Source organism: Piscibacillus salipiscarius JCM 13188 (genome assembly GCF_001311865.1).
Taxonomy (GTDB): domain Bacteria; phylum Bacillota; class Bacilli; order Bacillales; family Alkalibacillaceae; genus Piscibacillus; species Piscibacillus salipiscarius.
Genome location: NZ_BBCD01000003.1, coordinates 56861 through 167797, shown reverse-complemented (window position 1 = coordinate 167797; position 110937 = coordinate 56861). Strand labels below are relative to the sequence as shown.

Sequence of the window (110937 nt, the reverse complement as noted above, 5' to 3'; positions counted from 1 at the left end):
ATGGGTAGAACAAGGTGCAAATTATAATGAATGGGATTTATCTCCGCTACACACAGATATTCAAAGTTCATTAGATCAGTCGTATGATTATATTATTTTAGATTACCCATTCGCTTATCAAAATGAACAAATAGCTAGATTAATAGATTGCGCGATATTTATTGATACCCCTTTAGATGTAGCTTTGGCCAGGAGAATAGTTCGAGATTCTTCAAATGAGAGCACGGATGAAATCTTAAATAGTATGAAGCATTATTTGGCTAATGGGCGTAAAGGTTATACCCAAATGCTAAACACGATAAAACCGGACTCCGATATAATAGTAGAGGGTAACCAAAGTATTGATAAAATAGTAGAATACATAAAGTCGAAAATTTGGGGGGTAAAGATTGGCTGAAATTATTCTCTTTTTAGTGAGTTTATTTATCCTTTATCTAGTCATTCAAGCTGCTGTAAGAAATGGAATTAACAACTCATTAGTTGGTAAATATCTAAGAGAAAAACACGGTATTAAAGAGGGAGAAATAATATCTCCATTTGAAGAATCTCTTGAAGACGAAGATAATAAAGGAAGTGACAGGACATGACGATTAGGAAAGCTACTGAAGATGATGCTAAAGGAATGGCCAAGGTTCACGTGGATACTTGGAGAACAACCTATACAGGAATTGTCCCAGATGAATATTTAAATAACCTTTCTTATCAAGAGCGTGAGAACATGTGGCGTCAGGCTATTCCACATGGTGGTGTATACGTGGCTGAAGTTGATGGTAAAGTTGTTGGATTTGCGAACGGTGGCAAGGAACGTAGTGGGAATTACCCAGACTATGGCAGTGAATTATATGCTATTTACATATTAAAAGAGTATCAAGGTCAAGGAATAGGGGAGAAGTTGGTCTTATCTGTAGCCAAGAATCTAGTTGATCAAGGTTATACATCCATGCTAGTCCTCGTGTTAGAAGATAACCCATCAAAGCATTTTTACGAATTAATGGGAGCAGGTTATATAGACAATGAAGAATTAGAAATTAGTGGTAAAAAACTGAAGGAACTCGTATATGGTTGGAGTGACCTTGATAGTTTAGTTAACTCCTGATCAGTAGAGACACCCAATTAATTTAGACATATATACAAAAATTGTGCACCTTCCTATTCCTGCCCAACCAAAATTGACTTTTAGACATAACATGGAATAGAAATCAATTAGGGAGGTGCCTCAGAATGAACAAAGGTTATGGTTACAATGACAGCTTTGTGTTAATTGTTGTATTGTTTATCCTTCTAATTATCGTTGGTGCATCTTTTTATTGCTAAGCTAGCATCATAACTACCCCATCAGAAGGGCTCCAATAAGGGGCTCTTCTTTCTTCTATAAGTGGGACAACTACTTAAATGATTTGACTTAGTGAATAATAATAAGTGCATCATTCCCAATTTATGCTAAAATGGAAACAAATTAACCAATGTAGAGGTGTTCATGTGAGAGTCATTACAGTTGATTTCGATGGCACGTTGTATCAAGGTAATTCGTTTAAAGTGATGTTTGATGTCGCGAAAAACAGTATGGAGCAAAGCAGTGGGCAGTTGTAGGTTTTGGAACGCTTAAAGCATTAGGGAAGCTTGTAACAAGCGGTAAGGAACCTGCAAAGCATATGTTCTTTCGTTCGTTTGTTAAATCGTTTAAAGGAAAGTCGAAGTCGGAACTAGAAGGCTTTTTCTACGCATTAGCGAATGGAGATCTAGAAAGAGTCAACCGTCCTTTAGTTGAAAAGGTTAAACAGCATATTGAAAATGGGGACAAGGTTGTGATTCTTTCTGGTGCCTTGAACCCCTTTTTGACAGCTTTTAGAGAAGCGGTTGGTTTAGAAGATGCTGATATAATAGGGTCTGAGCTGTTTTATGATGAGAATAATATCGCTATTGGAAAAATGGGCGATATCGTAAATGGAGATAAGAAAGCTGAAAAGGTTCAAGAGTGGCTTAAAAATCGAGGGTTAACAGTTGATGACGTGACTTTATGGGCTTATGCAGACAGTGAGAGTGATGGGCCATTATTGGACATGGTTGATTATCCGTTTGTCGTTAACCCAGATGAAGATATGGAAAAGCTTGCGCAACAAAAAGGCTGGCCTGTATTTGGAAGTTAATATGTAAAGCATCTGTTCATATGGGCAGATGCTTTTATTATGAGCCTGTTAAACGTTTGTATGACTTAACTGATCATCTAACTGTCTGATCTGTTTCAACTCTTCTTGATGATTAATCTGCTCATAGTGATGGGCATCATTCGGTTGTTTATCTAGCTCATCAGCTAGGTGGACGACTTCTTGTAATGGCGAACGGTTAAAATCACCTGATGGTAATGCAGATTCTGTGTGAAATAATATGGCGTGAGCGATTTCTTTAGCAGCTTGTTTATCTTCACCAAGGCGAACGAGAAGTTTATGAGCACGTTCGGCTCCTTTAATAGGATGAATATCACAGGCTTTGTATTGTTCATAATCCCATTCGCCCTTGTTATACCAAGTGTAGTGACCGATGTCATGTAAAAATCCAGCTTTAACTGCAAGTTCAGGATTAACGTTATACTTGGTCGCTAATTCGTAGGCTTTATGAGCGACCGAAATCGCATGAGCCATTCCTGAACGGCGAACATACTTTTGAACTATTGGATGAACATAGATGTCTTCTAACGTTACGCGTTTCATGTCTTGTCCTCCTTTTTAGGTTAAATTATCGATATATTAACACTACTTCTGAGTACATTGCAAGTAAATTTTGCTTATGTGTTAATTAACCGTTTTTAACCTAAACTAAACAAACGATTTGAGGCTCCTCCAATAGCGAATTGAAACTAACTGGTCGTCTCCTTCTGTATAAACTACTTTTCTATTTCTCGGAACAAAACCACGAGATTCATAGAAGGGAATCCCATATGGATTACGATCCTGAACGGATACCCACTGCTCAATAGCACCTTGATTGACTTGTTCAGAGGTTAAAGCTTGAAGTAATTTCTTACCGATTCCCTGGTAACGAAAGTCAGGATTCATGTAAAAAACGAATATTTCGCTAGTGTTAACACCGGTCATACCACCGCCTATGACACCAACAACCTTAGAGTCTATCATCGCAACATGTGTGTAAGCACCACTCTTAATATCACTCTGAATCTTGTCTATGTTATACCAATAGTCAATGTTATCTTGTTTGAAGTCTTCATTTGATAAATACTTAACGGTTTGAAGCCAGCCTTTCGAACAAATCTCGCTAATAGCTTCAGCGTGATTGAGTTCTGGCTTTTGAATGGTTAATGACATGTGATCACTTCATTTCCATTTATAATTTATGGTTATAATAACATAAAATTACAAAATCTTTAGTCTTTAAAAGGAACTAGTAAAAGTAATCTCGAAGTGTAGTAAGAGTTTAATATTTTTGGTTCGGGATAGAAGTCAGTTGAAAACAAATTTATTACAAATGAATGGACGTGGCATGGGTGGAAATAGTTAGTCAATGTGTGTTTTGCTATACAGAATTAGATCCAAGACAGAAAATCGTTTTAAGCAATGATCATTGCTACTTTCTACAACTAGACTACTTTCGGCAACATGGAGTTACACTTGAAGGGGCAGGTGTGGTTGTTCCTAAGAATCATCGGGAAACTGTTTTTGATTTAACAGAAGAGGAATGGCAATCGACTTTTGAATTATTACAGGAAGTCAAACAATATTTGGATGACAACTATCTGCCTGACGGATACAATATCGGTTGGAACTGCGGTGAAGTTGGCGGACAGTCGATCTTCCATGCACATTTACATGTATTACCCCGCTACAAAAATGAGGCACTGGCTGGAAAGGGCATTAGATATCTTCTAAAAGCAGCAGAAAATAAGCGTAAGTGATGGAATACGTATTTATAGTTAACTAAACCTAAAGGTATTAATTGAAAATTTCTTTTATAAATTAACGTCTTAATAGATAGGTATATTTGAGGGATATTTATATGACCTTAGTCGGTTTTTGGATAAACTGTAAAAACATAGACTTATAGAAAAACTTTCAAGTAGAATAAGGTCAAATAATCGGTGGTTCTTATGGGGGTGGTTCAGTAAGGTTCTTATGTTTATTCATGATAACCGTGGTTTTAATGGGCTGTCAGGAGCAGGTAGATGTTTCAGAAGAGCCAATAGAACCAAATCACACTGAACCTGAAATAGACTATGAATCTGAAAAGCCAAGGCAAGTGAGCGAAGAGAAAGTAATCGGTGAAATAGAAAAATCACCAAGTGACCCTGCTGTAAGCCCTGTGATTGGCCTTAGCGAAGCCAAAACGATTGTTAACAACAACTTAGTAAATATGATGAAAACGATGCAAGAACTACAGATGAATCACTCAGAATGGTTCGGAGTTAAGCCAAAAACAGATGCTTATACAGAGGGGGTATCAACAACCAAGGATGCTTTAAAGCCATATATTGCAAAATCATTTCTTGACAAGTGGGCTGTCACTTATTTCGAAGAGTTCTTTTTGAATAACCATATGTATGAAGCGCTTCATCCCAGTGGAATGAACACTCGTTTTTATTTAAAAGAATTTACTGAAGATCAGTTTACGTTAAGTTATATTCAATTAGGGGATGAAGGTTATTTAGAGACCATGAGGTTTGATGTTTCTTATGTTAATGAAGATGATGCCTGGAAGTTTGCTGGATACAATTCAGAAACGGTAACAGAGACATTAGACTTAACAGCAGACGACTTAAAACACGCTTTTGTACATTTTGAAACGTTTAAGCGGCTGGAAGGTGAACTGGTTAAAACGCAGATATTTGAAGGGGAAGAATATCTAATCCTCGACTATGGCGATTTTAAATGTGCCATTAATTCACGTACTGGTGAAGAGAATTCAATAGTACTAGAACAATCAGAATTTTAAACGTCACAATAGAGGACGTTTTTTATGAGGTGATTTTCTTGAACATCAAAGGTCTAAACCATTTATTATTTTCCGTATCAAATTTAGAAAAATCAATTACATTTTACGAAAACGTATTTGGGGCTAAGTTGTTAGTTAAGGGGAGAACAACGGCTTATTTTGATTTAAATGGCATGTGGATCGCTCTCAATGAAGAAAAAGATATTCCGCGAAAAGAGATTGATCATTCGTATACGCATATAGCTTTTTCTATAGAAGACGAAGGTTTTGAAGAGGCAATAAAAGATTAGAAGATCTAGGTGTCAATATACTGATGGGTCGTGCTCGAGATCCAAAAGATAAAAAGTCTATATATTTTACTGATCTCGATGGTCATAAGTTTGAGTTCCACACAGGGGATTTAAATGATCGATTAGAGTATTACAGGAATGAAAAACAGCATATGGAATTTTTTGATGATTCGGAGTGATATTTTGAATGCAAAGACAGTTGAATGGAAACCGAAATTAAAAACAGTTATATCTTTTTTTCTAATTACAATTGGCCTTTTGGGCTTATGTTATGTACTAGTTTACAATTATTCATTTATGCCAAATGGCTATGATGTAATATCTAAGGAGCATTATGAATTGACAGTTATTAAGTATAATTGGCTAGGACAAACAGATGAAATAATTACTAAAGACTTTAAAGATGAACCTAATCCTAGAGTTGCGAATTATGTGGCAAAAACGATAAATGGTTTGAAGCTAAAATATTTTCTAGCATTCTTTGTCATTACAATGTCTGCGATTCTAATGTTCTATGAAGTAAAGGTGAAGGAGAAAAAATGGTGGAAATCAATATTTTATTCGGGATTTGTTGTTAATCTATTGCAAATCATTATTATCGCTCAAGAACTTGATCGAATTCAACAGACGTTGTCTTAAAGTAAAATCGTCACACACCTAACTAATTTGGCATGAAATAGTATGAAAGAACTTTTATAAAGTTAGGTGGTCCATTATTATGGTAGAACAGGAAAGACATGACGAACGTATACTAGCTGTAATGGGAGAAGGGGTTGTTACAACAGAGCCGAACGTTGCACAAGTGGTTCTTGGAGTTGTGACTGAGGATGAGAATTTGTCAGTCGCTCAGCGCCAAAATGCTGATTTTATCAATCAGGTTATTCAAGCTCTGATGAATGAAGGAATTCCAAGAGAAGAAATTCAAACAGTCGACTATTCCATTCAGCCACTATATGACTATGTTGAAGGTGTGCAGCAATTCAGAGGTTACCAAGTTTCACATATGCTAAGTGTAACGATTGATGAAATAGGCAGTGTTGGCCAAGTAATTGATTCAGCAGTGGAGGCTGGGGCAAATCGAGTAATAGATATTCAGTTCTCTGTTAGTCACCCAGAAGTCTTTTATCAATTAGCATTAACACGTGCATTAGAGGATGCAGTGGGGAAAGCGGAAACGTTGGCAGAAGCTATGAATACAGATCTTGATTTAGTTCCTGTTAAAGTTGTGGAGTTATCAAGTGATTCACCGATTACTTATCAAACGTTTGCATTAGCTGAATCTGGTGGAGGAACGCCGATTGAGCCTGGTCAAATGGATATAAAAGCTAGAATTGAAGCTAAATTTCACTATATGTAATTTGACTCACCATACTTATGGTGAGTTTTTAATTAAGCTAATTCTCCATCTGTTTCGTAAACATGTGAATCCATCGTATCAAGCCAGTAGTTAACTAAGGTCGTTCCATCAATAAGCTCAATATCTAATTCACTTGCGTATTCTCGAGCGGAATCCGTAAATCCACTGGTTGTAATCACATAGCCTCCTTTTGCGCCGCTTTTAATCATGTTTGAGTGAAGCACGGCAATAGGGCCTGCTCCTATATTATCTTTAAAAACATTAACTTGCCCCAAATATAACTCACCTTCTAAATAATGTTCAAAATCAATGCCATGATCATCACTTTCGGGAGTCGTGTAAATGTTACCGCCAAGGTGTTTTTTCAAAATCCGCGCGACAAAGTCTTCAAATTCTAAAGGGGTTTGTTTTAAAAATAAATCCGTGCCGCCTTCAAATACAATTTCGTCATCTTCATTTCGCGACCTGGGATAATTAAATCGATAAGCTAAGCCCATCGCTATGGTTTTCTTTATTTCTTCACTTTGTTCAATTTTTCGTGCCGCATTAGCATCCTTATCTTTTTGTTCTTTTCTTAAAAACCACATTAAAACACCGATGAGTACTAATTGTAAGACAACTAACATTAACATTTGATCACCTCAATAACAATGTGGTCAGAAAAAATGGGAATATACTTTTAAAAAATTGTTAATTGTAATAAAATGAGGGTATTTGATTTCTGTTAAGAATATTTTGTAATTATGGTAAAATAGTACTATAAACAGACAGTTAAAGGGTGTGCTTAAATGAAGCAGGCTAAGTGGCTTGTTATACCAGCAATTTTAGTTTATTTGGTTGGTTTTGGTCTGTCATGAGTGAAGATGATGAGGTGCGAGGCTTTGGTGGTCAGTTTAATTTAACCAGTGCTCTCTCAACAGAAGATATGGTTCCACTAAATGGCCAATGGATGTATTACCCTAACCAACTAGTAGGTCCCCAAGCATCGGTTTTTGGCGGATTTGATGTTCGATTAATAGATGTCCCTCATTCTACAAAAGAATATGATTTTGGCACGTATCAAACTGATTTTAATCTCCCTCCAGATCTTGTCGGAGAGTTATTGTCACTATACATACCGAATTTAGGCCACGCTTATAAAGTTTGGATTAATGATGAATTGATGGTGGAAGAAGGTAAGGTTGACTTAGACCGTGCATCAACCATTCCAGCTAAACGCGCTCATATGCTGGATTTCACATCAAATGAACGAATGGTTACCTTGACCATTCAAGTATCCAACCATTATTTACGTACGGGTGGTTTATCACAAGAAATATTATAGGGAAGCATGATGAAATTTCAAGGTCCTTCATGCTTGACCGAAGTTTAGCCTTAATTGTTTGTGGTAGTTTAATAATTTTATTTTGTATTATATCTTCTCATATTTAATTCAGCGGAAAGAACGATATCATCTATTTTTCTCACTGCTTGTGCTCATTGTAATTGTTCGGTTGCTTTTGGAAGGTGACAAATTAATCTTTTATTTCTTTCCCAATTTTTCTTGGGAATGGTCTATGAAATTAGAGTATTTATCCTTCATATGGTTGTTACCATTGTTTTCGTATGTAATTTCATTCATGTATCCAAAGCAAGCGAATACGACGTTTACTCGTATATATTTTATAGGTGTGTTGGCAGTTTCTTTTGTTATATTGCTGACGCCAAGCTACGTATACACTCATTATTTATTGCTTTTCCAATTAACGTTAGTGGTTGGATTTGTTTATATTTTTAAAGTGGTTTGGCAGGCTTATCGAGCTAATGAAGCATACTCATTTATTAATATTATCGGTTTGTTCGTTTTACTAATGACAGCTGCCAACGATGTCTTTTATTACAATGAATGGATTGCAACTGAACCAATCTTATCAATCGGGTTTTATTCTACTTGTTCATTCAGACCGTCATATTAGCCATTCAGCATGGAAGAACTGTTGAGCAATACAAACAGTCTTCAAATGAGCTAAAAGCTTTAAATACTCAGTTAGAGGAGAAGGTTCATGCAAGAACGGCTGAGCTTAAACAATCCCAAAAAGAATTGGTTGAGAAGAATCGTTTCTTAAAGAAGATTTCCTACCTTGATGAACTCACACATATTCCAAACAGGCGCTCTTTTGCGAATGTGTTAGAAAAAGATTTGGCTGAAGCAAAACAAAATAACGAATCGATATCGCTCATGTTAATTGATCTAGACTTATTCAAAAAAATTAATGATCAGTACGGACATCAAATGGGTGATGCTTGTCTAAAAATATTCGCCGAATTACTGAACCAGCATTTCTCTGAACACAGCCACTTTGTTGCTCGTTATGGCGGTGAGGAGTTTGTTGCTATTTGCCGAGGTGAAACGTTACAGGCAATTGAACAATCCGCCAATAATTTAAGAGAAAGGGTGTTGAAGCTAAAAGTGCCAGGAGTATCACAAGGGGAGTTAACAATCAGTGTAGGGATTAGTTATTCAGAAAATGCGAATATAACCGATAATGAGTTGTTTGAACAAGCGGATGCAGCTTTATATAAGGCGAAGGATCAAGGAAGAAATCAGGTGGTCGTTTACTAGACTTAATTAAGATCGGTATTAAATGCCGAGCTTTTGAACTGCCATAAAAAAGACCCCGTTTATTAAATAAACGAGGACATTTAGGTTACTTTGTGGCACTTTTTAAGTTTCTAAATGCATTCCAGACTAAGATCGCACCAAACACCACTGAGCCAACTAGTCCTACAACGTAAAGCAAAGTGTCTAGGAAATTAGCTAACCCTTCTAATAAATCAGTACGCACGGGTATGAACATAAATCCAAATGCAGCCAGAAAACCGTAAAATAGTCGCTGATCCATAAGCTGTCTCCCTTCTGAAGTTGTCCTCCATACACATTATTCAGTAATGAATGGAAGTATGACAGGACTATAGTAGGGGTCTACTTATTCTGTTTTAGATCGTTTTTGATTTTTAGTAACCGTTCAAATTCTTCTTCAAGTTCTTCTTTGGGAGATATACTTAATTGACTTAAAACTTCGCTAATTCGAGTTTCAATCAATAATAGCTGTTCATCGGTATTTGATTGGTCTTGGGATGCCCAAAAGTCCTTTTCTGTTCCAGCTTGAATATAAACTTTCTGATTATGAAAGATGACGCTCTTTTCAGCAACATTTTCAACTAGTCTCCGGTCGTGTGAGACGAATAGAATTGTTCCGGGATATTCTTTAAGTAAATTCTCTAATGCTATTAAGGCCTCAATATCTAGAAATTGGTAGGTTCATCTAGAATAAGAGTATTAACATCACTGACGAAAATTTTGGCTAAAGCTACTTTAACACGCTCTCCGCCACTTAGTATGTTAATTTTCTTATGAACTGAATCACGTCTGAATCCTAAAACGTGCAAGAACTGTACGTATTAAAGTTTCACTTTGTGAAGAACTTTCTTTACAACTATCTAATATCGATTGGTTTACATTTAAATGCTCTAGTTGTTGGGCAAAATAACCTACTTTTAATTGAGGTGACCTTTGAACATGTTCGTCATTCAAGAGTTTATGAATTAATGTTGTTTTACCAGTCCCATTTGGACCAATTAAGGCAATTTTTTTCTCCATTATGAACGTTAAAAGTTACTGGAGAGTCCCATAGTGTTTTATCTCCAATTGAACCATCTAATTGTTGGCAACTTATTAGAGTTTTATTTGTTGCAGGAATGGCAGCAGCTAATTCCATCTGAATTGGAGGTAATTCTTTTATTTTTCTACCTTGTCAAGTTGATCGATTCTAGATTGCATTGCTTTCGCACCTTGATTAAGCTTTTTTGTTTCTTCGCAAAATAAGGTTTTGCCCCGGTTATTTTAGCTTCTGATTTAGAAACTTTCTTTGGTTTATTAGTTGCTCGTTTTGCCTTTTGTTTCTTGGCTTTTAAAGCATTTTCAAGCTGTTTTTTCTTATTTATATACTTTTCATATTCTTTTTCATAATGTTGAAGGTGTTTTTGCTTTTGTTCTTCATAATCGGAATAGTTTCCCCTGTATTCTTTGATTTTCCCTTCTTCAATCTCCCATATCTTGGTGCATAACTGATCTAGAAACTCTCTGTCATGGGAAACTATGACAAAAGAGTAACGAGAGTCTTTCAGTTTAGCTTCTAGTTCCTGAATATTTTGTTGATCTAAGTGAGTCGTGGGCTCATCAAGTAATAGTAAATCTTTATTTAAAGAGAAAATAAGTTTAATCCACTCTTGAGTAATTTCGCCGCCGCTTTTAGTTTCTTGTTTAGGCTTTAGTTGGGGAAGGTATGCTATGGAACCGTAACGAGTAATCGAGCCGTCAGTAGGCTTCAATTCTCCTTTTAAGATTTTTAATAAAGTTGTTTTACCAGAACCGTTGTGTCCAATAAGGCCAATTCGATCATTTTTTGAATAGATAACTCATCTATTTGAAATAATGTTCGGTCCATAAGTTCGTAATTCAAATCTTTTAAATGAAATAACATATAAACACTCCTATCTTGGTTAGATAGGATAGGCATAAAAAAGCCTACCCCTAGAATTAAAGGATAGGAGAGCATAAAAAGACCCCTATCCTACACAAAGATAAAAGCATGACGAACTTACCCTTAACAAATAATTGCTGAGGGTCAAGCATACATACTTTTACCAATTGAGTAAGATAGAGATTAATCCATTGGCCTACAGTTCACGTCTTTCTAATTAATTTATATGTATTATAAATAATAAAAATTAATTTCGCAACTAAATTCTAAAAATTCCTACTTTAGATTGAAGGGAATAATTGTAATGAACAGAATTAATATGGTAGGAGGGTCGCTGATGAAAATAACTGATTTCTCAAAGGTGGCTAAACAATACGATCAGAATCCATTTAGACTGGATGAGTTAGATGTAGACCAAGATTTAATGAATCTAATTAGTACAAATGCTGAACTGAATGTTTTGGACTTGTCCTGTGGAACAGGTTTGTACTTAGAAAAGCAAATGAGTTTACTTCAGACTGAATCGATTCATTGGCATGGTTTAGACAAATCAATAGATATGTTAAATCAAGCTCAAAATAGAGTAAGTGGAGTAGATCTTCGTTTAGGTTCTGCTGAAGAGCTGCCTTATAATCATGAATCCTTTGATTATATTGTGAATAACTACGCGTTTCATCATTATTGCGACAAAGACAAAGCTTTAGATGAAATTGAGCGTGTATTAAAACGGTTTGGGATTTTTAAGATGCATAATATCTCTATTCATGACATGAAAGAATGGTGGGTTTATCACTATTTTCCTGAAGCATTTAATGAAGATTTAAAGAGGTTTTGGACTCAAAATCATCTCTTTAATATGTTGGAGGATAAAGGGTTCAAAGTAGAAATTAATACACATTATCAAATGCTTAAGATAAAGGTTAAGGATTACCTGTTTTATGCGGAGAATAGAGATATATCAGTACTTACTTTAATTCATGATGAACATTACAAAAAGGTTTAGACAGGATGAGAGCTGACGTTATCAATAATCCAGAATATGAGATTGTAGTCAACTTTGCCGTAATGGATTGTAAGGCTAGAAAAAATGAGGGCGTAATGGGTGATGGTTATGGTGGATCCCACTAAATGGGAAATTAGTACAAAACGCTTAATCATAAGACCTTATTGTAAGGCAGATTATGAACAATGGTGGCAAGGGTTTAATGGGCGGAAGCCTTCACAATATAAGTTTGATGAAGGAAGACCAAGAGATATGTCGAGGTTTACACGAAAGTGGTTTTCTAAGTGGATTTCAGGCTTTGAAGAAAAAGCTAAAAATGATGAGATGTATATCTTAGGAGTATTTCGCAAGTTGGATGGGGCAGCAATCGGAAAGGTCGAATTAGTAACGATTCTAAGGCACGATTATCAATGGGGAATGATTGGTTACTCTATTAACAATCAATATTGGAGTCGTGGGTACGGGACAGAATGCGTCAAAGCGTTTACAGAAGCAGTTCTAAATGATCTTGAGTTTCATAGAATTGAATTACATATAAATCCTGAAAATACCCCATCGGTTAGGCTTGCTCACAGGGTAGGCTATCAGTTGGAGTGTAAACGGAAAGAGTTTACAAAGGAAAACGGAGCATGGCAAGATATGTTAGTTTTCTATCAAAATAGTCATTAGATCTGTCTGAAAATCCTATTGAAGCTATGTCTAGTTAATGCTTACATTTTCTAGAAGGTTACTAGACATTGTCGTTTGTTTTAGAGTACAATTATGGTATGATAAATTTTCCAAACAAAATACATTAAGGGGGTAATGTTTGTGAAAAAGTTTAGTTTAATTCTAGTAATCTTTTTATCGCTAGGCATGCTTCTTGCTGCTTGTGGTGGCGGTAGTGAAGGTGGTAGCGAAGGAGAAAGTGGCGGAGAATCTGGTGGAAGTGACTGGGTTGAAAAACGTTACGTTTCTAACTGGTGGTGAAGCAGGTACATACTTCCCGCTAGGTACAGCAATGGCTGATGTGGTTACAAATAATGTTGATGGTGTAACAGTTAACGCGCTTGTAAGTGGAGCTTCTGTTGTCAACATTAATGATATCTCTGCTGGTGAAGCGGATTTAGCTTTAGTCCAGAATGATACCGCTTTCTATGCACAAGAAGGATCTAAAATGTTTGAAGAAGTAAAGGATGGTTATAGTGGTGTATTCACCATCTATCCTGAAACCATTCAAATTGTAACAACTGCTGATAGTGGTATTGAAACAGTAGAAGATTTAGTTGGTAAGCGTGTAGCAGTAGGGGACGTTGGTTCTGGTACTGAGGCTAATGCTGAGCAAATTCTAGGTGCTCACGACATTACATTCGATGATATCAGTGCAGAACATATGGGATTCGGTGATGCATCAACTAACTTACAAGATGGTAACATTGATGCTGCCTTTGTAACATCAGGTACACCGACTGCAAGCATTCAAGAGTTAAGTGCTACAACTGATATTCGTCTAGTAAGCATTAATGAAGATAAAATCAAACAGTTAATGGATGAATATCCTTACTATGCTAAGCAAGAAATTAGTGCTGACAGTTATGAAAACTTTGACAGCACAGCTACTACTGTAGCCGTTCAAGCGATGTTAATCGCAAGCAACGATCTTCCTGAAGATCAAGTTTATGAAATGGTTAAAGCTATTTTCGAAAACAAAGGTGATATCGAGGAAGCACACGAACGTGGAAAAGAATTAACAGTTGAAACGGCTCAAGACGGTATGTCAATTGACTTACACCCAGGAGCAGAGAAATACCTAAATGAGCAAGAGTAATCGTTCAACTGAACACGACAACCAAAAGGCATTGCGTCTAAGCAATGCCTTTTTTAAGAAAAAAATATTGGTTAATAACGATTATTGCCGTAACAACTGTTGTGTTATTACTTACCATTCAATCGGGCAAAAAGTTAGTTATTGAAGACCTTCAAACAGGTCATATTTTGTGGCAAGAACAAGTTGATCGTGGTGATTGGTTTTCGCATCGCTATATTCATTCAGTTGAAAAATCTCCAGTTATAGAAAAATTTAAAATTAGTGGTGATTGGAGAATTTTAACGATGGAAAGTTGGACGAAGTCATTTGGCGCTGGGTTGCCATATGAAGATAAAGGCGATGTTGAAATGAAGGATGGCTTTTTTGTCATTAAAAATTTAAACAGACCTGTATTTGGCGGGGAACTTAAATTTCAGCCATCTCATCTTTATCCTCATACTTTTAAATTTAAAGATCAAACAATAACATTTTTCAGAACCTCCTTATTCTGAGACACAAATATTAGTAGAAATACAAAATGCCACCTTGTGGGATCAGCTGAAGATGCTATTCTAATTTGATGGCATAAATAATTTTTTATGGACGAGAGGGGTTTGACATGGATGACAAACAACAACAGCAAATGATTAGCGAGTTAGAAGGAAGTGACCGTGTACTAAGCGGTTTTTGGGCTTTATCCTTATTAGTAGTCGCTGTATTTATGTCAGCTTTTCACTTGTATGTCGCTGGCTTTGGTTTACCTGGGATCGGTTCTAAAACCTTCTTAATTTTTCATTTAACTTTAGCATTAGTGTTAATTTTCATGGCTTTTCCTATTAAAAGAAAGTTAGGGCAAAAGAAGATACCAATCTATGACATTGCTTTATCAGCATTTTCACTATATGTTGGTCTCTTTATAATTCAGCGTCAAGATGCATCTTCAATAATGTCAGGTGACCCAACCGGTTATGAGGTTTTCATAGGATTAACTCTAATTCTATTAGTCCTTGAAGCAACGCGCCGAGTTGTTGGATATCCACTTGTGATTATTGCTTTAATATTTGTTGCGTATTTCTTCTTAGGCGAATATATGCCAGGTCAATTCTATCATTCACGAGGAGATTTTGAACGTTTTATTTACGAGATTACATACCGTAATAACGGAATTTTTGGAACACCTATTTATGCATCTGCACAGTTTGTGTTTATCTTTATTTATTCGGTGCCTTATTAGAATCAACAGGCGCTGGTAAAATGTTTATTGATTTAGCATTACGCGCATTTGGACGTTTCAAAGGTGGACCCGCTAAAGCGAGTGTTATGGCTAGTGGTATGATGGGAAGTATTTCAGGTAGTTCCACTGCAAATGCAGTTACAACCGGTACTTTTACCATTCCGCTAATGAAGAAGTAGGGTTCAAACCGCATGTTGCAGGTGGGGTTGAAGTCGCAGCTTCATCTAGTGGACAGTTTTTACCACCAATTATGGGTGCAGCGGCATTTATTATGGTGGAGCTAACAAGCATCCCTTATTATGAGATTATTCAAAGTGCGCTCATTCCAGCTATTTTATGTTATATTGGGATTTTATTTATGGTACACTTTGAAGCATCGAAAATGGGATCAAAGGAATGGACCGAAGTGAATTAGCTAAAGGTCGCCGCTTGCTTATGCAGCAAGGCTACTTATTAATTCCGATTTTTGTATTGTTATATTTCCTAGTGATCGAGCGCGTATCAGTTAACAACTCAGCTTTCTATTCTATTACGATTTTACTTGTCATAGCATTATTTGCGCATCGTTTTAAAGAAAGCATGGGCCGTTCATTAGTATTTGCAGCAATTTTGCTTGGAATAGCATATACATTCCACTACGTTGTAAAGCTGTTAAATTTAGGTCTATATAATTTAAATGATCTATTCGGTACTAGTTTCTTTAGTTCTGAAACGATTCGCTGGAAAGACCAAATAGCGCCAATGGTGTTGATTGGTATATTGGTCGCACTATTTTGCGCTTGGTCAGAAAAAATTCAAGGTTGAATCAGCACCTGTCAGATATGGCATACGCCAAATTTTATCAGGATTTGAACTGGCTGCACGTAACTCGTTATCTATTGTTGTTGCCTGTGCGACTGCAGGGATTCTCATTGGTGTCATTACAACGTCTGGATTATCGACCAAATTCACGCGAATCGTTGTCGGTTTTTCATCTGACTTAGCCGCAATGGTACCAGCATTTATGCAAACGGCAAACACAGAATTGTATTTTGCTTTAATTTTGACAGTGTTTGCATGTTTATTACTAGGCTTAGGTTTACCGACGACGGCTACTTATGTTGTATTAGCTGCAGTGGTTGCGCCAGTGTTAATTGACATGGATGTACCAGTAATTGTTGCACACTTATTCGTGCTTTATTATGGTGTGTTAGCAGATGATACACCTCCGATTAACTTGCCAGCTTATGCGACGGCAGGAATTGCGAAGGCTGGTCCAGTACGAACGGGGGTTCAAGGCTTTAAATACGACTCAGCAGCCTTATTATTACCATTTGTATTTACGATGAATCCAACCATTCTATTAATTACAGATGCTGGCTGGCTAGAAGTTATATGGGCCATTGCCACAGCGATGATTGGTATGGTCGCATTCGCTTCATTTATTCAGAATTGGTTTATTACTAATTATCACTGGATTGAGCGAATCGTGGCAGTTGCGATCGCGGTGATGTTTATCCAAAATAACGTTGCGACTGATGTTGTGGCATTAGTATTATTCGCTGGCTTAATTGGGTTTCAATTATTTAAATCAAAAAGACAGACACACACATCGACAGCTAAAGCTAGCTAAAATATGAAATCCTCGAGTAGTGACTCGAGGATTTTTTGTGTTGAACGTCTCATATTTTGGCCTGAATGTCCCATAAACGGAATTTAATGTCCCAAATATTTATGAATCTACTAAGGCCGAGGCGCTGAACTAAAATGAATGACTATGGTAGCCAGATTTTTCTCATATAGCTACCACTCATCACATGTTAAAATAGATATTAGATTAATAGAAAGGGATGAGGATCGTGAAACTATTCCACACTGCTGATTGGCACTTAGGAAAACTCGTTCAAGGAGTTTATATGACTGAGGATCAAAAGTATGTGTTATCGCAGTTTGTTGAAGCTGTGCGTGAGGAACAACCGGATGTGGTCATTATTGCTGGAGACCTTTATGATCGTGCCGTACCACCAACGGATGCGGTCAATTTGTTAGATGATATCTTAAAGGAAATCGTCATTGACATAGGCATTCCAGTCTTAGCTATCGCTGGTAACCATGATAGCCCAGGGCGGTTGGATTTTGGATCTAAAATCATGAGAGATAACGGTCTACATATCATTGGTCAACTTACGCCGAAACTCGAACCAGTCATTAAATCGGATGAACATGGTGAGGTGTATTTCCATCTTATTCCTTACGTCGATCCAAGTGTGGTTAGGCATCTCTTCGAAGATGATGATGTTCGAAGTCACGATGAAGCGACGAAGCGTATTGTCACAGAAATTAAAGCCAATATGGACGAAGATGCGAGGCATGTCTTCATCGGCCACCAATTCGTTACGCCTTTTGGGAAACCAGAAGATAATACGAGTGATTCTGAACGGCCGCTTTCCATTGGTGGTGCCGAACATGTTAATGCTAAGCATTTTGAAAAATTTCATTACACAGCATTGGGTCATTTACACCAAGCCCACCATGTTGGAAATGAAACAATACGTTATTCAGGCTCTCCTTTAAAATACTCGGTCTCAGAAGAAAACCACCGAAAAGGCTTTTTAATCGTTGACCTTGAAGCTGATGGCTCAACGACTGTTGAAAAGCGTGAGCTTAAACCGCGACGTGATATGCGTACTATTGAAGGAACGATGGACGAGCTCTTGACTCACGAAGTAAGTGAAGACTATGTATTTGTGCGGCTTTTAGATGAAACGCCTGTATTGTATCCAATGGAAAAAATTCGCTCAGTTTATCCAAATGCGATGCATGTTGAGCGCAAACTTTTATTAAGTCCTAATAATCCGGGATCAACAGAGAAAAAAGCTGAACGTCATAAGAAGAGTGACCTTGAGCTGTTTAAAGCGTTTTATGAAGAAGTAAAGGGAGAAGAGCCGAGTGAGGAAACAGAAGAGGTTTTCAAAGAAGTACTAGATGATGTACTTAAAAAAGAACGAGAGGCACTCACGAAGTAAGGGAGGACTGTTAATGAAGCCGGTAAAATTAACGATGACTGCTTTTGGACCATACAAAGATCGTGAAGTTGTCGATTTTACAAACTTAGAAGAAAATCGTTTATTCGTTATTTCTGGAAAAACTGGAGCAGGGAAAACAACGATTTTTGACGGGATTTGTTTTGCCTTGTACGGTTCAGCAAGTGGTGAAGACCGCCAAGATTTTAAAATGTTAAGAAGTGACTTTGCGGATGACGATCTACACACAAGTGTAGAGCTTGTTTTTGAACTAAACGGTAAACAGTACCGCGTGTTACGTCAGCTTGGCCATGTAAAAAAGGTAATAAAACGGCCACAGGGGAAAAGTATGAATTCTATCAAATAGATGACAGTGGTGAAACACCTTGTGTTGACCGCCAGATGAAATCTGAAATTGATCAAAAAGTAGAAGAGATTGTTGGTTTAACGAAAGATCAGTTCTCCCAGATCGTGATGCTTCCGCAAGGTGAATTTAGAAAACTACTGACGTCCAAAACTGAAAATAAAGAAGAGATTTTAAGACGTATTTTTCAAACGTATCCTTATCAAGAAATCACCGAACGTCTTAACAATAAACGAAAAGAAGCAGAAGAAGAGTTTTCGCGTATTGAGCAAATGAGAGATCATTACGTAGCTGAGATCCGTTCGAAATTACCAGAGCGTGAAGATTCTAAGCTTGTGAATGTGCTGTCTCAAGAGCATTTTAATATAAATCAACTAGTTGAAGCATTAGGGGAAGAAGCTGAGTATTATAGTCATCAGGTCGATAAGACATTAAAGAAAAAAGGTCAGGCGCAAAAACATGCTCAAGATGTTCAGGATCAGTATCAAGCAGCAAAAGCGTTAAATGAAAAGTTTGAAGAACTTGCCCATTTTGAGCAAAAACAGACTGAACTTGAAGCTCAAAAATCTGAGATCGATCACGTTCAAGTTTATTAGAAAAAAGCGAGCGCGCTAGTCAGATTGAGGTAAAAGAATCTTATGTAAAAGAGCTCAGACAAGATGCAGAACAGAAAAAACGAACGAAGGCAGATGCAGAGCAAGCATTAAAAACAGCAAACGAGGCACTTACACGAGCCGAATCTCAATATAAACTAGAAGAAAGCAAACAAACTGAACGCGAACAAGTCAGCCAGTTAGTTGATCGATTAACAGAAATAAAGCCTAAAGTAGAAGATCTTAAGGCGAAGAAGAAAACAGTTGATGAGGCTGAGCGGCAAGTTAAGGAACTTCAAGCTCGCTTTCAAACGATTGAAAAACAACTTACCAACAAGCAAGAAGATCATAATAAACTAGAAACTTACATTCGTGAATCAACAGAAGCGGTTGACCATTTATCAACCAAACAAGAGAGTCTGCAGCTACTGCGTGATCAATGTAAAGAGGCTAAATCCTATATGCAAGTTAAGAAAGAGCTTGAACAAATTAAGAGCAACTTACAATCAGAGGAAAAAGTCTATAAACAAACAAAACAGGCTTTTGAGCAAAAAGAACAAGCGTGGGTTAATGGTCAAGCTGGTTTACTTGCAGAACATCTTCACGAAGGAGAACCTTGCCCTGTCTGCGGAAGTACTGAACATCCACATAAAGCCGAAATAGCGATTCATACACCAACAAAGAAGAATTAGATCAAGCAAAATTACAGTACGATCAAGCTTATCAGTCTTATACAGAAATCGTAGCCAAATTAAAAGCCAAAGAGAGTCAAGTGAACGAAAGAGCTGAGGCACTAAAACATATGATATAAAACCTGAAGAGGCAGAAACGGTTTATCATCAATTAGTTGAACGTGGCAAGAAGTTAAGAGAAGAAGTAGATCGATTAAGTGAACGATCTAAAGAGCTCAAAACAAAAAGAGAACAATTGAATGAATTGTCTTATGAATTGAAACAGGTAGAAGCTGATCGAGAGAATATTCGTCAGCAGCAGGACACCAAGAAGTTAGAGCTTGAACGCATTAACGACCTATGAACATTTACTAGAGTCTGTTCCCAAAGAAGTTCGGGAACCAGGTGAGTTAGTTCGTCAATTAAAAGAAGCTGAGGCGACTAAAGAGAAGCTACATCAAGCATGGGATGAAGCTCAAAAGAATCTAAATCAAGCTCGTGAAACCATTGCAAAAGCTAGTACACATGAGCAGAATGCAACGTATTATTTAGAAGAGTCACAAACTAAATTAAAGAATGCAGAACAGACCTTTAACCAGGCTTTAGAGCAAAGTGGTTTTACAAATGAAACTGACTATCGCAATGCCAAAAGGACTGAAGAAGAACGCAAGGCCATGAAGGACCGTATTGAATCATTTAAACAGCAACAAGCTACGGTTCAATCGAGAATTAGCGAGTTACGTGACTGGCTGTCTGAAAAAGAACGCGTTGATATAGAGGGCTTTGAAAACAAAGTAAATGAAGCACAAAAGGTTATGAATTAGCCTTGCAGCAATATAACGCTACTGTTCAGTATCAACAAGATGTTGTTAGTTTAAAAGAACGTGTTATTGAAGCAGGAAAACAGGTTGATGAACAGGAAAAAGCGCTTAATAGAATTCAAGATTTATACGATGTCGTTAGAGGCCAAAATAATAGCAAAATCTCATTTGAACGTTATTTACAAATTGAGTACCTAGAACAAATTGTAGATGCGGCCAACGAACGGTTAAAAAGGCTTTCAAACGGACAGTTTTATCTTAAAAGAAGTGATCGTCAAGAAGCGAGAGGTCGTCAAAGTGGCTTAGGGCTTGATGTTTATGATGTCTATACTGGACAGGACCGAGACGTCAAAAACGTTATCGGGTGGAGAGAAGTTTAACGCATCATTATGTCTTGCCTTAGGGATGTCTGACGTCATTCAGAGCTTCCAAGGTGGCGTGTCTATTGAAACGATGTTTATTGATGAAGGATTTGGCTCGCTTGATGATGAGTCATTAAACAAAGCAATTGACACGCTAATTGATTTGCAACGGTCAGGCCGAACCATCGGTGTTATATCACATGTGCAAGAACTGAAAACAGCCATTCCAGCAGTTTTAGAAGTTAACAAATCACGCGATGGGTATAGTGAAACTCAATTTGTATTGAAATAGCGAAAGCGTCTCAACATTTTGTTGGGGCGTTTTTATTTTTAGGTTCAAAATTATGGTAAAATACAATTAATAAATAATGAAAGGTTAGATTATTAGTGAGTTCGAAACTTGTTTGGGGGAGTTAGATGAATGAAATTAGATATAAATTTTGGACGGTTGTCATGATTCAAAAAGGTGAATATGTTTTGTTATTAGACCGTAAGCATGATGATTTTAAAGGGTTTATTCCACAAGGTGGCCTTGTTGAGTTCCCTGAAAGTTTCGTAGATGGAGCAATTAGAGAAGTGAAAGAAGAGACAGGTCTTAGTGTACATAATCTAACGTTTAAAGGGATATCAGAGTTTGTAAACCCCAAAGGTCAAGCGCGCTATATCATGTTTAATTATTGGACAGATCACTTTGAAGGTGAACTTATAGAAAATCCACCAGAAGGCGAACTCAATTGGGTGAAAATTAACGATGCTAAACACCTACCTATGCAAGATGATATAAGAAGACGTTTGATTTATTTTTTGAACCTGGAACATTTGAAATTCAAACTCATTGGGATGAAGGACCTAAAGAGGTAATAATGAAAAAACATAAGGGTGGGTGAGACCGTGAGTGTAAATTATATTCAGCAATTGCTAGAGTCCTATAATCAGAAAGCAAGTGAACGAGACTCGAATCAAATACAAGAGTGGAAGGTTAGAGAACGAGAAAATTTTATGAAATATTTAAGTGATGAAAAGGTTACTAATTTACTAGAAATTGGTGCAGGGCCAGGTAAAGATAGTCAGTTCTTTAATCAGCAAGGGTTGGCTACTTTTAGTACAGACTTGTCACCAGAGATGGTTAAAATCTGCCGAAACAAAGGTTTGGAAGCAGAAGTGATGAACTTCTCCAACCTACAATTTGCCAATGAACAATTCGATGCTGTATGGGCATTAAACTGTTTATTACATGTTCCAAAACAGGAATTAAGAGACGTCTTATTAGAAATTAAACGTGTGATGAACCCCGGGGCTCTTTTTTATATGGGAGTGTACGGTGGCTATAATCATGAAGGGATATGGGAAGAGGATTTTTATAGACCAAAACGATTCTTTTCTTTCTTCGAGGCAAACGAGCTTAGGGAAATTCTATCAACAATATTTGAGATTGAGTATTTCAATATAATCTCGAAAGAAGTGATTGGAAGAGATCTAGAGTTTCAATCAGTTATTCTGCGAAAAGTGAACTAATTTTAGGTCATAAAAAGGGCATTGAGTCGTAACTCAATGCCCTTTATTTCTAAACTGAAACTTTCGGTTCATGTTTAAATGTGCTAATTAAATAGCCTATTATTCCACCAACGATGGCCGGGACAATCCAGCCTAATCCCACCGTGTACCAAGGTAGTATTGCTGAGAACCATTCATGAATGCCATTAACAGGTGCACCTAATAAATTTAGTTGTTCAACTAAGCTAACGATAAACGTAAATAAAATACTAAACTGATAAACCGCTGTACGCCCTTTAAAAAGTGGGTGTAAGAATGTTAGAACCATTAAACAAATAGCTAATGGATATAAGAATGATAGTACAGGTACTGAGAATTCTATAATATTATTTAGACCAAAGTTAGCTAATACAGTGCTGACAACTGTAAATACAATCGCCCACTGCTTATAAGAAAACGTTGGCATGATTTGATTAAAGTATGACGCACATGCCGTAATCAATCCGATACTTGTTGTTAAACAGGCAGCTGTTACGATAAAGGCAAGTAATACCGAGCCAAATGTTCCAAAGTAATAGTCAAAAGAACTAGCTAGGATCGCTCCACCATTATCTAAATATCCAATGCCTTCAACACTCGTTGCGCCCAGGTATGCTAATGATGAATAAATAATCCCAAGTAATACGGCTGCAATAAGAGCTACTTTTAAACCATTAGACATAATACTTCGTTTACTAGTTGAGCCACTTTCCTTAAGGAGGTTAATGACTATAATCCCGAATACAAATCCAGCTAAGACATCCATGGTCAGATAACCTTCTTGGAAACCTTTAAAGAAGCTGTTTTGAGTAAAACTTTCAACTGGTGGTTGTATCATACCAATTGGGTTAACAATCGCTGTAATGACTAAAATAGATATTAAGACTAATAAAAATGGTGATAAAAGCTTACCTATGATATCAACTAGCTTCTGAGATTGAAGTGAGAAATATAGGGTGACAGCAAAAAATACGATCGAAAAAACCATTAAAGGAATCGTTTCAGCTTGTCCGTCCATAAAAGGATTTATTCCAATCTCGTATGCCACAGTACTCGTTCTCGGAATGGCAAATAAGGGCCCAATCGTTAAATAAAGTAAGCTAGCAAACGTAATCCCGTAAATTGGGTGAACTCGGCTAGCAAGAGATTGCAAGTTGTCTTTACCTGAGAAGGCTAGTGCTAAAATAGCTAATACAGGAAGGCCGACCCCAGTAATGACAAAACCTATATTAGCTGGAAGTAAGTTCTGTCCAGCCATTTGACCTAGCATAGGTGGAAAAATTAAGTTCCCTGCTCCAAAAAATAATGCGAATAACATAAATCCAATTGCAATGATGGATGAAGTTCGTGCTGCCATAAAGAAACCTCCAAAGTTAGAAATATCTGAAATTTTTTAATAATATTTTAGATAATTAACGTCCTAAAAGAATTTAACACAGGTTATTCAAAATTGCAAAAACATTTTAATACTTAAAAAAACAAATTTGTGAACGGTTACATGACTTAGGTTTAAAAAGAAAATTATGCATAAAGCCTCCATATAGAAGGCGGTGAATTGTGTATATTTATTGTAATATTAAGAAAATTTATATTAAACGAAAGGGAAGGTGTATCCTTCCATCTTTCGTGGGTTTCAAATAATTAATTGCATTGTATGAAAAGTTACTTATTTTTGTTTCTTGTTGTATTTTTGTTCACGGATGTATTGATCACGTAAGTCTTTAATACGTGTTGTAGTTGAGTTAATATCAAACATTAAAATCCCTCCTATGGCTAATATTTCCTTAAAGCCAACAGTCATTATATTACTCGATAAATGCTAAGGCAACTAATTAGTCTCAGCCTTAAGTCTGATTTTATAAATGTAACCGCTTTTGTTCACAATTTGTTCAGAAAGAGTATCGGGGGAGGCCAATACTCTTTCGTTTATGCTAATTTTCTTAGGCGTTTTTTGAACCAATTGCTGCGGGTATTTTGTTGCCTTTGTTTTTTAATAGGTCTATAATGCTTCTGCTGTTCAATACATTCATCTCTTATTTCTATAACTCTATATTTATAAGCATTGTAAAGATCGTTCATATCGTTTTCCTCCAGTACTTAATTCTTAATATTAGTGTACGGTGTATTCGAATTTTTCTTAACAGTATCAAGATTGAAATTAGCTCCTGCTGGAGGCTGATTTTGAACTCAGACTAATGTTTAGTAAGTTATTTTGACATAAAAAGACACCTGGATTGTCATCCAAGTGCACATAACTAAATAAATTTCTTTGTTAAGTTATAAACAGATTATTCACATCTTCCACAATAAAATTAAAACTAAACCTTAATTATCCACAGAAGCTAAGAACAATTGTTTGTGAAAAATAGTTTTATCCTCAAGTTTATTAAAACTATCCCCAGATTATGTGGATTTGTCCCCATCTATACACAGGTTTATTAACAATTTGTGTGTATGTTTGTTGATTTTGTCATAAAAATGCAAAAAAAGTCTTTCTTTCTCTGTGTATAAGTGCATCATTCGACATTAGAATTAATCTATCTTGATCTGATATTGTGGATGGTTTTTGTGTTCGCGATAAAATTGAACGATTGCAGGGACGACTTCTTTAAAATCTGGACAACTAATACCAGACCCCTTTAAATCTTGAACGGCCTGAGAACAATCATGCTCAGCTAATAAGCGAGAGTAATCAAGAGATTCTTTTTCAACTCGTAACCATTTTCTTGTAACGCTTAAAGATAAACTTAATCTTGCTAAAGTTAAAGGTGTTGTCCACTTAGGCATTTTCCCGAGGAATTCCTGCATTAACATTGAGTAAACCTCTCTCATGCGGTATGGGTTCGGGTCTGCGAGGTGATAGGTTTTCCCTTCACCTTTGGTTGCGTGAGCTAAATAGATAGTGGATTCAAAAATATAGTCAACTGGGACAAAATTACCATAAGCATCACTTTTACCGATATAAGGTATGGGGAATGTTTTAAGAGCATCCATTAAATTAAGCATAAAGTAAGGACCGTCAAATTTAATGGTTTCTCCAGTTTTAGAATGCCCGCAGACAACTCCGGGTCTAATAATCGTCGTTGGTATATTAACTTTTAATTGATCAACCAAAACTTCAGCTTCAAATTTTGTTTGCTCATAATGGTTTTTAAATTCTTGTCTGCAGTCGAGTTCAGTTTCAAGTATTTTTCCAGTACGTTTTCCAGAGACATAAGCCGTGCTGAAATAGACGTAACGCTTAAGATGGTTAAGTGTTTTGACCCACTCGTTTACCTGTTGAGTTCCTCTTACGTTTACGTTAAAAGCAATTGACTTTGGAACAGCTAAAGCGTAAATGGCAGCAAGATGAAATACATAATGAATGTTGTTGATGAAAAGCTCTTGATAAGTAATATCCATATCCAAATTAGGTTTGGTAATATCACCAGGTACCACATGAATTAAATTAGGACTAATCTGCTTTTCATCAATTATGTTGTTAATTTCTTCTTCAGCTCGATCCATCATTTCAGGTAATACTAAAACAAAATTGACTCAGGTTGTTGATCTTCAATAAGCTGTCTAATAAGGTTGTTTGCGATAAAACCTGGAAAGCCTGTAAAGAAGTAATTTGCCATTAGCTTGACGCCTTCTTTCTTTGTTCATTTTATATTCTTTAAAATGCCTTTTAACGTCTTTGACAAGTAGTGCATTTATACTAACGTCTCTTAACTGTGTTAACACTTATTTCCATATAGTGTGTCTTTTTTCCTTCTAACTTTAGAAAGGATTTTAGCGCTTTTTAATGAATTTAGTAAAATAGAGAAAAATAGAAAGAGTATGGTTTAGATTGGAGAGACATTATGAAGAACTCTGAACGTTATCTCATTGCGTTTAATCAGATTGAGAAGTTTTTAAGTAATGAAATGAATCAGAATGGTCAGCATGTTGGTTTTTCTAAAGCGGTTCATCAAGTAGGTAAAAACAATCGTATTGTGAATCGTTTCAAGGAAGATTTATTGGAATTTGCGGTATTGCGAAATGCGATTGTTCACGAACGAACAGACCCTGAATATGTCATCGCGGAGCCTCACGATTCGACTGTAGAAAAAATCGAAAAGATCTTAAACGAGCTAACTGAACCAAAAAAGTTATACCGACCTTTTCCCAAGAAGTTAAATCTTTTATTGTCACAGACTCGCTTGCCGATGTCCTGAATATAATTAAAGATACTCATATTCTCAGTTTCCAGTTTATGATGGGAAAGAATTTAAAGGACTACTGACTGCCAATGGCATTACAAACTGGTTAGCAGAGACGGTGGATGAGGATCTCTTGTCGCGTAATGAGACAACACTAGAAGATATTTTGAACTATGAAGAAGGAACAGAAAATTATAAGTTTGTTTCTAGAGATTTATCCATTTATGAAGCAGAAGATATTTTTAAGGACCAAGTAAATAAAGAGGATCGGATTGATGCCGTATTAATAACCCACCACGGAAAACCCGACGAGTCATTATTGGGTATCATTTCGGCATGGGATATAATTGATATACCTTAAAGGAAGGGGGATTTTATATGAAATATTTTGCTTGTTTTTTAACTATGAAGGATGAGGAGAAGAGCCGGAAATATCGCCCGCAACACTTAGATTTTCTTGAAACCATGAGGCAAGAGAAGAAGGTCTTAATGAATGGCAGGTTTACAGATGGAGCAGGAGGATTAATCATCTATAGAGCTAATAGTTTAGATGAAGCAATAGACATGGCTGAGCAGGACCCATATATTCATGTAGGTGCACGTGAGTACGAGATACACGAATGGGACTTAGTGTCAGAATACAACTTTGATTAAGGGAGAGATCGTCATGAAAATCGGTTTTATTGGTCTAGGAATAATGGGGAAACCTATGTGTAAGAACTTGATTAAAACTGGCTATGACATTGTTGTTTCAAGTTCTAAAAACGAAACGAATCAGGAGCTGAAACAAGCTGGTGCAACGGTATTAAATACATATAAAGAATTGGCGTCAACTTCAGATGTAGTTATTACGATGGTGCCTAATTCACCAGAAGTAAAAGCGGTCATTGATGAGATTAAAGATAAACTTAAGCAAGGGGCGACTGTCATTGATATGAGTTCTATTGCCCCAATAGCAAGTCAAGAGATAGCGGAGGTTCTAAAAGAGCGAGGGGTTGGCTTCTTAGATGCTCCAGTTAGTGGTGGAGAACCTAAAGCCATCGAAGGTACAGTGTCAGTTATGGTTGGAGGTAATGAAGAAACGTTCGAGAAATGTAAACCCATTTTAGAATCTATGGCAGGGTCAGTCGTTCGCGTTGGAGATGTTGGAGCAGGGAATTCAGCGAAGTTAGCTAATCAGATTATCGTGGCATTAAATATTTCGGCTGTGTCAGAGGCATTTGTGTTAGCGAAAAACATGGGAGTTGATTTAGAGCTGATTCATCAGGCGATTCGCGGTGGACTTGCTGGTAGCACCGTGTTGGATGCTAAAGGTCCGATGATGATTGAGCGTGACTTTAAGCCAGGGTTTAAAATTGATTTACACTTAAAAGATCTAAACAATGTGATGGAAACGGCAGAAGAATTAGGTGTTTCATTACCATTAAGTCAATTGATGCAGGACGCACTTAGGACTTTATCAAATGAAGGCTATGGTCAAGAAGATCACTCTGCCATTCTGAGGTACTTTGAAAACATGCACACTTAAAAAAAGTCCCTTCAACTCTAATTAGTGGTTGAAGGGACTTTCACGTTATGCTATCGACAATAGAAATCACATCTTAACTCCTCTCTTTAAGAAAATAATGGGGGTTAACGTCGGTGTTTAGCTTTACGAGCTTGCTCTTGTTGCTTTTCATATCGTCGATAACGCTCTTTGTACATGACGCTGTGTAACTGCGTGTCAAATAAATACATAATCTTTGGCCTCCTTTTTTCTTTGTTCACTTATAGTTTACCCGGGTCTAGGCCTTGGCAAAACGTATTTAAGGTTGAATTCGCATCCACCTCAAGTCGGATTTTGACTTCAGACCAATAAAAAAACGACCGATCTGACATCGGTCGTCATTTATATTAAATACGGCTTTAGAACTGGTTTGAGTTTACGTTTCACTTCTTTTCCCCAGCCTTTAACCGCATCTGTTGTCGTGCCTTCTTCGTATGCGATTTCCTTAATGCCTCTTCCTTGAATAATACGCTTTTGCACATAAACCCATTGCTTTTCTGTTAATGCGTTTTTTACCATATCCCAAAATAATGGATCGAAGTTTTCAATGTTGGAATCATTTACAGCTTCTTCTTGGAAGAATTCACTGATCGTTTCATGTTCAATTAAGCGGCTTTTTTTACGTATTAAGTCAATGAGTCTGCTTCGGATCGTGATGTATGTAATTTTTGGGAATGAGTCGCGGCCATAAAACTTTTGATAAGATTCCCATAAAGCAATAAGTCCTTGTTGATAAAACTCACCGTCTCTGTCTTGGATGTTCAATTTATGAATTAAATGGTAAATCATACTTTCATATTCAGCTAAGATCTCACTAAAGTCTTTTGTCTGCTTTTGTAACAAACCTTCCATATCTATCCCCCTCTTCATAAAACTTAAGATAGAGTGAAATCGACTACTTGTCATCTTACTTTTAGAGAGAAAAATTTTATTAACCTCATTAGAAAATTCAATTTTCTCGGCAATTTAAGCAAAAAAGCTAAAAAACATAACGAAAAGTTAAAATTCGAAAACTAGTTTTCAAACATATAATCGCATGCAAAATTAAATAGGGCGGAAGCAAAAAAACTTGCTTTTCATGAGGTCAATTGATTACGATTGAATCTAGTATTTTGTAGGCAGGAGTGAATTAAATGAGTTTAAAGATTGTAGGTATTAGTGGTAGTCATAGACACGAATCCATTAATAAAAAGTTGCTAGATTTTGTATCAGAACAGGTGCCAAGTCATGTTGAGTATGAATATGTGGACTACTCAGATGTTCCTTTATTTAACCAGGATCAGGAAAAGCCTGTGCCGGAGAGTGTAAAAGCATTTAAGGAAAAAGTAGAGTCAGCTGATATTCTATTATTCTCAACACCTGAATATAATGGTTCGATTCCAGGGGTGTTAAAAAATGGGATTGACTGGCTGTCACGACCAGCAGGGCAAAGTTCTATTAAAGGTAAAGTAGCAGGAGTAATGGGAGCCGCACCTGGACAAGGTGGTACGTTAAAAGCTCAGCTGCATTTACGAGAGGTATTAAGCCACATGGATGTCGATGTACCAGGACAACCGCGCTTAATGTGTAGTTTTGCTGGTGACAAAATGAAAGATGGTCGTTTTAACCTTGAAGGTAAAGATTTAGAAACAACGCAAAATTTAATCAAACGTTTGATTGAAATGGCAGAAGCTTATAAAAAAGAAACCGTATCTGTTTAAATTTGAAAATCCAACCGCACGAGTGGCGGTTGGATTTTTTTATTCAATGGTAGATAAACTAAATTTTGGGGTTGATAAAAGGGCGATTTGTACTCCGTCGACAAATTTCGGGGTAGATATATATCAAAGTGGGGTGGATAATTCACGAAATGGGGTAGATAAATTAGGAATTTTGCTAGGCACCTCCCTATTATGTACTCGCACCAATATAGGCATTTGTACATATGATGCTCCAAAAGGGGGACATCAATATGGAACTAACTTTAGCGCATTGGTTATATGCGTTCGTTACATTAGTCGTCATCTTGACAATGGTGTTCAGGAAAGGCGTTGTGCTCCCGACGCTTCTTGGAACATTTCTCGTCGCTTGGGTTTATAAAGGTAGCTTAGTGACGGGATTTACCGCTGTCTTTAATGCGAACTTAACGGCTGCAAAAGAGCTTTTCAGTATCTTCTTAATCATTACATTTATGGTTGCGTTATTACATTCTTTAAAGGATCTTGGAGCCGATCAACAAATGATTGCGCCGGTTCAGCGAATTATGACAAATGGACACGTTGCTTTCTTGGTGTTAGTAGGTAGCACGTTTGTTATTTCATTGTTTTCTGGCCAACACCTGCAGTTCCGTTAATTGGAGCTTTACTGATTCCTGCAGCTGTAAGGGTAGGAATGCCAATAATGGGAGCGGCCATGGTCATGGCGCTTGCAGGGCAAGGAATGGCACTAGCTTCTGACTATGTCATTCAAGTCGCGCCAATGCTAAGTGCTACTGCTGCAGGAGTTGAAACAGCTGTGGTTGCTGATAAAGCATTAATTCTATCTCTTATAACAGGTATTGTAGCCATTACATTTGTTTATCTGACCATGCGAAAACAAATACGCAAACCAAACGACCCAATAAATCTTGAAAATGTAAAAAATTTACCTGGTCAAGAAGAAGCAGATGTTGCGCCGACAAGCGAAAAATGGCAAAAGTTTTTCGCAGTGTTGGTACCTTTAGCTATGCTTGGTGTTATGATTTTTATGGTATACACCAAGTTTGAAGGAGGAAGATCTGGGGGCTTTGAAGGTGGAGATGGTGCAGCTTTAATTGGAGGAGTTGCTGTCATTTTACTCGCTTTTGCAACCATGGCTTATGGTAAGGTCAAAGCATTAGACCGAGTCAGCGAGCATATTGTTAGTGGATTTGTATTTGCTTTTAAAGCAATGGGGCCCGTCATTCCGATTGCAGGTTTCTTCTTTCTAGGAAGTAGTGACTTTGCAGGAAGTATTTTAAGTATGGGAGAAGCTGATCCACCAGCATTCTTGTTTGATTTAGTTCAAGCAGGGCAAAATGCCATTCCTGAAAGTGCGTTCTTAACGGCGTTTGGAATCCTCATCATAGGAATCATCACAGGTCTTGATGGGTCTGGGTTCTCAGGACTTCCATTAACAGGCGCTTTATCTGGTGCACTGGCTAATGGCGGACTCGAGCCATCCACCTTAGCAGCAATTGGTCAAATGGGATCCATCTGGACAGGTGGCGGTACGATTGTTGCTTGGTCATCACTAGTTGCTGTCGCGGGCTTCTGTGGTGTATCTGCACTAGAACTTGCTAGGAAAAACTTTATTCCCGTTATGTTGGGCTTAATCGTTTCGACACTAATAGCTCTTTGGATTTGGTAGATATTTAACTTAACTACCCGACTTGTTCGGGTAGTTTTTTAGTTTAAAAATCTAATAGGTTTTTAAATTAAAATGGTATGATAGATGTATTAAATGGTAAGGTGATCAGATGGAAAAACATTTATTATGGATTTGGATTGGAATTCTATTAGTCGTTTGGGGCTTCAGCTTAGGGGATTTATCTCAAATTAGAGCCTTCCAATACTTTGGGAGTGCTTGTTTCTTTGCCGTTATTTTTTACTACCTGCACTAAAATATCATAAGTATATAACTATAACGGGAATTGTAACAGCCTCAGTCATTACGACACTTGTATTCTGGCAAGAGGTGAGTGCACTACAAATCTTAACGTTTACATATCTATTAGGAGAGACAGTCTATCGTTTGGAAGGATGGGCAGTTTATATAGCTGGAAGTTTAATAGCGGTTAACATCATTCTTTTATCGCCAATTTCGGTTACTTTTTCGATCATTTATGCCGTTTTTGCACTGGTTGTTTCGTTTAGTAGTTATCAAAAACTTACTCAATTGAATGATGCGGACTCCAGGTACCAAGCGCTTTTGCACGAATATCGAAAAATAAAACTTAAGTCAGCAACAGATGAAAAATTAGCCAGACAGGAAGAACGTACGCAAATTGGCCGTGAGATCCATGATCGAGTTGGACATAAGTTAACTAATTTACTTATGCAATTAGAGGTTACGCGCATGGAGTCAGTCGGTGATACCAAAACAAAATTAACGAACTTAAAATGCTCGCAAAAGATAGCTTAGAAGAGACGAGAAGTGCTGTAAAGGCGATGGATCATGAAGATGTCGGTGGATTAACGGCAATTGTTAGGCTTATAAGAAAGCTAGAGGCTGAGAATTATATACGAATTCACTTTTCAGCAAAACATAAAGCATTTAGCTCTGATTTAACAGTGGATCAAGCTGTCGTCGTCTACCGTGCGATCCAGGAGGCATTAACGAATGTGATGAAACATAGCGCACAAAGGGAAGTGTCAATTCTATTCGAGTCGCCAGGTGAGAGTGTGTTTAGATTTGAGGTAAGTAACCCGGTTAAAGAACACGAAGATTTTCAAGAAGGGTTTGGACTTAAGTCGATGCGTGAGCGACTTTCAAGCTTAGGTGGAGAGTTAGACGTGCGAATCTACCAAAATCGTTTTCTATTACGTGGTACGATACCATTGAAGGAAAAAGGGAGTGAGTGAAATGGCACGAATAGTCATTGCTGAGGATCAGTCACTTGTCGTTCAAGGATTAAAAATGATGATTGAAACGGACGGAAACCTTCAAGTCACAGGTGAAGCTCGTAATGGAAAAGAGGTTATAGAGCTTTGTGAGAAACAATGGTTTGATTTGGCCCTACTTGATATTAGAATGCCCGTTATGGATGGGCTTGAAGCGGCAAAAATCATTCGTGAACGATGGCCTGACATGAAAGTGTTAATGCTTACAACATTTAATGATGATGAATATGCTTTAGAAGCTTTAAGAATTGGTGCGCATGGCTACATGTTAAAAGATGCAGATGCAGAATCATTGATAAGGTCTATTAAAAGTTGTCTGAGTGGTGGACTTCAAATACAAGGTGAAGTAGCAGCTAAAGTCGTCCCTAGATTATTTGATCACAAAGAAGCTAAACCCAAATTACAGCACGAGTTAACACCAAGAGAGACAGATATTTTAAAACGTATTGGTGAAGGTAAAAACAATAAAGAAATTGCTGACGAACTTGCTTTATCAGTAGGGACCGTTAAAAATAATATAAGTGTTTTGTTAGATAAATTGTATCTTCGAGATCGGACTCAATTGGCTATTTTTGCGATAAAAAATGACATCGTTTAATAAAGTGACTTAAGTCACGATGATTTGTGACTAGAGGCAGTGTTTACACTGTCTTCTTTTTATACATTAAAGGTAAGTTGAATGATAGGGAGAGTGGAACATGTTAGAAACGGTGGATTTGAGAAAAGTATATAAACGTAATATTGCCGCAGATGATGTCAATCTATATTTAGATAAAGGGGAGTCAGTTGGTCTACTTGGACCTAATGGAGCTGGTAAATCAACAACTATATCAATGATATCAACTTTACTTAAACCAACAGCAGGTGAGGTGAAGTGGCATGGAGAGAGTGTCATTAAGAACCCCTCGTTAATTCGTAATGTGTTAGGTGTGGTTCCTCAAGAAATCGCTCTATATGAAGAGTTAACCGCACGTGAAAACTTGAAGTTTTTCGGAAAGATCTACGGTATTAAAGGTAAACAGCTTGATCAAAAGATTGATGAAGTACTGGAAATCGTGGGGTTAAAAGAACGGCAGAAAGAGCTAGTGAAAACCTATTCAGGTGGGATGAAGAGGCGTATTAATATAGCCGTCGCTCTGCTTCATGAACCGGAAATTATTATGATGGATGAACCCACAGTCGGTATTGATCCACAATCGCGTCATTATATTCTTGAGATGGTACGGAAGTTGAATGAGGAAAAGGGAATGACGGTACTATATACAAGTCATTACATGGAGGAAGTCGAGAAGCTGTGTGATCGTATTTACATCATGGATTACGGGAAAGTCATTGCTACGGGAACTAAAGATGAGCTGACAAGTATTTTATCAAGTGAAGAAGCGATCCTTATTGAACTTGATCGAGATGAACCTGAATTAGTTGAACAACTTAAGAGTGTCGAAGGAATCCTTCAAGTGATTGAAAGAGAAAAAGCAATTAAATTAATTGTTCCTAAGGGATCGCGAATGCTTGGAACTATTTTTCAAATAGCTGAACAACTAGAAACTCAAATTAGTAGTATTAATGTTCAGGTGCCAACGTTAGAGGATGTATTTTTACATTTAACTGGACGAAATTTAAGGGACTAAGGGGAGAACGCTATGTGGAATTTCTTAAAAAAAGACATCCTCGTCTTGATGCGAGATCGTACAGAATTGGCAGTTCTACTCTTAATGCCCTTAATTTTGACTGCCATTTTAGGCTTCGCATTAGGAAGTGTTATGGGTGGAAGTACGGATGCGATTGAAGCTAGAATAGCAATCGTTCAAGAAGATCAAGTTGAAGAAGGTTCTGAACGTTTTATTAAAGGGTTAGAAGGATTACCATCACCAGCAATTAAAGAATTGTCTGAAGCGGCTCAAACATTTAACCCTACTTCCATTATTGAAGAAGCAATAAAAGGAACTGATATTTACCAGATTAGTCATCTGAATATAGAAGAAGCAGAGGAAGCTCTTCGTGATGAAGAAGTCGTTGCTATTCTAACAATTCCAAAGGATTTTACGTATAAAAACGTTAAATAAACTTTTGCTTGATCAAGGGTCAGGTCCAGAATTAGTCATTAAATCGGGAGATCACAATGTTTTTACAAGTACTGTTTTTCAAGATGTGGTTGATCTAATTGTCTCCCAGCTTAATTTGACTTCTGCAGTCGAAAAAGTAGCAGCAGAAAATGGAGTGACGGTAGATTATCAAACTAGTTCAAGACAAATTGGCGGAAGAGAGAATGTAACCGAACGTCCTGCCATGTCTGCGCTAAAGTATTATACGTTTGCGATGGCCGTAATGTTTGCACTTTATATCGCGTCAACGATCGCAACAAAAGCTTTTAATGAAAATACTAGACATACGTTTAGCCGAATTATATTAGCAGGTAGAAGTCCTATACTGTACTTATCTGGAAAAGGGTTATCGAGTGCTATTCTAGTCATAATTCAGCTTTCTATATTAATTATGATATCAGTGTTTGTATATCAATCTTTTAAATTTATATCGATCGTGGATGCATTAGGAATTGGATTGATTACTTTTGTTTTTGCAATTAGCATCGGGGCAATTGCAGTCTTATTGACGTCCATTGTAATGAGAGCAAACAGTTTATCTGTTGCGGGTTTTTTCGCAGGTGCTGGCGTAAGTGTATTTGCCTTTTAGGTGGAAGTTTCGTACCAAAAACGCAACTTCCTGACATAATAAACTCATTAGGTAATTGGACGCCAAACGGTCTTGCATTAACTGCTTATTTACAATGGTCCCAGGGGTTAGGATTCGAATACATTGCAACACCATTGATCAAAATTCTAGTTATGTCTTTAGTGATAACAATTATAAGTATTGTGATTTATCCAAGAAAGAGGGTGGTTTAGGTGAGAGCAATTTTTTAAACTACAATGGCAACGGCTAAAAAGAGAACCACTTCTCACTGGATCAATGATATTAATGACGATCGTATTTGTTATGGTCATGGGTGGGTTTAATGCAACAGGGCAAATAACTGTACCGGTGTTTTTTCAAGGTGACATCGAAAATAAAGAGCATTGGATCGATGAATTAAATGAATCGACGGATACCTTTAAATTTGTCCAAAAAGATGAAGAATTAGCTTTAGAAGGAGTGGCTCTCGGTGAATATAACTACGCAGTGAGGCTCATGAAAGACGATTACCGTATTTTAATGATGGCAGAGAATAACCAAATGTACTCTCTTGATCAAGTATTTTATCAATACATGTCTAGTAAAAATTTACTGAGTGAAGCGGCAATACAGGTTGAGGATCCTAAAGCTTTTGTAGAACAGGTAAACGAATCTTTGACTGAACCGACTTTAACAGTCAATAGAGTCATTGAGGGTGAAGAGGATTCTAGTGGTTATAATCAGCAACTGCAAACATTATTTGGAATGACTCTGTTCTTCTCTTTATATACCATCATGTTTAGCTTAGGTAAAATCGCCCTTGAGAAGCAAACAGGTACAATGAATCGTATCATTTTGTCACCTATTAAAAAGTGGCAAGTGTATTTAGGCTATATGAGTTTTTCTTATTTGTTAGGTTTTGTTCAGATTGTCTCAGTCATACTTTTGTTTAAGTATTTATTTGGGTTTGAAGTGGGAGATCAAATGCAAGCGGTATTATTGACGGTTGCTTGCTTTGTCTTTGCGATCGTAGCGTTATCTATGTTAGTACTTGGTTTGGTTAAAAATTATCAACAATTAAACGCAGTCATACCGATTGTGTCAGTAAGTATGGCAATGATTGGTGGTGCATTTTGGCCACTTGAAATTGTAAGTAATCGCTTTATTTTAGCTATCGCAAAAATAGACCCTATCGCTTATGCCATGGAGGCCCTTCAATCCGTAACGATGTTCGGTCAAGAAATATCGAATATATATGATTCTCTTGCTATTTTAGTTTTCATCGGAGTCTTATGTATCGGGGTGGGCATCAATTTAATGGAGAGAAGGTCTTAGGTTATGAAAAAGCACGCAGGCTATGACATTCTATTTTATCTGGTAATCCCGTTAATTATATGGAATTATGGTAGAGATCTAATGGGAGACTATTACGCTATTTTATTATCTACTTTTCCAGGTTTTCTTTACACTGTCTATCGATTCATTGAGCAAAGGCAAATTAATATTACTGGAATGTTTGTAATAACTACTTTATTGATCTCAACTATGGTGGATATTTTATCTCCAGATGCTAAGGCAATGCTTTGGAATCAAGTCTATCTTGGATATGCTTTTGCGGGAGTGTTCCTTTTTTCTATGCTTATTAAGAAACCATTAGCATTGTATTTAGCAGTTGATTTTGCTTATTTACAAGGCTATGAGCGAAAAATAGTTTAAATCTGTTTAAGAAAAAAGAAATTTTTAAATTATACCAACTCTTGACGGCATTGTTTGTCATTCGTGGTATTTTTCAAAGTTACTTTAAATCTTGGTTGTTACAAGCATATGGTGTAGATGGTTATGGTCAAATGTTAATTTATCTTAAATTGTCCGGCTGGATATTCGGTGGATTAATTGTTGCTGGATTTTTTATACGGGTCATAAGATTAATCTATATGTAAAGCAGCATATTCAAATGGGCAAAGGCAAGGAAGCTTAAGTATTAGATATTAAAAAGGCACCCACTTTTTTGAGTAGGTGCCTTTTTCTGCTTTTGATTTATTTTGCTTGTAACCTAGCGATACGATCATCTAAATCAGGGTGTGAAGAGAATAGATTCATTTTTGTTTTGTTGTTAATTTTTAATGTTTGTACAGCATTGTCATCGTGGTGAGGATCGCGTACTCGGTTAACCTGCTGTTTTAGTGCTTCAAGCGCATGAATCATCTTATCTTTACCCGCTAGATCTGCACCACCACGGTCTGCGTGATACTCACGATAACGTGAATAAGCGAAGACAACCATCGATCCTAAAATTGAAAATAGAATTTGGAAAATGATGATGGCTGCAAAATGTACAACAAACTTCATTTCTTCTCTAACAAAACTTGATACAATGCTTGCTACTACGCGTGATAGGAATACTACGAATGTGTTCACAACGCCTTGTAGTAATGTCATGGTGACCATATCACCATTAGCTACGTGAGCCACTTCGTGAGCTAAGACGCCCTCTACAGCATCATCATCCATTGATTCTAGTAATCCTGAAGAAACCGCAACGAGTGAGCGCTTCTTAGAAGGGCCTGTTGCAAAAGCATTCACTTCACGTGAACGGTAAATCCCAACTTCTGGCATGTGCATAAGACCTGCTGCACGAGATAGACGATGCACACGGTCAACGAGTTCTTTTTCTTGAGCTGACATTGATTTTCCAGGATCTATAACGCGAACACCCATCATTTTCTTAGCCATCCAGCGTGACATAGCTAATGAAATGAAAGCGCCAGCGAAACCTACCACAATACTAAAGACACCTAAAGATACAAAATTAATACCGCCGACTCCATTGATTCCGCCGATATTACCTAAGTCAAAAAATGAGGTTAAAACGGACCAAACAATAACTATTGTGGCCATGACTAGAATGTTCGTTAATAAAAAGTAAAATATACGTTTACCCAATCTATTGTCCCCCTGCTTGTTTGATATAATTTTCAGTCAATATTATATCATGAAACCTTCTAATATAAAATGAATTCACTGTGACATTGTAACGGGTCAACCTTATGTAGGCATATGTTATAAAAACTATACTCAAAAGGAGGAGACATATGTACCCGTTTAATCGACACATGTATCAGCCACAACCAATGCTCCCATTCTTTGATGGACGCCAGCAAGTTATACAAGGTCAAGCGACTTGGACAGAGGGAGGACAAGTCACGCAGTGTAATATACCCTGGTCTGATAATGAATATCAAACAGTTGCTGTTAGCCCGAGATCTGGTTTTCAGTGTGGTCAAAGTTTAAAAGTAAGAAACCCTCAAAATACTCGAGAGGTAATCGTTGAGGTAGTGGATTCTGTTCCAAATAATCCGCCAAATAGAATCAACCTTCATAAGAGAGCATTTGAAGCATTAGGGGTTGATCCTGATGTTGGAGTGTTAAATGTTGAAATTATCCCTTCACCTGAACTAGAAGAAGAGAAGTTCGGAAAATACCTAATAGAGCTTGTTCAAGTTGGCTATCCTGGGTATCAAGTTACCAATTATAACTTTGAAGGAAGTGAGGAAGTATCCTCAAATAGAACTCGAGAGGCGTACCTTTATACATTGGTATCACCACGTGAGACCATCAAAGTAAGAGGGTCTGTCGTTTATAATCCAAACACTAACCGAGTTATTTCATTTGATTTGAGTGAAGTTGAACAATAACTATCAACCGCAGTTAAGGCTGCGGTTTTGTTTTAGTAAATACTGGAATAAAATGATATAATATTCTGACAGGGAGTGATGGGATGAAGAGAGCATTAGTCGTTGGTGGCTCCGGCATGTTAGCGGGTGTAAGTCATTGGTTAGTCGAACAAGGCTATGAAATTTATGTAGTAGGAAGGTCAAAGCGTAAGATGGCCAAGCTAATGAGTCGTGAAGGGAAACTTCATCCGCTGTATGTTGATTACCGTCATCTAGTAGAGTTTAAACAAAATATCAAACAAACGTTTGATTGGGATCTCATCATTGCTTGGATTCATCGCGTCCCAGAAAACCCAATGGAAACGTTACTAGAATCTATACAAGAACAGGAAACGAACTGCCACCTTTATCATGTATTAGGAAGCAGCTCGGATCTAAACGAAATGAGAGAGACGCTGGAAATCCCTAAACATTGTTATTACCATCAAGTTAAACTTGGTTTTAAAGTAGATCATAACCAATCTAGGTGGCTGACGAATAGTGAAATTTCAGACGGGGTTATTGAAGCGATAAAATCAGGCCAGTCGACTTATATTGTTGGACAATTAGAGCCTTGGGGTCAAAGACCTTAAGAGTGGGGGAAGAAGAAGTGAAACGTGTTATGTTAATCGGGTCACCTGGGTCTGGTAAATCAACTATGTCGAGAGAACTTGCGGAAATTTTAAAACTAGATTTGTATCATTTAGATAATCTCTTCTGGAGTCCAGGGTGGGTGATGGCTTCGCGAGAAAAACAGATCGAAATAACGAAAGAACTGATTAAGCAAGATAAATGGATTATTGATGGAAATTATAACGGAACAATCGACCTTAGACTAGAGAGAGCGGATTTCGTTGTTTTCTTTGATTTACCAAGAAGAGTCTGTATGTACCGGATCTTTAAACGTATGATTCAGTACCGGGGACAAAGACGGCCTGACCTCAATGCTGGGACTGAGCGGTTTAGTTGGGAGTTTATAAAATACGTGTGGGATTTTAGGAAGTCCAAACAACCTGGTGTCTATAAACATCTAAGAAACTATCCAACTAAAACCGTTGTGATTATTAGAACTAGACGAGAAGCTGATGAGTTCCTTAAACAAATTCGGCGTGACAAACATCACTATAAAGTTGGATAGAAAGAGGTGAGTGCATGGTAAAGGTTGATATACATAAAGCGGGTTATGATCAAGGAGAACCGGTGATCCGCCAAGTACATTTTCAAATAAATCAAGGTGAACTTGTTGGTCTGATTGGTCCGAACGGCGCTGGAAAAAGCACGACCATTAAAGCCTTGTTAGGTACCATTGGATTTGTAGAAGGCCAAGTACAATTTAATGATACATATGCATACATACCAGAACAGCCCGTGTACTATGACGAATTGACGTTGTGGGAACACATACAATTTACTGCTTCGATTTGCGAGTTATCTGAGGAAGAAATGAATCGCCGTGTTAAACCACTGCTTAATATCTTTAGATTAAAAAAAATGTCGTACATCAATATCCGACATCATTCTCTAAAGGTATGCAGCAGAAACTGATGATTGTCTTAGCGTTTTTAACGAAACCTTCTTTATACATCATCGATGAACCGTTTATTGGCCTTGACCCGAAAGCGATGAAAGATTTTTTACGTTTATTAGATCAAGAACGGCAAGAAGGGGCTGCAGTATTAATGTCAACTCACATGTTAGATACGGCAGAAAGAATTTGTGACAGGTTCGTATTGATGATGAACGGAGAAGTGATTATACAAGGTACACTCGAAGACATCTTAAATGCTGCAGGGACTAGACATGCCACTTTATTAGATTCATTTGAAGTACTTATGGAGCGTACAGTAAAATGAAGGGTTTACAACTATTTAGAAACAAGCTGAGTCAGCACTTTAGGTTTTACAAACGAATAAAGAGGTTAACGATTGATTGGACAGTTTGGATTTATGTATTCATACCTTTTGCTCTTATGGGAGCAAGCTTTTACGCTGATTTATGGCTCCAAATTCCAGGGTGGCCGAATTATGTAACGGTTGATACTCTTATATTGATTATTATTTTAGTTATACTTGCGGGTTCTCATTATGCTTTTTTACATCATGCGGACCTTTTGTATTTGTGGCAAAAAACGAATCTTATTAAGTCACTGAACCAGTTTTAAAATGCTCTTTATAACATTTAAAATGCTTATTAAAGTAAGTTTGTTGATGGCTGTTCTTTCGCCAATTATAATGCAGTATTTAAATTTAGGGATGAATGAGTTCTGGTCGTTAAGTTTTTTAATCTATATCTGGTCATTGTCCGTTAGCCTAATCAAGCGTGTGTTAAATGTGCAATTATCTAAATGGTCGTTTCGGCTAAGCATAGCTCTATTGGTTTCTTTATCTTATGGCTATTTCTGGTTTGTCTTAAACGGCTTTTCATATTGGGCTGCATATGGGTTAGCAATTGGGATCTTAATCTTGGTGATAAGAAAAGTTTTCAAGAAAAGCAAACATTTTGAACGTGAAATTGAACTAGATAGAGAACTGAGAAATAAAGTTTTACAGCTGATTCTAATGCAAAGCGCCCACATTGGAGCACCAGACTGGATGGTTCAGTCAAAAGCTCGTTCGTCAAAAAAACCTTGGATTTTTAGGAAGTCTCAAAAATTATTCACAGGTTATACACCGGAAATAGGTTATCAAGAACTCATTATAAAACTATGTTAAGAAGGAGAAATTGGATCCTACTATATGTACAACTCACTTTAGGAGGGGTAATTCTTATAGTTTTATTTCCGGGATGGTACAAGTTAATTATATATTTTGCTCTTATTTATTTTTAGGGCAGTTATTAAAATCATTTTGGAACCAGATTATCACAGATCCATTCCTAGAATTGTTTAGATGGCAGCAAGTCAATTTAACAAACTTATCAAGAGTGATTTTGATGAGATTTATTCTGCCTAGTGCAATGGTACTAAGTGGTGTTACAGGGTTTGTTTTTTCTCTATAACCGGAATGATGTTAATGTTGATATTTGGTTGGATGATCTCACACTTTCTTGCCCATTTTCTTAGCCGAAGCGTTATAATGTAGGTATAGATATCTAAAGTTGTTGGAGGTTTGTATGGATATAGTTATATGGATATTGATTATAGCCTTTTTCGTATTAAGTTTTGTAGGAATATTATTTCCTATCATTCCATCTGTATTAGTGTTGTGGCTTGGTTTCTTAGCGTACCATTTCTTTATAGATAACGCGGAACTTGGTTGGGTCTTCTATTCGATTATGGTTATCTTCACCATTATTTTAATTGGTGCGGATGTGATTGCCAACAGTTACTTTGTTAAAAAATATGGTGGTTCTAAACGAGGTGAACAAGTTGCTGCTGTAGCTGTTATTGTTGGCTCATTTATTGTACCTCCATTCGGAATTCTAGTCGTACCATTTGTTGCAGTTTTAGTTACAGAACTTATCCAAAAGCGTTCGACAAAAGAGGCTTTTCGAGCATCAGTCGGTTCGTTTATCGGATTTTTAAGTGGCTCACTAGCAAAAGTTGTGATCCAACTGATTATGATCATTTGGTTTTTGTCACCATTGCATTTTAGTATCTAAAAAAGGGTATGGTATGGATAAGAGGTGACAAAGATGAACGCTTATCAAATCATATCGTTTATACTCATTGGAACAATCATTTTTGCAATAGATAAAAAGAAAGAATACATCCCTGTTCCAGTTTTATTATTAATAGTTGGAATCGGATTATCATTTATTCCTTTTTATCACGATGTCGTACTAACTGAAAAAATGATTTTACATTGGTTTTTACCCGCTTTATTGTTCGTCTCTGCTTATGAATTTCCTCTTAAAGATTTTAAAAAGTATTATCCAGCTTTTATTACTTTAAGTACTATTGGTATGTTGTTTGTGGCATTTCTGTTTGCTGGATTGATTTATTTCACTTTAGGATCTGCATTATCATTAAGTTTTCTAGCAGCTTTAGTCATTGCAGCAATTCTTACCCCAACGGATCCCGTTTCAGTAGTTAATATATTAAAAAGTCAACCAATAAAGATGATCTAGCAGATGTGGTTGAAGGAGAGTCATTGTTTAATGACGGGACAAGTGTCGTCTTATTTACGGTTGTAGCTGGTATTTATTCGAATCAAAAAGGATTTCACATCCTCTCTTTCTTTCAAGAATTTCTGCTAGTTTCGCTAGGTGGCATTTTAACTGGACTAATATTTGGTTATATTTTTAGTAAGATTATTTTTGGCTTAATCACCGAGAGTATCAAGTAATGGTGAGTTTGATCCTAGCTTATGGAGGTTTTCTAACGGCAGAACATTTTGGAGTATCGGGTGTTCTTGCTACAGTAACTGCAGGATTAATGTTATCTTTTGAGTTAGAGAAACAAAATAGAGAGCAAACGAGAAATTATTTAAGAGGTTTTTGGGAAAACATAAACCCAGTCGTGTTATCCATACTATTCATAGTAATGGGGTTAGAAGTGCAGAAATTAATTCAGCTCAGCGAATGGTGGGCGATGCTAGTCATCTTCGTTCTATCACTTATATCTAGGGAAATCATCTTACTAATTAGTTATAAAACCATACCAAACTTAAGAGAACGATTTAAATTTACTGATGTACACATTATGACTTGGGCTGGAATTAAAGGTACGATGTCAGTTGCTTTACTTCTGATGTTTAAAGATCAATACGCAAACCAAGCTGATATGATTATCTCACTCGCAATAGGTGCCATAATTATTTCAATGGTTGTTCAGAGTTTATCGATTTATCCTTTATCAAAAAGGAGTTAAATGATATATGAAACCTTTATATAAGAGGTTTCGTCTTAATAGTAAAACCATTAAAGGGTGTTCGCTATGAAAAAAGCTTTATGTTTAATTGTTTTATTTTCTTTATGGATGCTGGCTGCTTGTTCTGATGATCAAGAAGGAGCACCTGTTGAAGATCAATTAGTCGGTACATGGAACGGGGCGATCGAAGTAGAGGAGCAGCCTCTTAATATCATTATCGAATTTGACCATAAAGAAAAATTTACTGGTAATATCAGTATTCCTATACAAAATTTAAATGAATTTTCTTTAACCCACTTGAAATTTGACGGAGAGAACATTTCATTTGAGGTGCCACTCCCGAATCAAGAGGTCAAGTTTGAAGGCGTTTTAGAAAATGAGGATTTGATCGAAGGGACGTTTACGCAAGAAGGACAGGAATTCCCTTTTCATTTAGAAAGAGGTCAATTGGCTGGGCAAACAGGCGAGCGTTCAGAACCTGAAGATTTATTGTCAGTTGAAACTGAACATGGCGAATTAAAAGGCGAACTGTTAACGCCAGAAGGTGAAGGGCCTTACCCTGTTGCTTTAATTATCCCTGGTTCAGGTCCAACTAGTCGCGATGGTAATTCAAAGGGTATCCCAGGTAAAAATAATAGCTTGAAATTAGTAGCTGAATCGCTTGCAGAAAATGGAATAGCATCGATTCGTTATAGTAAGCGTGGTGTTCGGGAAAATGAAGAGGCGGTCATACCTGAAAGCGAATTACGCTTCAAAGATTTCGTAAATGATGCGAAAGCTTGGCTTAATATGATGCACGGTGATGAACGTTTTTCTGAGGTTAGTGTAATTGGGCACAGTCAAGGTTCGTTAGTTGGTATGTTAGCGGCTCAAGAAGCGGGAGCTGATTATTTTGTTTCCGTTGCAGGAGCTGGCAAACCGATTGGTGAAGTGATTTTGGATCAGATTGAAGGTCAGGTAAGTGAAAAACAATTAAACGAATCTAAAAACGTTTTGAATAAACTTGAGCAAGGAAAGACGGTTGAAGATGTCAGTCCTAAATTATACAGTTTGTTTGCACCGGAGCTGCAACCATTTCTAATATCATGGATGAACTACGACCCTGCTGAGGAGATAAAAAAGTTAAACATGCCAGTGTTAATTGTTCAGGGCACACATGATGTTCAAATATCAGTAGAAAATGCTGATCGATTAGCTAATGCTAATCTAGATGCTGAAGAGTTGGTAATTGAAGAGATGAATCACGTTCTTAAAGAAGCACCTGAAGATCGTTCTAGTAACATGAGTACGTATGCTAACCCTGACTTACCATTAGCTGAAGGGTTAATGGATGGGATTCTAAATTTCTTAAAAAAAGATAAGTAAATGAGGTTGGAGTTTCCCAACCTCATTTTTACGTTAATAAGTCCTTTAACACTTGAGCGTGGTGTATTTTTCCTCTTTTGTTGCATATAGAAGAGTAACCTTTCCATTAGATGTCCAATCCTTTAATTGATTAAATGCTTCATTTTGTTCTTCATTTTTTTGAGTTCTTCTTTATATTTCTTTTTAAACTCTTTAAACTTATCTGGATCATGATTAAACCACTTTCTTAAATCGGAAGTGGGCGCGACTTCTTTTAGCCATTCATCTAATTGAGCCTTCTCTTTTGATACACCTCTTGGCCACACGCGATCAATTAACACACGCTTTCCATCATTTTTATAAGCTTCATTGTAAATTCTTTTTAAATTAACTGTCATAAGAATCACCTCTCTATTTAACTATGACCGAAATCAGTCTATATTAAACTAAATCTATCGAGTCTTGCGAGTATGGTTTTAATTTACGAAAAATTAATAATAGAGTGACACAATTGAGTCAATGTACCTATTAATTCTATGATATATTGTATTTGGAACATACATAAAGGGAGGAATAATGATGAAAAAGTTCGTTATGATTCTATTATCTTTGTCTTTACTAGTACCTTCGTTTAGTAGCTTAACTGCTGTTGAACAAGATTTAGTTGACGTACAGTTACTAGGAGTAAATGATTGGCACGGTCAGATCGATTACGAAGATTCCTTTGCGGATTTTGATGGGGATGGAGAAAACGACCCGGCTGGACGTGCAGATTATCTAGCTGCTTATTTAAAAGAACGTGAAGCAACAAACCCAGATAATACGCTAATGGTTCATTCCGGTGATATGATTGGCGGAAGTCCATTAATTTCAGCGTCATTCCAAGATGAACCAACTGTAGAAATCATGGAAGAAATGGGTATGGATGTAGGTACATTAGGCAACCATGAATTTGATGAAGGTGTCGATGAGCTTCTTCGTATGATTAATGGCGGAGAACATCCAAACGGTACGGAAGGCTATGACGGTATGAATTTCCCTGTTGTAGCAGCAAATGTTCAATATAAAGATACTGAAGAGTTGATTGTTGACCCTTATGTAGTTAAAGAAGTTGAAGGTCAGAAAATTGGGTTTATTGGAGTTGTGACTACAGAAACTCCAAATATGGTAATTAAAGAAGGAAACGAAAATGTAGAGTTTACAGATGAAGCAGAAGCGATTAATAAATATGTTCCAGAATTAAAAGAACAAGGTGTTAAGTCAATAGTCGTTCTTGCACATAATCCTGCTTTCCAAGAAGGGGATGCTATTACTGGAGATGCTGCTAACATTGCGAACAGTGTTGATGATGAAGTTGACGTGATTTTTGCAGCTCACAACCACGTTTATAACAATGGATTAGTAGACGGTAAATTAATCGTTCAAGCTTATTCTTATGGAACAGCATTTTCAGACGTTGATTTAAAAATTGATCCTGCAACTGGTGACATTGTTGAGAAAACAGCTGAGGTAGTAACCGTTGCTCAACATGGTATGGAGCCAGATCCTGCTGTTGCGTCAATCTTAGATAAATATGAAACACTTGTTGATGATATTAAAAATGAAGTTATCGGAGATGCAGCGGTACCTTTAGAAGGCGGTTATGCTGCACGCGGAGAACAAGGCGATAATCCGTTAGGTAACTTAATTGCTGATGGCATGAAGTGGGCAATGGATGCTGATATGGCTATGATGAATGGTGGCGGCATTCGTGCTGACATTGACGAAGGTCCGATTACGTACGGTGAAGTCTTTACAGTTCAGCCATTTGGAAACACTTTAGTCAAAGCTGAACTTACGGGAGAGTCCATTATTGATGTGTTAAATAATCAATTAAGCGAGCCGTATGGTCCAGATTATAGTGTAGCTGGATTCAGCTATACATGGAACTATGATGAGATGGAAGTAATTGATGTGTTCCTTCCAGATGGATCTGAAATTGACCCTAACGAAGTATACACAGTTGTAGTTAATAATTACATGTTCGGTGACCCTGATAGTAATATTGAAACTTAGCGTTAAGCTCAGAAGTTGGTCCAACTGATTTAGATGCTACTGTTGACTATATTAAATCATTTGATGAACCAATTGAATATTATGCAGAAGGACGTATTCAAGAAGTAGAACTTGTTACACCGCTAACTGACAACCCTAACGCTTCTGATCGAGCTAAAGAAAGACTTAAAGAACTTGCTAAAGACGGTAAGTTCAAAAATGGAAACCATTAAGAATATAAACTGCTGGCCTTAGCCAGCAGTTTTATTTATGTAATAATCTTCTCCAATAGGGTTAAACTAAAATTAAAAGAAAATTTTGTAAAATTTTTGTCGAAATACTTTTAATCTTTCAGAAAAGTGGTATAGTAAATATAAATATCGTTATATTTTATAGCGATATTAAAAAATGGTAGTGGGGGCACCTACATGGCTCATCTGATTAATGTCCAACATTTCTTGAAAGAACAAAGTAGAATTATAGAGATGCTAGCGGCAGATCATCTGCCACTATGCAAAATATTAGAGAGATTAACCGAGACGATAGCAGTAGTTCTTCCAGATGTTCGTGCGACTATCACTGAATATAATGGAAAACTACATAGTCTGGAGAACCCTATTGGCCCTCGGTTTTCAAGGGCGTATTTAGAAAATATGGACGGCTTAAAGGTTGGACCAAAATCAGGATCATGTGGGACCTCCGCATACATAAATGATTTAGTAGTCGTAGAGGATGCTAAAGTTGATTCGTTATGGGAGAATCATAGGGAAGTTGCTGTTAAATATGATATTAAAGGATGCTGGTCGATTCCGATTGTATCTTCGAGTGGGGAATTATACGGAACTTTAGCTTTCTATCCGAATGAAAATCGAAAGCCAACTGAAGAAGAAAAACAAATTTTTGATCAGTTCAGTCACTTAGCAGCCGTTATTATAGATAAGAAGCAATCGCAAGAAGCACTACAATTAGCTAATCGAGTGATTGAAAATAGTCCGGCTATCATTTTCAGATGGAAAGCAGATAAAGGATGGCCGATTGACTATGTATCAAATAATGTAGAGCAATTTGGTTATTCACCAGAGAAATTCTTAAAAGAACAAATAGATTTTTCTCTAATCGTACACCCTAACGATCTACCAAGAGTAGAGGCTGAGGTAGAAGATTACTTGAGTAGAGGTGTCTATAAATATAAACAAGAGTACCGGCTAATTACATCCGATGGGCGAGTTCGCTGGATTGATGATCGGACGACCGTGACAAGAGGAAGAAATGGTGACATCTTATATATCGAGGCGTATTAATAGATATTACTGAACGTAAAGAAGCGGAACAAAAAGTTTTCTATCTAGCCAATAATGATCCGCTAACAGGTATTCCAAACCGTAGACACTTTAAACAAACACTAGCTAGAGAAATAGATCGTCACAAAGAAACAAATGAGAAGCTTGCTGTATTATATTTGGACTGTGATAATTTTAAACAAATCAATGACGACTTAGGACATGATGCAGGTGATGATTTCCTTTTGCATTTAGCTAGACGTCTTCGCAATTGCTTAAGAGAAGAAGATATGATCGCGAGAATAGGCGGAGATGAATTTAATGTACTCTTAACAGGTGTTAAAAGTGAGGAAGACGTTATTAAAGTTGCAGAACGACTAGACCATGCTTCATCTAAGCCGTGGGAGATTAGAGGTAAAATCTATCACGTAACGTTAAGTATTGGTGTCGCGATGGCACCTGATGACGGAGAAGAAGTGGATGATTTAATAAGAAAAGCAGACCGTGCTTTATATAAAGCAAAAGCGTCGGGGAAAAACCGACTAATGTGGTATGTTCCAAAGATGAGCATTTAAAAATGCTGCTGTTATTCGGCAGCATTTTTTCTATATGGTTAAGGAGGGATTTGTAATGACTGTAATTGGATTTGTTAGACATGGAATTACTGATTGGAATATTGCTAGGAAAGCACAAGGAAGCTCGGATATTCCATTGAACGATAAGGGTTTGGAAGATGCGGAAAAGCTTGCTGAACGCTTGAAAGACGAAAAGTGGTCAGTTGTTATTCTAGTGATTTAAAGCGAGCACATAAAACAGCAGAAATAATAGCTACGAAATTAGAAGTTCCTGTAATAACAGATGAAAGAATTAGAGAAGCCTATGGTGGACAAATCGAAGGGACGACTAAAGCTGAGCGAATTGAACGTTGGGGTGAGAAGTGGTATGAAGAAGATTTAGGAATTGAAAATAACAAAAGTGTGGTCGAGCGAGGGCTGGCTTTTATAAATGAAATAGTAGACCAACATCCTGAAAAGCACATTTTAGTTATCTCACATGGTTCTTTTCTGAGACAATTATTAGCGGAATTAGTTGAACCAGTTAGTCAAAATAATCGGTTGAATAATACTTCTTTAACTAAGTTGCACTATGATGGACAAAAGTGGGAAATCTCATTATTTAATTGCACGAAGCATCTTAATTAATTACCAATAAATAAATGATTGTGTTAAAATGAGAAAAGTGAGAATTATAAGATTTTGGGGGATTGTGATGAAAGTTGCCGCTAAGAGTAGCTTAGTTGTTGGAATATTGGCGATCATCTTAGGGATTGGCTTATTGTTAGTTGATTTTCCCGAAACAAACGGATTACAAGATGCGCTTAATTATATACTCTTTGAGTCATCTGCAAGAGTTCTTTGGATCATAGGCTTAATAGGTCTAGTAATCGGTTATTTGTTAAATAAAAAGTAAAAAACGAAATCGTATTTTTATTAAAAACCTTCCACAGAGCTTAAATGCTCAGCGGAAGGTTTTTGTTAATCGATAATAAAATCATTTGGGTTTGATTAAACCTTATCTATGATGGGGTCCTGGAACTTTAACAGACTCCACAATGGTTCTTTTAAATGGATAACCTTTTTCTGTGACGCCTTCAATATCAATTGTCACGTTATAAGTAGTGTTTGGTTTACCTAATTGGATGTTTTGAGAATGGTTAGATTGATTAGTGAATTTCTTTGTATTGGCAGGGTTCTTAGACTCGGTAACAGTGTAGGTTGTGTGTTTAATCTTGTTTTGGCTTTGCATTTGGTAGGTCAGATTTAAGTCACCATTTTGTTTAATGTGTTTGTTAAGATTAAATGGTCGTTTCGTGCGATAATCGTTCATTAATAGGTAGGAGTCGGGAGTGTGAGAATTAATTTTAAGAGTCCATTCCCCAGGTGTAGGACGTTTAATTGATGCCATGTGACTAATGGCATTTTTAAAGACACCGTCGTCAATGCTAGTAGATTTAAATAATGCAGGATGTTCTTTACCATTAGGGTCGACTAGCTTCATAGACTTAGGTTGTTTTGAAGTCATGAGATTAATGTTAAGTTCTGAAACATCATCTTCAACTGCCATCGAGATGCCATCTTGACCTTCTTTAAGTTCCCCGCCGTGAATCCATTGATTTGATTTGAGGTTCTTTTTCTTACCTTTAGGCTGTTTTTGGGATGTGAAATTTTGTTGATCTGCTAAATAGTCATCAAAGACTGGGAAGGTGATACCAGTACGAATTGAAGAGTGATCCCAATCGCCAACAGCTACTTCTGTACCGCCAGGAAGTCTGCTGCTATCAACGGTTACGACACCATCATTAGATCCGTAAGATGATAGATACATACCTCCGTACCAAGTTGAAGAGAATGCGGAACCCCATGAAGTACCGGCTAATGTATAGTAGTCGTTATAATAAGCGAGTGGTTGTGGGTCAGTTTGCTGACGATAAGCTTCCATTTCAGCCATTTGCATCGAGTAAGTGCCGTCTCCTTTAGCTCCAATTAAATCGGCAAGCCAGCTTGCCCAAGAGCTGTAGGCAAGATCAGCTAATTGTGACCCGTGATGTGGGCTTGAAAGAGTAATAACGTTGTCGACATATTGATGAGCACCATAATAAGTGAGAGCAGTCTGGGAGTCAACGCCGCCTTTGCTGTGAGCGACGATGGTAATAGGTTTGCCATTAAAGTGGTTTGAGATCTCAATGATTTTTCAGCTAATAATTGACCATTATCCCACATGTCTTCGTTGTACCCACCTGCATCATGAAGTTGAAGAAACGTGGTTTGATAACCGGCATCGTAAGCGGTTTGGTACATGTCATTATCTTCCCACCAAATTTGCGCCGTACTATTTAATCCGTGTACAAAGAGAAGAATAGGCTTGCTAGGGTCCAGGTTGGATGGTGTGGAACCGATATACCATTCACCTGGCGTTTCATCATTTCCATTACTGGCTTTACCCATGATGGAGATGCCATCATCTTGTGGTGCAACTAACTTGGGATCCTCAAGCTTCTGTGTATCCGCATTAGTGAAAACGCTTCCAAAAATCAATACAAGAAACAGAGTGACGAGTGAAATTTTCTTATACATAAATACCTCCTAAAAATTTAGTTACTCTAATTATCTATCATATAGGTATGTCATTATTAGGGGCTAAAGAAGTGTTTTTAGGTAGGTAAAAAGTACTTGTCGGGGATAGGAGATATTTCTATAATTTTGTTTAGACTGATAAAAAGGAGTGAACATGTTGATTTGTAAAGACCATGATCCACCTGTTAGACTTTGGTCTCTTGAAGCACTAAGTAGGAGAGTTCATCCAAGTTTAGATGTCACACCGGACATTGAAGACGCGCTTCGCATAGTAAGGGTAGGAGATCGAGGTGAGAGATTATTAGACTATTATGTAGATATAATCTCTACATCAGATTTAAGTTGTTTCTTTGACTTACGACTTCCAAGAGAGAAAAATTTCTTCCAGATGGATACACTGTTAATAACTCCTAGATTTTTGATGATTGTTGAAGTGAAAATATGTCTGGAGACATTTATTTCAAAAAAGAAACAAAGCAAATGTTACGAGTTTTAAATGGCACCATTGAGAAATTCCCCAACCCTGTCCTCCAAGTGTCACAACAAAAGCTTCAATTACAGCAATTCTTAAAGATAAACCATCTCCCCGAAATACCAATCTATACGTTAGTCGTATTTGTCAGCCGTAAAGGTATTCTTCACATTGAACCAAATGATCATTTCCATTTAAGAAACGTCATCACACTTCAAGAGTTTATTTTTAAATATCAAAAGCTTCACGAAATCTTAACTCATACTGTTTGGAAGGACACCGATCTGGCGTTAGCAAAAGAATTATTCCTCCGCGAACACACTTCGGAAAAAAAATTGATCTGATGGACCGTTTTGGGCTAACCAAGAATCAATTGTTAAAAGGTGTGCAATGTCCAAAATGTAATCGAATAGGGATGGAACGTGTCCATGGGAGGTGGTTTTGCCAATGTAAGGCTGAAAGTAAAGATGCTCATATAAATGGACTTCGTGATTATGCACTGTTGATTAACAATTGGATAAGTAATAAAGATGCCAGAGACTTTTTAAATATTGAAAATAGAGAAGTTACTAGGTATCTGTTAAGTCAGCTAAAAGTCCCTACTACAGGGAAAGGGAAAGGAGCAAAATATAACATAGGAGATTTAGTAATTTCCTCATAAAAATCTAAAAATTCCTTATAAATTTATATTTTTCCTCATAAAAATAATTTTTTCCTTATATATTTATGAAATTCCTCATAAATCAAAAAATCCTCATAAAAATGAGGTAAAGCTTTGAATAAAAAAACGGGAACCCAAACCTGGGTTCCGCTAACATTATAAGACATATTCAGCTAATACTGACTGTACTTTGTAGATATTAAGCTGTTTATTAAAAGTCTTCTCAAGAGGTGCTGAGCTGCCAGAAATCCAAATTTTGAGCTCTGCTTCTAAATCAAATGTTCCTGCTGTCTCAATCGAAAAGTGAGTGATGCTCTTATAAGGGATGGAGTGATACTCGGTTTTCTTACCAGTCATGCCTTGTTTGTCGATTAGAATCAAGCGCTTATTTGTGAAGACAAAGAGGTCACGAATTAATTTATAAGCATGTTCAACTTGTTCACTTGGTGCTAATAACTCCTCAAGCTCATCCTGAACCTTTTCTGTATCCATTTCAGATGCATTCCCCATCATTCCATCAAATAATCCCATACGTCATTCCTCCCATTGGTTATTACTTACATTTTAGTGAAATGATATAATAGAGTCAAAAACTTCAGGAGGTTACCTATGGATGTACGTGTGGAAAAGCGAGATCAAGTAACAATCGTTGGGTTAGAAATTAAAACTTATGGGATTATGAAAAAGAGCGAGCCGAACTCTATTCCAGGTCTGTGGGAAGAGTTTAGTGAGGTCGAAGATCAAATTCCTAATTTAGCTAATAATCATGAAAAATATGGATTAATCGAATTTCCTAAAGATTGGCAGTTAGGTAATCGTTTTTTATATACGGCAGGCATAGCCGTTACGAATACTGATGACATACCAGAAGGCATGGTCGTAAAAGAGATTCCTGAACAAGAATATGCGATCGTTCGATACCAAGGTATGACGAATGAGATAGGTAAGGGCTTTAATTATTTTTATAATGAATGGTTACCTCAATCGGATTATCAAAAATCTGGAGCATTTGAAATAGAATTTTACGGAGAAGATTTTAAAGGGGATGATCCAGAATCCGTATTAGAAGTTCATTTTCCTGTTACAAAGAAAGGTTAAAATTAAGGGAGGGGAGAGTATCTTAAAGAAAGTATTAAGCGTTTTATCCATCGTATTAGGTATGATTTTATTACTCTATTTAATGACAATTAATTATTATGAATTACAAGAAGCGGCACAAAGAGTTGAGGAGCGTACATATATTCTTCTCATGAGCATGACCTTATGTGCCTTTCTATTTGGCGTCCTAATGGAGTGGAACGGGTTAAGAAGCTTATTTAAGAGAAGGTTTAAGTTTAATTGGAAATTATTCGTCCCAACCTTGTTACTAATGGTGCTAGTATTTATTCCAAGATTATATTGGACAAAATGGTTTGGGATTACTGATAATTTTTTATTACAAGTCTTTTTATTAACTGAAACACAGGTTGTTCTATCAGTGTTGACAGGTACATTATTCATCCGATCTATTAGTGAAAAATAAAAGAGCCACCCCAGTCATTTTTATGACTTTTGGGACAGCCCATGGGTAAATTATGTTAACACGGGCACTTGAATTTCAGACAAGTGCTCTTTTTGGTTTGAAGTGATATAGCGGTCGATGATGGTGCGCTCAATCGCATCTCCATCGACTATAAGTTTGTTTTTATCTATTAAATGAAGCAATGGTTCATAATCTTTAGGATGTATTCGTTCTCGGTTTACCAAAAGTGTTGCATATTCTCGCTCAGGCATAATGGTTTCAAGTTCACAATCAATATCTTCATCCTCAAGCATTAGAAAAATAGAGTTGTAAACTTGTTTAGGCAACGTTTCAACCGAGCGTGAAACTCCAACGCCACCAATAAAATAGAGGCGTTTAAACCGGAGCGCTTTTCAAGCTGTTTTAAGGAAAGTTCAAGCTCTGCATGGCTCCTAATTGGCTGTTTTAACTGAGCAATACGACGTTTGTGAACGGTTTGAACTTTGGGTTTCCCGCAATCATCATATTGGCAAAGTAATTCTCGCTGCCTATTATTTAAACGCTTTTTAGCCCGCTTAAGATGTTTAATCTCCTGCTCAACCCGTGCTTCTTGTCTAGCTAACATATCGTAAAACATTTGCCGGTCTCTCACATTAAATTGCTGCTTGATCTCCTTTAGAGTAATGCCTAATTCACGTAAATAATTAATCGTGTTTAAGTGTTCAAATTGTTCGATTGAGTAATAACGATAATTAGTGTTCGGGTCAACTTCAATTGGCTTAAAAAGATCGATGTCATCATAGTAACGTAACGTTTTGACAGGTATATTATGGAGTTTTGCCATTTCACCGATTGTAAATCGCTGGTCCATTATTGTCACTCCTATATTATTCAAACGATTGATTGATTTCTTTCACCATTTCCTTAACGGAAATTAACCCTCCACCTGATAAGTACCAGTAATTAGGATCTAAATATACAATTTGATTGTTTTGATATGCCTTTGTGTTTTTAACTAAATCATTTTCAATAGTCTCTTTAGCTGCAGGTTCATCATTAACTACAGCATCGCGGTCAATAACGTATAGGTAGTCAGGATCTTTTTCAACAATAAATTCGAATGAAATTTTCTGACCATGTGTCGCAACTTCAATTGTGTCATCCGCAGGCTTCACGCCAAATACATCATGCATAATTCCGAATCTTGACCCAGGGCCATATGCACTGACTTTCCCGCCTGTCGCTAATGTAATCAGTCCAGTTTTTTCGCTGTCTGTTGTTTTGGCTTGTAATTCTTCTACTAAACCATCTATTTCACTTACTTCTTTCTCGACTTGATCTTGTTTATCAAAAATTTTACCCATTAAATTCACGTTATGTTTAAACGAATCCATATAGTTCTCATAATCCAGTTCAATAAAATCGTAGGGGCTATTTCTTTGAAATCTTCATATAGGTTCATTTGGCGTCCTGAGATGATGATTAAATCCGGATCCATTGCATGAATAGCTTCAAAATCTGGTTCTTTTAGTCCGCCTACATGTTCATACTCATCACTATCGTATTCTGAAAGATAAGATGGAAGGCTATCTTTAGGTACACCAGCGACATCAACATCTAATTGTTTGAGTGTATCAAGCATTCCGAAGTCAAAAACGACGACCTTCTGTGGGTTTTTAGGAACTTGAACCGTATCTAATGAATGTTCGACCTCCATTGTTTTGCCTTGTGCGGCCTTGCTTTCTTCACCGCCACAAGCGGCCATTAAAATTAACGATAATAAAGCAAAACCTAATAATAGTTTCTTCATATTAATCACCTCATATAATTTTTTATCCGAAATAGACACAAACTTTACAGCGGTCCAGCTGTTTAATCGGAATATCCATATCGTAAATTTCTTTTAAATTAACTTGGCTAATCACTTCATCAGTTGGTCCTTGTTTAACGATGGTGCCCTCTTTAAGTGCAACGATATAATCTGAATAAAATGAAGCAAAGTTAATATCATGAATGACAAGTACCACCGTTTTACCTAATTCATTTACTAAACGGCGTAGCACCTTCATGATCTGGACAGAATGCTTCATATCCAAATTATTTAATGGTTCATCAAGTAAAATGTACTCTGTGTCTTGTGCGATAACCATCGAAATAAATGCACGTTGACGCTGTCCGCCACTTAGTTCATCTAAAAATTGATCCTGTAGGTCTTCAAGCTCCATAAAAGAAATCGCTTCATCAACATGCTTCCAATCATCCTCGGTCAAACGTCCTTGGGAATATGGGAAACGGCCGAATGACACAAGCTCACGGACTGTGAGCCGTACATTTAAATGATTGGATTGTTTTAAAATGGCTACTTTTTGGAAAGGTCATTGTTCTTCCATTTTTTAAGTTCTTTACCGTCGACGTAAACTTCTCCGAGGTCTTGCTTGATCATCCGGCTTACGGCCGATAGTAATGTACTTTTACCGGCACCATTTGGACCAATAATGATGTGATTTTCCCTTTTTTAACCTCGACATTAACATTGTTGACAACAGTTTTTTGACCGTATTTTTTAGATAAGTTTTTAATCGCAATCATGCTCGACTCTCCTTTAATAAGAGATAAATGAAGTAAACCCCACCAATAAAGTTAATGATGACACTGATTGTGGTTGAAAAAGTGAATACTCGTTCCACAATTAATTGTCCTAAGATTAATGCAACGATACTAATGAGAATTCCACCAACAATCAATACGCTGTGCTGGTATGTTTTCAAAAACTGATAGGCTACATTGGCAACCAGCAACCCTAAAAATGTGATGGGTCCAACTAAGACAGTAGAAATTGATATAAGTATGGCAATTATAATGAACAATTGTTTGACAACGCCGTTATAGTTAACACCTAAATTAATGGCGTGTTCTCTTCCAAGTGACAATACATCAAGATATTTTGCGAACCGTATAAAGTACAGCGTTGTCACAAGCATTAGAATGACCGAAATGATAAAAAGCTCTTCATTGACATTATTGAAACTCGCAAACATTCGATCTTGGACAACTTGGAACTCGTTAGGGTCAATTAGAACTTGCATGAATTCAGACAAACTGCTAAAAAAACGTTCCTAAAATTAATCCGACGAGTAATAAGAAATAGATGTGCTGACCTTCACCTTTAAATAGAAACTTGTAAAGCATTAAGGCAAAACCAATCATTAGAACAACTGAAATGATAAAATTGACATGTTGATTCATTAGTGTCATATGTGTTGAGCCAAATACAAAATGATGAAAGTTTGGATTAATAGGTACATCGAATCGAGACCGATAATACTCGGCGTTAAAATTCGATTATTGGTTATGGTTTGGAACACAATGGTTGAGAATGCAATCGCACTTCCTGTCAAAATGATTGCTAGAATCTTCATGGTTCGCTAGGTAACACGTAATCCCAATTAGAACTATTTAAATCTGTGAATAAAAAAACAGCAATTAAGATTAAGGCTATTACAAGTAAGCTCAATAGTTTTGTAGAATTACGCATAAGCCTTTCTCCTTAGAAGTAGGTAGATAAATATGCCGCTTCCAATCACCCCAACTGTTAATCCAATTGGTATTTCATATGGGTAAATAATCACACGTCCTAAAATATCGCACATCAGAACGAATACGGCCCCTAGCAAGGCAGTGTGAGGTAGATTTTTCCTTAAATGATCTCCTTGAAAAATCGATACGATGTTGGGAATGATTAGTCCTAAAAATGGAATCATTCCTACTGTTAACACAACTGATGAGGTCACTAGCGCAACGATGATTAAGCCAATGTTCACAATCTGTTTATGGTTGAGACCAAGATTAATAGAAAATTCCTTACCCATACCAGCTATGGTGAATTTGTTTGCAAAAATGTAGGCGATCATCATAAGTGGCAGGCTAAGGTAAAGCAGTTCATAGCGCCCACTCATAATCATTGAAAAGTCACCTTGAAGCCAAGTGGTAATGCTTTGAATTAAGTCGTGCTTATAAGCGAAAAATGTTGTGATGGAACCAATAATATTACCAAACATAATTCCAACTAGTGGGATGAAGATAGCATCTTTAAACTTAACCTTATCTAGAATTTTCATAAATATGTAGGTTCCAAGTAATGCAAAGATAAAGGCTGTAATCGTTCTAAAAATGGGACTCGCCGTTGAGAATAGAATGAGAGATACTAAGATTCCTAATCTCGCGGAGTCCATCGTTCCCGCTGTAGTAGGGGAGACGAATTTGTTTCGACTTAATTGCTGCATAATCAGACCACATATACCCATACTCATTCCTGCAATCACAATGCTAATTAATCTAGGTAACCTGCTTTGATTGAGAATTTGTTTTTGCGTATCATCCAAATTTAGTAATTGTGAAGGTGTAATGTTCGTTACACCAACAAATAGCGATACCATAGATAAAACCAAGAGTAAGATCCATAAATACCTAAGCTTCATAGTTGTTCCAAACTCTCTGTTAAATATTAACTAAATGATAATGATTATCATTCCTGTTTAATATTAAACCCTCCAGTAAGTGGAGAGTCAACACTTAATTGAGAATTATTTTTAATTAGAACCTTTATTTGATAAATCTAACATTTTTTGTATATAGTGAAAACACACTAATAACGGGGTAAGCGAGGTAACCATATGTTAGAAAAACAGGTGCCATATTATGTGCAGTTTTATCATTTAAATTAAACAAATGATATTTGATGGAAAGTACCAACCGGGAGATCGAATTAATGAAACACAACTTGCTAGAGAGCACCAAGTGAGTAAAAGCCCTATTCGTGAAGCGATTCGTATTTTAGAAAAAGAGGGGCTATTAACTGTTGAGAATTCTAAAGTGGTTGTCTATGAACCGAAAATAAAAGATGTCAAAGAAGTTATTTCTGCAGACAGGCTTTAGAATCATTCGCCGTTCGCTTAACGACACAAATTGCTACAGATTTAGAAATTAGGCAAATTGAAGAAGTGCTAAATAAAACTGAGGAAGCCATCTCGAACAATGAAGGTTCGAACGCATCATTAATTTAAATGAACAATTTCATGATTTAATTGTCACGTTTACTCGGAATTCTAGACTTCAAAAGCAAGTTGATGACTTGAATAGTTTGATTCACTATTTTCGCATTATGAATTTCAAAGGGGAACAGCGTGCTCAAAAGATTTTAGATCAGCATAAAGATATCTTCACCTATATAAAGAATAGAGAAGCCGAACGAGCTGCTGAACAAATGATTAAACACTTAGATGATGATGTCGAACATCTACTGAGGGTCTTAGAAGAGTAGATTAATAGAAATATCGAAGCTTCAAATGCCATTGATAAAAGTCAGAAAATAATGTATATTTAATTTAATCAGTCGACTGTCGACTTTGAAATGGAGGAACAATGATGAAAAAGCTTAAAATAGCTTCCATTCCCGGTGATGGAATTGGAAAGGAAGTCGTTCCAGCCGCCATTGATGTACTACATACAGTTGCGGAATTACACGGAGGGTTAACATTTGAGTTTACAGATTTTCCTTATAGTTGTGAGTATTATTTAGAACATGGTGTGATGATGCCTGAGGATGGAATGAAGCGGTTGTCAGATTTTGATTCAATTTTTCTCGGAGCAGTTGGAGATGCGAACTTAGTTCCGGATCATATTTCGCTTTGGGGCTTATTAATTAAAATTCGCCGCGAATTTGAACAGACGATTAATGTTCGTCCTGCTAAGCAGTTACCAGGAATTCAGTCGCCATTAGTTAACCCTAATGACTTTGATATTATGGTTGTGAGAGAAAATAGTGAAGGTGAATACAGTTCAGTTGGTGGCCGCATTTACCGAGGTGAAGATGAAATTGCGATTCAAAATAATGTATTTTCAAGGAAAGCGACAGAACGCGCGATGCGTTTTGCATTTGATTTGGCTTCAAAACGCAAAGGGCGTGTAACGAGTGCAACAAAGTCTAACGGAATTGTGTATTCGATGCCGTTTTGGGATGAAGTGTTTAAAGATGTTGCAGAATCATATCCTAATGTTAAAACAGATCAGCAGCATATTGATGCGTTAGCTGCCTTTTTTGTAACCAACCCGAGCCGATTTGATGTTGTCGTCGCAAGTAATTTATTTGGGGATATTCTGTCAGATATAGGAGCTGGAATCATGGGCAGTATTGGGGTAGCTCCCGCGGGGAATATTAATGTAAACGGTAAGTATCCTTCTATGTTTGAGCCGGTTCATGGGTCTGCCCCTGACATTATTGGTAAAGGAATCGCGAATCCAGTAGGTCAAATTTGGACAGCGAAAATGTTACTAGACCATCACGGGGAAGAGGAAATGGGGCAAGTACTGTTAGACGTCATTGAAGAAACAACGAAAAATAGAATCATTACCTCGGATTTAGGAGGAAGCCACTCAACTCAGGACGTGACAAATGAGATCATAAATCGATTAAAAGCTAAGGCTTAAGAGGTGTTAAGATGAACATCGTTATTGCTATGGATTCATTTAAAGGTAGCATATCCTCCATTGAAGGGAGCCAGGCAATCCTGGAAGGAATTCACGACGTAAATCCAGATGCTCAAGTGACGTCTCTTCCATTAGCTGATGGCGGGGAAGGGACAGTTGATGCCGTTGTTCATGCAACTTCAGGTGAGTATGTTAAAACCAAAGTCACGGGTCCGCTTCACAATAAAGTTAATGCTAAATATGGAATAACTGGTGACGGAAAGACAGCTGTCATAGAAGTGGCTGAAGCATGCGGATTGCCACTGGTTCAAGAGGAGCAAAGAAATCCCCTTTTGACGACGACGTATGGAGTGGGTGAATTAATAAGACATGCGATGGACAACGGCTGCCGTCATTTTGTCATTGGCCTTGGTGGAAGTGCTACGAACGACGCTGGAGTTGGTATGCTACAAGCACTAGGAGCTAAGTTTTATAATGACAACGGAAATGAAGCCAGCTTAGGTGGTCGGGTTTTAGAAGAAATTAATCGTATAGATCTTCTAAAGGTCGATTCGTTAATTAAAGAGTGCACATTTAAGGTTGCATGTGATGTCAATAATCCATTGTACGGAGAAAATGGTGCGGCAAATATCTTTGGACCACAAAAAGGCGCAACAGAAGAAATAGTGAAAGAACTTGACCGAGGGCTCCGGCATTTTGCAGAAGTGGTTGAAAAGGAATTGAACCTTGATATTCATTCAGAACCAGGGTCCGGAGCAGCTGGTGGATTAGGTGCTGCCTTCTCTGGTTTTTTAAAAGGAACATTAGAATCGGGGGTTGAACTTATTTTAGACTTGATTAATATTGAGCAATACTTCGATGATTGTGACCTCGTTATAACAGGTGAAGGTAAGTTAGATCGTCAAACGAGCATGGGAAAAGTTCCTGTGGGGGTTGCAAAAAGAGCTAAAGCTTATAATATCCCGGTCATCGCTCTAGCAGGCGCAGTTAATCAGGATGAACTTCAACTGAATGATGCAGGAATTGCTGGATGTTTCTCCATTATTCAATCACCGATCACTATAAGAGAAGCGATGGACAGGGAGGTAACTTATCAGAATTTGAAGTTTACAACCTCACAAATTATCAATTTGTTTAAGGCAATGAAAAAGTAAAGCCGCCCCCTAGTAGAGGGAGCGGCTAATTCTAATCAATTTACTTCTTATTATTTTTCATTAAAACTTTCAACCCTTGGCCCATGTCAGAAGCAAGAATGTAATTTTGTCGACAAACACACCCCAAACAAAGGACTGATCAGGCGTATATTGCCCAATCTGAACTGGTGCACTAGGGTCTGCTATATCAACAGCATAAACTCCTCCTGCATAGTGAGATAAGTAAAGTGTATTTCCGCGAACTTTAGGGTCGTGTACGGTATTAGCAAACGTTACACCATCTTCCACATTGTCTACTAAATCCGTTTTAAATTCACTTAACAGTTCTGGATTTGATTTGTCACTAATATCAAATATTCTAGTATAGCCATAGGATTGTTCGTATCCTGGACGAACTGGTACGTAAACTTCACGTGTTTCGATTAACACGTTTCCACCCTTTGCTAAAGTAGCGGAGTGAGCAGAGCCTTGCTGATCGGAAGCGAAATATGTACGGCCCAGGTATTCAGGGTTTTCTGGGTCGCTAATATCAAATAAATGGTACCCAAATCCCACATAGAAACATATGCGTATTTTCCTGTTTGATCTGCCATTACGCTGTGGGCGAATACTGGACGTGTTTTACCATCTGGTGCATTCCAGTGATAACCGTTAAATTCCTCAGATACTTCTGGTAAACTACGAGGATCAAACTGCCACAGTGTTTCTGGGTTTGTAGGATCAGATACATCTACGATTTGAAAATCATGCTCTTCACCATGGCTATAATAATCAGCATAAGGATTAGCTGTTAAGACTACAGCCTTATTACCTTGCTGTGTTAAATACAATTCATGAGTTCCATTTGTTTGTCCATAACTTCCCAATAACCTAATTTTTGAGGATTATAAGGGTCTGTCACATCGTAGAGAAGGAATCCGCCTGTCGTATCTGCATTTCGGTCAAGTTGCTGTACACTTACTACAGCTAAATCACCGTTAAAGTGAGGGGTGTTAATAGATTTAACAATTACTTTTTCGTGCCAAGTACCTGGTACATCATCGTGCGCAAACGCTGCTACTTCAACTGGATTTTCAGGGTCCTTAAGATCAAACACACGCACACCACCATTACCACCGTTGGCTGTATGTGTTCCTACATAAGCAAAACCTTTATGGGCATATACATCTGCGGTGTTGTTTTGGACTCCTTCGTAAATCTCTTCAGTCTGAACGGCTGCAACTTCTGTTAAAAAGTTAAGGTTCTTTGATCCATCTAATAATGGTTCTCCTAATTGCTCAAGTTGTTCTGGTGTGAAGACAGTGCGTTCGCTTTTCTCAGCACCACTATTGTCGAGATCATCGTGGGCAAAGGTCGTCGGTGCGAACGATGAAAAGGCTAAAACACTTGATAACGTCGTTGCTAGAATAAGTTTTTTCTTCTTCATTAACTTTCCTCCCTTTGAAAATTTTGAAAATTCTTGTAACAAAGTATAATGGAGGAGGTAAGGCTTGTTAATAGGGCATGACACCTATTGTTTCGACAATCTAACTAAAATAGTCTAATCATCCTAGTGTGCTGGATTTGTCAGTAATCAACCTCTATCGTTATAAGGTAGGTAAATAGATTTAGATTCTAACACTAATACATCATTACTATAATAAGGTGAAGTTTTAAAGGGGAGGGCTCATGAGTTTTGTTTTGAATGATGTTAAGGTAAAATTAATCTGAAGTATAAACATAAAGGGAATGATCAACCATGAAACAAATACATAGTGATATTTTTCAATTTAGAGGCTCACATTATGACTTTGGTTTGAAAGTTGGTAAGACATTAAAAGACTCATTAATCGTTAAGAATCGCCAAAAGGGTGGAAGTTAAAGCGCCCACGTTTTGATATAGATGTTGTAGAAGCGAAACAACAATTCAAGCGCTTTGCTCCCGCTATTTGGGATGAGATGGAAGGACTTCGTGATGGTCTAGGACTACCTATGAAGGAAGTTCTGCGTGATTTTGGTGGCTACCGGGTTGAACCCGATAAAAGTGGCTGTTCGATTTTTACAACGGATGAGTTTATGGTTCGTAATTATGACTTTCATCCGTTTACGTATGATGGAATGTTCTGTTTGTATGAACCTACAGATGAAGGCTATGCTGTTATTGGTCCTACTTCTAGAATTACAGGACGAATGGACGGGATGAACGAAAAGGGGCTTGTAATGGGATATAATTTTACTCATCGTAAGAAAACAGCTGATGGGTTTGTATGTTATATGGTCGGGCGTATGATTCTAGAGACGTGTGCTACAGTAGGTGAAGCAATCGATTTAGTCAAATCTGTTCCACATAGAGGGGCGTTTAGTTACAACGTTCTTGACCGCAGTGGAACAACATACGTTATTGAAGCGGGTCCACGAGGAGTAGAGGTAAGAGAAGCAAATGTTTGCACGAATCATTTTGAAATTTTAACGGAAGAGAACAGGCGCTATTTGAATGATTCCATGGAACGTAAAGATATAATTTTAAAAAATGAATCTGAAATGATGAAGCCAGATGATGCATTTAACTTTTTCAATGATTCTGAAGCTGGAGTTTTTGCGGATAATTATAAAAGCTGGGCAGGAACGATTCATACGTCATTATATTTGCCGCATAATATGAAGGTGTGGTTTACACTTGGAGCTGATCAGGAGCCAGTTATATTTGACTTTAACCAATGGTTGTCCGGAAAAGAAATAAGTATTGAACGTATGTATGGTCATGTCGATACAGAACTAGGATTTGCGAATATGGATGCAAAATTACGCATCTAAGGTATATTTTTCTCAAATAAGCATATAATATGATGACTATGAGTGTTCGGTCACTCTTTTGTCATCAGCGAATAAGCCCTTTAATAAAGGGGGGCAACTCGCTTCTAAGTCAAGTAACCACCTAAAAGAGAAATAGGTGGTTACTTTTTTATTTATTATATGGAAATACTTTGGTGACTTTGTTCGTCTTCTGACATCCGTTTAACTTTATAATTATAGAATAAAATGCTTATCAAAGTTAACAGTCCTACGATCATTGCTGATGAAATTGACCAAAGAGGAAATTTAACAAAATTAAATAGAACAACTAATACTGACAGAGTGGGGGCTAAAAATAGTAAGCCTTTGCATCGTAGAACCACCCATAAGGATATAAGTGAGCTGCTGTAATTACCGCAAAACCATAATCATTATGCTAGGTTCATTAGCAAATGCCCAAAATACTAAAGGGAAATATGAGAACTGTGCTATGTTCATAATTAGCCCTAAATTAGCAAGTGGATTGTTTTCGATTTTCCAATCTGCGTTTATTAATTTTGAAAATAATAACGCAAGAGGAAACATAATCCCGGTAGCAAAGAATAAGTAAATGTTTTGAGTATTAATGTTTAAGTCTAATAGAAAAATGACAGTAATAATGGACCAAATGACTGATGCAGACATCAAGAATCCTATTCCATTCTTCCCTCTAATGGATAAATCCTTTCGCAAATCATCAACTGACACCGTTCATCCCCCTTTTAAATTAAATTCTCTTTCTTAAAACGTTTAAATGATTCATCTGTTAAATGTTCTAGTTCAGCAAAAAGTTCCTCATCAAATTTAATGAAATTGAAACATGATTTGCCTTGCATTCTAGCTTTTAGATTTGGTGTAATGGTATCTAAGAGGTCTGGAAACATATAGACGGGCATGAGATAGTAGCTAACATAGTTTTTCTTAATCGAGACTGAGCCGAAGAAGTAAGGTTTGTTGTTTCTGGGGAAGACTTTCTCTGAATCTAAATAATAGGACGTATCATAGTTATGGACAACAACTAATTCGTCTTCGTATTTTTGAAGGTATGTCTTTAGTTCATTAAAAATGTCTGTGAAATTAGATTCACTCATTCGTTAACCTCCTTTTTAAAAAGTATACCTAAAATAAAGGAAATGGACAGGCATTGTTGAAACAGTTAATAAGAAAGGAGTGTTAAAACTGAAGACAAATATCAATCCGATTCTAATAGATGTTCATAGTGTTATTGAAACTGAAAGATTATTTTGCGAGCACCAAAACCAGGTGATGGACCTGAGGTCAATTCCGCCATCCGTTATTCACTTCCTGAACTTAAAGAATGGTTAGACTTTGCACAAACCGTTCCTGAAGTTGAGGATACCGAAGTGAATTTAAGAGAGGCAATTGCTAAGTTCTTCAAAAAGGAAAGCTTCGCTATATCATTTTGAAAAGAAACTGAAGTACTAGTTGGAGTAGTTAGTTTTGATAATGTGGTATGGGATATTCCTAAAACACAAATAGGTTTCTGGATTAATTCTCGTTATTCCGGGAAAGGGTATATGACTGAAGCAGTTGAGGGTCTGACGAATTACGGTTTAGAAGAGTTGGGATTTCAAAGAATTGAAATTTTATGTGACTCTAAAAACACTAAATCACGCCAAGTTCCTGAACGATTAGGGTATGAATTAGAAGGTATTTTAAAGAACGAGGACCGATCACCTGATGGGACTGAGTTAAGAGACACATGTGTGTATGCTAAGTGTGCTGAAAGTAGCGAATAACTCTCATATAAAAAGCCGAGGCTTGTAAGTCTCGGCTTTTCTACATGATGACATTATCTATAAAAATATGAATGATTAAGGCGGCAGTTACGATTCTTAATAGCGGCTTAACTTGATGAGGTTTGAGTTTACCTGCGATTCGAATGCCTAATTGTGAGCCTGTTAAAGAACCCAGAAGTAGAGCGATTGTCAGTGGCCAAATAATCTGACCTGTCGAGATGTAACTAATCGCTGCCCCAAAACAACTCGCAAATGTCGCGACACGCATTAATCCGACAGCTCGGTAGTAAGCGATATTCAAGTATGAAAACAAATAAAGCATAAGCGTGCCTTGGCCTGGACCAAACATTCCGTCGTAAATTCCAATTCCGTATAGTAACGGGGTACTTTCCTTTGTTACATAAAATGACGCTTGGCCCGTAAAGTCTGACTTTCCAATAAACGAAAAATAAAAGCAACGACAAGTAGTATTAAGGCCACTTGATACATCATGTCTGGGGTGAGGGAGGCAGCAATGAGTCCGCCTGTCACACCACCAGCTAGACTTATAGGAATGATCTTGAGCCCTTCTTTTATGGTGACTCCTTTTTGCCTATAAACGAGCAGAAACCCTTGTAATGAGCTGATGGTATTTGAGACTTTATTTGCTCCAATTGCGGAATGTACGGGAACTCCTAACGCGAGCATAGAAGGTAAGCTAATTAAACCACCCCCACCAGCTAATGTACCTAGAGTTGTCGCCAGAACTCCTATAAAATAAATTAGGATAAACTCCATGATGCCATCCCCTAACATGATAAAAATCCGCTCCGTGGCGGATTTTTACTTCTGATCATACTGTCTTAAATCTTCTTCCATTAATAATATAATGCGTTTTTCGTATTCTTCCAATGACTCATCTTCTAGTGGTTGATGATTCTCCTTATAATAGTTAAAGAGTTTATCCTGTACTAGATTTTGAGTAAATCGGTCATACTCCCATTCATATAAATACTCTTTTTGGGTTAAGTCCAATGCTTCACTTATTTTTGTGAAGAACGGATGAGCTTGTTTCCCGTTTTCAATATATTTTATCTGAGTATCAATATACCCTTCAATTTCACTTTGTTTAACTTCAATTCCATGCTCATTTTTAGCCCATTCAATAATGGCTTCATTATTATGTTTGTAATCCATAGCTCGGTTCACTAGTTCAACGCCTTTTAAGTCTTCGTTCTTAATAACGGCAGACTGAATGTGTGTATGAATAATCCAATTTTTAACTTCAGCGTCTTCAACATCTACAAGATCATGGTCAGTACGAATGGTATCATGATTAGACTTGATTTTCTCGTAATTTAAAATAGCTTGCTGGATTAACGTATCGATGTCTTGTGTAACACGGGGAACTTGTGGTTCTTCTTGTAGAGCTGTGACGTCATCATCTGGTGCGAAAAAGATTTGATAAGAACCCCAAATGATAATACTCCCAATGAGACCAATAATGAACCACTTTTTCATAATATTCGCCACCTAAAGTTTAATCAACTTTAAGGTAACACATTTTGGAAAAAGAATCGAGCTATATTAAATAGGCTTTAGTCTCATTTTGCCTTAGAAGATTCAATCAAACGTTTGATTGAATCGGTGTCATTATCTTGTAAAAGCTCGATGATTTTACTACCAACGATGACGCCGTCTGCCATATTGCCCATTTGTTCAACATGTTCGGGTGAAGAGATACCAAACCCAGCTAAAACAGGGGCTGAACTAAATTCCTGAAGCTGGCTCAGGTGTGCCTCTAAGTCTTTTGCAAAGTTTGATCTCGCCCCTGTGATGCCATTGACAGTAATCGCATACGTAAAGCCTTGTGACGCTTCTGCTAATTGTTTAATGCGCTTCTTAGAACTTGTTAGTGATACAAGTTGGATCAGAGCTATCCCTGCTTCATTTAAATGGTTAGAGATTAATACTTGTTGCTCAAATGGTAAATCTGGAATGATCAATCCGTCTACACCTGCTTCTTGGGCGTCTTTTATAAAGTTCTCAATTCCGTATTTAAATATTGGATTGATATACGTCATGAAAATAATCGGGGCATCGATTTGGTAACGTTCTTGTTTTAACAATTCAATCACTGACTTTAACGTGACGTTTTGTTCGAGTGCTCGCTTTCCGGCCTCTTGGATGGTTGGGCCGTCAGCTACTGGGTCAGAAAATGGGATGCCTAGTTCAATTGCAGTAGCGCCTTCTTCACTAAGGAATTTTAAATTTGGTATAAGCTGGTCTAGCCCTCCGTCTCCTGCCATGACGTATGGAACAAATATTTTATTTCCTTGAGATAATGTTTGATTTAATGTCGTTTCAAGGTACTCACGACCGTGAGTGATCGTATTACGCATTTGTACAACCTCCTGTTTATTGATTTAACGCATCTTTGACAGATTCAACATCTTTATCGCCACGTCCTGACAAGCAAATGACAAGTGATTCTTCCTTGGACATGGTTTGTGCGATTTTTACAGCTTCAGCTACAGCGTGTGAACTTTCTAAAGCTGGGATGATCCCTTCAGTTTTGGACAAAAGCTGAAATGCCTCTAATGCTTCTTCATCGGTTACCGAAGAGTACTGGACGCGTTCAATATCTTTAAGATGGCTGTGTTCAGGACCGACTCCAGGATAATCCAATCCTGCCGAAATTGAGTGTGCTTCTTGTATTTGCCCGGCTTCACTTTGAAGTAGATACATCATCGAACCATGCAATATCCCAACTGAACCTTTCGTAAGCGTTGCAGCGTGTCGTTCAGTATTTACACCACTTCCAGCAGCTTCAACTCCATATAATTTAACGTCATGGTCTTCAATAAAAGGATAAAACATTCCCATGGCATTACTACCTCCGCCAACACAAGCAACCACTGCATCAGGCAGCTTATGTTCCTTTTCTAATAGTTGTGTTTTCGTTTCTTTGCCAATGATACTCTGGAAATCACGGACCATTTTAGGGAATGGATGAGGGCCCAGAACGGATCCCATAATGTAGTGCGTATCCTCAACGTTTGTGACCCAGTACCTTAATGCTTCATTCACCGCATCTTTAAGCGTTGCGCTGCCTTGATCCACGCTTTCAACACGGGCACCAAGAAGTTCCATTCTAAATACATTTAACTTCTGGCGGCGAATGTCTTCTGCACCCATGAAGATTATGCATTCTAAGTTAAGTAGAGCGCACACGGTTGCAGTGGCAACTCCGTGCTGGCCGGCACCTGTTTCAGCAACGACTTTTTTCTTGCCCATTCGTTCAGCTAAAAGGGCCTGCCCAATGGTATTATTGATTTTGTGAGCTCCAGTATGATTTAAGTCTTCACGTTTAAAATAAATTTTTGGCCCCGCCAAGCTTTTTAGTTAAGTTTCTCGCAAAATAAAGTGGATTTTCACGTCCAACGTAGTCTTTCAGTAAGTCATTTAAACGCTCATTAAAGGCAGGGTCTTGAATCGCCTCATCATAAGCCTCCTCAAGTTCTGTCACTGCTCCCATTAATGTTTCAGGGATATATTTACCACCATAAGGACCGTAATGTCCGTTTACAGGTTGTGCGTATGGCATGTTGATCGCTCCTTTACGTTTTGAATAAATTGTTTAATTTTTATAGGATCCTTTTGACCGTTCGTTTCTACACCGCTAGAAACGTCGACCATAACAGGAGTGGATTGATTAATGGCTGTTTTTACATTATCTTCGTTTAAACCACCAGCTAAGATTAATTTACTTCGGTTAATCTTTTGATCTTTTAATAGTTCCCAGCCAAACGTCGTTCCGTTACCACCTTGATAGGGGCCAGTTGCACTGTCTAGTAAAAAGTAACTCGCTTTCTCGTACGTTTTTAAGGCACGTAAATCTTTATCTGAACTCACTCGTAGAGCTTTAATAAAAGGGAGGGAAAGAGACTCACAGAATTCAGGCGATTCATTCCCGTGCAGCTGTACATAGTCAAGCCCTACTTGTTGATACGTTTCTTCAAGTTCTATTCGACTCGGATTAACGAAAACGCCGATTTTCTTAACATGATCTGGTATGTTCATAGCAATGTTTGCCGCTTGTTCAATGGACATCCGTCGTTTACTTTCCGCAAAAACAAATCCTATCGCGTCTGCTCCAGCATTTGCTGCGAACATTGCGTCATTTAGCTTTTTAATACCGCAAATTTTAACCTGAGTCATGCGAAGCCTCCTTTGTCTAGTAAATCGGAAAATCTTCTAGTAAAAGTTCAATTTTGTCTAGTAAAATCCTGAAATTGTCTAGTAAAAATTCGATTTTGTCTAGTAAAAGTCTAATATTGTCTAGTAAATTCATAAAAGTGTCTAGTAAATCATTGGTTACGAAACATGAACCCGTTCTACCCGAAGTTCATTTAATGAATCGACTACATGATCGCTCATCATAAGTGATTCACCAACGAGGATGCCGTGCGCTCCAGCTTGCGCGACCCTTTCGGCATCTTGACGCCCTTTAATTCCACTTTCACTAATGATGACGATATTTGGATCCTTAATTTTGCGAGCTAGTTTTTCGGTGACCCCTAAGTTAACTTGGAATGTTTTTAGGTCGCGGTTATTAATTCCGATAATTGTAGCTCCGACCTCAAGTGCCATTTCAAGCTCTTTTTCATTATGAACCTCTAGTAATACTTCCAGTCCAGCTTGTATAGCGTAATGGTGAAGGTCTTTAAGTCTAGTTAAATCTAAAGCCGCTGCAATTAGTAAAATCACATTAGCCCCGGTAAGCTTAGCTCGGTCGATTTGAATTTCTTCAATAATAAAATCCTTATTTAAAATAGGAAGCTCAATAGATGCTCTAACATTTGCTAAATCATCCATTGATCCTTTAAAAAAAGGCTGATCTGTTAGAACCGAGATTGCCGACGCTCCGCCAAGCTCGTAAAGTTTAGCCTGTTCACTTGGTGTCATGCCTACATTGATATTACCTTTGGATGGAGAAGCCCGTTTGATTTCGGCAATAACAGATAGATGGTTACTATTTAGGAAATGTTTGGATAATGAAGCATGATGAACAGAAGTTGCCTCTGCATAATTGAGACCAATTTGTTTTAAAATCCGAACTTCTTCTTGTTTCTTTTCTAATATCTGATCCAAAATGGTCATGATGACATGGCCTCCTTTCTTAACTTGCTGTACTCTTTTAGGTAATTCAATTTTTCTAAAGCACGCCCTGATGCTATGCTTTCTCTAGCACGTTCAACACCATCCTTGATGTTAGAAGCAATGCCGCATGAATATAAACCAAGCCCTGCATTCAGTAAAACTGTATCTAAATATGCCCCAGGTTCACCGTTTAGTACTTTTAACAAAATATCTGCATTTTCCTTAGCGTCACCACCACGAATGGCTTCATTAGGGTACGTGCTAAGCCCGACTTCCTCAGGTTTTAGAGTGAACGGAATAAGTTCACCTTGATCGAGTAAAACTAAATGATTTTCGCCAGCAAGCGAGGCTTCATCCATATGTCCTGCACCATTCACAACAATGCTTCTGGAACGTCCTAATTGATTTAATACAGCTGCCATTTTCATTAACATGTCTCGGCGATACACACCGAGAAACTGTGTCTGAAGTTCAACAGGATTAGTCAGTGGCCCAATAAAATTGAAAATAGTCGGAACACCAAGGTCTGTTCTTACTTTCATAATCCGTTTCAAACGAGGGTGTACGTATGGTGCGAATAAAAACGCGATTCCATTTGTTTCAAGTAATTCCTCAACTTCATCACCAGTAAAATCAAGTGCAATACCTAATTCTTCTAATACATCGGCACTCCCTGTTTTACTGGAGACACTGCGATTACCATGTTTAGCAATTTTCGCACCAGCACCAGCTAATACAAAAGCTGATGTCGTGCTGATATTAAAACTGCTTGAACCATCCCCGCCTGTTCCGCAGTTATCCATGACGTTAAACGCTTGAGGATGTACCGTCATCGCATTCTCTCTTAATACTTCGACAATAGCCGCAATCTCTTCTGCGGATTCTCCTCTAACTCTTAAAGCTGTTAAAACAGAGGCAATTTCACTATCTGAAGTGCGTTCTTCAAACAAAGATTGCGCAACGAGACTCATTTCACCTTTGGTTAGTTTTTGACCATTAGTTAGCTTGAGTAATAATTCTTTCATGGTCATGCTCCTTTCGAATTGAATTAATAAATTGATGAATCATTCGTTTTCCTTCTAATGTGCCAATGGATTCAGGATGAAATTGCAAGCCGTAAACGGGATAGTCTTTATGTTTGATAGCCATTAATTCACCGTCATCCATGGCCACTGCTAGTTTATTGATGTTTGGTGGTAATGAAGCAGGATCAATGACTAATGAGTGATATCTCATGACGTCAACAGGCTGTGGTAAATATTGAAATGGCCCAGTGCCGTTATGCCTAATTAATGATGTTTTACCATGTTTGACGTCTTTAGCACGTTTAATATGAGCACCAAAAGCAGCTCCGATCACTTGATGTCCTAAACAAATACCCAAATTGGTATAGTTTGATAATAAGTCTTTACAACTTCGACGCTAATGCCTGCTTGGTTCGGTTTCCCTGGCCCAGGAGAAATGATTATGGCGTTAGGTGACAAGTTTTGAATCTCTTCAACTGTAATTGCATCATTTCGTTTTACAATGACCTCCTCATTAAGCTCTCGGATGTACTGAAACAGGTTATAGGTAAACGAATCATAGTTATCAATTAGTAAGATCATGTATTCACCTCCATTAAAGCGCGTGCTTTATTAAGTGTTTCATCGAACTCTTTAGAAGGAATGGAATCGTGGACGACACCTGCACCTGCTTGAACATGTGCCTTACCATCTTTTAACACCATCGTGCGAATCGCTAATGCGAAATCTATGTTCCCGTCTATACTGATGTAACCAACAGCGCCTGAGTACACGCCACGTTTGATGGTCTCTAAATGATTTAAAATTTGCATTGCTTTAATCTTTGGTGCACCGCTCACAGTACCTGCCGGAAGACAAGCTTTTAATGCTTGAAGCGGTGTATAATTTGGGTCAAGCTTCCCTGAAACTTCTGAGACGATGTGCATAACGTAGCGATAACGTTCGATGACCATGTATTTCGTTAGTTCAATCGTTCCAGGAAGACAAATTCTGCCCAAATCGTTTCTTCCTAAATCAACGAGCATCCGGTGTTCAGCAATTTCTTTTTCATCACTTAACAACTCCTTCTCAAAATCAAGGTCCTCTATTAAAGTCTGACCACGTTTACGAGTACCTGCGATCGGGTTTGTCTTAACGACCTCATCTTGAACCTTGATTAAGCTTTCCGGTGAAGCTCCGAGGACAATGTAATCTTGAAAATCTACGTAAAACATATAAGGTGATGGATTTGTTTTTCTAAGCTGCCGGTAAAAAGTGAAGGGATCTCCTTTATAGTCAGCAGATAATCGCTGAGACAAGACGGCTTGAAAAAGGTCGCCATCTAATATATGCTCCTTTATTTTTCTAACAGTTTCTTCATAATTTGTTTGTTCGATATTCGATCGAAAAGGGGAGAGGTGGAAGTCACTTAATTCTTCCTTCCCTTGAGTTATTGGTGCTCCATCTCATCTAAAGATGTAGTTAAATCTATTTGTTCATTTGTAATCCAGCGGTCCATGGCAACCAAGTAGATCTTTTGAAATAAGTGATCATACACAATGACTTTTTCGTAAAACATCAAGTGAATGTCTGGCATATCTAATGGGTCAGGAAGCGTATGCCCGATTGATTCAAATTGCCTGACTGCATCATATGCCACATAACCGACCCCTCCAGCTGGAAATGGGATATCAAGAGAGACCTCTAAATTAGGTAGTAATAATTGTTCGAGATGATCAAATGATTCTGTTTTCATTTCGTAAAAAGGTTCAGCCCCAATAATGGAATAACGTCCTGAATCTTCATGCTTTAATGAGCTTTCAAGTAAAAACTTCTTTTTCCCTTTTAGCTTTAAAAATATTGAGATAGGTGTTAGCGTGTCGCCTTCAATAACTCTGTAATTCATTCGAACCATTTTCTTTCCTCCTCATAAAAAGTCCCCTGCAAACACAGTTAAATGTGTCTACAGAGGACGATTCACTCGCGGTGCCACCTCAGTTGAAAAGGATAAACTTTTCCACTCAATTCAGGTACGGGAAATCTTACTTCCGATACCCTATCCTGTTAACGGAGGAATGCCGGGTTTCCATACTTGTCATACGTTCAGGTCACCTCTCGTAAGTCCATTCAGGAACACGTATCGTGCTAGCTCTCACCAAATGCTAACTCTCTGTAACGAATCCGTGAGCCTTACTCCTCTTACTCGTTGATTTAAGTTATATAGTTGTGGTTCGACTTTTAACCAATAAAAAGGGTTTCCCATCCTATGAATAAGGACGGGAACGTGGTGCCACCTTTGTTGACTGCTATTGCAGTCCACTTTAGCCGTATCGAAGCGAGTTGCTTGAATACGTGTCTCTTGTAACGATGAGACATTCGCTAGCCATACTAATAACAAATCGTTACGTTGGGCTAGAGGCTCAGAAGTCCATTCCTTTTACGTCATACGCTAGTTCACACCAACCACTAGCTCTCTGAAGTAATTCGTAAAAGTACTCCTCTTCATCAACGCCGAACCGTTTCTAAATTGTTATTGAATATCATATGATGGATTAGATAAAATGTCAATGATTAATCGTTATAAAATTTCACAATTAGTTAAAAAGCAATAAGACAAGTTTCATATAAGTGTTGATAGTGGTAGGTTAAAAACATGGCACTAACAAAATGTCTTTTTGTGTCAAAAAATGTGGAAGCTTTGTTACAATAATAGTAACAACACGTGACGGAGGTGACCTGATATGGGAATCGCATTAATGTTTATGATCTTAGCAAGCGTTGCGCCATACTTGTTCTACCTATTAAATAAAAATGGCTCGCAGGTGTGCAAACCGTATTAGTCCTTGGTATGTGGGTATATGCGATTAACACTCACTTGATCGGGATAGACCCTGGCATGCTCTCGCTAACTTGGATGTCATTTTATTTAAGTTTTATTCTAGCTGAAGTAGCATGGGTCATGTTTATTATTCGCGAAGTTAAATCGTCTGAAAAAAACTTCTTTAAGTTATTAAAAGGTGAATACAGAATAAAAAAATCCTCATCTCAAATTTATTGAGATGAGGATTTTCTTAATTTAATTAGAAACCATAAACCATAACAAAGAGTGATCCTGCTACGACAATGGCAGCTGCGACAAATCCATGGAACATCATATTCCAAGGGATGTGACCGTTTTGGCTTTCAGGTTCAACGATATGCATAACATGACGAGCTGAATCCCTGCTTGGATAATGGCAAGTGCCATAATGATGGTAATGATCCAGTTCGTAGATAAATCTGAACCTACAGCCGTCCATGCAGCAATAATCGTTAAAACGAGTGATAAAACAAAGCCAATGATATGCTGTGTTGGAATTCTTTTGTTTGGTTTGACATTTAAACCACCATCCCAATCAAGTAGACACTTGTAAAGATAAAAATCCAAATGACGTCAAGAAAGTGCCAGTACAAGCTAATGATAAACACTTTTCGACTCGTGACGTTCGTTATGCCTTTTTTAACTAGTTGAATCAAGAGCAAGATTGCCCAGCCAATACCTAACGTTACGTGCAAGCCATGTGTACCGGCTAGCACATAAAAGCTAGACCAATAGGCACTCGATGGTAGAGTTGCTCCTTCGTGAGTGTAATGAACAAACTCGTAAATTTCAAAACCTAGAAACCCTAACCCTAATACAAGGGTAATGATTAACCAAGTTATTAATCCTTTCTTTGATCCATGACGCATTTGATGGATCGCAATCCCGCACGTGAAACTACTTGTCAGTAGCAGGAATGTCATAATTAATACGATATCTATTTCAAACAGCTCACTTGGTAGCGGTGCATCAGCAGTTCGGCCGAATAACACAGCATAGGTGGCGAATAAGGTCGAGAACAGTACAACCTCAGCCGCCAAGAAAATCCAGAAACCTAAAATACTCATCTGACTATGCTCTGTTTGATATTCTAATGGGGCATTCTTTACATTAGATTCCATGTTATAACCCCCTCAATTGACGTTCAGTTTCTTTGATTTCGTCGACTTCAACGTGATGACCGTCATCGTCATCAAAGGATCTTACTACCATCATGACAAGTACGCCCACTAAGAAAATAATAGCTAGCGTAATCCATTCAAAAACTAATGCAAAGCTGGACATAAATAGTAGAGCCATCATAATAATTGGCTGACCAGTGTTATTCGGCATGTGAATCGGCTCAAGTTTCGATTCATCATAGGTTGATTCATTTCGTTTCTTCATTTCTGTAAATGCATCTAGACTGCTTATCGTTGGCACCGTGGCAAAGTTGTAATGTGGAACAGGCGTTGGTGTAGCCCATTCGAGTGTACGACCATCCCAAGAATCACCAGTCGTTTCACGTTTACTATTTCGATAACTGTAGTAAATGTTAAAGACAAAAATGGCAAATCCTAATCCCATTCCAAATGCACCAATGGTCGAAATAAAGTTTAACGTGAACCATTCAGGCCCCGTGTCAAAGATCCGGCGCGGCATACCATCTAGCCCTAAGAAATACTGAGGGAAGAAGGTAACGTGGAAGCCGATAACAAACAACCAGAAACTTAGCTTACCAAATTTCTCATTCAGTTTATGATTAAACATTTTTGGATACCAGTATTCAAGTCCAGCAAAACAAGCAAACACGGTTCCGGCAATTAAAACATAGTGGAAGTGTGCTATTAAGAAATAAGAATTATGAAACTGGTAGTCAGCAGCTGCCATACCGAGCATGACGCCGGTGACACCCCCAATGACGAAGCTTGGTATAAAGGCTAATGCCCAAAGCATTGGCGTTGTAAACTGAATCTTAGATTTATAGAGTGTCCCAAGCCAGTTAAAGATCTTAACCCCAGTTGGCACAGCAATCAGCATTGTTGAAACTGAGAACACGGAGTTGACAAAGGCTCCAGCCCCCCATCGTAAAGAAGTGGTGAACCCATACTAAGAAACTAAGTCCAGCAATTAAAATCATGGACCAGACCATTGCTTTATAACCAAATAACTGCTTCTTCGCAAATGTCGCAATAACTTCAGAGAAAATTCCGAACGCTGGTAAAATAACGATATAGACCTCAGGGTGCCCCCACATCCAGAAGAGGTTTGCCCACATCATTGGCAGTCCTTCACCTGATAATGTAAAGAACTGTGAACCAAAGATTCGGTCAATCGTCATTAGAGCTAAAGCGACCGTCAAAATCGGAAATGCAAATATGATAATAAATGTTGTGACTAATGTCGACCAAGTAAAGATCGGCATTTGGAATAACTTCATTCCAGGTGCTCGCATTTTTAGAATCGTAACCATTAAGTTGATTCCGGTAGCAAGAGTACCAATCCCAGATAGTTGTAAACCTAGTAAATAGAAGTTTTGCCCTGGACCAGGACTCATGGCTGCTCCAGCTAGTGGTGTATAACTGGTCCAACCTGCATCAGGTGACCCGCCAATGACGAACGAAATATTAAAGAGTAACGCCCCGAAAAAGAACGACCAAAAACTAAGTGCGTTCACATAAGGAAAGGCGAAGTCTCGCGCACCGATTTGTAGTGGGACAATAATATTCATTAAGCCAATTAAAAACGGCATAGCATGAATATAATCATAACCGTTCCATGCGTAGTGAAAATCTCATTATAGTGCTGAGTGTTTAGAAAGTTTAAATCAGGAAAAGCCAGCTGTACGCGCATCATCAGGGCGTCAACACCACCGCGAAACAGCATGGCAAGTGCACTTAAGATATACATAATCCCAATTTTCTTATGATCAACCGTTGTGAGCCATTCTCTCCATAACCAGCCCCATCTTTTAAAATAGGTTAGTAGAAAGATAATGGCGCTAGTCACTAATACTATAGCGACCATGCCTGCATAGATTAATGGCTCACCTGTTACGAAAAATTCATCAAGACTCATCATCGTCACCTTCTTCCTCGTATTCAGTTAAACTTTTAATATGAAGGTGTTTGTCATAAGCACCTAAATGTCGATTGATTGAATAATCACTATTCATCATTGTGCTATGATCAACCCAATCTAGGTGGGTATTAGAAAAAGCCATTTCTCCAGTAATTCCCGGTTTTAATAGTTGATTATATTGCTCCTGTGTTAATTTAGGCTTTTCATTCTGTATCTGACTAACCCAATTGTTAAACTCTTCTTCAGGTTCAGCGTGTACTTTGAAGGTCTGAAGAGAGAAACCCTCACCATTAAAATTGGAGTTTCGCCCATCGTATACGCCTACTTCATCTGCTTGAAGGTATAGAACAGTCTGCATACCAGCCATATTATATTTTTGACCACCAAGGGCCGGGATCCATAAAGCAGCCATCGAATCCGCTGAAGTTAGTCGGAATTCGATTGCACGGTCAGTTGGTATGTGTAAATAATTGACTGTTTCGATATTTTGTTCCGGATAACTAAAGAACCATTTCCAATCTGCTGATGTCGCATGAATCACAAGCGGTTCTTGTTCACTTGATGACTTAGGTGGCTTTTCTAAATCAAATAATGTCTCAACAGTTGGTATGGACAGTAACGTCACAATAATTAACGGGATTGCTGTCCAAAGTATTTCAATTTTTAAATTCCCGTGAATTTCTGGATTATAATCTTTGTCGCCACGACCAGGTCGATCACGATATTTAATAACCATAAATCCAAATAAAACAAAGACCACTACGACAATTCCTAACATAAACCAAAGGGAATAAACGATAAGGTCTTTTTGGTTTTGACCAACTGGACCTTTAGGGTCTAATACTGTTAACTCGCTACAACCAGTCAGAAGAAGGAAAAATCCTCCAATCAATATTAAATACAATAATTTTTATATATCATGAGCAATCACTCCATACCTTCATGTTTAAGCTCCACTTTTATTGTATATAGACCATATACCACATTTGAACCGAGTTAACTCTTTTGTAAGACTTTCATCACAGATTTGTTGAAGTGTTGACATAATATGTTCAAAAAGGGAAACTATAAACTAACTCAAAAGTAGGGAGTGCTGTTGATGGTTCAATTAGAGGATGTTTTGAGAGCACGAGGTAGAATTGTAGATACAGTTAAAACAACCCCCATTTTAAAATCACGTCAGTTATCCGAAAAAGTTGGCGCACAAGTATTTATTAAGTCAGAGCATTTACAGACGACGGGTTCTTTTAAAATTCGAGGGGCAACGAATCGGGTTATTCAGGCAAAAGAAGAAGGTGCTAAGTTTGTGACAGCTGCTTCATCAGGCAATCATGGTCAGGCTGTTGCCTACATTGCTAATCAACTCGAAATTCCTGCAACTATCGTTGTACCGACAGATGCGAGCGAAAGTAAAGTCAGCGCGATTAAACAATATAATGGATCAATTGAATACTGCGGAACAACCTCGGCCGAGAGAATTCCTCGGGCTAAGGAACTTGCAACGGAGTTAGATGGAGTGTTTATACCACCCTATGATCACCCTGACATCATAGCAGGTCAAGGCACAGTTGGATTAGAAATTTTAGAACAAGTAGAAGAAGTTGATACGGTTATTGTTCCTGTTGGAGGAGGCGGATTAAGCTCAGGTGTCTTAACAGCTATAAAAGAGAAGAAACCTAGTGTTCGAGTGATCGGGGTTGAACCTGAACTTGGAAACGATACGCAAGTTTCTTTGGAAAAAGGCGTGGTCACACCTGCCGACGGAACAGATCAAACGATTGCGGACGGATTAAGAACAACTCAACCTGGTGACTTAACATTTCCCATTCTGCAAAAATACCTTGATGACCTTGTGTTGGTCAGTGAAGAAGAAATTCGTTATGCCATTCGCTTTGTCATGGAGCGGATTAAACAAATTATTGAACCATCAAGTGCAACGACCGTAGCGGTAGCGCTATATCGTGATTTAGGTTTGCAGAAGGATAAAGTAGTGTGTATTAGTTCAGGAGGTAACGTTGATTTAAATAAACTTAGTGATCTAATAAATGTAGTGGGGGAGTAGCTATGGAAAAATTGGAAAATCATCTGAAAGGGTTAGAAGAGCAGTTATTATTAAAACGAAAAGAAGACTTTGAAGACCTGTTGGCTGATGACTTTTTTGAATATGGGTCGTCAGGGAATACTTATAATAAAGAAGACCAATTAGCAGCATTTAAAGGAGAAAGTCACGAGAGAAATGTTGTCTATCAATTGTCTAACTTTGACATGACTCAACTGGCAGATGACGTTGCACATGTAACCTATAAAGTATTTAATGAACAGACGGAGCAGTACTCATTAAGAAGCTCAATTTGGCGACAATGCAACGGCAAGTGGCAGATGTTTTTTCATCAAGGGACGATGACAAATTAGTACTCAACAGAAGATTATCCAATAGTTGGTGAACTAGATTCTATGCTTAGGAACGTTAACTTTAAGAGCATTCGTTGGGTGCAGACGGGACCTTATCATTGGGCTGTCGTCGCACGCAAGTCGACTTTAGAAAGTGGCCGATAAATTTTAAAAACTGACTGATATTTTTAGAAAACCGACTGATAAAATCAAAAAAGTGACCGATATTTTTGAAGAACTGAACGATAAAATCCAAAAACCGACCGATATAAGTCAAAAACTGACCGATATCAAAAGGAAAAACGCGTCCGCGGACGCGTTTTTTTCATTTAAAAGGTTCTTCCAAATATATTTAGATAACCTAACGTGTAAGAAAGATAGAATGCTAGAGCTAGTGCACTGACCATGGATGCAAGGAACACCCAATCTCGTTTCTGAACTCTTATATCATGATAATGTGTTCGGTTTCGGCTGCCGGTAAAACCTTTTGATTCCATTGCATTGGCGACACGTTCCGATTTTCGAATGGCGTTAGCCAGTAGCGGGATCATATAGCGTTTAAGCCGCTGAACACGTCCTTTTACCCCTTTAGTACGACTGACACCTCTAACTTGATGTGCTTGACGTAACAGGTCTAGTTCATGTTTAAACAATGGTAAAAATCTGTATCCCGCCAATATCCCGTAAGTTAATTTGGGTGGAAGTTTCAATTGTTGCATCAAACTTAACATTAGTTTAGTTGCGTCGGTTGTTAATGCAAATAGTAATGTTAGTGCAATGAAACACATCGACCTTAAAGCCAGACTAATCCCTACTTGTAAACTGCCAGTCGTAATCTCAATCCACCAAAAATGAACTAGAAGCTCGCCTCCAGCATATTTTTCATCTGTATGAAGCATCGATGTCCAAGCTAATCCAAGAGAGAACAAGGATAAGGGTATGAAGAACATAAACCACTTCTTCAAATTATTCCTGAAAACAGAAATGTCACTACTAATAAAAACACCAAAAATACAAGTGGTGTTAATATATCAAAAGCTAAACTAAGCACGAGTCCTGGGATCACAATTGCAATGATTTTAATACTTGGGTTAATGGTTGATACCAATTGTAACCACCTCGCTTCGTTCGATCCGGTAAGGCTTGCGTAATCGGGCTTGTTTTAGAAGGTTATCATTCTTCCATAAGTCATTAGGCTTACCGTCCAATGCAATCTCACCTTGATCTAACACAATGACCCGATCAGCATATTGGTCTACTAACTCCATGTCATGAGTAACCATTGTAACGGCAGTTCCTTGCCGTTTTAATTGAGTGATTAGTTTCATCAGTTCAAGTGTAGTCGATGCATCTTGACCAAACGTTGGTTCATCAAATAATAGTAAATCAGGGTTTTCATCTAACATCGTTGCAACACTTAAGCGACGTTTCTGACCACCACTTAAAGAGAAAGGATTGCTAAACTTATGATCTGTTAGCTGAAACGTTTCTAATAACCGGTTAACGACATGTTTAATTTTATTCTCAGACAACCCATTTAACCTCATGCCGAAAGCTAACTCATCATAGACTGTATCGGCGATGAACTGATGCTCAGGATTTTGAAAAACGAATCCCGTTCGTTTTCTAAGTTCGCTTTCATTCCAGTTTTCTAATGGTAGATCTAAGAACGTCATATCGCCTCGCTCAGGCTTGAGCAGTCTCGCCATTAACTGAAGTAAGGTTGATTTCCCGGCCCCGTTCTCACCAACGATGGCGACAAGTTCTCCGCAGCGAATGTCAAAAGATATTCCATTTAGAACCTTTTTCTTTTTTCTAAAGAACGACAAGTCATTTACTGATAGGCATGGCTGTGTATTTGGCACAAACGAAGTCGGTGGTTTCTGATTAAAGAGATCATCGGATGTTTTAGGTAAAAATAATCCTTCTTCTTTTAACGTTGTGATATAGTCACGAAAAACTTTTTGAGGCTCATCGTCTACCATCAATTCACCATTATGGTTGAGAACCATCACTCGGTTCATAAGGTCAATCCAGTCATCAGCTTGGTGCTCAATAACAAGAATGCTCATATTAATTTGTTGTTGGAGTTCACCGATTAAGCCTACGAACTCCAGACTAGAAACAGGGTCGAGATTCGCCGTTGGTTCATCTAAAATTAATAGTTCAGGTTTCATTAATAAGACGGCAGCTAAGGCAATTTTTTGCTTTTGCCCGCCAGATAACTCATGGATGTTACTGTGTTTATATTCCGTCATTCCTATAAGCTCAAGCACTTCATCTATTTTTTGAATCATTTGGTTTCGAGGTACTGATAAATTTTCTAACGTAAAAGCAAGTTCATCTTCAACTTTTATCATGCAAAATTGACTTTCGGGGTCTTGGAACACAATTCCTATTCGTTGGTTCAATTCCCCTTTTTTAAATTTATCAAGATGAGTCTCTTGAAAATATAGATCGCCTGAAGCATACCCCTCGACAGTATCAGGATATAACCCATTTAAACATAACGCGAGCGTACTTTTACCTGAACCGCTTGCGCCTATTAATAAAATCGAATCACCTTCATTAATGGTCAAACTAAGGTTATTGATTACTGGTTTTCTTGTCCTTCAAAAGAGAAGCTGAAGTTCTTGAGCGTAATTAGTGGGCTATGCGACATGATCATCACGTTTTCGCTTCTTGATCTCTTTTCCTAACGCGTAGCCTTGAAGGACACCTGTTTTCGCAAGCTGATCACTAATGAATTTACCTAAGAGGCCAGTGATGATGATGGCGCTTATGATTCGAGTGACAAATAATAAGGTTACAACCCAGTTCTCATAAGCATCAAACCCGCCTGCGAAGAAGTGGTACGGAAAGCTTAAACAAGCTGCACCCACACCAGATAACATTAAAATGTGCAGGCGATAATCTTTCCACCTTGTCGCTGCGAATGCTAACTCTGCCCCCAAACCTTGTATGGCACCAGAGATTAATAACTGAGGTCCAGTCGTTGACCCTGCTAGGACTTCAACTAATGCTGCAACCATTTCAGCTAAAAACGCCGCACCAGGCTTTCTTATAATGTAAGCGGCGATGACTGAAACAATAAACCAAATGCCATAAATGATTTCATAACCCATATCAGCAAGTCCGAACGGGGCAAAAAAGCCATATAGAACTTTTCCAACACCAAAGAATGCTAAATAAATAAACCCAAAACAACACCTAAAATCGACATTAAAACAATCTCTTTAAGTTTCCATTGATTCATGGTTCACCTCTCCTTTAATTGTTTGATGGGCTATTAGCCGATATCGTAAATGTCATAGTCACGTGTGAAACTTCTTGTTGAACTTGGTTAAAAGATTCGCGTAACGTTTTAAAGATATTTTTAACATCACCATCTAAACGAGTGGCATAGTGTGATGCGCTCACTTTAACATCACGCTCTTTTGACAAATCGATTTGATTCATAATTTGTTCCATGTAATCTTCTCGCCCCATTGGGTATAGCGAAAACTTACATCCAGCCTTTTGCTCTAGCTCTTGGATGTTTGCTTGGTTCTGTGGTTCATTCGTCTCATCCATATAAACATCTCCAGGTGAATCCCCTGGGCAGCCAATCGAGAACGTACCACTCATGGCAACATGTTCACCTGTTTTTGCTGCGTGTAGGAAAATGGCCTCTGTCACATCAAAAATGTGAACTATTTTTCCGCGAATACACGTACTCACATCGTCTGTATCTTTCCAGACTTTTGATGTATCGACTTCTTCTAACGCCGATAAAATAATGTCGACAAATTGGTCGCTCATCGGATAAAGGGTGAACTGGCATCCCGCAATACGACTTGTTCCACATTGATTTGTCATGAAAATCTCCTCCCTATAATTTTTTATAAATTAAAAAAACTGCACTCCCGTGGGAATGCAGTTGACCTGTACGAAAATTCACCTGTACTTCAGACAGTCTCCTACACTTCCCCACGCTAGTATTATCTAGATCGGGTTTTAAGGGTCGGGCGATTGCCCTCTCAGCCACTTGCTTGTAGCTCCCCTAGTGTTGATTCGGTTATGCAGTTTTCTTACACTTAAAAATATAACATGTAAAAATAATTTGTAAAGTTAAAAAATTTATTTAGTATTTAAAGTACAGTTAAAGGAGGGGTTACTTATGGACCCTATAAATCTTACGAGAGATTTTGTTAAAAAAAGAACTGGAAAACGAGGGTACTGGTCACGATTGGTGGCACATTGAGCGTGTAACTAACTTGGCCAATCGAATAGCAGATGAAGAAAATGCTGATCCATTCATTTGTACAATGTCTGCACTTCTTCATGACCTAGCTGATGAGAAACTAAACGAATCTGAAGAAGCTGGCCTCAAACGTGTTAAAAATTGGTTAGATGATCTTAAAATTCCTCAACTACAGCAAGAGCATATTTTATACATTATTAAGACCATTTCATATAAAGGTGGCCAAGGCCCTAAGCTAACTAGTTTAGAAGCCAAAGTAGTTCAGGATGCTGACCGTCTAGACGCGATTGGAGCTATTGGAATTGCTCGTTGTTTTACTTATGCGGGTTCAAAGGGCAATCTAATACATCACCCTGATGTGGAACCTCGGGAAGGTATGACTAAAGAAGAATATAGCAAACGTGATGGAACTGCCATCAATCATTTTTATGAAAAACTCCTAAAATTAAAAGACCTTATGAATACTAGAACGGGGTATAATATCGCAAAAGAACGACATAACATGATGAAACAATTTTTAGCAGAATTTTTCGACGAATGGAGTGGAAAAAAGTAAAAAGCCCACACAAATTTTGAAGAATCCCGAAATGTATGAGTAGTTTGATTGAGGGAGAGGTACATAAATGCGTAACAAGTGGATTTATTTTTGATTACTGGATTGATTGTTCTATCTGGTTGTGGGGCTGATGCTGAAGAAAAAAGGATGAGCCTCAAGATAACAAAGAAGAGCAGGTAGAAAAAGACAATTCTAGTAAAGTCTTATATGAAAATGGTGCACTTATAGTTAAAGATACTTCTGGTTGGTCAGTAGGAAAAGAAGAAAAGAACCCTTTAACAGTCAGTTTCAATCACCAACACATAAAAGCAATTGTGACAATATTTGATACACAAAAAAGTTTTAATCAAATTAAAGATGAACTGATTGCAGGTGCGGGAGATGTAGAAGTGATTGAGGAAGAGGAAGATTACTTTTCCTACCAATCGAAAAATAAAGAAAGCATTAAAACAGAAGTTTATCTTAAACAAAATGGTCAGCAGACGTTGGTACTTTCTTTCTTAGCTAATAAGAATCAGTTTGATGAACTTAGTGACACCATTAAAGAATTCCAATCAGCAGTTAAATTAAAAAATTAGGAAGGGATGAGGAAATTGAAAAAGTTTTATTTGCTCTAATAACGAGTACATTGTTAATTGGAGGGGCTGTTCAGGCAGAAGAGAATCCAACAGAAGATCAGTCTTATGTTAGTCCAGATTCAGAAGTCTACCATATGAGTCGCTTTATGGAACAAGCTGAGTATGAATTGACTGAGGACAAAACAATTAAGGCTTTGCTTCAGGATGGGTTTGCAGAAGAAAGGTTAGCAGAAATTAAAGAACTTATTGAAATGGATAGCCAAGAAGAAGTTGATGAGCTATTTAAAGAATATGAGCAGCATTTAGAAGAAATTAAGAAAAACCTTGAGGCGGCAAAGGCTGAAGGTGAAGACGTTACAGAAGTAGAAGAAACGGTGGAAAAAAATAAAGAACAGCAAGCAATTAGTCTTGAAGAACTTATAAATCATGAAGAGTTATCTCAGGAAACTAAAGACGAATTAGAACAGGTTCTAGTACAACACGACGATGATACAACAGAAGAAGAAAGTACAAGTGAAGAGGATACAACTGATGAACCTGTAGAAGAAGATGAAGAAAAAGAAAAACATGAAAGTAAAGACGAAGCAGAAAAGAAAGTTAAGGAAACTGAACGTAAGTTAGCGAAAGAAAAAGAACAAGCAACTAAAAAGTTAGATAAGGCAAAAGAAGAGGCAGATCGTGAGCTAGCTAAAGTTATCGCTGAATTAGAGCGTGAATTAGCTAAGGCTGAAAGTGAAGAAAAAGCAGAAGAAAAAATCGATAAAGCCGAGCGTAAAATTGAAAAGATTCTAAGTAAATTAGAATGGAAAACAGAAAAAGCTAAATCTAAAGCTGAAGAGAAAGCTGAGAAGGCTTTAGAAAAATTGGAAGAAAAGATAGAAGATCTAGATGAAAAAGAAGACCGTGACGATGAGGATGATCGTGAAGAAGCAGAACGCGAAGACGATCACGATGAAGAAGACAAAGAAGATAAAGACGAAGATAATGATGATGACGAAGAAGATGGCGAAGATGACGACCGTGAAGAAGATTAATGATATTAACCCTGCTAGATTATCTAGTGGGGTTTTTTATGTGAAAAATAGGTAAAGAGGTCCAGTATGTATAGTTAATTTTTAGTCAATGTTGTTAATGTACAATAAGGCTTTTAGGGTGGTGGCTCGCCCCTATTCTTACGTGGAGGGGGTGATGCCTATGACGGTGTATGAAGCCATGATGATCATGCTAGCGTTTGGATCATTGGTGGCGTTAATACTGTCAGAAAAAAGTAACCACCCATGTGCCTGGTCAGCGTTAGGGTCGTTACGATTCTAAAAGCGAGCCGCCCCATTGAAGGGCTATTGTACGTAGCCGTTGGTGTGCTTGCACCAACGGTTATTTTATTTTATACGAATCTGTTATTTATATTATAACCACTTATGAAAAAAAATTAAACATGTTTAACATATTACTTTGACACAAATAGTAATATGTATTATGATATAGTTCAGGAGGCGAAGTAAAATGAGTTCAAACATATCAACAGACTTGATTCGTGGTCATACGGTCACAATTATCTTAAACATCTTAAGACAAGGTGATAGTTATGGCTATGAAATATACAAGAAGATTATTGAGCTAAGTCAAAATCAATATGAGTTAAAGGAAGCAACACTGTATACAGCTTTTAGGCGTTTACAAAAAGATGGTTTAATTACGTCTTATTGGGGTGACGAAACTCAAGGCGGACGCCGTAAATATTACCGAATAACTGACGATGGCTTAAAAAATATGAACAAAACAAAGAAGAATGGTTTTTGCCAAAGATGTGTTAGATCAACTAATAACAGGAGGGGATTCCAATGAATCTTAATGAAGAAGTTAGAAAATATATTGATGATTTATTTAAAGATGTTGGTAAGAGTCAGCAATTATTTGATCTGAAACAAGAACTTATAACTAATATGCATGAACGAATTAAGGACTATCAAAAACAAGGCTTGTCGGATGAAGAAGCTTTTAGAGAAGCAAAGGTATCAATGGGTGATTTAAGTGGCTTAGTCGATGATATGCGTGAAGCAGGAAAAGAAGAAGCAAAAGGAGAGGTGTACAGTTCGATGACAAATCGAATTTCTACAGGTGGGATTGTCATAAGTGTGATGTTAATTTTATTTGGTCTACTCATGACTGTTAGTATGAACTTCATGGATGTACCAGGGCCAGCTAAATCAGGAACAAGTATTTTTATAGTTATTGGCGGTGCGATTTTAACCTATAGTATACTTGCGAGAGAGACAGACAAGAAGTATGCGATGAACCAAGTTCGTGCTGTGTTATATGCATTAGCCGTAGGAATTTTACTATTCGGGGCTTTTGTTGGTGTTACGTCAGGACTTGCAACTGGTGAAATGTTTATCGCATTCTCATCAAGCACCATTTTTCTTGTAATCGGGATTGGTTTATTAGTTACGTTATTGTTAACGACAAAATTCAATCGTACGAAGTAATGTCTCAATATTTTGAACTCAATGTCCTATAAAATGGCTTCAATGTCTCATAAAACGTGTTGAATACGTTTTCGACAAAACTCATGTCTCAGAAATTCAAAATATTGTCCTATAAATATAAAAAGGCTTCCAAATTTGCTGGAAGCCTTTACTCTATGTATAATCATTTTTCTTATCAAGTAATTCAATAATCCGTTTGTTTTGTTCCACTTGTTTATGATTATAATCTCTAATCTGTAAAATCCATATGATGACCAATATTGTGAGTACAATAGGTATTAAAGTTATAATTAATCCTATAAATGAAAAACCACCCATGCTCAGTCCCTCCTCCTATGTCTATACTAGCAAATTTTAAATATCTTGACCATGATGCTCGTGTTGATTAGGGATATGCTGGTGAATTTCATCATTAGGAAATAAAAAATATCGTCGTAACTAAAACACATAGTAAGATTAAATAAGAATATTTTAACTCGTACTGCTTGGCAATAGAAAAAACAGTTATTCCCACCAAAAAGCTAACCCAATCATGAGTAAGAATAGACCATCGTGCTGTTCAAACATCATAATGAGCATGATCCCCATCATCGATGCCATTAAGCCAGAGAAAAAGCCCTCAATCTGGCACTTTACTCCAAACCTCATCCCGACCCCCATGCCAACTAATGCGGATAGCACTATGGCGATTAATGTAGCCACTAATGCTTGTCCACCGAACCAAACCCATACAAGAAATCCGATGGTTAACCCATTGGACGAAGTCAGTACCATCGTTGTGATCATAGATTCCATTTGTTTGCCTGATGGATGAATAAAAAATATGATGATCAACAAATTAATTAATATAATTGCACTAGAAAAAATGACCACGCTCATAGGTGAGCCTCCTTAAATTTCATTTACTCTAATAAGATATACGCTTGTCTTTAAGTTTATGATAAAAATACTTTGAGGGGGTATCATGTAAGTAAGCTATATATTAGTTAAAGAATTATTGAGATTATTGAGCACTAACATTGAATACCTTTCGGGGGTATGATATATTGAAGTCAGAAAATACAAGAAAGGGGTTATACTATGAAAGAATTAACACTTACAGTACAAGGTATGTCTTGTGGCCATTGTGTATCTTCAGTTGAAGGTGCTTTAAAAGAATTAGATGGTGTATCAGAAGTTAACGTTAACTTAGGTGAAGGGAAAGTTGATGTTAAGTTTGACGACTCAAAAGTTTCTGTGGATCAGATGAAAGAAGCTATTGATGAACAAGGTTACGATGTCGTAGCTTAAATAGGTTCCCCGTTCAATATGAGCGGGGTTCTTTTATAAACCAATTTCTTGTATCAGAAGTTAATAAAATAAATCACCCCTTTTGTTGACAATATGCATTAGGGGGGTATAGTATATAACTAAGAGGTGAAAATAAATGGATCAAAAAGACGTAAAAATAGTTAATCAAGATGAACCGGTTGTTCCTCGTACGAATTCAGAAAAAGAGGGTATTAGCAACCGTTTAAAAAGAATAGAGGGTCAGGTAAGAGGGCTTCAAAAAATGGTTGAAGAAGATCGCTATTGTGTCGATGTATTAGTTCAGATTTCAGCCGTTCAAGCTGCCCTGGATAAAGTAGGTTACCAAATGCTCGAACGTCATGCGAAGATGTGTGTGACGAACGCAGTTAAGGAAGGTAACGGAGATGAATACATGGATGAACTGATGAAAGTGATCAAACAGTATTCTAAGTAAGGGAGTGAATCAGATGGCACTAGATGAGAAAGATCAAAAACAAACCCAATTAGATATAACGGGCATGACTTGTTCAGCCTGTTCGACTAGAATTGAAAAAGTTCTAAATAAAATGGATGGGGTCGATGCGAACGTAAATTTATCGATGGAAAAGGCATCGGTCTCATTTGATGAGAACCAAGCAAGTGTTCACGACGTCATTGAACGCATTCAAAAACTAGGGTATGGCGTGCAAGAAGAAAAAATTGAACTCGATATTAGAGGGATGACATGCGCGGCTTGCTCAACACGAATCGAAAAGGGCCTTTCTAAAATGGAAGGAATCTCTCAAGCTAATATTAATTTAGCCACTGAGTCCGGAACAGTTGAGTATACCCCTGGTGTGGTATCGACTGACGATGTGATCGAGAAAGTAAAGAAACTAGGATATGAAGCCGTCGTTAAACAAGATAATGAAGAAAAGGAGTCACACAAAGAGAAAGAAATTAGAGAGAAGAAAAACCTTTTTATTTTCTCTGCGATTTTATCTTTCCCATTATTATTAACGATGCTAGGTCATATGCCGATTGATTTAGGGTTTTCAGCACCAGCTTTTATTGAATACCCATGGACGCAGTTCGTATTAGCGACGATTGTTCAATTTTACGTTGGATGGCCATTTTATACTGGTGCTTATAGAGCGCTCGTTAATAAAAGTGCCAACATGGACGTATTAGTCGCATTAGGTACATCCGCAGCGTATCTATACAGCGTGGTTCAAACGTTGTTATGGCAAACGGGTACAATTGAACACGCGGAATTGTATTTTGAAACCAGTGCGATTTTAATCACACTCATCATATTAGGTAAATATTTTGAAGCACTCGCCAAAGGACGAACGACAGCAGCTATTACCAATTTATTAAAGCTACAGGCTAAAGAAGCAACAGTCCTTAGAGATGGTAAAGAGGAACGTATCCCAGTAGAACAAGTAAAAGTCGGTGATTACATCATCGTTAAACCAGGTGAAAAAATTCCAGTTGATGGTGAAGTAATCGAAGGTTCTACTTCTATTGATGAATCAATGATTACAGGTGAATCGATTCCTGTTGATAAAAGCCAGGAAGATCCAGTTATTGGTTCGACGATTAATAAAAATGGTACTATTACCATGATTGCTAAGAAAGTCGGTAAAGATACGGCACTTGCTGGCATCATTAAAATTGTGGAAGATGCGCAAGGATCAAAAGCTCCAATTCAAAGAATGGCTGATAAAATTTCAGGAATCTTTGTTCCTATAGTCGTAGGCATAGCCGTTATAACATTTTTAGTCTGGTTCTTGATTGTGGACCCAGGCGTTTGGTCATCAGCACTAGAAGCGTCTATAGCAGTATTAGTCATTGCTTGCCCTTGCGCGTTGGGACTTGCAACACCAACATCGATTATGGTTGGTTCAGGACGGGGTGCTGAAAAAGGGATTCTCTTTAAAGGCGGAGAATATTTAGAAGGGACCCAAGCCATTGAAGCCGTTTTATTAGATAAAACAGGTACAATCACAGAAGGTAAACCGCGTGTAACGAACGTTATGACTGTTTCCGGATCTGAGGATGATTTTGCTTTAGTTGCCGCAGCTGAGAAGCGTTCTGAGCATCCACTTGCAGAAGCAGTTATGGCCTATGCAACAGAACAAGACGTGGATGTTCAAGATCCAGCTACATTTGAAGCTGTATCTGGTCATGGAATTGAGGCAAGTGTGGAAGGTCATGATGTTCTAGTAGGTACAAGAAAATTATTAATGGAAAAAGGAATTAACACAGAGTTTGCCGAAGAGAAACTACAAGAGTTTGAAAAAGAAGGTAAAACATCTGTTTTAGCTGCGATTGATCGAGAGTTACGTTTCGTTATAGCAATAGCTGATACAGTTAAACCTACTTCAAAAGCAGCAATTGAAGAGCTCCAAGAAATCGGAATCGAAGTCTATATGATGACTGGAGATAACACTCGAACAGCGAAGGCGGTTGCTAGAGAAGTTGGAATTTCTGAAGAAAATGTATTCGCTGAAGTTTTACCAGAGCATAAAGCCGACCAAGTAAAAAAATTACAGGATGCTGGAAAGAAAGTGGCAATGGTTGGTGATGGGATAAATGATGCACCAGCATTAGCTATAGCGGATATTGGTATGGCAATTGGTACAGGGACAGATGTTGCCATAGAAGCAGCTGACGTAACATTAGTTGGCGGCGATTTAACCAATATATCACAAGCTGTTAGATTAAGTAAGAAAACGATGCGTAATATCAGACAAAACCTGTTCTGGGCACTCTTTTACAATAGTATGGGGATCCCAGTTGCAGCATTAGGCTTACTTGCACCGTGGGTTGCTGGAGCAGCAATGGCATTTAGTTCAGTCTCCGTAGTTTCCAACTCATTACGATTGAAAAAACAAAGAATATAATTAACATGCTTGCAGGTGGAGCCTGCAAGCATGTTTTACATCTAAAACGAAATAGGAGGAATATGAATGGCAATCCCGTTAAATTATACAGTTCAGGTTCAAGAGGGTTGGGTTGATTATAATGGACATATGAATGATGCAGAATATGCGAAAGTGTTTAGTAAAGCAGGTTTTCAGATGATGCTCAGTATGGGGATTACCAGAGAAAAATTAAATGATTATAACTATACATATTTTACTTTAGAAACTCATATTTGCTATTTAAAAGAAATCTTATTAGGTGAAAAAGTTCAATTGGAATGGCAATTAATTGATTTTGATCATAAAAGAATGCATGTATTCTTTAGAATGAAAAAAGAAGATGGTACACCTGTTGCAACGAGTGAACAAATGGTAATCGGAGTGAGTTCAGAAACCCGTAAGTCTGCTTCTTTTCCAGGAGAGTTTTTAAACTTGATTGAAGAAGCGTGGATGACACATAAGGAGTTAGACAAGCCAAAGGAAATCGGGAGAGTCATCGGTATTAAAGGTAGAAACGCTTGGAAGAGATCCCAAGCGTTTCAATTCTATCGTTTCTGGTTCTGTTGACGTCGCTCAGCTTCTCGCGCTCTTGCTTGTGCTTCTAAGTCTTCTTGATCTGCCATTGACTGAGAAAACTCGACATCTTCAGCGCGAAGCTGATTTTTAGGCGTTTGTGCCATTGGGTTTTTGCTTTTTGTTTTGTGTTCATCTTTACCCATACGATCACCTCATTACAAAGAATTAAGGTTAGTATGTGTTAAAAAGTGATGCGTCATTCAGGGAAATTATCGCTATAAATATGCATGGCATCCCGCATAAATTCAGCTAATCCTTCACCGTACTGATCAATATTTCGTGTGAAACGTTGATCGCTAACGTACATATCCCCTAACCCTTTAAACATTTCAGGTGAACATTCATAAAAGTTGTCATGAATCAATGAATGCCACTCCCCTATAACAGTTTGAACTTCTGCATCGTTCGGTGTGTGTTCATCCATTAGGTTAGCCAATCGTTTGTAAATACTATCTGATCGCTCTTGAATGGTTTTCCAATCTTGCTTAGTATAGGCTGATGTCCGTTTTGTGACTGTCTATAAGCATCTGTGTGACCATATTTTTCTTCAGTTTCTTTAGCGTACTTTTCTTGATGAGCATTAATCTCATCCATACTAAAATTCTCAAACATTTTCTTCTTACTCATTTTTTGATCCTCCTTTAGTGAGTAAATGGTTTCATCGACTGTTGTTAGAAGCCGTTCGAGGCGACGTTTCTTCTTTTTAAGTAAAGTTTTATGATTTTCTAATGCTTCAAGTTGGTCGAAGTTTTGGTTAATCATGATCTCCTTAATCTGATTCAGTGAAAAATCCAGCTCTTTAAAAAATAGTATTTGCTGAAGCTTTCTTAAGCTGTCGTCATCATAATAACGATAACCGTTTTTAGCTACTTTAGAAGGCTTTAAAAGTCCAATACGATCATAATGATGTAGTGTGCGCACACTTACTCCTGATAACTTTGCAACTTCTTTAACCAAATACATAACATCACCTCTGTTTTTAATATAAACTATTACGTTACGTTAGGGTCAATGAATTTGTTAGCTAATTTTAAAAGATGGTTCATTGTCAGCTCTTGAAAATGAAACTTATAAATTTATCATATATAATAAATGATAGGGAGGGGATGACATGCTCAATACGTCTTATAACCAGATAGTTAACACAGCAATGATTGGTACATACGAAAAAATTAATGTAAATGATGTTGTTTCGTTAGCACTAGATGAGCAATTAAAGCCTTCGAATGAAGATGGGGAAAGAGTGTTATTTTTAGGAATTGATCTTCAAAATGATTTTATGGAAGAAGGGGCGATAGGTGTACCTGGTGCACATCAAGATGTTGAACGGATTACTAGGTTTTTATATAACAACATGGAACGGATTACTAATATTGCTGTGTCGTTAGATACTCATGGATTGCATCAAATCTTTCATCCTACATGGTGGGTAGATCCTGAAGGGAAGCACCCTGAACCATTAACAATTATTACCACGAACGATTTAAAAGAAGATAAATGGAAACCGGTTATTAAACAAGAAGCAAGTATTGAATATGTTAAAAATTTAGAAGAAAAAGGGCAAAAAATCTGTGCATTTGGCCTTATCATTGTATCGAGGGAACACCTGGTGCTGCTTTAGAAAATCAATTTTCAAAAATGATTCACTTTCATTCGATAGCACGTCAAACGAATGTCAAAAAGGTTGTTAAAGGTCAAGACTCCCTTAGTGAAATGTACGGTATTATTAAACCAGAATATAGTCAAAACGATCAGACTAATCATGAGTTACTTAATTATTTAGGTCAATTTGATAAATTAATAATTGCTGGAGAAGCAGAATCTCATTGTGTATATGAGTCAGTTCGACAAATTGCAGAGCACTTCTCTAATGATTTAAAATGGAAAAAGAATATTTTTGTTTTAACAGATGGAATGAGTTGCATTCCCGGATTTGAAGAAGAAAATAAAAAGGCATGGAAGGCATTATCTGACAAGTTCAATATTCAACTTGTCGAATCAACACAATTGAAGTTGTAGTTTTATGTGATTATTTCCCGGGTAATGTCGAAGAGAGGTGAGACTATGAAAACAATAGGTATAATTGGCGGAATGAGTTGGGAATCGACCGTAACTTATTACCGATTAATAAATGAAAAAGTTAATAAAGAATTAGGTGGTCTTCATTCTGCTCAAATCGTTTTATATAGTGTAGATTTTGCGGAAATTGAAGAAAATCAATCAAAAGGCGAATGGTGGAAAGCTGGAGATTCATTATGGTATGCAGCAAGATCATTGGAGTTAGCTGGTGCAGATTTTATTATTTTAGCGACTAATACGATGCACAAAGTAGTAGAAATCATAGAAGAACGTATTACGATTCCGATTCTGCATATTGCAGACGCTACTGCGCTTGCAATCTGGGAGAAGGATGTACGTAAAGTAGCGTTATTAGGTACTAAATATACGATGGAGCAGTCCTTCTATAAAAATCGTCTTGAAGAGCAAGGCCTAGAAGTGATTACTCCTGACGAAGAGCAACGCGAGAAAATTAATGACATTATATTTGATGAACTTGTTCAAGGGAAACTAAATGGAGAGTCTAAAGCTTATTATTTAGATGTCATTCAAGAGTTAGTTGACCAAGGAGCAGAAGGGGTTATACTTGGCTGTACTGAGATTGGATTGTTAATTCAAGAAGAAGACGTGAGCGTTCCTGTTTTTGATACAACTAAAATCCATGCAACTGAAGCGGCTAAAGAATCATTAAAAGATGAATAGGAGTTTAAGGATTGAGAAAGTATTTGTTATTATTGTTGCTAATTTCGTTAATGGCCTGTAGTCCAGAAGATTCAACTGAAGAAAAAGACATGAAAGTAGATGGATTAGCAACTGTCGAAGCTCTAAAAGAATTTGATACTAAGAAGGCTGCTGAACGTCTAGCTTTAGGTCCGATTTTTGAATTTGATGTAAAATTTCAAGATCCAAATGATACGAAATTGGAAGTCTGGTTAGATATTTATAAAGATGGTGAAAGACTAAATGGTAAAATGGGGCAAGTTAGGACTGAGTTTGTAGATATTAAACGAAAGTCAGAACACATTGGTTGGTCAATGATGGACCCCTTGGCAGACACTTTGGATTTAAGATTGTATAGTTATAATGCTAAAGAAAGTGGAACATATACTAGTCAACGAGAAACGATGTTGAAATCAGGGTACCCTACCTCACATAAATATTTGATTGACAGTAATATCAATCTAAAACCTGGAAAGGAATACCCTGTTGCTGCGTTTTATCAAAGTAATTCAAAAAATACGATTAGAGGCTATAATACTTTAGATCAATTAATTAAAAATAATCACGTTGTTATCTTAATGAAAGTAAAAGTTGAAGAAAAAATAGGTAGTGGAGCTAACTCTACTACCTATTTTTTGTATATCTTGATATCTATGACAAGGAATTATATGTATACTTGTCGAAATGTAGGAGAGGGAGGGAAGCGGTATGGAACAAGTCATCTATTTAGTTAGGCATTGCAAGGCAACAGGTCAGGATCCAGATTGTGAGCTAACTTCGCAAGGTTATGAGCAGTCTCAACAGTTAGCTAGTTTTTTTGAAACAATAGAAGTAGATCAAATTATTACTAGCCCATATACGCGGGCTGTTCAATCCATTTTACCAACTGCAGAACAAAAGAATTTAGATATATACGTCCATGACGGGCTAAAGGAACGAGATCTAAGTAATAAAAAACTTGAAAACTGGATGGAACTTTTAGAAGCTTCTTTTCGAGATTTACATATGAAGTTATCTGGCGGTGAGTCTAGTTATGAAGCGATGCAACGATTTCTGCCAATTTTAGAAGCTATTAAACTAGGGAGAGTAAAATCAACCATACTTGTTACTCATGGCAATTTAATGACGTTAATGTTGAATCATTTTGATCGACAATATGGCTTTGAAGACTGGAAGAGCCTATCGAATCCAGATGTTTATAAGGTTACTATTGGTAGTGGATTAATAGAGAGAATTTGGCAGTGAAGAGTGGGTGTATGAAATGGATAGGCGAACGTTGATCCAATTATTAGTCGCAGCAGTGCTTCTTGGTGGTTTTTTCTTAATAGTTCAAGTAACGTCTAGTTCAGATGAAACGGAAGAAGAAATTAAAGACAAATCCGATGAGCAGAATGAACAACTGATTGACAGTGTGGAAGAACTCGCAATTGATTTAGAATTACCAAACTATAATGAGGACATGTCATTAGAGGAGTTAGAATCTCTAATAGAAATCTATAGTAACAAAATCGTCAGATTAACAGAAATGGAACATCAGTTAGATTCTAAATTTTATACTGAAACAAGAAATGACATGGAAAAAGAACGATCCGAGTTATTTAATCTTCTAAGAAAAAAACGAGATGAAGAGTTTGAATGGACAGTACTTGAAAGTAATGAGGACTTAAAAGAACATTATAACTCTATAATCCCTGGCCTAAAACGCGCAAAAAACTAGGGGTAGTAGAAGACATCAAACAAACGTTTGTTTTAGAAGATAGTGATTATGAGTTTACGATTGATCAGGTCTGGTCCAGTTCCGAGGTTTTTACTTACTTTATAATATTAAAGTAGGTGAAGTTCCTAAAGGTAGGTTGTTTCATTATTTACATTTGCAACAAGGAAGAAATGACCTTCGTGAATTGTGGCGTAGCAGAGAAAGTGTATATTATAATGGCCGCATTTATGGTGCTGTCAAATATTTAATGGAAAACAATAAAACTGAAGATCATGATACATTTGATATTGGAATTCAAGTGGGACAAAACCAATTACATCGTTTTCATAATAAAACAATTCCTATTAAAGAACACAAAGACATCGAAGCGAAATATAAATTCACCGTTCCGATAAAGCGCACGGTGAGCCAAAATGGTATTACTGTTACCATAGATCGTTTAGAACATCGGTTAGGTGGGAATCGGTTGTATTTAACTGCAGATGAGCACAGGATTTTTGGTATATCTGGTGAAGTTGATAACCAACGTTTTTCTAAGTTTAAGTATCAGGGTTTCAATAATGATAATGGAAACGAATTTAATCTACCCATAAAATCTTCTGATCAGCTGCCGGATCAAATGAATGTCGAGTTAAATGAATTACATTTAGTAACGGACCAAAGCCTAACATTTGAAGTAGATGCATCCAACATAGAGTACCAAGAGAAGGTGATCATTAATAAACGAATAGGTGAAGTGTTCGGATTTAGCTATTTTATTAATCATTTAGAATATAATGGTGACGGGCTATTCGTCTATTTAAGAAAAGAGAATAGAACTGGCTATCATAATTATGAAATCCCTATGCCTGTGTCTCCAAACTCTCCAGAATTTAATAACATTACTATTATTAACTCTAATGGTGAGGAAATTAAAGACCAGTACTTCAGAACAGATGTAAGGCCGCATGAGAATTTAATAGGCTTTACAATACCTAGTGATGGCGAAAAGTATCAAATTAAATTTAGCGATATATTAATCCGTACTAAGTTTTACGACAAATTTAATGTGGAAATTAAAAAACAATGAGTTTTGAGGCATTTGGCGAAGCACCAAATGCCCCCTTTATTTTTCGGTTAAAACTTCAATTAAATGCTGAGGGCTTTCTTCAATTATGATATGTTCCTTGTAATGTCGATCGGCAAAGCCTTCCTTAATCATATGGTCGAATAATTCTACAAGGGGTGAATAATAACCGTTTGTATTAAGCAAAGCGCAAGGTTTTTCGTGATAACCAATTTGCGACCAAGTAAAAACTTCAAACCACTCTTCTAGAGTACCCACTCCTCCAGGTAAGGCTACGAAGGCATCTGATAGTTGTGCCATCATAGCCTTTCGTTCATGCATGTCCTTAACAACATGTAGCTCAGTTAAATTTTGATGAGCTATTTCCACTGTTTTAAGTCTTTCTGGAATGACGCCAATAACAGTACCATTTTGTTCAAGGACACCTTCTGCAACAGCACCCATTAAACCAACAATAGCTCCTCCGTAAACAAGTTCAAGGTTATGATTAGCAAGCAATTTACCTAGCTTTTTGGCCTCTTTCATATAGGAATCATCTATTCCATGTCTTGAACCACAGAATACTGCTATACGTTTCAATTATTTCACAGCCTCTCAGTTTTTGATAATAATACTTATTCTAATTTATCCATTCATATGTAAGTTTTCAAGGTTAAAAGAATTTATGAAACAAACGTTTGTTTGAAACTAGTTTTACTTTAACAAAATGTTCATATGTATTAAATAGGAGTTTACCTGAATGGTCTCGAACGTTATATGTAAGTGAGGGGGGATCGTATGTGTAAATGGAAAGGTTCGGCAGCGGTTTGTGTTAATGAAAATCAGGAATTACTAATGATTCAGCAAGGCTTACCTCATGAAGGAAAAAGGTGGTCAGTTCCATCAGGGGGAGTTGAAACAGACGAAACATTTGAACAATGCTGCATAAGAGAAGTTTACGAAGAAACGGGCTATCACGTAGAAATAGAAAATGAACTGTTTACTAAAGACTCTGAAGTGTCGACAGTTAAATATTTCAGTGTCAATATCATCGGGGGTCAGATTAGATTGCATGATCCGGATGGACTTGTGCAAAGTGTTGAATGGAGAGATCCAAAGTTAGTACCTAAAGAGGACTTTCAGTACAAAGAAGATATTGAGTTCTTGCAAAACTATGTAAAGGAGACCGTGAAGTGACATGATTAGAAAGGCAACAATGGAAGATGTACAAGGTCTAGCAGAATTGATGAGTGAATTAGGTTATCCGACGAGTTACGAAAATATGAAGCAACGTTATTCGAAAATTAATCAACATCCTGATTACTATACGTTAGTTTACGAAATTGAGGGACAACTTGTTGGCATGACAGGTATGATTAGAGCTTTTCGATATGAAGACGATTATTCTTATGTACGCATCGTTTCAATGGTAGTTAAGGAGTTTGCTCGTGGTAAAGGAATTGGGTATGAGCTATTAAAAGCTTCGGAATCATGGGCGAAGGGACAAGGTTGTCATATGGTTACTTTAAATAGTGGTAACAGGGAAGAACGATCAAAAGCACATGAGTTTTATAAAAGAAATGGTTTCGTTGGCTCTGCAACCGGTTTTTATAAGAAATTATAAGTAAATATGATTTTAATCTGATTTGACTAAAAAATCATGGGAGCATCTAAACGAGGTCCTCCCATGATTTATGAAATTTATAAGTTTTGACCATAATCATCCAGTCAATCTTGAATTAAATTCACCTCACAAACCAGCCTTCTTTTGCAACCGTTTTGAAATTTCAAGGAAATCTTCGTATGAGATTCCTGGAGCAAATGTTTCTTCTGCTTCGGGATACTCCGGAACAGGTGCCCCTTTTGGTGCTCCTTGAATGACCTCAAGTGGTAAGCCATCTTCCGGGTGGTCACCTTTCCATATTTGGACAACATCTTTATAATCCTGGTCACTAAAAGTATATAACTTTCTACCTTCCCCAGCATCTTCCCATTTTCGTGCTGCATCAAATTTTCTGTTACTTAAATTTGGGATTGGAACCATTTCGTCATATCTACCCCTGTAAGAATCTCAAGTGCTTTAGCGTATGCAACGATATGCACTCCTCCACGGACTAATAAATAACCAATCATTTCTCTAGCAACTGGATGTTCTGTCATTTCGTAAACTCTCATTTTATGTGTTCTAGCTCCAATCTCAAGGAAAAAGTTATGAAGCAAATCCTGTACGAGATTCCCGCTTTTAAATGTGTAATCACCTGTCCAAGCTGCCCCCATCGAGTCAAAAGGTCTTGCCATTTGATCTGTAGCAATAAAGTGATAAGTATTACGTTTGTCCTTTCCATCACGCATAGGTGTTTGATCAGGTTCTTCAGGGTAAGTAGATCCTACAAGCATTAAATTTATTGTGTGAGAAACTAACTCTACGTGCCCAAACTCTTCTCCTGTAATACTACATATGAGGTCATAAAATGGTTTAAGCTTTTTACTTTGTCTGAAACCAAATGATTGGAACATATAATTATTTAAAGTCGACATTTCTCCAAATCGACCACCAAGTAGCTCTTGTACAGCTGCGGCAGCATTAGGATCTGGCTGGTCGGGCTTTGGTAATTCAATCGCAATACGGTCAAACCGTTTAATCATTGGTACCCCTCCTTTAGTAGTCATACCATTAGTAAGTTTATGAGTGAGGAGGGTTGTATTATCAATAATTATTTGGAGTCATGAAATTGAGTTGGCATGACCCAACTAATTTCCTGTATGCGAACAAGTATATGTTTCCGCTAATTTCTAAAGCTATATGGTCAATTTTTACATCGATTAATTGTCCACGTAATGCTCCTTTGTCTGTTTCAACGACAACATGTTGATTGATTAACGATATTAATGTTTGGTACATAAAAGGTTCAAATAATGTAAATAATTGAATTTGATGATTATCAGCTTGACTTGGCAATTGAGGTTGATTACCCCACGAAAAACCTTGGTTACCATAATACATACTCATACTAATCCTCCTAAATAAATTGCTTTTTTATTTTATGATGATGCATACCCGGGAGTGATTGTTTAACCGTATGTAAAAATTTCCACTATTATTTTTGGATAGATTCATTGATTTAACAAATACTACCTTCCAGTCAATGAACTATCTAAAGGAGGAAATAGTATATGAAACGGAAATGGATTGTATTAAGTGTTTTAACGCTTTTCATAGTGAGTTCGTTCTCTTTAGGCGCTTTAGCTAAAGATCAATCAGTAACTGAAAAAGATATTGTGGATACAGCCATTGACTCAGGCGACTTCACAACACTGGTTGCTGCATTAGAAAAAGCCGGTTTAGTTGAAACTTTAAAAGGAGAAGGACCATTTACAGTTTTTGCTCCGAATGATGAAGCATTTGAAGCACTTTTAAATGAACTTGATATTACAGCTGAGGAATTATTAGCTAGAGAAGATTTAAAAGATATTCTTTTATATCATGTAGTAGAGGAAAAAGTTATGTCAGAGAGTCTAGAAGATGGCATGGAAGTAAAAACGTTATCTGGTAAAACTGTGAAAATTTCACTAAATCCAACTCAAGTTAATGAGTCAAAGGTTATTTTAGCTGATGTTGAAGCTTCTAATGGTGTTATTCATGTCATTGACAAAGTTTTAATTCCTGAAAACTAAATAGTTATAAAACTGAGAAAACAATATAATTAACAAAAATCCAGACTGTTCATTTATTGGCCTGGATTTTTGTTAGTTTTAAGTAATATTGCTTGTCAAAATACTTACTTTTTATGAGTTCAAGTCTATTCAGTTAGTTTCAGTTAAAATCTTAAATCATCTAGGATTTATACAGTGCAGTGTACTATTTTACCTTAGAAAACTCTAATAACTCTATATGATTACCATCTGGATCTTTAAAAATGGTGTAGCGACCTGGCGGGCAAGGTTCTACGTCAAGTAGAAATGGTACTTCTCTAGATTGTAAGTCACTCATATCTTTCTCCAAATTTTCTGATTGAATGGCAAGAACAACGTTATTACCTGACTCTAAATCATGATGTTCTTCTAAAACAATTGGTATGTTGGAATGCTTTAAACTTACGATGGTATCTCCGTAATATTGATCAACTTCAAATCCTAAAACTTCCGTATAAAAGTAAACAGATTTCTCCAAGTCTTTTACTCGAATTGTCATTACGCAAACTTGATTTAGCATTTAATACATCTCCCTTTATTTTTCAACCTAAATTATATAATTCAACAATAATGGTGTATGACCTTTAAGAATGTGCATTATTTTTTCTTTGTGATTGCTATAATAATTTGAACAATAAGTGATATTAATCCTACGATAAAGGATCCAAAGGCGAACAATATTAGGATGTATCCCGGTCCGTCCATAAGAACACCTCCAAATTATTCCACTAAATGACTGGTTGTCCACATTATAAAACACGAACACATGTTCGTAAACTATTTTTGAGAAAATCCTACAATGTCACTATTTTTCGGTGTAAATTTATAAGATTTGCATAAAATATAAATTGTTATATAGACTGTATGGTTTGATTGATCTTGTTTATGGGTAAATTTTACATAGAAGCGTTTTATAAAACGTGGATATGTACGGATAATTTGGAAAGGAGTTTTCAAATGAAATTGAATGTAGCTCAGAAGTTAATTAAAGAACATCTAGTTTCAGGTGAAATGAAACCAGGTACGGAAATTGGTTTAAAAATTGATCAAACATTAACTCAGGACGCAACAGGAACTATGGTGATGCTTGAGTTAGAAGCAATGGGCGTGGATCGAGCAAAAACAGAAGCCTCAGCTCAATATGTAGACCATAACTTAATTCAATCAGATCACCGTAACCCTGATGACCACCTATTTTTACGTAGTGCAGCTAAAAAGTTTGGACTTTATTTCAGTCGTCCTGGTAACGGTGTAAGTCACCCTGTCCATATGCAAAAGTTATGTATGCCAGGTCGCACATTATTAGGCTCAGACAGTCACACGTGTGCTAATGGTTGTATGGGTATGTTAGCTATGGGAGCTGGTGGTATTGATGTTGCCATGGCTATTGCAGGAGAACCATTTTATGTGAAAATGCCTGAAGTCTGGGGTGTGAAGCTAACAGGTAAACTACCTGATTGGGTAAGCGCTAAAGATGTTATTTTAGAAATGCTTCGCCGTCACGATGTTAAAGGTGGCGTAGGAAAGATTATTGAGTACTATGGTCCTGGTTTAAAAGATTTATCAGCGATGGACCGACACGTTATTGCGAATATGGGAGCTGAGCTCGGAGCAACTGCTACCGTGTTCCCATCTGATAAAGAAGTTAAGCGTTTCTTGAAACAACAAGGACGCGAAGACGATTGGCAGGAGCTTACGGCAGATCGCGGAGCCACATATGATTTACACGATGAGATTGATTTATCATCATTAGAGCCTCTAATTGCTAAACCATCTAGCCCGGGTAATGTCGTACCTGTGAGTGAAGTTGCTGGAGAGTCTATTTATCAATCTTATATTGGTTCTTCGGCGAACCCTGGTTATCGTGATTTTGCCATTGCAGCTGAAATCGTGAAAGGTAAGCAAATCGCAAACGGTGTATCCTACGATATTAACCCTTCTTCTCGTCAGATTCTAACTCAACTAGTTGAAGAAGGTCATATTGCAAGTTTACTTAGTGCAGGTGGCCGTCTGCACCAAGCTGGATGTAACGGTTGTATCGGAATGGGGCAAGCGCCTGCATCAGGTCGAAACAGTTTAAGAACAACACCACGTAACTTCCCAGGTCGCTCGGGTACTAAAGAAGATAGCGTGTTCTTATGTAGTCCTGAAACTGCTGCCGCGTCAGCTTTAACAGGTGTTATTACCGACCCTAGGACTCTTGAAATGGATTATCCAACAATTAAAGAACCTAAAGTGAATTTCGATAAAGAACAAGGTATGTTAGAAGAACCAATTGATCCAGCTGAAGGTTTAAATGTAGAGCTTGAAAAAGGGCCTAACATTAAATCAATCCCTGATTTATCCCCAATCGAAGATAATTTCGAAGTACCTGTATTACTTAAAATGGGTGATAACATTTCTACAGATGAGATTTTAGCTGGTGGTTCACGCGTCCTACCATATCGTAGTAATCTACAAAGAATTAGTACTTTCACTTTCGAAATTGTAGATGACACCTATTATGAACGGGCAATGAAACAAAAGATGAAGGTGGGCACGCAGTCGTAGCTGGTCACAACTACGGTCAAGGTTCTTCACGTGAGCACGCAGCTTTAGCTCCGCGTTTCTTAGGATTAAAAGCTGTTCTAGTTAAAGACTTCGCGCGTATTCACTTACAAAATTTAATTAATTTTGGGGTGCTACCTATTCAATTTGTTGATGAACAAGATTATGAAAAGCTTGAAAATGGTGACGTGCTCGTGTTTGAAAGCGTAAGGGATAAAATTCAAAATGATAATGAATTTGAAATTGGAATAAAAGGTAAAGATGAGAAAATCCGAGTGAAACACGGATTAACAAGCAGACATCTGGACATAATATTAGAAGGTGGAGTGATTAATTGGATCAAGAATAAACAACAAGAAAGTGGGGTATAAATGGGATCACAAGAGCACAGATGTAAAGCTTGTGAAGGTAGCGGCCTATTAATGGATGATGAGGAATGGCATTACACTTGTACAGTCTGCGGCGGAGATGGATATGTCTCGGATTATGAGAGCCGGGAGGAAAACCGCATCAGTAATGTCGATGAGAATAATCGAATATTAGACTAACATTCAGAGCTGTCCCTTTTTGAAAAGGGGCAGTTTTTTATGTGTTAAGAAGGGATATTTATATTTGTATAGAATAATGAATTAAAAAGGAGTGAGTGCATGAATGTAAAAGTAGCACTAACTGAAGAGTCGGTCATTAAACATTTTAAATTATGGAGAAGTTGGGTGATTGGACTCGTCGAGCGTATACCTGAAGAACGATTTGATGAAGTCCCAAAACCATTTCGGAACAACATTCGCTGGAATGCAGGTCATTTGGCAGCAAACTTGGATTCGAAGTTGTGTTGGGTCTTAAATGATGAGCCTCGCGTCCCAAAAATTTATCAAGATATGTTCGACCGAGGTACAAGTCCTTCTGAATGGACGACTTCACCACCTTCTAAAGAGGAAATTTTAAAAGTGCTTGAGCAGCAATTAGATGAAGTTGAAGAGCGTGTAAATGGGAAGTTAGACATGGAGCTACCAGAGGAATTTATAGGTATGCAAACGTTAGGAGAGGCATTAGAATTCTTCGCGGCCCACGAGGCACTTCATTTAAATACGATGAATACAATGCGAAGGATGCTAAAAAAGTGAATTTATATGCCACGCGTTTTTGCGTGGTATTTTTATGAGGGAAATTATTCAAATTTATAAGGAAATTTATAATTTTATGAGGAAAATTCAATTTAATAAGTAATTTTTCGTATATCAAACAAGATATATTTTGTTATGATAGTTTTGTACCAAGTGGGGGTGCAAAGATGACCTGGGATATTTTAAATATTATTGGTACGATGGCATTTGCGATTAGTGGTGCCATTGTGGCCTTAGAAGAAGAATATGATTTATTCGGAGTTTATCTATTAGGGTTCGTAACGGCATTTGGTGGCGGGACGTTTAGAAATCTTTTACTGGATTTGCCTATTTCTGATATATGGAATCAAAGTATGCTTTTTACGGTCGCATTTATTACCATGACACTTTTATTTTTCATTCCATTTCATTGGGTGTTAGGTTTTAAAAGATTGTGGGGAGTGTTTTTCGATGCGATTGGTCTTGCCACCTTTGCAGTACAAGGGGCATTATTTGCCGTTATGGCTGGTTATCCGATGAGTGCTGTGATTGTAGGTGGCGTTTTAACAGGGACAGGTGGGGGCATGATTCGCGATTTATTAGCAGGTAGAAAACCACTTGTTCTGCATCAAGAGATCTATGCGATGTGGGCAGTCATCGGTGCAATGGCGATTGGTTTTGGTGTTGCTGATACCATGTGGCAATACATTCTACTCATTGTTGGAATTGTATCGCTAAGGATGTTATCCGTTATTTATGGGTGGAGCTTACCGACCCGATTTGATTGGTTAAAACAGTTACGAAAGCTTAAACGTTAGGAGGAGTTTGGTGTTTCGTTCAGAAGCTTTTTTTAGACAGTTTCCGATTTTTACAGAACTCACTGAAGAAGAACTAACTAGATTAAGACAGATTTCAATTGAGCGTAATCTTGAGAAAGGAACCACGTTGTTTCGTCAAAATGACCAGCGTCATTCTGTTTATTTTATACGAACGGGTTTAATTAAAGTGTTTAAGGTGGACCAGGAAGGGACTGAGCAAATCGTCAATGTTTTACATTCAGATGAAATGTTTCCTCATGTAGGTTTTTTGATGAAACGCCTTATCCTGCTACTGCTATTACTTTAACAGAGGCGAAGGTTGTATGTGTGCCAATTGAAGAATTTGAGCTGTTATTAATGGAAAAGCCAGGTATGGCAATCAAAGTAATGAGAGTGATTGGTAAGAAGCTGTTAGAGCTTCAAGAACGCCTTCAATCGATGCAGACGCAGGATGTGTTTCACCGTATTGTGATGGAACTTATTAGATTCACAAATGAACTAGGCGTGAAGAAATCGACAGGCGAGATTTATTTACAATTACCGATCACAAATTCAGAATTAGCGAGCATGATTGGGGTGTCTCGTGAGACAGTTAACCGAGCATTTAATCGACTGAAGAAAGAAGATATTATAACTTACAATCGTAAAGAAATACATATATTAGACATTGAAAAACTTAAAACCTATTGGATTCATTAGCGCCATTCATTATGGCGTTTTTATTTTGGATTAAATGTGAAATATTTCACAAAAACGTCAACAATTTATTTCAGATTTGTGATTTGAATCACAAACTTTAGATGTTTTACCAATAAGATAAAAGTAGAAATAGAGATAAGGAGGGCTGCCGATGAAGAATTTAAAACATGACCACGAGAAATTGTATGGCGCTTTCGTTTCTGTGTTATTAGTTGGGGCATTTATAGTCGGATCTTGGCTGTTTATTTATTATCTTTTCATTACGCGTTAATTCTAAGGGGGGGATTTATATGCACATGCACAAGTTAGAAAGGGTTTGGCTTATAATCGGTGTATTAACGTTAATTGCCTTTTATCGACAGTAGGCTATCAGGCATTTGCTTCTGGTCATGCACCGCCGAGTGATTTAACAAAAATTGACCCTGAAAAAGTTCACGATACGCCTCCGTTTGATGAACCAGGGTTAAAACAAATTGGGGACAACGAATACGAATTAGTGATGGTGCTTCAGTCATTTGGGTTTACACCAAATAAAGTTGAAATTCCACAAGGTGCAACCGTAAAATTCATTGTAACGTCTGTGGATGTTGTACATGGCTTTGAAATAGCAGGAACAAGGGTTAATATGATGGTCACACCAGGGCACGTGAACTCTATGACTTATAAGTTTAATGAAAAAGGTGAATACCTCATTTTATGTAACGAATATTGTGGAACTGGCCACCACGTGATGAGTGCCCAACTGGAGGTGAAGTAGATGAATATATTAGATCGCAAGTTAAGTATGGCTCACTTTTATATCGCTTTTTTGCAATTGCAGTCGGAGGACTGTTCGGATTACTTCAAACATTAGTCAGAAGTGAAATGATTACATTACCTAATTCAATCAATTACTATCAAATCTTAACAGCCCACGGGGTTCTAATGGCAATTGTATTTACTACTTTTTTATCTTTGGATTTTTATACGCTAGTGTAATTAAAACGACCGGCGCTTTTAGTAATGGGAGAAGACGGGCAGCATGGATCGGCTACTGGATGATGGCTATTGGTATGGTGCTTGGTGTCATTATGATTATGCTTGGTGAAGCGACTGTGCTTTATACGTTTTACGCACCACTTGAAGCGCATCCACTATTCTATATTGCATTAGCTTTAATTATTGTTGGAACTTATTTCGGATCATTTGCTATTATTCGTCAATATAATCTCTGGAGAAGAGAAAACAAAGGCAAAACTAGTCCGCTACTAGCTTTTATGGCAGTAGCAACATTAGTACTCTGGTTAATCGCAACTATTGGCGTCGTTGCAACAGTCGTTCTTCAATTCATTCCATGGTCATTTGGGTGGGTAGATGAGATCAACATTGCATTAAGCCGGACTTTATTTTGGTATTTTGGTCACCCGTTAGTCTATTTCTGGTTACTTCCAGCTTACATGGCATGGTATGTCATGGTCCCGAAAATCATCGGTGGAAAAATTTTCAGTGACTCACTAGCAAGATTAGCGTTCTTACTGTTTATTTATTCTCAATCCCGGTAGGTTTTCACCACCAACTACTTGAGCCTGGAATTAGTCACGAGTGGAAGTTCATCCAAGTCGTCTTAACATTTGCTGTTATTATTCCATCATTGATGACAGCATTCGCACTTTTTGCTACCTTTGAAATGAGAGGAAGAAGCTTAGGTGGTAAAGGATTATTTGGGTGGTTTAAAAAACTTCCATGGAAAGACGTTAGATTTTTTGCTCCATTTATGGGAATGCTTATTTTCATACCGGCTGGAGCTGGTGGAATTATCAACGCTAGTAACCAGTTAAACCAAGTTGTTCATAACACGATTTGGGTTACGGGTCATTTCCATTTAACAATTGGGGCAACGGTCGCCTTAACCTTTTTCGGAATAAGTTATTGGCTCGTTCCATATCTAAAAGGCAGAGTTCTTACAAAACAGCTTAATGGGATTGCTATTTATCAAACCATTCTATGGGTTGTTGGAATGTTAATTATGTCAGGTGCGATGCATTTCTCTGGATTATTAGGAAATCCAAGAAGAACACAAGTGACAACCTATTTTGACCACCCGGTCGCATCAACCTGGGGCGCTTATGAGACAGGAATGGCTATTGGTGGATCACTGCTTTTCATCTCTCTAATTCTATATTTAATCTTAATGATTAATTTATCGTTTTGCACCAAAAGGCCAGGAAGAATTCCCAATTGGTGTTGAGGCAGATGAATCCTTACAACCACCTGCCATTTTAGAGAATTGGAAGGTATGGGTAGGAATTGCCTTCGCATTAATTTGTTTGCTTATACCATTCCAGTTATTGATATTATTCAAAATGCACCTCCAGGATCTAAGGGATTTAAGTTTTGGTAAGTTTTAAAAACAAAAAGGAAGTCTAAGTTTGAATAAAGAATAAATATATATAGCCTCTATCTAAAAGGTAGGGGCTATATAAAATTAAAGGGGTGAATGTTGATGAAAAGGCATGAAGCGTTGAATCCGTTATCCCACCACCATCATCATGCATTAGTCATGGCGTTAGAGATGAAACGAGCAGGTACGGAGCAGAGTTCAAAAACTTATAAACAATTAGTCCGTGATATGATTGATTTCTGGATAAAAGATGGCCGTGATCATTTTAGAGATGAAGAAGAAGTGTTGGTGCCATTATACTTACAATTTGCGAGTGAACCTAAAGAGAATTTAATTAAAGATATGTTATATCAACACGCTCAATTCGTGGTTTAATAGAGGAATTGCGGGAAAAGGGTGA

Annotated in this window: 134 protein-coding genes, 25 pseudogenes, 1 riboswitch and 2 other annotated features (2 of these 162 only partly in view); of the genes and pseudogenes, 107 read left to right on the top strand and 52 right to left on the bottom strand. The window is 37.4% G+C overall.

Annotated elements, in window-relative coordinates; all coding sequences use genetic code 11:
* The 5 genes and pseudogenes from JCM13188_RS03650 to JCM13188_RS03635 form a co-directional block, all read left to right on the top strand.
* Positions 1-397: the 3' portion of an AAA family ATPase gene (locus JCM13188_RS03650; RefSeq protein ID WP_054752206.1), read on the top strand. The gene continues 149 nt to the left of window position 1, outside the view; the window shows 397 of its 546 coding nt (coding positions 150-546); the start codon falls outside the window, past its left edge; the stop codon is at positions 395-397.
* Complete coding sequence (locus tag JCM13188_RS03645; RefSeq protein WP_054752204.1) at positions 390-587, top strand: hypothetical protein; 198 nt, start codon at positions 390-392, stop codon at positions 585-587. Before JCM13188_RS03650 ends, JCM13188_RS03645 begins: the two co-directional genes overlap by 8 nt.
* A complete protein-coding gene (locus JCM13188_RS03640) occupies positions 584-1096 on the top strand; it encodes a GNAT family N-acetyltransferase (RefSeq protein WP_054752201.1) in 513 nt (170 codons plus the stop codon). Before JCM13188_RS03645 ends, JCM13188_RS03640 begins: the two co-directional genes overlap by 4 nt.
* A gap of 125 nt (positions 1097-1221) precedes the next feature.
* Positions 1222-1314 carry a YjcZ family sporulation protein gene (locus tag JCM13188_RS17805; protein ID WP_279401330.1) on the top strand — a complete coding sequence of 31 codons (93 nt, stop codon included), beginning with the start codon at positions 1222-1224 and terminating at the stop codon, positions 1312-1314.
* Positions 1315-1634: 320 nt separating this feature from the next.
* Positions 1635-2147, top strand: a pseudogene (locus tag JCM13188_RS03635) (HAD family hydrolase); the annotation flags it as partial.
* Between the two features lie 48 nt (positions 2148-2195).
* Here JCM13188_RS03635 and JCM13188_RS03630 read toward each other — a convergent pair.
* Both JCM13188_RS03630 and JCM13188_RS03625 read right to left on the bottom strand, forming a co-directional pair.
* Complete coding sequence (locus JCM13188_RS03630) at positions 2196-2708, bottom strand: HD domain-containing protein (RefSeq protein ID WP_054752197.1); 513 nt, start codon at positions 2706-2708, stop codon at positions 2196-2198.
* Positions 2709-2813: 105 nt separating this feature from the next.
* A complete protein-coding gene (locus JCM13188_RS03625) occupies positions 2814-3320 on the bottom strand; it encodes a GNAT family N-acetyltransferase (protein ID WP_054752195.1) in 507 nt (168 codons plus the stop codon).
* Positions 3321-3484: 164 nt separating this feature from the next.
* On the opposite strand from JCM13188_RS03625, the gene JCM13188_RS03620 reads away from it, so the two are divergent.
* The 5 genes and pseudogenes from JCM13188_RS03620 (at position 3485) to JCM13188_RS03600 (ending at position 6588) form a co-directional block, all read left to right on the top strand.
* A complete protein-coding gene (locus JCM13188_RS03620) occupies positions 3485-3907 on the top strand; it encodes an HIT family protein (RefSeq protein ID WP_054752193.1) in 423 nt (140 codons plus the stop codon).
* Positions 3908-4134: 227 nt separating this feature from the next.
* A complete protein-coding gene (locus tag JCM13188_RS03615; RefSeq protein ID WP_054752191.1) occupies positions 4135-4941 on the top strand; it encodes a hypothetical protein in 807 nt (268 codons plus the stop codon).
* 38 nt (positions 4942-4979) lie between these two features.
* Positions 4980-5410, top strand: a pseudogene (gene fosB / locus JCM13188_RS03610) (metallothiol transferase FosB).
* 4 nt (positions 5411-5414) lie between these two features.
* Entirely contained in the window at positions 5415-5870 is a 456-nt protein-coding gene (locus tag JCM13188_RS03605; protein ID WP_054752189.1) for a hypothetical protein, read from the top strand.
* A 79-nt stretch (positions 5871-5949) separates the two neighbouring features.
* Complete coding sequence (locus JCM13188_RS03600; protein ID WP_054752187.1) at positions 5950-6588, top strand: SIMPL domain-containing protein; 639 nt, start codon at positions 5950-5952, stop codon at positions 6586-6588.
* 32 nt (positions 6589-6620) lie between these two features.
* Here JCM13188_RS03600 and JCM13188_RS03595 read toward each other — a convergent pair whose 3' ends face one another.
* A complete protein-coding gene (locus tag JCM13188_RS03595) occupies positions 6621-7220 on the bottom strand; it encodes a restriction endonuclease (RefSeq protein WP_279401329.1) in 600 nt (199 codons plus the stop codon).
* Positions 7221-7390: 170 nt separating this feature from the next.
* Here JCM13188_RS03595 and JCM13188_RS03590 point away from each other — a divergent pair, with 170 nt between their 5' ends.
* The 3 genes from JCM13188_RS03590 to JCM13188_RS03580 all read left to right on the top strand — a co-directional run bounded on the left by JCM13188_RS03590 (position 7391) and on the right by JCM13188_RS03580 (position 9190).
* On the top strand, positions 7391-7912 hold the full coding sequence (locus JCM13188_RS03590; protein ID WP_054752183.1) for a hypothetical protein: 522 nt from the start codon (positions 7391-7393) through the stop codon (positions 7910-7912).
* A gap of 82 nt (positions 7913-7994) precedes the next feature.
* Positions 7995-8543 carry a 7TM diverse intracellular signaling domain-containing protein gene (locus JCM13188_RS03585; RefSeq protein ID WP_279401328.1) on the top strand — a complete coding sequence of 183 codons (549 nt, stop codon included), beginning with the start codon at positions 7995-7997 and terminating at the stop codon, positions 8541-8543.
* Positions 8519-9190 (top strand): GGDEF domain-containing protein, encoded by a 672-nt coding sequence (locus JCM13188_RS03580; RefSeq protein WP_054752180.1) that lies wholly within the window; start codon positions 8519-8521, stop codon positions 9188-9190. Before JCM13188_RS03585 ends, JCM13188_RS03580 begins: the two co-directional genes overlap by 25 nt.
* A gap of 85 nt (positions 9191-9275) precedes the next feature.
* On the opposite strand, the gene JCM13188_RS03575 is transcribed toward JCM13188_RS03580, so the two are convergent.
* Together JCM13188_RS03575 and abc-f are read right to left on the bottom strand one after the other, a co-directional pair.
* Positions 9276-9470: a hypothetical protein gene (locus JCM13188_RS03575; protein ID WP_054752178.1), complete on the bottom strand. Its 195-nt coding sequence runs from the start codon at positions 9468-9470 to the stop codon at positions 9276-9278.
* Positions 9471-9550: 80 nt separating this feature from the next.
* A pseudogene (abc-f, locus tag JCM13188_RS03570) lies at positions 9551-11111 on the bottom strand (ribosomal protection-like ABC-F family protein).
* Positions 11112-11448: 337 nt separating this feature from the next.
* Here abc-f and JCM13188_RS03565 point away from each other — a divergent pair.
* The 17 genes and pseudogenes from JCM13188_RS03565 to JCM13188_RS03500 all read left to right on the top strand — a co-directional run bounded on the left by JCM13188_RS03565 (position 11449) and on the right by JCM13188_RS03500 (position 22462).
* Positions 11449-12114 (top strand): class I SAM-dependent methyltransferase, encoded by a 666-nt coding sequence (locus JCM13188_RS03565; RefSeq protein WP_279401327.1) that lies wholly within the window; start codon positions 11449-11451, stop codon positions 12112-12114.
* Between the two features lie 108 nt (positions 12115-12222).
* A complete protein-coding gene (locus tag JCM13188_RS03560; protein ID WP_054752271.1) occupies positions 12223-12783 on the top strand; it encodes a GNAT family N-acetyltransferase in 561 nt (186 codons plus the stop codon).
* 141 nt (positions 12784-12924) lie between these two features.
* Positions 12925-13083 carry a hypothetical protein gene (locus tag JCM13188_RS17800; RefSeq protein WP_279401326.1) on the top strand — a complete coding sequence of 53 codons (159 nt, stop codon included), beginning with the start codon at positions 12925-12927 and terminating at the stop codon, positions 13081-13083.
* Positions 13022-13921, top strand: a complete 900-nt coding sequence (locus JCM13188_RS03555) for a TAXI family TRAP transporter solute-binding subunit (protein ID WP_369404798.1) — start codon at positions 13022-13024, stop codon at positions 13919-13921. Before JCM13188_RS17800 ends, JCM13188_RS03555 begins: the two co-directional genes overlap by 62 nt.
* 44 nt (positions 13922-13965) lie before the next feature.
* Positions 13966-14412 carry a DUF1850 domain-containing protein gene (locus JCM13188_RS03550; RefSeq protein ID WP_054752176.1) on the top strand — a complete coding sequence of 149 codons (447 nt, stop codon included), beginning with the start codon at positions 13966-13968 and terminating at the stop codon, positions 14410-14412.
* Between the two features lie 107 nt (positions 14413-14519).
* Complete coding sequence (locus JCM13188_RS17795; protein ID WP_279401325.1) at positions 14520-15134, top strand: hypothetical protein; 615 nt, start codon at positions 14520-14522, stop codon at positions 15132-15134.
* 20 nt (positions 15135-15154) lie between these two features.
* Positions 15155-15549 (top strand): annotated as a pseudogene (locus JCM13188_RS20320) (TRAP transporter large permease subunit).
* Positions 15531-15938: a hypothetical protein gene (locus JCM13188_RS17780; protein WP_279401323.1), complete on the top strand. Its 408-nt coding sequence runs from the start codon at positions 15531-15533 to the stop codon at positions 15936-15938. The pseudogene JCM13188_RS20320 and the gene JCM13188_RS17780 overlap by 19 nt, the downstream one beginning before the upstream one ends.
* The gene (locus tag JCM13188_RS17775) at positions 15886-16746 is read left to right on the top strand and encodes a TRAP transporter large permease subunit (protein WP_279401322.1); all 861 of its coding nucleotides are present in this window, start codon (positions 15886-15888) and stop codon (positions 16744-16746) included. The genes JCM13188_RS17780 and JCM13188_RS17775 overlap by 53 nt, the downstream gene beginning before the upstream one ends.
* 226 nt (positions 16747-16972) lie before the next feature.
* Positions 16973-18139 (top strand): exonuclease SbcCD subunit D, encoded by a 1167-nt coding sequence (locus JCM13188_RS03540; protein WP_054752174.1) that lies wholly within the window; start codon positions 16973-16975, stop codon positions 18137-18139.
* Between the two features lie 13 nt (positions 18140-18152).
* Positions 18153-18503 carry an AAA family ATPase gene (locus JCM13188_RS03535; protein ID WP_054752172.1) on the top strand — a complete coding sequence of 117 codons (351 nt, stop codon included), beginning with the start codon at positions 18153-18155 and terminating at the stop codon, positions 18501-18503.
* A gap of 35 nt (positions 18504-18538) precedes the next feature.
* Entirely contained in the window at positions 18539-19096 is a 558-nt protein-coding gene (locus JCM13188_RS03530; RefSeq protein ID WP_054752170.1) for a hypothetical protein, read from the top strand.
* Positions 19097-19554: 458 nt separating this feature from the next.
* Complete coding sequence (locus tag JCM13188_RS03525; RefSeq protein WP_054752168.1) at positions 19555-19785, top strand: hypothetical protein; 231 nt, start codon at positions 19555-19557, stop codon at positions 19783-19785.
* 320 nt (positions 19786-20105) lie between these two features.
* On the top strand, positions 20106-20588 hold the full coding sequence (locus tag JCM13188_RS03520) for a hypothetical protein (RefSeq protein WP_054752166.1): 483 nt from the start codon (positions 20106-20108) through the stop codon (positions 20586-20588).
* 86 nt (positions 20589-20674) lie between these two features.
* Positions 20675-21239 (top strand): annotated as a pseudogene (locus tag JCM13188_RS21670) (SbcC/MukB-like Walker B domain-containing protein); the annotation flags it as partial.
* A gap of 125 nt (positions 21240-21364) precedes the next feature.
* Positions 21365-21834: pseudogene (locus JCM13188_RS03505) on the top strand (8-oxo-dGTP diphosphatase).
* A gap of 4 nt (positions 21835-21838) precedes the next feature.
* Positions 21839-22462 carry a class I SAM-dependent methyltransferase gene (locus tag JCM13188_RS03500; protein ID WP_054752270.1) on the top strand — a complete coding sequence of 208 codons (624 nt, stop codon included), beginning with the start codon at positions 21839-21841 and terminating at the stop codon, positions 22460-22462.
* A 49-nt stretch (positions 22463-22511) separates the two neighbouring features.
* Here JCM13188_RS03500 and brnQ read toward each other — a convergent pair whose 3' ends face one another.
* From brnQ to JCM13188_RS03490, 3 genes are all read right to left on the bottom strand, one after another.
* The gene (gene brnQ, locus JCM13188_RS03495; RefSeq protein ID WP_054752160.1) at positions 22512-23837 is read right to left on the bottom strand and encodes a branched-chain amino acid transport system II carrier protein; all 1326 of its coding nucleotides are present in this window, start codon (positions 23835-23837) and stop codon (positions 22512-22514) included.
* Positions 23838-24406: 569 nt separating this feature from the next.
* Positions 24407-24559: a hypothetical protein gene (locus JCM13188_RS17770; protein ID WP_279401321.1), complete on the bottom strand. Its 153-nt coding sequence runs from the start codon at positions 24557-24559 to the stop codon at positions 24407-24409.
* A 453-nt stretch (positions 24560-25012) separates the two neighbouring features.
* On the bottom strand, positions 25013-25990 hold the full coding sequence (locus JCM13188_RS03490; protein WP_369404797.1) for an SDR family oxidoreductase: 978 nt from the start codon (positions 25988-25990) through the stop codon (positions 25013-25015).
* A 335-nt stretch (positions 25991-26325) separates the two neighbouring features.
* Here JCM13188_RS03490 and JCM13188_RS03485 point away from each other — a divergent pair, with 335 nt between their 5' ends.
* The 4 genes from JCM13188_RS03485 to garR all read left to right on the top strand — a co-directional run bounded on the left by JCM13188_RS03485 (position 26326) and on the right by garR (position 28192).
* Positions 26326-26679, top strand: coding sequence for a hypothetical protein (locus tag JCM13188_RS03485; protein ID WP_054752158.1), 354 nt, complete (start codon positions 26326-26328; stop codon positions 26677-26679).
* Positions 26680-26797: 118 nt separating this feature from the next.
* The gene (locus tag JCM13188_RS03480) at positions 26798-27025 is read left to right on the top strand and encodes a CBS domain-containing protein (RefSeq protein WP_279401320.1); all 228 of its coding nucleotides are present in this window, start codon (positions 26798-26800) and stop codon (positions 27023-27025) included.
* Between the two features lie 17 nt (positions 27026-27042).
* On the top strand, positions 27043-27318 hold the full coding sequence (locus JCM13188_RS03475; RefSeq protein ID WP_054752155.1) for a YciI family protein: 276 nt from the start codon (positions 27043-27045) through the stop codon (positions 27316-27318).
* A gap of 13 nt (positions 27319-27331) precedes the next feature.
* Positions 27332-28192 carry a 2-hydroxy-3-oxopropionate reductase gene (gene garR / locus JCM13188_RS03470; protein WP_054752153.1) on the top strand — a complete coding sequence of 287 codons (861 nt, stop codon included), beginning with the start codon at positions 27332-27334 and terminating at the stop codon, positions 28190-28192.
* 360 nt (positions 28193-28552) lie between these two features.
* On the opposite strand, the gene JCM13188_RS03465 is transcribed toward garR, so the two are convergent.
* Entirely contained in the window at positions 28553-29062 is a 510-nt protein-coding gene (locus JCM13188_RS03465) for a sigma-70 family RNA polymerase sigma factor (RefSeq protein ID WP_054752151.1), read from the bottom strand.
* Positions 29063-29343: 281 nt separating this feature from the next.
* Here JCM13188_RS03465 and JCM13188_RS03460 point away from each other — a divergent pair, with 281 nt between their 5' ends.
* The 10 genes and pseudogenes from JCM13188_RS03460 to JCM13188_RS03415 all read left to right on the top strand — a co-directional run bounded on the left by JCM13188_RS03460 (position 29344) and on the right by JCM13188_RS03415 (position 37218).
* Complete coding sequence (locus JCM13188_RS03460) at positions 29344-29910, top strand: NADPH-dependent FMN reductase (RefSeq protein ID WP_054752150.1); 567 nt, start codon at positions 29344-29346, stop codon at positions 29908-29910.
* 251 nt (positions 29911-30161) lie between these two features.
* A pseudogene (locus tag JCM13188_RS03455) lies at positions 30162-31576 on the top strand (hypothetical protein).
* 216 nt (positions 31577-31792) lie between these two features.
* Entirely contained in the window at positions 31793-32350 is a 558-nt protein-coding gene (locus JCM13188_RS03450; RefSeq protein ID WP_054752149.1) for a histidine kinase, read from the top strand.
* Positions 32329-32790: a sensor histidine kinase gene (locus JCM13188_RS03445; protein WP_054752148.1), complete on the top strand. Its 462-nt coding sequence runs from the start codon at positions 32329-32331 to the stop codon at positions 32788-32790. The genes JCM13188_RS03450 and JCM13188_RS03445 overlap by 22 nt, the downstream gene beginning before the upstream one ends.
* A gap of 1 nt (position 32791) precedes the next feature.
* Positions 32792-33427 (top strand): response regulator, encoded by a 636-nt coding sequence (locus JCM13188_RS03440; protein ID WP_054752147.1) that lies wholly within the window; start codon positions 32792-32794, stop codon positions 33425-33427.
* A 100-nt stretch (positions 33428-33527) separates the two neighbouring features.
* On the top strand, positions 33528-34460 hold the full coding sequence (locus tag JCM13188_RS03435; protein WP_054752146.1) for an ABC transporter ATP-binding protein: 933 nt from the start codon (positions 33528-33530) through the stop codon (positions 34458-34460).
* A gap of 12 nt (positions 34461-34472) precedes the next feature.
* The gene (locus tag JCM13188_RS03430; protein ID WP_054752144.1) at positions 34473-34895 is read left to right on the top strand and encodes an ABC transporter permease; all 423 of its coding nucleotides are present in this window, start codon (positions 34473-34475) and stop codon (positions 34893-34895) included.
* A gap of 4 nt (positions 34896-34899) precedes the next feature.
* Entirely contained in the window at positions 34900-35523 is a 624-nt protein-coding gene (locus JCM13188_RS03425) for an ABC transporter permease (protein WP_054752142.1), read from the top strand.
* Between the two features lie 285 nt (positions 35524-35808).
* Complete coding sequence (locus JCM13188_RS03420; protein WP_054752140.1) at positions 35809-36837, top strand: ABC transporter permease; 1029 nt, start codon at positions 35809-35811, stop codon at positions 36835-36837.
* 3 nt (positions 36838-36840) lie between these two features.
* Positions 36841-37218, top strand: coding sequence for a VC0807 family protein (locus tag JCM13188_RS03415; RefSeq protein WP_054752138.1), 378 nt, complete (start codon positions 36841-36843; stop codon positions 37216-37218).
* Between the two features lie 321 nt (positions 37219-37539).
* Here the strand turns inward: JCM13188_RS03415 and htpX are convergent, their stop codons facing one another.
* Entirely contained in the window at positions 37540-38445 is a 906-nt protein-coding gene (htpX, locus tag JCM13188_RS03410) for a protease HtpX (protein ID WP_054752136.1), read from the bottom strand.
* Between the two features lie 149 nt (positions 38446-38594).
* Between htpX and JCM13188_RS03405 the strand changes: the two genes are divergently transcribed.
* The 12 genes and pseudogenes from JCM13188_RS03405 (at position 38595) to JCM13188_RS03350 (ending at position 45390) form a co-directional block, all read left to right on the top strand.
* Positions 38595-39197, top strand: a complete 603-nt coding sequence (locus JCM13188_RS03405; RefSeq protein WP_054752134.1) for a DUF3889 domain-containing protein — start codon at positions 38595-38597, stop codon at positions 39195-39197.
* Between the two features lie 83 nt (positions 39198-39280).
* A complete protein-coding gene (locus JCM13188_RS03400) occupies positions 39281-39808 on the top strand; it encodes a Rossmann-fold NAD(P)-binding domain-containing protein (RefSeq protein ID WP_054752132.1) in 528 nt (175 codons plus the stop codon).
* A gap of 17 nt (positions 39809-39825) precedes the next feature.
* Positions 39826-40353 carry a DNA topology modulation protein gene (locus JCM13188_RS03395; RefSeq protein WP_279401319.1) on the top strand — a complete coding sequence of 176 codons (528 nt, stop codon included), beginning with the start codon at positions 39826-39828 and terminating at the stop codon, positions 40351-40353.
* A 14-nt stretch (positions 40354-40367) separates the two neighbouring features.
* A pseudogene (locus tag JCM13188_RS20315) lies at positions 40368-40756 on the top strand (ATP-binding cassette domain-containing protein); the annotation flags it as partial.
* Positions 40745-41068, top strand: coding sequence for an AAA family ATPase (locus tag JCM13188_RS20310; RefSeq protein WP_369404804.1), 324 nt, complete (start codon positions 40745-40747; stop codon positions 41066-41068). The pseudogene JCM13188_RS20315 and the gene JCM13188_RS20310, both read left to right, overlap by 12 nt.
* Entirely contained in the window at positions 41065-41376 is a 312-nt protein-coding gene (locus JCM13188_RS03385) for an ABC transporter permease (RefSeq protein ID WP_054752129.1), read from the top strand. Before JCM13188_RS20310 ends, JCM13188_RS03385 begins: the two co-directional genes overlap by 4 nt.
* A gap of 1 nt (position 41377) precedes the next feature.
* Complete coding sequence (locus JCM13188_RS03380) at positions 41378-41926, top strand: ABC transporter permease (RefSeq protein WP_369404796.1); 549 nt, start codon at positions 41378-41380, stop codon at positions 41924-41926.
* A gap of 400 nt (positions 41927-42326) precedes the next feature.
* Complete coding sequence (locus tag JCM13188_RS03370) at positions 42327-42815, top strand: DUF456 domain-containing protein (protein ID WP_054752123.1); 489 nt, start codon at positions 42327-42329, stop codon at positions 42813-42815.
* Positions 42816-42848: 33 nt separating this feature from the next.
* The gene (locus JCM13188_RS03365) at positions 42849-43283 is read left to right on the top strand and encodes a cation:proton antiporter domain-containing protein (RefSeq protein ID WP_054752121.1); all 435 of its coding nucleotides are present in this window, start codon (positions 42849-42851) and stop codon (positions 43281-43283) included.
* Positions 43284-43288: 5 nt separating this feature from the next.
* Positions 43289-43501, top strand: a complete 213-nt coding sequence (locus JCM13188_RS03360; RefSeq protein ID WP_054752120.1) for a cation:proton antiporter domain-containing protein — start codon at positions 43289-43291, stop codon at positions 43499-43501.
* Positions 43501-44025 carry a cation:proton antiporter domain-containing protein gene (locus tag JCM13188_RS03355; RefSeq protein WP_054752118.1) on the top strand — a complete coding sequence of 175 codons (525 nt, stop codon included), beginning with the start codon at positions 43501-43503 and terminating at the stop codon, positions 44023-44025. The genes JCM13188_RS03360 and JCM13188_RS03355 overlap by 1 nt, the downstream gene beginning before the upstream one ends.
* A gap of 66 nt (positions 44026-44091) precedes the next feature.
* Positions 44092-45390: a hypothetical protein gene (locus tag JCM13188_RS03350; RefSeq protein ID WP_054752116.1), complete on the top strand. Its 1299-nt coding sequence runs from the start codon at positions 44092-44094 to the stop codon at positions 45388-45390.
* Positions 45391-45512: 122 nt separating this feature from the next.
* Here the strand turns inward: JCM13188_RS03350 and JCM13188_RS03345 are convergent, their stop codons facing one another.
* Entirely contained in the window at positions 45513-45767 is a 255-nt protein-coding gene (locus JCM13188_RS03345; protein WP_369404795.1) for a DUF488 domain-containing protein, read from the bottom strand.
* Positions 45768-45948: 181 nt separating this feature from the next.
* Here JCM13188_RS03345 and JCM13188_RS03340 point away from each other — a divergent pair, with 181 nt between their 5' ends.
* The 5 genes and pseudogenes from JCM13188_RS03340 (at position 45949) to JCM13188_RS03320 (ending at position 50153) form a co-directional block, all read left to right on the top strand.
* Positions 45949-47424, top strand: coding sequence for a bifunctional metallophosphatase/5'-nucleotidase (locus JCM13188_RS03340; RefSeq protein WP_054752115.1), 1476 nt, complete (start codon positions 45949-45951; stop codon positions 47422-47424).
* Between the two features lie 407 nt (positions 47425-47831).
* Complete coding sequence (locus JCM13188_RS03335) at positions 47832-48704, top strand: GAF domain-containing protein (RefSeq protein WP_054752113.1); 873 nt, start codon at positions 47832-47834, stop codon at positions 48702-48704.
* The gene (locus JCM13188_RS03330) at positions 48686-49258 is read left to right on the top strand and encodes a diguanylate cyclase domain-containing protein (RefSeq protein ID WP_369404803.1); all 573 of its coding nucleotides are present in this window, start codon (positions 48686-48688) and stop codon (positions 49256-49258) included. The genes JCM13188_RS03335 and JCM13188_RS03330 overlap by 19 nt, the downstream gene beginning before the upstream one ends.
* A gap of 34 nt (positions 49259-49292) precedes the next feature.
* Positions 49293-49885 (top strand): annotated as a pseudogene (locus JCM13188_RS03325) (histidine phosphatase family protein).
* Between the two features lie 67 nt (positions 49886-49952).
* A complete protein-coding gene (locus JCM13188_RS03320) occupies positions 49953-50153 on the top strand; it encodes a hypothetical protein (protein ID WP_054752110.1) in 201 nt (66 codons plus the stop codon).
* 102 nt (positions 50154-50255) lie between these two features.
* On the opposite strand, the gene JCM13188_RS03315 is transcribed toward JCM13188_RS03320, so the two are convergent.
* Together JCM13188_RS03315 and JCM13188_RS17765 are read right to left on the bottom strand one after the other, a co-directional pair.
* A complete protein-coding gene (locus JCM13188_RS03315; protein ID WP_279401347.1) occupies positions 50256-51389 on the bottom strand; it encodes an esterase/lipase family protein in 1134 nt (377 codons plus the stop codon).
* On the bottom strand, positions 51272-51817 hold the full coding sequence (locus JCM13188_RS17765; protein ID WP_279401318.1) for a lipase family protein: 546 nt from the start codon (positions 51815-51817) through the stop codon (positions 51272-51274). Before JCM13188_RS17765 ends, JCM13188_RS03315 begins: the two co-directional genes overlap by 118 nt.
* A gap of 154 nt (positions 51818-51971) precedes the next feature.
* Between JCM13188_RS17765 and JCM13188_RS20305 the strand changes: the two are divergent.
* Both JCM13188_RS20305 and JCM13188_RS03300 read left to right on the top strand, forming a co-directional pair.
* Positions 51972-52633: pseudogene (locus tag JCM13188_RS20305) on the top strand (nuclease-related domain-containing protein).
* A gap of 71 nt (positions 52634-52704) precedes the next feature.
* Entirely contained in the window at positions 52705-52950 is a 246-nt protein-coding gene (locus JCM13188_RS03300) for a hypothetical protein (protein WP_279401316.1), read from the top strand.
* A 156-nt stretch (positions 52951-53106) separates the two neighbouring features.
* Here the strand turns inward: JCM13188_RS03300 and JCM13188_RS03295 are convergent, their stop codons facing one another.
* Positions 53107-53481 (bottom strand): PH domain-containing protein, encoded by a 375-nt coding sequence (locus JCM13188_RS03295; protein ID WP_054752101.1) that lies wholly within the window; start codon positions 53479-53481, stop codon positions 53107-53109.
* 78 nt (positions 53482-53559) lie between these two features.
* Between JCM13188_RS03295 and JCM13188_RS03290 the strand changes: the two genes are divergently transcribed.
* Together JCM13188_RS03290 and JCM13188_RS03285 are read left to right on the top strand one after the other, a co-directional pair.
* Positions 53560-54048 (top strand): GyrI-like domain-containing protein, encoded by a 489-nt coding sequence (locus JCM13188_RS03290; RefSeq protein ID WP_054752099.1) that lies wholly within the window; start codon positions 53560-53562, stop codon positions 54046-54048.
* Positions 54049-54109: 61 nt separating this feature from the next.
* Entirely contained in the window at positions 54110-54472 is a 363-nt protein-coding gene (locus tag JCM13188_RS03285; protein WP_054752097.1) for a hypothetical protein, read from the top strand.
* A 50-nt stretch (positions 54473-54522) separates the two neighbouring features.
* On the opposite strand, the gene JCM13188_RS03280 is transcribed toward JCM13188_RS03285, so the two are convergent.
* The 6 genes and pseudogenes from JCM13188_RS03280 to JCM13188_RS03255 form a co-directional block, all read right to left on the bottom strand.
* The gene (locus JCM13188_RS03280; protein WP_054752095.1) at positions 54523-54798 is read right to left on the bottom strand and encodes a hypothetical protein; all 276 of its coding nucleotides are present in this window, start codon (positions 54796-54798) and stop codon (positions 54523-54525) included.
* Positions 54765-55322 carry a MerR family transcriptional regulator gene (locus JCM13188_RS03275; RefSeq protein WP_054752093.1) on the bottom strand — a complete coding sequence of 186 codons (558 nt, stop codon included), beginning with the start codon at positions 55320-55322 and terminating at the stop codon, positions 54765-54767. The genes JCM13188_RS03280 and JCM13188_RS03275 overlap by 34 nt, the downstream gene beginning before the upstream one ends.
* A 16-nt stretch (positions 55323-55338) precedes the next feature.
* Positions 55339-56261, bottom strand: a pseudogene (locus tag JCM13188_RS03270) (siderophore ABC transporter substrate-binding protein).
* A 22-nt stretch (positions 56262-56283) separates the two neighbouring features.
* Positions 56284-57040 (bottom strand): annotated as a pseudogene (locus JCM13188_RS03265) (iron ABC transporter ATP-binding protein).
* Positions 57037-57986, bottom strand: a pseudogene (locus tag JCM13188_RS03260) (iron chelate uptake ABC transporter family permease subunit). The pseudogenes JCM13188_RS03265 and JCM13188_RS03260 overlap by 4 nt, the downstream one beginning before the upstream one ends.
* Positions 57979-58929 carry an ABC transporter permease gene (locus JCM13188_RS03255; RefSeq protein WP_054752091.1) on the bottom strand — a complete coding sequence of 317 codons (951 nt, stop codon included), beginning with the start codon at positions 58927-58929 and terminating at the stop codon, positions 57979-57981. The pseudogene JCM13188_RS03260 and the gene JCM13188_RS03255 overlap by 8 nt, the downstream one beginning before the upstream one ends.
* Positions 58930-59179: 250 nt before the next feature.
* Between JCM13188_RS03255 and JCM13188_RS17760 the strand changes: the two genes are divergently transcribed.
* From JCM13188_RS17760 to JCM13188_RS03240, 5 genes are all read left to right on the top strand, one after another.
* A complete protein-coding gene (locus JCM13188_RS17760) occupies positions 59180-59386 on the top strand; it encodes a GntR family transcriptional regulator (protein ID WP_279401315.1) in 207 nt (68 codons plus the stop codon).
* 29 nt (positions 59387-59415) lie between these two features.
* On the top strand, positions 59416-59514 hold the full coding sequence (locus JCM13188_RS17755; RefSeq protein ID WP_279401346.1) for a hypothetical protein: 99 nt from the start codon (positions 59416-59418) through the stop codon (positions 59512-59514).
* Entirely contained in the window at positions 59502-59771 is a 270-nt protein-coding gene (locus JCM13188_RS17750) for an FCD domain-containing protein (RefSeq protein WP_369404802.1), read from the top strand. The genes JCM13188_RS17755 and JCM13188_RS17750 overlap by 13 nt, the downstream gene beginning before the upstream one ends.
* Before the next feature lie 104 nt (positions 59772-59875).
* Complete coding sequence (locus JCM13188_RS03245; RefSeq protein WP_054752089.1) at positions 59876-60937, top strand: tartrate dehydrogenase; 1062 nt, start codon at positions 59876-59878, stop codon at positions 60935-60937.
* Positions 60938-60948: 11 nt separating this feature from the next.
* The gene (locus tag JCM13188_RS03240) at positions 60949-62091 is read left to right on the top strand and encodes a glycerate kinase family protein (RefSeq protein WP_054752087.1); all 1143 of its coding nucleotides are present in this window, start codon (positions 60949-60951) and stop codon (positions 62089-62091) included.
* Between the two features lie 40 nt (positions 62092-62131).
* Here the strand turns inward: JCM13188_RS03240 and JCM13188_RS03235 are convergent.
* Positions 62132-63517 (bottom strand): annotated as a pseudogene (locus JCM13188_RS03235) (LVIVD repeat-containing protein).
* Between the two features lie 452 nt (positions 63518-63969).
* Here JCM13188_RS03235 and JCM13188_RS03230 point away from each other — a divergent pair.
* Positions 63970-64884 (top strand): C45 family autoproteolytic acyltransferase/hydrolase, encoded by a 915-nt coding sequence (locus tag JCM13188_RS03230; protein WP_369404801.1) that lies wholly within the window; start codon positions 63970-63972, stop codon positions 64882-64884.
* A gap of 390 nt (positions 64885-65274) precedes the next feature.
* Here the strand turns inward: JCM13188_RS03230 and JCM13188_RS03225 are convergent, their stop codons facing one another.
* Both JCM13188_RS03225 and JCM13188_RS03220 read right to left on the bottom strand, forming a co-directional pair.
* Positions 65275-65610 carry a DUF7010 family protein gene (locus JCM13188_RS03225; protein ID WP_054752083.1) on the bottom strand — a complete coding sequence of 112 codons (336 nt, stop codon included), beginning with the start codon at positions 65608-65610 and terminating at the stop codon, positions 65275-65277.
* Between the two features lie 14 nt (positions 65611-65624).
* Positions 65625-65993 (bottom strand): hypothetical protein, encoded by a 369-nt coding sequence (locus JCM13188_RS03220; protein WP_054752082.1) that lies wholly within the window; start codon positions 65991-65993, stop codon positions 65625-65627.
* 153 nt (positions 65994-66146) lie between these two features.
* Here JCM13188_RS03220 and JCM13188_RS21665 point away from each other — a divergent pair, with 153 nt between their 5' ends.
* The gene (locus tag JCM13188_RS21665; RefSeq protein WP_439646602.1) at positions 66147-66329 is read left to right on the top strand and encodes a hypothetical protein; all 183 of its coding nucleotides are present in this window, start codon (positions 66147-66149) and stop codon (positions 66327-66329) included.
* 48 nt (positions 66330-66377) lie between these two features.
* Positions 66378-66662 (top strand): annotated as a pseudogene (locus JCM13188_RS21660) (GNAT family N-acetyltransferase); the annotation flags it as partial.
* A 40-nt stretch (positions 66663-66702) separates the two neighbouring features.
* On the opposite strand, the gene JCM13188_RS20300 reads toward JCM13188_RS21660, so the two are convergent.
* The 10 genes and pseudogenes from JCM13188_RS20300 to trpE all read right to left on the bottom strand — a co-directional run bounded on the left by JCM13188_RS20300 (position 66703) and on the right by trpE (position 74723).
* Positions 66703-67011, bottom strand: coding sequence for a sulfite exporter TauE/SafE family protein (locus JCM13188_RS20300; RefSeq protein ID WP_369404793.1), 309 nt, complete (start codon positions 67009-67011; stop codon positions 66703-66705).
* Positions 67012-67058: 47 nt separating this feature from the next.
* Positions 67059-67439, bottom strand: coding sequence for a TSUP family transporter (locus JCM13188_RS20295; protein ID WP_369404792.1), 381 nt, complete (start codon positions 67437-67439; stop codon positions 67059-67061).
* A gap of 45 nt (positions 67440-67484) precedes the next feature.
* Positions 67485-68162: a hypothetical protein gene (locus JCM13188_RS03205; RefSeq protein ID WP_054752080.1), complete on the bottom strand. Its 678-nt coding sequence runs from the start codon at positions 68160-68162 to the stop codon at positions 67485-67487.
* Positions 68163-68245: 83 nt separating this feature from the next.
* Positions 68246-69043, bottom strand: a complete 798-nt coding sequence (gene trpA / locus JCM13188_RS03200) for a tryptophan synthase subunit alpha (protein WP_054752078.1) — start codon at positions 69041-69043, stop codon at positions 68246-68248.
* Between the two features lie 16 nt (positions 69044-69059).
* A pseudogene (gene trpB, locus JCM13188_RS03195) lies at positions 69060-70248 on the bottom strand (tryptophan synthase subunit beta).
* Entirely contained in the window at positions 70227-70862 is a 636-nt protein-coding gene (locus tag JCM13188_RS03190; protein ID WP_054752075.1) for a phosphoribosylanthranilate isomerase, read from the bottom strand. The pseudogene trpB and the gene JCM13188_RS03190 overlap by 22 nt, the downstream one beginning before the upstream one ends.
* Before the next feature lie 156 nt (positions 70863-71018).
* Entirely contained in the window at positions 71019-71804 is a 786-nt protein-coding gene (gene trpC / locus JCM13188_RS03185; protein WP_369404791.1) for an indole-3-glycerol phosphate synthase TrpC, read from the bottom strand.
* The gene (gene trpD, locus JCM13188_RS03180; protein ID WP_054752072.1) at positions 71801-72829 is read right to left on the bottom strand and encodes an anthranilate phosphoribosyltransferase; all 1029 of its coding nucleotides are present in this window, start codon (positions 72827-72829) and stop codon (positions 71801-71803) included. The genes trpC and trpD overlap by 4 nt, the downstream gene beginning before the upstream one ends.
* Positions 72801-73411, bottom strand: a pseudogene (locus JCM13188_RS03175) (anthranilate synthase component II). Before JCM13188_RS03175 ends, trpD begins: the two are co-directional and overlap by 29 nt.
* Positions 73408-74723 (bottom strand): annotated as a pseudogene (trpE, locus tag JCM13188_RS03170) (anthranilate synthase component I). Before trpE ends, JCM13188_RS03175 begins: the two co-directional pseudogenes overlap by 4 nt.
* A gap of 50 nt (positions 74724-74773) precedes the next feature.
* Positions 74774-75024 (bottom strand) — a binding site (T-box leader).
* A gap of 53 nt (positions 75025-75077) precedes the next feature.
* Positions 75078-75326 (bottom strand) — a binding site (T-box leader).
* A gap of 306 nt (positions 75327-75632) precedes the next feature.
* On the opposite strand from trpE, the gene JCM13188_RS03165 reads away from it, so the two are divergent.
* A complete protein-coding gene (locus tag JCM13188_RS03165) occupies positions 75633-75866 on the top strand; it encodes a hypothetical protein (RefSeq protein ID WP_279401314.1) in 234 nt (77 codons plus the stop codon).
* Between the two features lie 22 nt (positions 75867-75888).
* Here JCM13188_RS03165 and JCM13188_RS03160 read toward each other — a convergent pair whose 3' ends face one another.
* The 4 genes and pseudogenes from JCM13188_RS03160 to qoxA form a co-directional block, all read right to left on the bottom strand.
* On the bottom strand, positions 75889-76107 hold the full coding sequence (locus JCM13188_RS03160; protein ID WP_279401313.1) for a hypothetical protein: 219 nt from the start codon (positions 76105-76107) through the stop codon (positions 75889-75891).
* Between the two features lie 79 nt (positions 76108-76186).
* The gene (gene qoxC / locus JCM13188_RS03155) at positions 76187-76789 is read right to left on the bottom strand and encodes a cytochrome aa3 quinol oxidase subunit III (RefSeq protein ID WP_054752068.1); all 603 of its coding nucleotides are present in this window, start codon (positions 76787-76789) and stop codon (positions 76187-76189) included.
* Between the two features lies 1 nt (position 76790).
* Positions 76791-78725, bottom strand: a pseudogene (qoxB, locus tag JCM13188_RS03150) (cytochrome aa3 quinol oxidase subunit I).
* Positions 78715-79632: a cytochrome aa3 quinol oxidase subunit II gene (gene qoxA, locus JCM13188_RS03145; RefSeq protein ID WP_054752067.1), complete on the bottom strand. Its 918-nt coding sequence runs from the start codon at positions 79630-79632 to the stop codon at positions 78715-78717. The pseudogene qoxB and the gene qoxA overlap by 11 nt, the downstream one beginning before the upstream one ends.
* Before the next feature lie 195 nt (positions 79633-79827).
* Between qoxA and JCM13188_RS03140 the strand changes: the two genes are divergently transcribed.
* Positions 79828-80790, top strand: coding sequence for a threonine ammonia-lyase (locus JCM13188_RS03140; protein ID WP_054752064.1), 963 nt, complete (start codon positions 79828-79830; stop codon positions 80788-80790).
* 2 nt (positions 80791-80792) lie between these two features.
* Positions 80793-81140: a nuclear transport factor 2 family protein gene (locus tag JCM13188_RS03135; RefSeq protein ID WP_054752061.1), complete on the top strand. Its 348-nt coding sequence runs from the start codon at positions 80793-80795 to the stop codon at positions 81138-81140.
* A gap of 308 nt (positions 81141-81448) precedes the next feature.
* On the opposite strand, the gene JCM13188_RS03130 is transcribed toward JCM13188_RS03135, so the two are convergent.
* The 5 genes and pseudogenes from JCM13188_RS03130 to JCM13188_RS03115 all read right to left on the bottom strand — a co-directional run bounded on the left by JCM13188_RS03130 (position 81449) and on the right by JCM13188_RS03115 (position 84977).
* Complete coding sequence (locus JCM13188_RS03130) at positions 81449-82084, bottom strand: energy-coupling factor transporter transmembrane component T family protein (RefSeq protein ID WP_279401312.1); 636 nt, start codon at positions 82082-82084, stop codon at positions 81449-81451.
* Positions 82081-82227 (bottom strand): hypothetical protein, encoded by a 147-nt coding sequence (locus JCM13188_RS17745; protein WP_279401311.1) that lies wholly within the window; start codon positions 82225-82227, stop codon positions 82081-82083. The genes JCM13188_RS03130 and JCM13188_RS17745 overlap by 4 nt, the downstream gene beginning before the upstream one ends.
* Positions 82211-83698, bottom strand: coding sequence for an ABC transporter ATP-binding protein (locus tag JCM13188_RS03125; protein ID WP_279401310.1), 1488 nt, complete (start codon positions 83696-83698; stop codon positions 82211-82213). The genes JCM13188_RS17745 and JCM13188_RS03125 overlap by 17 nt, the downstream gene beginning before the upstream one ends.
* Before the next feature lie 72 nt (positions 83699-83770).
* Positions 83771-84375, bottom strand: a pseudogene (locus JCM13188_RS03120) (ECF transporter S component).
* A gap of 14 nt (positions 84376-84389) precedes the next feature.
* Positions 84390-84977: a YkoF family thiamine/hydroxymethylpyrimidine-binding protein gene (locus JCM13188_RS03115; RefSeq protein WP_054752059.1), complete on the bottom strand. Its 588-nt coding sequence runs from the start codon at positions 84975-84977 to the stop codon at positions 84390-84392.
* Between the two features lie 91 nt (positions 84978-85068).
* Positions 85069-85173: riboswitch (TPP riboswitch) on the bottom strand.
* A gap of 133 nt (positions 85174-85306) precedes the next feature.
* On the opposite strand from JCM13188_RS03115, the gene JCM13188_RS03110 reads away from it, so the two are divergent.
* The 6 genes and pseudogenes from JCM13188_RS03110 (at position 85307) to JCM13188_RS03090 (ending at position 88982) form a co-directional block, all read left to right on the top strand.
* Entirely contained in the window at positions 85307-85918 is a 612-nt protein-coding gene (locus tag JCM13188_RS03110) for an HD domain-containing protein (RefSeq protein ID WP_279401309.1), read from the top strand.
* A gap of 314 nt (positions 85919-86232) precedes the next feature.
* On the top strand, positions 86233-86496 hold the full coding sequence (locus JCM13188_RS03105; RefSeq protein WP_054752056.1) for a hypothetical protein: 264 nt from the start codon (positions 86233-86235) through the stop codon (positions 86494-86496).
* 50 nt (positions 86497-86546) lie between these two features.
* The gene (locus JCM13188_RS03100) at positions 86547-87530 is read left to right on the top strand and encodes a DUF5667 domain-containing protein (RefSeq protein ID WP_054752054.1); all 984 of its coding nucleotides are present in this window, start codon (positions 86547-86549) and stop codon (positions 87528-87530) included.
* Positions 87531-87690: 160 nt separating this feature from the next.
* Entirely contained in the window at positions 87691-87810 is a 120-nt protein-coding gene (locus JCM13188_RS17740; protein ID WP_279401308.1) for a putative holin-like toxin, read from the top strand.
* Positions 87811-87999: 189 nt separating this feature from the next.
* A pseudogene (locus JCM13188_RS03095) lies at positions 88000-88348 on the top strand (PadR family transcriptional regulator).
* On the top strand, positions 88338-88982 hold the full coding sequence (locus tag JCM13188_RS03090; protein WP_054752052.1) for a permease prefix domain 1-containing protein: 645 nt from the start codon (positions 88338-88340) through the stop codon (positions 88980-88982). The pseudogene JCM13188_RS03095 and the gene JCM13188_RS03090 overlap by 11 nt, the downstream one beginning before the upstream one ends.
* A 153-nt stretch (positions 88983-89135) precedes the next feature.
* Here the strand turns inward: JCM13188_RS03090 and JCM13188_RS17735 are convergent, their stop codons facing one another.
* Both JCM13188_RS17735 and JCM13188_RS03085 read right to left on the bottom strand, forming a co-directional pair.
* The gene (locus JCM13188_RS17735) at positions 89136-89300 is read right to left on the bottom strand and encodes a hypothetical protein (RefSeq protein WP_279401306.1); all 165 of its coding nucleotides are present in this window, start codon (positions 89298-89300) and stop codon (positions 89136-89138) included.
* Between the two features lie 186 nt (positions 89301-89486).
* A complete protein-coding gene (locus JCM13188_RS03085; protein WP_054752050.1) occupies positions 89487-89861 on the bottom strand; it encodes a hypothetical protein in 375 nt (124 codons plus the stop codon).
* Between the two features lie 201 nt (positions 89862-90062).
* On the opposite strand from JCM13188_RS03085, the gene copZ reads away from it, so the two are divergent.
* From copZ to JCM13188_RS03065, 4 genes are all read left to right on the top strand, one after another.
* Positions 90063-90272, top strand: coding sequence for a copper chaperone CopZ (gene copZ / locus JCM13188_RS03080; protein WP_054752049.1), 210 nt, complete (start codon positions 90063-90065; stop codon positions 90270-90272).
* 136 nt (positions 90273-90408) lie between these two features.
* Positions 90409-90726, top strand: a complete 318-nt coding sequence (locus JCM13188_RS03075) for a metal-sensing transcriptional repressor (protein ID WP_054752047.1) — start codon at positions 90409-90411, stop codon at positions 90724-90726.
* 13 nt (positions 90727-90739) lie between these two features.
* A complete protein-coding gene (locus JCM13188_RS03070; protein ID WP_054752045.1) occupies positions 90740-93160 on the top strand; it encodes a heavy metal translocating P-type ATPase in 2421 nt (806 codons plus the stop codon).
* A gap of 66 nt (positions 93161-93226) precedes the next feature.
* A complete protein-coding gene (locus JCM13188_RS03065; protein WP_054752043.1) occupies positions 93227-93748 on the top strand; it encodes a thioesterase family protein in 522 nt (173 codons plus the stop codon).
* Here the strand turns inward: JCM13188_RS03065 and JCM13188_RS17730 are convergent.
* Genes JCM13188_RS17730 through JCM13188_RS03060 form a run of 3 tightly spaced genes read right to left on the bottom strand, consistent with a single transcriptional unit; the run spans position 93727 to position 94720 of the window.
* Positions 93727-93900, bottom strand: coding sequence for a YfhD family protein (locus JCM13188_RS17730; RefSeq protein WP_279401305.1), 174 nt, complete (start codon positions 93898-93900; stop codon positions 93727-93729). The genes JCM13188_RS03065 and JCM13188_RS17730 overlap by 22 nt on opposite strands.
* Before the next feature lie 53 nt (positions 93901-93953).
* The gene (locus JCM13188_RS17725) at positions 93954-94226 is read right to left on the bottom strand and encodes a TipAS antibiotic-recognition domain-containing protein (RefSeq protein ID WP_304609737.1); all 273 of its coding nucleotides are present in this window, start codon (positions 94224-94226) and stop codon (positions 93954-93956) included.
* On the bottom strand, positions 94181-94720 hold the full coding sequence (locus tag JCM13188_RS03060) for a MerR family transcriptional regulator (protein ID WP_279401304.1): 540 nt from the start codon (positions 94718-94720) through the stop codon (positions 94181-94183). Before JCM13188_RS03060 ends, JCM13188_RS17725 begins: the two co-directional genes overlap by 46 nt.
* Positions 94721-94868: 148 nt before the next feature.
* On the opposite strand from JCM13188_RS03060, the gene JCM13188_RS17720 reads away from it, so the two are divergent.
* From JCM13188_RS17720 to JCM13188_RS03030, 7 genes are all read left to right on the top strand, one after another.
* The gene (locus tag JCM13188_RS17720; protein ID WP_279401303.1) at positions 94869-95378 is read left to right on the top strand and encodes a cysteine hydrolase family protein; all 510 of its coding nucleotides are present in this window, start codon (positions 94869-94871) and stop codon (positions 95376-95378) included.
* Positions 95379-95395: 17 nt separating this feature from the next.
* On the top strand, positions 95396-95776 hold the full coding sequence (locus tag JCM13188_RS17715) for a hypothetical protein (RefSeq protein ID WP_279401302.1): 381 nt from the start codon (positions 95396-95398) through the stop codon (positions 95774-95776).
* Between the two features lie 45 nt (positions 95777-95821).
* Positions 95822-96517, top strand: coding sequence for an aspartate/glutamate racemase family protein (locus tag JCM13188_RS03050; protein WP_054752042.1), 696 nt, complete (start codon positions 95822-95824; stop codon positions 96515-96517).
* An 11-nt stretch (positions 96518-96528) separates the two neighbouring features.
* Positions 96529-97269, top strand: a complete 741-nt coding sequence (locus JCM13188_RS03045; RefSeq protein WP_054752040.1) for a hypothetical protein — start codon at positions 96529-96531, stop codon at positions 97267-97269.
* A complete protein-coding gene (locus JCM13188_RS03040; RefSeq protein WP_054752038.1) occupies positions 97244-97780 on the top strand; it encodes a histidine phosphatase family protein in 537 nt (178 codons plus the stop codon). Before JCM13188_RS03045 ends, JCM13188_RS03040 begins: the two co-directional genes overlap by 26 nt.
* 16 nt (positions 97781-97796) lie before the next feature.
* Positions 97797-98252 carry a hypothetical protein gene (locus JCM13188_RS03035; RefSeq protein ID WP_054752036.1) on the top strand — a complete coding sequence of 152 codons (456 nt, stop codon included), beginning with the start codon at positions 97797-97799 and terminating at the stop codon, positions 98250-98252.
* Between the two features lie 136 nt (positions 98253-98388).
* Positions 98389-99321, top strand: a complete 933-nt coding sequence (locus JCM13188_RS03030) for a hypothetical protein (RefSeq protein WP_279401301.1) — start codon at positions 98389-98391, stop codon at positions 99319-99321.
* Positions 99322-99357: 36 nt separating this feature from the next.
* Here the strand turns inward: JCM13188_RS03030 and JCM13188_RS03025 are convergent, their stop codons facing one another.
* The gene (locus JCM13188_RS03025) at positions 99358-99897 is read right to left on the bottom strand and encodes a TIGR00730 family Rossman fold protein (protein ID WP_054752032.1); all 540 of its coding nucleotides are present in this window, start codon (positions 99895-99897) and stop codon (positions 99358-99360) included.
* 198 nt (positions 99898-100095) lie between these two features.
* On the opposite strand from JCM13188_RS03025, the gene JCM13188_RS03020 reads away from it, so the two are divergent.
* Together JCM13188_RS03020 and JCM13188_RS03015 are read left to right on the top strand one after the other, a co-directional pair.
* Positions 100096-100494, top strand: coding sequence for an NUDIX hydrolase (locus tag JCM13188_RS03020; RefSeq protein WP_054752030.1), 399 nt, complete (start codon positions 100096-100098; stop codon positions 100492-100494).
* A 1-nt stretch (position 100495) separates the two neighbouring features.
* Positions 100496-100921, top strand: coding sequence for a GNAT family N-acetyltransferase (locus tag JCM13188_RS03015; protein WP_054752028.1), 426 nt, complete (start codon positions 100496-100498; stop codon positions 100919-100921).
* Positions 100922-101047: 126 nt separating this feature from the next.
* Here JCM13188_RS03015 and JCM13188_RS03010 read toward each other — a convergent pair.
* A pseudogene (locus JCM13188_RS03010) lies at positions 101048-101943 on the bottom strand (manganese catalase family protein).
* A gap of 61 nt (positions 101944-102004) precedes the next feature.
* Positions 102005-102307 (bottom strand): DUF2642 domain-containing protein, encoded by a 303-nt coding sequence (locus JCM13188_RS03005; RefSeq protein ID WP_279401300.1) that lies wholly within the window; start codon positions 102305-102307, stop codon positions 102005-102007.
* Positions 102308-102471: 164 nt separating this feature from the next.
* Between JCM13188_RS03005 and JCM13188_RS03000 the strand changes: the two genes are divergently transcribed.
* On the top strand, positions 102472-102972 hold the full coding sequence (locus tag JCM13188_RS03000; protein ID WP_054752026.1) for a fasciclin domain-containing protein: 501 nt from the start codon (positions 102472-102474) through the stop codon (positions 102970-102972).
* Positions 102973-103156: 184 nt separating this feature from the next.
* Here the strand turns inward: JCM13188_RS03000 and JCM13188_RS02995 are convergent, their stop codons facing one another.
* Both JCM13188_RS02995 and JCM13188_RS20290 read right to left on the bottom strand, forming a co-directional pair.
* Complete coding sequence (locus JCM13188_RS02995; protein ID WP_054752024.1) at positions 103157-103510, bottom strand: VOC family protein; 354 nt, start codon at positions 103508-103510, stop codon at positions 103157-103159.
* Between the two features lie 77 nt (positions 103511-103587).
* Complete coding sequence (locus JCM13188_RS20290) at positions 103588-103695, bottom strand: putative holin-like toxin (RefSeq protein ID WP_369404790.1); 108 nt, start codon at positions 103693-103695, stop codon at positions 103588-103590.
* 252 nt (positions 103696-103947) lie between these two features.
* On the opposite strand from JCM13188_RS20290, the pseudogene JCM13188_RS02990 reads away from it, so the two are divergent.
* The 11 genes and pseudogenes from JCM13188_RS02990 to JCM13188_RS17695 form a co-directional block, all read left to right on the top strand.
* Positions 103948-105908 (top strand): annotated as a pseudogene (locus tag JCM13188_RS02990) (aconitate hydratase).
* The gene (locus JCM13188_RS17710; RefSeq protein ID WP_279401299.1) at positions 105909-106085 is read left to right on the top strand and encodes a hypothetical protein; all 177 of its coding nucleotides are present in this window, start codon (positions 105909-105911) and stop codon (positions 106083-106085) included.
* 99 nt (positions 106086-106184) lie between these two features.
* Entirely contained in the window at positions 106185-106661 is a 477-nt protein-coding gene (locus JCM13188_RS02985) for a DinB family protein (RefSeq protein WP_054752022.1), read from the top strand.
* A gap of 167 nt (positions 106662-106828) precedes the next feature.
* Positions 106829-107458, top strand: coding sequence for a trimeric intracellular cation channel family protein (locus JCM13188_RS02980; RefSeq protein ID WP_054752020.1), 630 nt, complete (start codon positions 106829-106831; stop codon positions 107456-107458).
* 10 nt (positions 107459-107468) lie between these two features.
* Positions 107469-107765 carry a Crp/Fnr family transcriptional regulator gene (locus JCM13188_RS02975; protein WP_054752018.1) on the top strand — a complete coding sequence of 99 codons (297 nt, stop codon included), beginning with the start codon at positions 107469-107471 and terminating at the stop codon, positions 107763-107765.
* A gap of 20 nt (positions 107766-107785) precedes the next feature.
* The gene (locus tag JCM13188_RS02970; protein ID WP_054752016.1) at positions 107786-108157 is read left to right on the top strand and encodes a Crp/Fnr family transcriptional regulator; all 372 of its coding nucleotides are present in this window, start codon (positions 107786-107788) and stop codon (positions 108155-108157) included.
* A gap of 151 nt (positions 108158-108308) precedes the next feature.
* Positions 108309-108428 carry a cytochrome c oxidase subunit 2A gene (locus JCM13188_RS17705; protein ID WP_279401298.1) on the top strand — a complete coding sequence of 40 codons (120 nt, stop codon included), beginning with the start codon at positions 108309-108311 and terminating at the stop codon, positions 108426-108428.
* A gap of 19 nt (positions 108429-108447) precedes the next feature.
* Positions 108448-108914 (top strand): annotated as a pseudogene (locus JCM13188_RS02965) (cytochrome c oxidase subunit II).
* Positions 108915-110537: pseudogene (locus tag JCM13188_RS02960) on the top strand (b(o/a)3-type cytochrome-c oxidase subunit 1).
* Between the two features lie 102 nt (positions 110538-110639).
* Entirely contained in the window at positions 110640-110912 is a 273-nt protein-coding gene (locus tag JCM13188_RS17700; RefSeq protein ID WP_279401297.1) for a hemerythrin domain-containing protein, read from the top strand.
* A gap of 8 nt (positions 110913-110920) precedes the next feature.
* A protein-coding gene (locus JCM13188_RS17695) for a hypothetical protein (protein ID WP_279401296.1) crosses the window boundary here: on the top strand, positions 110921-110937 show its 5' end (the start). Its footprint extends 160 nt past the window's final position; 17 of the gene's 177 nt are visible here — the first part of the coding sequence; it begins with the start codon at positions 110921-110923; its stop codon lies beyond the right edge, outside the window.

Bases quoted from the DNA above. Each gene is read 5' to 3' on its own strand.
- JCM13188_RS17735 (WP_279401306.1), bottom strand. From the start codon at position 89,300: ATGGGTGGTTTTTCATTTATAGGATTAATTATAACTTTAATACCTATT.
- JCM13188_RS03335 (WP_054752113.1), top strand. From the start codon at position 47,832: ATGGCTCATCTGATTAATGTCCAACATTTCTTGAAAGAACAAAGTAGA.
- JCM13188_RS03300 (WP_279401316.1), top strand. From the start codon at position 52,705: ATGGAACGTGTCCATGGGAGGTGGTTTTGCCAATGTAAGGCTGAAAGT.
- JCM13188_RS03475 (WP_054752155.1), top strand. From the start codon at position 27,043: ATGAAATATTTTGCTTGTTTTTTAACTATGAAGGATGAGGAGAAGAGC.
- JCM13188_RS17730 (WP_279401305.1), bottom strand. From the start codon at position 93,900: ATGGGTAAAGATGAACACAAAACAAAAAGCAAAAACCCAATGGCACAA.
- JCM13188_RS03535 (WP_054752172.1), top strand. From the start codon at position 18,153: ATGAAGCCGGTAAAATTAACGATGACTGCTTTTGGACCATACAAAGAT.
- JCM13188_RS03020 (WP_054752030.1), top strand. From the start codon at position 100,096: ATGTGTAAATGGAAAGGTTCGGCAGCGGTTTGTGTTAATGAAAATCAG.
- JCM13188_RS03490 (WP_369404797.1), bottom strand. From the start codon at position 25,990: ATGATGGATCGAGCTGAAGAAGAAATTAACAACATAATTGATGAAAAG.
- JCM13188_RS03160 (WP_279401313.1), bottom strand. From the start codon at position 76,107: ATGGACGGCTGTAGGTTCAGATTTATCTACGAACTGGATCATTACCAT.
- JCM13188_RS20300 (WP_369404793.1), bottom strand. From the start codon at position 67,011: ATGTTTGGTCCAGGCCAAGGCACGCTTATGCTTTATTTGTTTTCATAC.
- JCM13188_RS03595 (WP_279401329.1), bottom strand. From the start codon at position 7,220: ATGTTAATGTTAGTTGTCTTACAATTAGTACTCATCGGTGTTTTAATG.
- JCM13188_RS03600 (WP_054752187.1), top strand. From the start codon at position 5,950: ATGGTAGAACAGGAAAGACATGACGAACGTATACTAGCTGTAATGGGA.
- JCM13188_RS03415 (WP_054752138.1), top strand. From the start codon at position 36,841: ATGAAAAAGCACGCAGGCTATGACATTCTATTTTATCTGGTAATCCCG.
- JCM13188_RS17760 (WP_279401315.1), top strand. From the start codon at position 59,180: ATGATATTTGATGGAAAGTACCAACCGGGAGATCGAATTAATGAAACA.
- JCM13188_RS03465 (WP_054752151.1), bottom strand. From the start codon at position 29,062: ATGGAAGGTTTGTTACAAAAGCAGACAAAAGACTTTAGTGAGATCTTA.
- JCM13188_RS03140 (WP_054752064.1), top strand. From the start codon at position 79,828: ATGGTTCAATTAGAGGATGTTTTGAGAGCACGAGGTAGAATTGTAGAT.
- JCM13188_RS03075 (WP_054752047.1), top strand. From the start codon at position 90,409: ATGGATCAAAAAGACGTAAAAATAGTTAATCAAGATGAACCGGTTGTT.
- JCM13188_RS17710 (WP_279401299.1), top strand. From the start codon at position 105,909: ATGGGATCACAAGAGCACAGATGTAAAGCTTGTGAAGGTAGCGGCCTA.
- JCM13188_RS03380 (WP_369404796.1), top strand. From the start codon at position 41,378: ATGCTCTTTATAACATTTAAAATGCTTATTAAAGTAAGTTTGTTGATG.
- JCM13188_RS03430 (WP_054752144.1), top strand. From the start codon at position 34,473: ATGTGGAATTTCTTAAAAAAAGACATCCTCGTCTTGATGCGAGATCGT.
- JCM13188_RS03460 (WP_054752150.1), top strand. From the start codon at position 29,344: ATGAGTTTAAAGATTGTAGGTATTAGTGGTAGTCATAGACACGAATCC.
- JCM13188_RS03525 (WP_054752168.1), top strand. From the start codon at position 19,555: ATGCAAGTTAAGAAAGAGCTTGAACAAATTAAGAGCAACTTACAATCA.
- JCM13188_RS03050 (WP_054752042.1), top strand. From the start codon at position 95,822: ATGAAAACAATAGGTATAATTGGCGGAATGAGTTGGGAATCGACCGTA.
- JCM13188_RS03290 (WP_054752099.1), top strand. From the start codon at position 53,560: ATGGATGTACGTGTGGAAAAGCGAGATCAAGTAACAATCGTTGGGTTA.
- JCM13188_RS20310 (WP_369404804.1), top strand. From the start codon at position 40,745: ATGCAGCAGAAACTGATGATTGTCTTAGCGTTTTTAACGAAACCTTCT.
- JCM13188_RS03285 (WP_054752097.1), top strand. From the start codon at position 54,110: ATGATTTTATTACTCTATTTAATGACAATTAATTATTATGAATTACAA.
- JCM13188_RS03530 (WP_054752170.1), top strand. From the start codon at position 18,539: ATGAAATCTGAAATTGATCAAAAAGTAGAAGAGATTGTTGGTTTAACG.
- JCM13188_RS17720 (WP_279401303.1), top strand. From the start codon at position 94,869: ATGCTCAATACGTCTTATAACCAGATAGTTAACACAGCAATGATTGGT.
- JCM13188_RS03060 (WP_279401304.1), bottom strand. From the start codon at position 94,720: ATGTATTTGGTTAAAGAAGTTGCAAAGTTATCAGGAGTAAGTGTGCGC.
- JCM13188_RS17805 (WP_279401330.1), top strand. From the start codon at position 1,222: ATGAACAAAGGTTATGGTTACAATGACAGCTTTGTGTTAATTGTTGTA.
- JCM13188_RS17700 (WP_279401297.1), top strand. From the start codon at position 110,640: ATGAAAAGGCATGAAGCGTTGAATCCGTTATCCCACCACCATCATCAT.
- JCM13188_RS03065 (WP_054752043.1), top strand. From the start codon at position 93,227: ATGGCAATCCCGTTAAATTATACAGTTCAGGTTCAAGAGGGTTGGGTT.
- JCM13188_RS02980 (WP_054752020.1), top strand. From the start codon at position 106,829: ATGACCTGGGATATTTTAAATATTATTGGTACGATGGCATTTGCGATT.
- JCM13188_RS17780 (WP_279401323.1), top strand. From the start codon at position 15,531: ATGGACCGAAGTGAATTAGCTAAAGGTCGCCGCTTGCTTATGCAGCAA.
- JCM13188_RS03400 (WP_054752132.1), top strand. From the start codon at position 39,281: ATGAAGAGAGCATTAGTCGTTGGTGGCTCCGGCATGTTAGCGGGTGTA.
- brnQ (WP_054752160.1), bottom strand. From the start codon at position 23,837: ATGGCAGCACGAACTTCATCCATCATTGCAATTGGATTTATGTTATTC.
- JCM13188_RS03220 (WP_054752082.1), bottom strand. From the start codon at position 65,993: ATGAGTGAATCTAATTTCACAGACATTTTTAATGAACTAAAGACATAC.
- JCM13188_RS03090 (WP_054752052.1), top strand. From the start codon at position 88,338: ATGAATCTTAATGAAGAAGTTAGAAAATATATTGATGATTTATTTAAA.
- JCM13188_RS03085 (WP_054752050.1), bottom strand. From the start codon at position 89,861: ATGAGCGTGGTCATTTTTTCTAGTGCAATTATATTAATTAATTTGTTG.
- JCM13188_RS03190 (WP_054752075.1), bottom strand. From the start codon at position 70,862: ATGACTCAGGTTAAAATTTGCGGTATTAAAAAGCTAAATGACGCAATG.
- JCM13188_RS03365 (WP_054752121.1), top strand. From the start codon at position 42,849: ATGAACGCTTATCAAATCATATCGTTTATACTCATTGGAACAATCATT.
- JCM13188_RS03640 (WP_054752201.1), top strand. From the start codon at position 584: ATGACGATTAGGAAAGCTACTGAAGATGATGCTAAAGGAATGGCCAAG.
- trpD (WP_054752072.1), bottom strand. From the start codon at position 72,829: ATGAAAGAATTATTACTCAAGCTAACTAATGGTCAAAAACTAACCAAA.
- JCM13188_RS17765 (WP_279401318.1), bottom strand. From the start codon at position 51,817: ATGTATAAGAAAATTTCACTCGTCACTCTGTTTCTTGTATTGATTTTT.
- JCM13188_RS03115 (WP_054752059.1), bottom strand. From the start codon at position 84,977: ATGACAAATCAATGTGGAACAAGTCGTATTGCGGGATGCCAGTTCACC.
- JCM13188_RS03370 (WP_054752123.1), top strand. From the start codon at position 42,327: ATGGATATAGTTATATGGATATTGATTATAGCCTTTTTCGTATTAAGT.
- JCM13188_RS03630 (WP_054752197.1), bottom strand. From the start codon at position 2,708: ATGAAACGCGTAACGTTAGAAGACATCTATGTTCATCCAATAGTTCAA.
- JCM13188_RS03560 (WP_054752271.1), top strand. From the start codon at position 12,223: ATGGTGGATCCCACTAAATGGGAAATTAGTACAAAACGCTTAATCATA.
- JCM13188_RS03575 (WP_054752178.1), bottom strand. From the start codon at position 9,470: ATGGATCAGCGACTATTTTACGGTTTTCTGGCTGCATTTGGATTTATG.
- JCM13188_RS03565 (WP_279401327.1), top strand. From the start codon at position 11,449: ATGAAAATAACTGATTTCTCAAAGGTGGCTAAACAATACGATCAGAAT.
- JCM13188_RS03255 (WP_054752091.1), bottom strand. From the start codon at position 58,929: ATGAAGCTTAGGTATTTATGGATCTTACTCTTGGTTTTATCTATGGTA.
- JCM13188_RS03625 (WP_054752195.1), bottom strand. From the start codon at position 3,320: ATGTCATTAACCATTCAAAAGCCAGAACTCAATCACGCTGAAGCTATT.
- JCM13188_RS03385 (WP_054752129.1), top strand. From the start codon at position 41,065: ATGAAGGGTTTACAACTATTTAGAAACAAGCTGAGTCAGCACTTTAGG.
- JCM13188_RS17795 (WP_279401325.1), top strand. From the start codon at position 14,520: ATGGATGACAAACAACAACAGCAAATGATTAGCGAGTTAGAAGGAAGT.
- JCM13188_RS17715 (WP_279401302.1), top strand. From the start codon at position 95,396: ATGATTCACTTTCATTCGATAGCACGTCAAACGAATGTCAAAAAGGTT.
- copZ (WP_054752049.1), top strand. From the start codon at position 90,063: ATGAAAGAATTAACACTTACAGTACAAGGTATGTCTTGTGGCCATTGT.
- JCM13188_RS03435 (WP_054752146.1), top strand. From the start codon at position 33,528: ATGTTAGAAACGGTGGATTTGAGAAAAGTATATAAACGTAATATTGCC.
- JCM13188_RS03485 (WP_054752158.1), top strand. From the start codon at position 26,326: ATGAAGAACTCTGAACGTTATCTCATTGCGTTTAATCAGATTGAGAAG.
- JCM13188_RS03615 (WP_054752191.1), top strand. From the start codon at position 4,135: ATGATAACCGTGGTTTTAATGGGCTGTCAGGAGCAGGTAGATGTTTCA.
- JCM13188_RS03355 (WP_054752118.1), top strand. From the start codon at position 43,501: ATGGTGAGTTTGATCCTAGCTTATGGAGGTTTTCTAACGGCAGAACAT.
- JCM13188_RS03070 (WP_054752045.1), top strand. From the start codon at position 90,740: ATGGCACTAGATGAGAAAGATCAAAAACAAACCCAATTAGATATAACG.
- JCM13188_RS03445 (WP_054752148.1), top strand. From the start codon at position 32,329: ATGCTCGCAAAAGATAGCTTAGAAGAGACGAGAAGTGCTGTAAAGGCG.
- JCM13188_RS17740 (WP_279401308.1), top strand. From the start codon at position 87,691: ATGACGGTGTATGAAGCCATGATGATCATGCTAGCGTTTGGATCATTG.
- JCM13188_RS03205 (WP_054752080.1), bottom strand. From the start codon at position 68,162: ATGAAAAAGTGGTTCATTATTGGTCTCATTGGGAGTATTATCATTTGG.
- trpA (WP_054752078.1), bottom strand. From the start codon at position 69,043: ATGCGTAATACGATCACTCACGGTCGTGAGTACCTTGAAACGACATTA.
- JCM13188_RS17705 (WP_279401298.1), top strand. From the start codon at position 108,309: ATGAAGAATTTAAAACATGACCACGAGAAATTGTATGGCGCTTTCGTT.
- JCM13188_RS03245 (WP_054752089.1), top strand. From the start codon at position 59,876: ATGAAAAAGCTTAAAATAGCTTCCATTCCCGGTGATGGAATTGGAAAG.
- JCM13188_RS03275 (WP_054752093.1), bottom strand. From the start codon at position 55,322: ATGGACCAGCGATTTACAATCGGTGAAATGGCAAAACTCCATAATATA.
- JCM13188_RS02995 (WP_054752024.1), bottom strand. From the start codon at position 103,510: ATGCTAAATCAAGTTTGCGTAATGACAATTCGAGTAAAAGACTTGGAG.
- JCM13188_RS03000 (WP_054752026.1), top strand. From the start codon at position 102,472: ATGAAACGGAAATGGATTGTATTAAGTGTTTTAACGCTTTTCATAGTG.
- JCM13188_RS03420 (WP_054752140.1), top strand. From the start codon at position 35,809: ATGACGATCGTATTTGTTATGGTCATGGGTGGGTTTAATGCAACAGGG.
- trpC (WP_369404791.1), bottom strand. From the start codon at position 71,804: ATGACCATTTTGGATCAGATATTAGAAAAGAAACAAGAAGAAGTTCGG.
- garR (WP_054752153.1), top strand. From the start codon at position 27,332: ATGAAAATCGGTTTTATTGGTCTAGGAATAATGGGGAAACCTATGTGT.
- JCM13188_RS03350 (WP_054752116.1), top strand. From the start codon at position 44,092: ATGAAAAAAGCTTTATGTTTAATTGTTTTATTTTCTTTATGGATGCTG.
- JCM13188_RS03405 (WP_054752134.1), top strand. From the start codon at position 38,595: ATGTACCCGTTTAATCGACACATGTATCAGCCACAACCAATGCTCCCA.
- JCM13188_RS03320 (WP_054752110.1), top strand. From the start codon at position 49,953: ATGAAAGTTGCCGCTAAGAGTAGCTTAGTTGTTGGAATATTGGCGATC.
- JCM13188_RS03240 (WP_054752087.1), top strand. From the start codon at position 60,949: ATGAACATCGTTATTGCTATGGATTCATTTAAAGGTAGCATATCCTCC.
- JCM13188_RS03345 (WP_369404795.1), bottom strand. From the start codon at position 45,767: ATGACAGTTAATTTAAAAAGAATTTACAATGAAGCTTATAAAAATGAT.
- qoxC (WP_054752068.1), bottom strand. From the start codon at position 76,789: ATGGAATCTAATGTAAAGAATGCCCCATTAGAATATCAAACAGAGCAT.
- JCM13188_RS03135 (WP_054752061.1), top strand. From the start codon at position 80,793: ATGGAAAAATTGGAAAATCATCTGAAAGGGTTAGAAGAGCAGTTATTA.
- JCM13188_RS03340 (WP_054752115.1), top strand. From the start codon at position 45,949: ATGAAAAAGTTCGTTATGATTCTATTATCTTTGTCTTTACTAGTACCT.
- JCM13188_RS03620 (WP_054752193.1), top strand. From the start codon at position 3,485: ATGGACGTGGCATGGGTGGAAATAGTTAGTCAATGTGTGTTTTGCTAT.
- JCM13188_RS03295 (WP_054752101.1), bottom strand. From the start codon at position 53,481: ATGGGATTATTTGATGGAATGATGGGGAATGCATCTGAAATGGATACA.
- JCM13188_RS20290 (WP_369404790.1), bottom strand. From the start codon at position 103,695: ATGGACGGACCGGGATACATCCTAATATTGTTCGCCTTTGGATCCTTT.
- JCM13188_RS03005 (WP_279401300.1), bottom strand. From the start codon at position 102,307: ATGAGTATGTATTATGGTAACCAAGGTTTTTCGTGGGGTAATCAACCT.
- JCM13188_RS03035 (WP_054752036.1), top strand. From the start codon at position 97,797: ATGGATAGGCGAACGTTGATCCAATTATTAGTCGCAGCAGTGCTTCTT.
- JCM13188_RS20295 (WP_369404792.1), bottom strand. From the start codon at position 67,439: ATGGAGTTTATCCTAATTTATTTTATAGGAGTTCTGGCGACAACTCTA.
- JCM13188_RS03550 (WP_054752176.1), top strand. From the start codon at position 13,966: ATGCCTTTTTTAAGAAAAAAATATTGGTTAATAACGATTATTGCCGTA.
- JCM13188_RS02985 (WP_054752022.1), top strand. From the start codon at position 106,185: ATGAATGTAAAAGTAGCACTAACTGAAGAGTCGGTCATTAAACATTTT.
- JCM13188_RS03040 (WP_054752038.1), top strand. From the start codon at position 97,244: ATGGAACAAGTCATCTATTTAGTTAGGCATTGCAAGGCAACAGGTCAG.
- JCM13188_RS03440 (WP_054752147.1), top strand. From the start codon at position 32,792: ATGGCACGAATAGTCATTGCTGAGGATCAGTCACTTGTCGTTCAAGGA.
- JCM13188_RS17770 (WP_279401321.1), bottom strand. From the start codon at position 24,559: ATGAACGATCTTTACAATGCTTATAAATATAGAGTTATAGAAATAAGA.
- JCM13188_RS03015 (WP_054752028.1), top strand. From the start codon at position 100,496: ATGATTAGAAAGGCAACAATGGAAGATGTACAAGGTCTAGCAGAATTG.